The organism is Nonomuraea gerenzanensis, assembly GCF_020215645.1.
GTDB lineage: Bacteria > Actinomycetota > Actinomycetes > Streptosporangiales > Streptosporangiaceae > Nonomuraea > Nonomuraea gerenzanensis.
On the sequence record NZ_CP084058.1, the window covers coordinates 7,360,024 to 7,475,366 of the forward strand.

The 115,343-nt window shown below is 71.8% G+C and carries 83 protein-coding genes (2 of these 83 only partly in view); 35 read left to right on the forward strand and 48 right to left on the reverse strand.

The window, feature by feature from the left end:
• The 5 genes in view from LCN96_RS34235 to LCN96_RS34255 are tightly spaced (at most 13 nt apart) and all read left to right on the forward strand, a layout consistent with a single transcriptional unit that may run on beyond the window.
• A protein-coding gene (locus LCN96_RS34235) for an ABC transporter substrate-binding protein (protein WP_225266561.1) crosses the window boundary here: on the forward strand, positions 1–669 show its 3' portion. 474 nt of this gene lie to the left of the window's left edge; the window shows 669 of its 1,143 coding nt (coding positions 475–1,143); its start codon lies off the left edge, out of view; the stop codon is at positions 667–669.
• 1 nt (position 670) lies between these two features.
• Positions 671–1,540 carry a branched-chain amino acid ABC transporter permease gene (locus LCN96_RS34240; RefSeq protein WP_225266562.1) on the forward strand — a complete coding sequence of 290 codons (870 nt, stop codon included), beginning with the start codon at positions 671–673 and terminating at the stop codon, positions 1,538–1,540.
• On the forward strand, positions 1,537–3,345 hold the full coding sequence (locus LCN96_RS34245; protein ID WP_225266563.1) for a branched-chain amino acid ABC transporter ATP-binding protein/permease: 1,809 nt from the start codon (positions 1,537–1,539) through the stop codon (positions 3,343–3,345). The genes LCN96_RS34240 and LCN96_RS34245 overlap by 4 nt, the downstream gene beginning before the upstream one ends.
• Complete coding sequence (locus LCN96_RS34250) at positions 3,342–4,055, forward strand: ABC transporter ATP-binding protein (protein WP_225266564.1); 714 nt, start codon at positions 3,342–3,344, stop codon at positions 4,053–4,055. Before LCN96_RS34245 ends, LCN96_RS34250 begins: the two co-directional genes overlap by 4 nt.
• Before the next feature lie 13 nt (positions 4,056–4,068).
• Positions 4,069–6,135 carry an outer membrane protein assembly factor BamB family protein gene (locus LCN96_RS34255; RefSeq protein ID WP_225266565.1) on the forward strand — a complete coding sequence of 689 codons (2,067 nt, stop codon included), beginning with the start codon at positions 4,069–4,071 and terminating at the stop codon, positions 6,133–6,135.
• On the opposite strand, the gene LCN96_RS34260 is transcribed toward LCN96_RS34255, so the two are convergent.
• The 4 genes from LCN96_RS34260 to LCN96_RS34275 all read right to left on the reverse strand — a co-directional run bounded on the left by LCN96_RS34260 (position 6,125) and on the right by LCN96_RS34275 (position 10,948).
• Positions 6,125–6,898 carry an N-acyl homoserine lactonase family protein gene (locus tag LCN96_RS34260; RefSeq protein ID WP_225266566.1) on the reverse strand — a complete coding sequence of 258 codons (774 nt, stop codon included), beginning with the start codon at positions 6,896–6,898 and terminating at the stop codon, positions 6,125–6,127. The genes LCN96_RS34255 and LCN96_RS34260 overlap by 11 nt on opposite strands.
• Positions 6,895–8,202, reverse strand: a complete 1,308-nt coding sequence (locus tag LCN96_RS34265; protein WP_311131988.1) for an MFS transporter — start codon at positions 8,200–8,202, stop codon at positions 6,895–6,897. The genes LCN96_RS34260 and LCN96_RS34265 overlap by 4 nt, the downstream gene beginning before the upstream one ends.
• 89 nt (positions 8,203–8,291) lie before the next feature.
• The gene (locus tag LCN96_RS34270; RefSeq protein WP_225266567.1) at positions 8,292–10,091 is read right to left on the reverse strand and encodes a bifunctional sugar phosphate isomerase/epimerase/4-hydroxyphenylpyruvate dioxygenase family protein; all 1,800 of its coding nucleotides are present in this window, start codon (positions 10,089–10,091) and stop codon (positions 8,292–8,294) included.
• A gap of 11 nt (positions 10,092–10,102) precedes the next feature.
• The gene (locus LCN96_RS34275) at positions 10,103–10,948 is read right to left on the reverse strand and encodes a shikimate dehydrogenase (protein WP_225266568.1); all 846 of its coding nucleotides are present in this window, start codon (positions 10,946–10,948) and stop codon (positions 10,103–10,105) included.
• A gap of 141 nt (positions 10,949–11,089) precedes the next feature.
• On the opposite strand from LCN96_RS34275, the gene LCN96_RS34280 reads away from it, so the two are divergent.
• Both LCN96_RS34280 and LCN96_RS34285 read left to right on the forward strand, forming a co-directional pair.
• Positions 11,090–13,099, forward strand: coding sequence for an oxidoreductase (locus LCN96_RS34280; protein ID WP_225266569.1), 2,010 nt, complete (start codon positions 11,090–11,092; stop codon positions 13,097–13,099).
• 137 nt (positions 13,100–13,236) lie between these two features.
• A complete protein-coding gene (locus LCN96_RS34285; protein WP_225266570.1) occupies positions 13,237–14,670 on the forward strand; it encodes an alpha/beta hydrolase domain-containing protein in 1,434 nt (477 codons plus the stop codon).
• Here LCN96_RS34285 and LCN96_RS34290 read toward each other — a convergent pair.
• The 7 genes from LCN96_RS34290 to LCN96_RS34320 all read right to left on the reverse strand — a co-directional run bounded on the left by LCN96_RS34290 (position 14,662) and on the right by LCN96_RS34320 (position 19,463).
• Positions 14,662–15,051 carry a hypothetical protein gene (locus LCN96_RS34290; RefSeq protein ID WP_225266571.1) on the reverse strand — a complete coding sequence of 130 codons (390 nt, stop codon included), beginning with the start codon at positions 15,049–15,051 and terminating at the stop codon, positions 14,662–14,664. The two genes, LCN96_RS34285 and LCN96_RS34290, sit on opposite strands and share 9 nt — an antisense overlap.
• Complete coding sequence (locus LCN96_RS34295) at positions 15,048–15,419, reverse strand: SgcJ/EcaC family oxidoreductase (RefSeq protein ID WP_225266572.1); 372 nt, start codon at positions 15,417–15,419, stop codon at positions 15,048–15,050. Before LCN96_RS34295 ends, LCN96_RS34290 begins: the two co-directional genes overlap by 4 nt.
• A 121-nt stretch (positions 15,420–15,540) precedes the next feature.
• Positions 15,541–16,143, reverse strand: coding sequence for a PadR family transcriptional regulator (locus tag LCN96_RS34300; RefSeq protein ID WP_225266573.1), 603 nt, complete (start codon positions 16,141–16,143; stop codon positions 15,541–15,543).
• An 81-nt stretch (positions 16,144–16,224) separates the two neighbouring features.
• Positions 16,225–16,653 carry a PPOX class F420-dependent oxidoreductase gene (locus tag LCN96_RS34305; RefSeq protein WP_225266574.1) on the reverse strand — a complete coding sequence of 143 codons (429 nt, stop codon included), beginning with the start codon at positions 16,651–16,653 and terminating at the stop codon, positions 16,225–16,227.
• Between the two features lie 113 nt (positions 16,654–16,766).
• Positions 16,767–17,177: an STAS domain-containing protein gene (locus tag LCN96_RS34310; protein WP_225266575.1), complete on the reverse strand. Its 411-nt coding sequence runs from the start codon at positions 17,175–17,177 to the stop codon at positions 16,767–16,769.
• Positions 17,178–17,295: 118 nt separating this feature from the next.
• A complete protein-coding gene (locus LCN96_RS34315; protein WP_225266576.1) occupies positions 17,296–18,510 on the reverse strand; it encodes an MFS transporter in 1,215 nt (404 codons plus the stop codon).
• A gap of 89 nt (positions 18,511–18,599) precedes the next feature.
• The gene (locus LCN96_RS34320; RefSeq protein ID WP_225266577.1) at positions 18,600–19,463 is read right to left on the reverse strand and encodes an SDR family oxidoreductase; all 864 of its coding nucleotides are present in this window, start codon (positions 19,461–19,463) and stop codon (positions 18,600–18,602) included.
• Positions 19,464–19,730: 267 nt separating this feature from the next.
• Between LCN96_RS34320 and LCN96_RS34325 the strand changes: the two genes are divergently transcribed.
• The 4 genes from LCN96_RS34325 (at position 19,731) to LCN96_RS34340 (ending at position 22,412) form a co-directional block, all read left to right on the forward strand.
• On the forward strand, positions 19,731–20,504 hold the full coding sequence (locus tag LCN96_RS34325; RefSeq protein ID WP_225266578.1) for an RNA polymerase sigma factor SigF: 774 nt from the start codon (positions 19,731–19,733) through the stop codon (positions 20,502–20,504).
• A gap of 79 nt (positions 20,505–20,583) precedes the next feature.
• Entirely contained in the window at positions 20,584–21,348 is a 765-nt protein-coding gene (cobF, locus tag LCN96_RS34330) for a precorrin-6A synthase (deacetylating) (protein WP_225266579.1), read from the forward strand.
• Positions 21,349–21,380: 32 nt separating this feature from the next.
• Positions 21,381–21,548: a hypothetical protein gene (locus LCN96_RS34335; protein WP_225266580.1), complete on the forward strand. Its 168-nt coding sequence runs from the start codon at positions 21,381–21,383 to the stop codon at positions 21,546–21,548.
• Between the two features lie 42 nt (positions 21,549–21,590).
• The gene (locus LCN96_RS34340; RefSeq protein WP_225266581.1) at positions 21,591–22,412 is read left to right on the forward strand and encodes a hypothetical protein; all 822 of its coding nucleotides are present in this window, start codon (positions 21,591–21,593) and stop codon (positions 22,410–22,412) included.
• 44 nt (positions 22,413–22,456) lie between these two features.
• On the opposite strand, the gene LCN96_RS34345 is transcribed toward LCN96_RS34340, so the two are convergent.
• The 4 genes from LCN96_RS34345 to LCN96_RS34360 form a co-directional block, all read right to left on the reverse strand.
• Positions 22,457–24,178 (reverse strand): N-acyl-D-amino-acid deacylase family protein, encoded by a 1,722-nt coding sequence (locus tag LCN96_RS34345; protein WP_225266582.1) that lies wholly within the window; start codon positions 24,176–24,178, stop codon positions 22,457–22,459.
• Between the two features lie 106 nt (positions 24,179–24,284).
• Positions 24,285–26,237 (reverse strand): ABC transporter ATP-binding protein, encoded by a 1,953-nt coding sequence (locus LCN96_RS34350; RefSeq protein ID WP_318528322.1) that lies wholly within the window; start codon positions 26,235–26,237, stop codon positions 24,285–24,287.
• Positions 26,234–27,970: an ABC transporter ATP-binding protein gene (locus tag LCN96_RS34355; RefSeq protein ID WP_225266583.1), complete on the reverse strand. Its 1,737-nt coding sequence runs from the start codon at positions 27,968–27,970 to the stop codon at positions 26,234–26,236. The genes LCN96_RS34350 and LCN96_RS34355 overlap by 4 nt, the downstream gene beginning before the upstream one ends.
• Positions 27,970–28,593: a TetR/AcrR family transcriptional regulator gene (locus LCN96_RS34360; protein ID WP_225266584.1), complete on the reverse strand. Its 624-nt coding sequence runs from the start codon at positions 28,591–28,593 to the stop codon at positions 27,970–27,972. The genes LCN96_RS34355 and LCN96_RS34360 overlap by 1 nt, the downstream gene beginning before the upstream one ends.
• A gap of 88 nt (positions 28,594–28,681) precedes the next feature.
• On the opposite strand from LCN96_RS34360, the gene LCN96_RS34365 reads away from it, so the two are divergent.
• The 3 genes from LCN96_RS34365 to LCN96_RS34375 all read left to right on the forward strand — a co-directional run bounded on the left by LCN96_RS34365 (position 28,682) and on the right by LCN96_RS34375 (position 33,166).
• Positions 28,682–31,639, forward strand: a complete 2,958-nt coding sequence (locus LCN96_RS34365; RefSeq protein ID WP_225266585.1) for a zinc-binding dehydrogenase — start codon at positions 28,682–28,684, stop codon at positions 31,637–31,639.
• A gap of 137 nt (positions 31,640–31,776) precedes the next feature.
• Positions 31,777–32,502, forward strand: a complete 726-nt coding sequence (locus LCN96_RS34370) for a helix-turn-helix transcriptional regulator (protein ID WP_225266586.1) — start codon at positions 31,777–31,779, stop codon at positions 32,500–32,502.
• Positions 32,503–32,635: 133 nt separating this feature from the next.
• Positions 32,636–33,166, forward strand: coding sequence for a hypothetical protein (locus tag LCN96_RS34375; RefSeq protein ID WP_225266587.1), 531 nt, complete (start codon positions 32,636–32,638; stop codon positions 33,164–33,166).
• A 94-nt stretch (positions 33,167–33,260) separates the two neighbouring features.
• On the opposite strand, the gene LCN96_RS34380 is transcribed toward LCN96_RS34375, so the two are convergent.
• The 4 genes from LCN96_RS34380 to LCN96_RS34395 form a co-directional block, all read right to left on the reverse strand.
• Positions 33,261–35,666, reverse strand: coding sequence for a DUF4132 domain-containing protein (locus LCN96_RS34380; protein ID WP_225266588.1), 2,406 nt, complete (start codon positions 35,664–35,666; stop codon positions 33,261–33,263).
• Between the two features lie 33 nt (positions 35,667–35,699).
• Complete coding sequence (locus LCN96_RS34385) at positions 35,700–37,940, reverse strand: alpha/beta fold hydrolase (protein WP_225266589.1); 2,241 nt, start codon at positions 37,938–37,940, stop codon at positions 35,700–35,702.
• On the reverse strand, positions 37,937–38,911 hold the full coding sequence (locus tag LCN96_RS34390) for an ABC transporter ATP-binding protein (RefSeq protein ID WP_225266590.1): 975 nt from the start codon (positions 38,909–38,911) through the stop codon (positions 37,937–37,939). The genes LCN96_RS34385 and LCN96_RS34390 overlap by 4 nt, the downstream gene beginning before the upstream one ends.
• Before the next feature lie 102 nt (positions 38,912–39,013).
• On the reverse strand, positions 39,014–40,858 hold the full coding sequence (locus LCN96_RS34395) for a hypothetical protein (RefSeq protein WP_225266591.1): 1,845 nt from the start codon (positions 40,856–40,858) through the stop codon (positions 39,014–39,016).
• Between the two features lie 54 nt (positions 40,859–40,912).
• On the opposite strand from LCN96_RS34395, the gene LCN96_RS34400 reads away from it, so the two are divergent.
• Together LCN96_RS34400 and LCN96_RS34405 are read left to right on the forward strand one after the other, a co-directional pair.
• Entirely contained in the window at positions 40,913–42,121 is a 1,209-nt protein-coding gene (locus LCN96_RS34400; protein ID WP_225266592.1) for a sensor histidine kinase, read from the forward strand.
• The gene (locus LCN96_RS34405) at positions 42,085–42,756 is read left to right on the forward strand and encodes a response regulator transcription factor (protein WP_225266593.1); all 672 of its coding nucleotides are present in this window, start codon (positions 42,085–42,087) and stop codon (positions 42,754–42,756) included. Before LCN96_RS34400 ends, LCN96_RS34405 begins: the two co-directional genes overlap by 37 nt.
• Positions 42,757–42,762: 6 nt before the next feature.
• Here LCN96_RS34405 and LCN96_RS34410 read toward each other — a convergent pair whose 3' ends face one another.
• The 14 genes from LCN96_RS34410 to LCN96_RS34475 all read right to left on the reverse strand — a co-directional run bounded on the left by LCN96_RS34410 (position 42,763) and on the right by LCN96_RS34475 (position 60,272).
• Entirely contained in the window at positions 42,763–43,365 is a 603-nt protein-coding gene (locus LCN96_RS34410) for a peptide deformylase (protein WP_225266594.1), read from the reverse strand.
• Positions 43,366–43,999: 634 nt separating this feature from the next.
• On the reverse strand, positions 44,000–44,353 hold the full coding sequence (locus LCN96_RS34415) for a histone-like nucleoid-structuring protein Lsr2 (RefSeq protein WP_225266595.1): 354 nt from the start codon (positions 44,351–44,353) through the stop codon (positions 44,000–44,002).
• 291 nt (positions 44,354–44,644) lie between these two features.
• Entirely contained in the window at positions 44,645–45,199 is a 555-nt protein-coding gene (locus LCN96_RS34420) for an isochorismatase family protein (RefSeq protein ID WP_225266596.1), read from the reverse strand.
• Positions 45,153–45,794: a hypothetical protein gene (locus LCN96_RS34425; protein WP_225266597.1), complete on the reverse strand. Its 642-nt coding sequence runs from the start codon at positions 45,792–45,794 to the stop codon at positions 45,153–45,155. The genes LCN96_RS34420 and LCN96_RS34425 overlap by 47 nt, the downstream gene beginning before the upstream one ends.
• A gap of 183 nt (positions 45,795–45,977) precedes the next feature.
• A complete protein-coding gene (locus tag LCN96_RS34430) occupies positions 45,978–46,850 on the reverse strand; it encodes a carbohydrate ABC transporter permease (protein ID WP_225266598.1) in 873 nt (290 codons plus the stop codon).
• A complete protein-coding gene (locus LCN96_RS34435) occupies positions 46,847–47,779 on the reverse strand; it encodes a carbohydrate ABC transporter permease (protein ID WP_225266599.1) in 933 nt (310 codons plus the stop codon). The genes LCN96_RS34430 and LCN96_RS34435 overlap by 4 nt, the downstream gene beginning before the upstream one ends.
• Positions 47,780–47,860: 81 nt before the next feature.
• Positions 47,861–49,228, reverse strand: a complete 1,368-nt coding sequence (locus tag LCN96_RS34440; RefSeq protein WP_225266600.1) for an ABC transporter substrate-binding protein — start codon at positions 49,226–49,228, stop codon at positions 47,861–47,863.
• A 174-nt stretch (positions 49,229–49,402) separates the two neighbouring features.
• Positions 49,403–51,538 (reverse strand): alpha/beta hydrolase, encoded by a 2,136-nt coding sequence (locus LCN96_RS34445; RefSeq protein ID WP_225266601.1) that lies wholly within the window; start codon positions 51,536–51,538, stop codon positions 49,403–49,405.
• A gap of 183 nt (positions 51,539–51,721) precedes the next feature.
• On the reverse strand, positions 51,722–52,711 hold the full coding sequence (locus LCN96_RS34450) for a LacI family DNA-binding transcriptional regulator (RefSeq protein WP_263657356.1): 990 nt from the start codon (positions 52,709–52,711) through the stop codon (positions 51,722–51,724).
• A 206-nt stretch (positions 52,712–52,917) separates the two neighbouring features.
• The gene (locus LCN96_RS34455) at positions 52,918–53,958 is read right to left on the reverse strand and encodes a LacI family DNA-binding transcriptional regulator (RefSeq protein ID WP_225266603.1); all 1,041 of its coding nucleotides are present in this window, start codon (positions 53,956–53,958) and stop codon (positions 52,918–52,920) included.
• A 196-nt stretch (positions 53,959–54,154) separates the two neighbouring features.
• Positions 54,155–55,726, reverse strand: coding sequence for a lectin (locus tag LCN96_RS34460; protein WP_225266604.1), 1,572 nt, complete (start codon positions 55,724–55,726; stop codon positions 54,155–54,157).
• 12 nt (positions 55,727–55,738) lie between these two features.
• Complete coding sequence (locus LCN96_RS34465; RefSeq protein WP_225266605.1) at positions 55,739–57,007, reverse strand: cellulose binding domain-containing protein; 1,269 nt, start codon at positions 57,005–57,007, stop codon at positions 55,739–55,741.
• A 26-nt stretch (positions 57,008–57,033) separates the two neighbouring features.
• Positions 57,034–58,854 carry a family 43 glycosylhydrolase gene (locus LCN96_RS34470; RefSeq protein ID WP_225266606.1) on the reverse strand — a complete coding sequence of 607 codons (1,821 nt, stop codon included), beginning with the start codon at positions 58,852–58,854 and terminating at the stop codon, positions 57,034–57,036.
• Between the two features lie 86 nt (positions 58,855–58,940).
• Positions 58,941–60,272 carry an extracellular catalytic domain type 1 short-chain-length polyhydroxyalkanoate depolymerase gene (locus LCN96_RS34475; RefSeq protein WP_225266607.1) on the reverse strand — a complete coding sequence of 444 codons (1,332 nt, stop codon included), beginning with the start codon at positions 60,270–60,272 and terminating at the stop codon, positions 58,941–58,943.
• Positions 60,273–60,703: 431 nt separating this feature from the next.
• Between LCN96_RS34475 and LCN96_RS34480 the strand changes: the two genes are divergently transcribed.
• The 4 genes from LCN96_RS34480 (at position 60,704) to LCN96_RS34495 (ending at position 68,930) form a co-directional block, all read left to right on the forward strand.
• Positions 60,704–62,164: an endo-1,4-beta-xylanase gene (locus LCN96_RS34480; RefSeq protein ID WP_225266608.1), complete on the forward strand. Its 1,461-nt coding sequence runs from the start codon at positions 60,704–60,706 to the stop codon at positions 62,162–62,164.
• A 561-nt stretch (positions 62,165–62,725) separates the two neighbouring features.
• Positions 62,726–65,452 carry a beta-L-arabinofuranosidase domain-containing protein gene (locus LCN96_RS34485; RefSeq protein WP_225266609.1) on the forward strand — a complete coding sequence of 909 codons (2,727 nt, stop codon included), beginning with the start codon at positions 62,726–62,728 and terminating at the stop codon, positions 65,450–65,452.
• Positions 65,449–67,467, forward strand: a complete 2,019-nt coding sequence (locus LCN96_RS34490) for a family 43 glycosylhydrolase (RefSeq protein WP_225266610.1) — start codon at positions 65,449–65,451, stop codon at positions 67,465–67,467. The genes LCN96_RS34485 and LCN96_RS34490 overlap by 4 nt, the downstream gene beginning before the upstream one ends.
• 44 nt (positions 67,468–67,511) lie before the next feature.
• Complete coding sequence (locus LCN96_RS34495; RefSeq protein WP_404823986.1) at positions 67,512–68,930, forward strand: non-reducing end alpha-L-arabinofuranosidase family hydrolase; 1,419 nt, start codon at positions 67,512–67,514, stop codon at positions 68,928–68,930.
• Between the two features lie 75 nt (positions 68,931–69,005).
• Here LCN96_RS34495 and LCN96_RS34500 read toward each other — a convergent pair whose 3' ends face one another.
• Positions 69,006–69,731, reverse strand: coding sequence for an alpha/beta fold hydrolase (locus LCN96_RS34500; RefSeq protein ID WP_225266612.1), 726 nt, complete (start codon positions 69,729–69,731; stop codon positions 69,006–69,008).
• 160 nt (positions 69,732–69,891) lie between these two features.
• Between LCN96_RS34500 and LCN96_RS34505 the strand changes: the two genes are divergently transcribed.
• Together LCN96_RS34505 and LCN96_RS34510 are read left to right on the forward strand one after the other, a co-directional pair.
• Entirely contained in the window at positions 69,892–70,713 is an 822-nt protein-coding gene (locus LCN96_RS34505) for a helix-turn-helix domain-containing protein (RefSeq protein WP_225266613.1), read from the forward strand.
• Positions 70,714–70,917: 204 nt separating this feature from the next.
• The gene (locus LCN96_RS34510) at positions 70,918–71,655 is read left to right on the forward strand and encodes a helix-turn-helix transcriptional regulator (RefSeq protein WP_225266614.1); all 738 of its coding nucleotides are present in this window, start codon (positions 70,918–70,920) and stop codon (positions 71,653–71,655) included.
• A gap of 94 nt (positions 71,656–71,749) precedes the next feature.
• On the opposite strand, the gene LCN96_RS34515 is transcribed toward LCN96_RS34510, so the two are convergent.
• The 3 genes from LCN96_RS34515 to LCN96_RS34525 form a co-directional block, all read right to left on the reverse strand.
• A complete protein-coding gene (locus LCN96_RS34515; protein ID WP_225266615.1) occupies positions 71,750–74,026 on the reverse strand; it encodes a bifunctional SulP family inorganic anion transporter/carbonic anhydrase in 2,277 nt (758 codons plus the stop codon).
• Positions 74,027–74,184: 158 nt separating this feature from the next.
• Positions 74,185–74,913 carry a neutral zinc metallopeptidase gene (locus LCN96_RS34520; RefSeq protein ID WP_225266616.1) on the reverse strand — a complete coding sequence of 243 codons (729 nt, stop codon included), beginning with the start codon at positions 74,911–74,913 and terminating at the stop codon, positions 74,185–74,187.
• Positions 74,914–74,976: 63 nt separating this feature from the next.
• Entirely contained in the window at positions 74,977–75,690 is a 714-nt protein-coding gene (locus LCN96_RS34525) for a helix-turn-helix domain-containing protein (protein ID WP_225266617.1), read from the reverse strand.
• Between the two features lie 155 nt (positions 75,691–75,845).
• On the opposite strand from LCN96_RS34525, the gene LCN96_RS34530 reads away from it, so the two are divergent.
• The 3 genes from LCN96_RS34530 (at position 75,846) to LCN96_RS34540 (ending at position 79,052) form a co-directional block, all read left to right on the forward strand.
• Positions 75,846–77,027: a cytochrome P450 gene (locus LCN96_RS34530; RefSeq protein WP_225266618.1), complete on the forward strand. Its 1,182-nt coding sequence runs from the start codon at positions 75,846–75,848 to the stop codon at positions 77,025–77,027.
• Positions 77,028–77,110: 83 nt separating this feature from the next.
• Positions 77,111–78,025: a CAP domain-containing protein gene (locus LCN96_RS34535; protein ID WP_225266619.1), complete on the forward strand. Its 915-nt coding sequence runs from the start codon at positions 77,111–77,113 to the stop codon at positions 78,023–78,025.
• A gap of 127 nt (positions 78,026–78,152) precedes the next feature.
• The gene (locus LCN96_RS34540; protein WP_225266620.1) at positions 78,153–79,052 is read left to right on the forward strand and encodes a CHRD domain-containing protein; all 900 of its coding nucleotides are present in this window, start codon (positions 78,153–78,155) and stop codon (positions 79,050–79,052) included.
• A gap of 47 nt (positions 79,053–79,099) precedes the next feature.
• Here the strand turns inward: LCN96_RS34540 and LCN96_RS34545 are convergent, their stop codons facing one another.
• Both LCN96_RS34545 and LCN96_RS34550 read right to left on the reverse strand, forming a co-directional pair.
• A complete protein-coding gene (locus tag LCN96_RS34545; RefSeq protein WP_225266621.1) occupies positions 79,100–79,615 on the reverse strand; it encodes a hypothetical protein in 516 nt (171 codons plus the stop codon).
• Between the two features lie 218 nt (positions 79,616–79,833).
• Positions 79,834–94,953 carry an RHS repeat-associated core domain-containing protein gene (locus LCN96_RS34550; protein WP_225266622.1) on the reverse strand — a complete coding sequence of 5,040 codons (15,120 nt, stop codon included), beginning with the start codon at positions 94,951–94,953 and terminating at the stop codon, positions 79,834–79,836.
• A 1,026-nt stretch (positions 94,954–95,979) separates the two neighbouring features.
• On the opposite strand from LCN96_RS34550, the gene LCN96_RS34555 reads away from it, so the two are divergent.
• Positions 95,980–97,638 carry a ThuA domain-containing protein gene (locus LCN96_RS34555; protein ID WP_225266623.1) on the forward strand — a complete coding sequence of 553 codons (1,659 nt, stop codon included), beginning with the start codon at positions 95,980–95,982 and terminating at the stop codon, positions 97,636–97,638.
• 117 nt (positions 97,639–97,755) lie between these two features.
• On the opposite strand, the gene LCN96_RS34560 is transcribed toward LCN96_RS34555, so the two are convergent.
• From LCN96_RS34560 to LCN96_RS34575, 4 genes are all read right to left on the reverse strand, one after another.
• Entirely contained in the window at positions 97,756–99,060 is a 1,305-nt protein-coding gene (locus tag LCN96_RS34560) for a YncE family protein (protein WP_225266624.1), read from the reverse strand.
• Positions 99,061–99,133: 73 nt separating this feature from the next.
• Positions 99,134–100,105, reverse strand: coding sequence for an Acg family FMN-binding oxidoreductase (locus tag LCN96_RS34565; RefSeq protein ID WP_225266625.1), 972 nt, complete (start codon positions 100,103–100,105; stop codon positions 99,134–99,136).
• Between the two features lie 100 nt (positions 100,106–100,205).
• Complete coding sequence (locus tag LCN96_RS34570) at positions 100,206–101,864, reverse strand: sensor histidine kinase (protein ID WP_225266626.1); 1,659 nt, start codon at positions 101,862–101,864, stop codon at positions 100,206–100,208.
• 61 nt (positions 101,865–101,925) lie between these two features.
• A complete protein-coding gene (locus LCN96_RS34575; protein ID WP_225266627.1) occupies positions 101,926–102,363 on the reverse strand; it encodes a hypothetical protein in 438 nt (145 codons plus the stop codon).
• A gap of 143 nt (positions 102,364–102,506) precedes the next feature.
• Between LCN96_RS34575 and LCN96_RS34580 the strand changes: the two genes are divergently transcribed.
• The 5 genes from LCN96_RS34580 (at position 102,507) to LCN96_RS34600 (ending at position 105,841) form a co-directional block, all read left to right on the forward strand.
• Entirely contained in the window at positions 102,507–102,941 is a 435-nt protein-coding gene (locus LCN96_RS34580) for a pyridoxamine 5'-phosphate oxidase family protein (protein ID WP_225276125.1), read from the forward strand.
• Between the two features lie 109 nt (positions 102,942–103,050).
• Positions 103,051–104,289 carry a cytochrome P450 family protein gene (locus LCN96_RS34585; protein WP_225266628.1) on the forward strand — a complete coding sequence of 413 codons (1,239 nt, stop codon included), beginning with the start codon at positions 103,051–103,053 and terminating at the stop codon, positions 104,287–104,289.
• Between the two features lie 34 nt (positions 104,290–104,323).
• The gene (locus LCN96_RS34590) at positions 104,324–104,944 is read left to right on the forward strand and encodes a hypothetical protein (RefSeq protein ID WP_225266629.1); all 621 of its coding nucleotides are present in this window, start codon (positions 104,324–104,326) and stop codon (positions 104,942–104,944) included.
• A gap of 113 nt (positions 104,945–105,057) precedes the next feature.
• The gene (locus LCN96_RS34595; protein WP_225266630.1) at positions 105,058–105,471 is read left to right on the forward strand and encodes a ribonuclease domain-containing protein; all 414 of its coding nucleotides are present in this window, start codon (positions 105,058–105,060) and stop codon (positions 105,469–105,471) included.
• A gap of 10 nt (positions 105,472–105,481) precedes the next feature.
• Positions 105,482–105,841 (forward strand): barstar family protein, encoded by a 360-nt coding sequence (locus tag LCN96_RS34600; protein WP_225266631.1) that lies wholly within the window; start codon positions 105,482–105,484, stop codon positions 105,839–105,841.
• A 5-nt stretch (positions 105,842–105,846) separates the two neighbouring features.
• On the opposite strand, the gene LCN96_RS34605 is transcribed toward LCN96_RS34600, so the two are convergent.
• Together LCN96_RS34605 and LCN96_RS34610 are read right to left on the reverse strand one after the other, a co-directional pair.
• Positions 105,847–106,491 (reverse strand): LuxR C-terminal-related transcriptional regulator, encoded by a 645-nt coding sequence (locus LCN96_RS34605; RefSeq protein ID WP_225266632.1) that lies wholly within the window; start codon positions 106,489–106,491, stop codon positions 105,847–105,849.
• 11 nt (positions 106,492–106,502) lie between these two features.
• Positions 106,503–107,735 carry a sensor histidine kinase gene (locus LCN96_RS34610; RefSeq protein WP_225266633.1) on the reverse strand — a complete coding sequence of 411 codons (1,233 nt, stop codon included), beginning with the start codon at positions 107,733–107,735 and terminating at the stop codon, positions 106,503–106,505.
• A 177-nt stretch (positions 107,736–107,912) separates the two neighbouring features.
• Here LCN96_RS34610 and LCN96_RS34615 point away from each other — a divergent pair, with 177 nt between their 5' ends.
• Positions 107,913–109,367 (forward strand): alpha/beta fold hydrolase, encoded by a 1,455-nt coding sequence (locus tag LCN96_RS34615; protein WP_225266634.1) that lies wholly within the window; start codon positions 107,913–107,915, stop codon positions 109,365–109,367.
• Between the two features lie 94 nt (positions 109,368–109,461).
• Here the strand turns inward: LCN96_RS34615 and LCN96_RS34620 are convergent, their stop codons facing one another.
• The 3 genes from LCN96_RS34620 to LCN96_RS34630 are packed head-to-tail and all read right to left on the reverse strand — an operon-like array spanning position 109,462 to position 111,188.
• The gene (locus LCN96_RS34620) at positions 109,462–109,926 is read right to left on the reverse strand and encodes an SRPBCC family protein (RefSeq protein WP_225266635.1); all 465 of its coding nucleotides are present in this window, start codon (positions 109,924–109,926) and stop codon (positions 109,462–109,464) included.
• A 10-nt stretch (positions 109,927–109,936) separates the two neighbouring features.
• The gene (locus tag LCN96_RS34625; protein ID WP_225266636.1) at positions 109,937–110,899 is read right to left on the reverse strand and encodes an NAD(P)H-dependent flavin oxidoreductase; all 963 of its coding nucleotides are present in this window, start codon (positions 110,897–110,899) and stop codon (positions 109,937–109,939) included.
• A gap of 52 nt (positions 110,900–110,951) precedes the next feature.
• Complete coding sequence (locus LCN96_RS34630; protein ID WP_225266637.1) at positions 110,952–111,188, reverse strand: DUF2630 family protein; 237 nt, start codon at positions 111,186–111,188, stop codon at positions 110,952–110,954.
• A 364-nt stretch (positions 111,189–111,552) separates the two neighbouring features.
• Here LCN96_RS34630 and LCN96_RS34635 point away from each other — a divergent pair, with 364 nt between their 5' ends.
• From LCN96_RS34635 to LCN96_RS34645, 3 genes are all read left to right on the forward strand, one after another.
• Positions 111,553–113,409: an AfsR/SARP family transcriptional regulator gene (locus tag LCN96_RS34635; RefSeq protein ID WP_225266638.1), complete on the forward strand. Its 1,857-nt coding sequence runs from the start codon at positions 111,553–111,555 to the stop codon at positions 113,407–113,409.
• A 341-nt stretch (positions 113,410–113,750) separates the two neighbouring features.
• Positions 113,751–115,085, forward strand: coding sequence for an aspartate aminotransferase family protein (locus LCN96_RS34640; RefSeq protein WP_225266639.1), 1,335 nt, complete (start codon positions 113,751–113,753; stop codon positions 115,083–115,085).
• A protein-coding gene (locus tag LCN96_RS34645) for an NAD-dependent epimerase/dehydratase family protein (RefSeq protein WP_225266640.1) crosses the window boundary here: on the forward strand, positions 115,067–115,343 show its start. It continues 806 nt past the right edge of the window; only the first 277 of its 1,083 coding nucleotides appear in the window; it begins with the start codon at positions 115,067–115,069; its stop codon lies off the right edge, out of view. The genes LCN96_RS34640 and LCN96_RS34645 overlap by 19 nt, the downstream gene beginning before the upstream one ends.

Below are 115,343 nucleotides of genomic sequence, written 5' to 3' on the forward strand. Positions count from 1 at the left end.
ACGCTCGCCAAGTACCTCGTGGACGACAAGGGCATGAAGAAGATCGCGCTGATCAGCAACAACGGCGCCTACGGCTCCGGCGAGCACGACGCGTTCCTCAACTCGCTCAAGACCAGGAACATCACCCCGTCCGCCGACGAGGTCGTCACCCCCGACCAGAAGGACTTCAACGCCAACCTCGCCAAGATCCGCGAACAGGACCCCGAGGTGCTGTTCATCGGCGCCGAGGAGGTGCAGTCGGGGCTGATCGCCAAGCAGGCCCGCGAGCTGGGCATCAAGGCCGTCTTCGCCGGCGGCGCCCCGGTCGGCACCGACGTCTACGCCACCACCGCCGGCCTGAAGAACGCCGAGGGCACCATCGTCAGCTCCCCCTACCTGAGCAACGAGGCCACCCCCGAGATCAAGGCGTTCGCCGAGAAGTACAAGGCCGCCTACAACGAGGACGCCCGCATGCACGTCGCCAAGGCCTACGACGGCGCGTCCATCCTCATCGAGGCGCTCAAGCAGACCGACGGCGAGGGCGGCCAGAAGCTCGCCGACGCCATCCGCGGCGTCAAGCGCGCCGGGCTGCTCGGCACCTACAACTACGACGCCAACGGCGTCGGCATCCACGAAACCAAGATCGGCCTGGTCAAGGACGGCAAGGTCGTGCCCGAGGCCGCGAGCTGACGTGCAGGTCTTCCTTCAGACCCTGATCGGCGGGGTCACGTTCGGAGCGGTGTACGCGCTGGTGGCGATGGGCTTCTCGATCGTCTACCGCACCATGGGCCTGGTGAACTTCGCCCACGGCAGCGTCGTCATGATCGGCGCGTACGCCGCCTCCACCTTCTACATGGCCAGCAAGCTGCCGTTCGCGGTGGCCGTCGTGGTCGCGATCGCCGTCACCGCGCTGATCGGCCTGGTCATCGAGCGGTTCCTGCGCCCGCTGGAGAACAAGGACTTCACGCTGATGCTGATCGGCACCATCGGCTTCGGCGCGGTGCTGGAGGCGGGCGCGGTCCTCATCTGGGGCGCGACCGGGCACGCCGTGCCGTCCCCGGTCGCCACGGGGCCGATCGACGTGGCCGGGATCCGCATCCCGACCTACAGCCTGCTGGTGATCGCCGTGGCCGCCGCCGCGACGGGCCTGCTGGCCCTGTTCCTGCAGCGCACCAAGCGGGGCGCGGCCATGCAGGCGGTCGCCATGGACCACCAGGCCGCCACCGCGGTCGGCATCCACGTCGGCCGCAGCAACGCCATGGCCTTCGCCATCGGCGCCGGCCTGGCCGCCCTGGCGGGCAGCCTCATCGGGCCCATGCTGTACGTGAACCCGACCATGGGCGGCACCCTGGGCATCAAGGGCTTCGCGGCGGCCATGCTCGGCGGCTTCGGCAGCATGCCCGGCGCGATCGTCGGCGGCCTGGCCTTCGGCCTGCTCGACTCCTTCGCCGCGGGCAACTTCCAGGAGTACTCCGAGCTGGTCACGTTCCTGGTCTTCGCCGTCATCGTGATGATCCGCCCCACCGGCATCTTCGGAGAGGCAACGGTGAACCGCGCATGAAACGACTGGCGCTCATCGGCATCGCCGCGGTCGCGGCCTGGCTGCTGCCCTACGGCCTGGGCGGGTACGCCATCCACGTCGCCGACGTCGCGATCATCTTCGCGATCCTGGCCATCGGGCTCGGCCTGACCATGGGGGTGGCCGGGCAGATCAATCTGGCCCAGGTCGCCTTCTTCGGCGTCGGCGCGTACACGGTGGCCATCCTGACCACCGAGGCCGGGCTCGGCTTCTGGACCGCCTCCGCGCTGGCCGTGCTCACCGCCGTGGTGTTCGGCGTGCTGACCGGGATCCCGGCGCTGCGCATGCAGTCGCACTACCTGGGCATCGTCACGCTCGGGCTGGCGCTGGCCTTCACCAACTGGGTGACCAACTCCACGATCGCCGGCCGCGCCGAGGGCATCAGCGACCTCCCGGTGCCGCCGATGTTCGGCATCGACCTGTCCAGCGGCTACCTGTTCTACTACGTCGAGCTGGTCGTGTTCGCGATCGCGCTGGCGTTCGCGCTGCTGGTGACCCGCTCGCCGCTGGGCCGGCGGCTGCGCGCGATGCGCGACGACGACCTGGCGGCCGGGGCGCTGGGCGCGGAGATCCCGCTGCTGCGGATGACCGCGTTCGTGCTGTCCGGCCTGTACGGCGGGCTGGCCGGCGTGCTGTACGCCGGGCTGATCCGCTTCGTCGCCCCCGAGTCCTTCAACATCGCCAACATGTTCCTGCTGCTCGCCATGGTGATCATCGGCGGGCGGAGCAGCATCCTGGGCTGCGTCGTCGGCGCGGTCGCGCTGTCGCTGGTCAGGGAGGCGCTGCTGGACGCCTCGGGTTACGCGCAGCTCGGCTACGGCCTGGTCGTGGTGCTGGTCGTGGTGTTCGCGCCGAAGGGCCTTGCGGGCCTGCCCGGGCAGATCCGGGCGCTGCTGCGCGGGCGGCAGGGCGGCTCGCGGGCCCAGCTCGGCGCGTTCCGGCCGTACGAGCCGGCGCCCGCCGCCACCGAGGAGGGCGTCGCGCTGGACGTGCGCGAGGTGACCAAGCGGTTCAAGGGCCTGGTGGCGCTGGACAAGGTGTCGCTCACCGTGCCCACCGGCCAGATCCGCGGCATCGTCGGGCCGAACGGCTCGGGCAAGACCACGTTGTTCAACGTGATCAGCGGCTTCTACGACCCCACCGAGGGGACGGTGGCCCTGGGCGGGCGCGAGGTGACCGGGCTGGCGCCGTACCGGCTGTCGCTGCGCGGCGTGGCCCGCACGTTCCAGAACCTGCGCCTGTTCGAGGACCTCAGCGTGCGCGAGAACCTCCTGCTCGCGCTGGACCGCACCCGCACCACCTGGATCTGGCGCTATCCGGTCCTGCCGTGGAAGGTGCTGGGCTACGACCGGGCGCTGCATCGGAGGACCGCGGAGCTGCTCGACCGCTTCGGGCTGGCCGAGGTCGCCGACGCCGAGCCGCGCTCGCTGCCGTACGGCATCCAGCGCCGCATCGAGCTGGCCCGCGCCATGGCCATGTCCCCGGAGCTGCTGCTGCTCGACGAGCCCGCCGCCGGGCTCAACGGGGAGGAGGTGCGGCAGCTCGCCGACATCGTCCGCTCCATCAGGGACTCCGGCGTCACCGTGATCATCATCGAGCACAACATGGGGCTGGTCATGTCGCTGTGCGACCAGGTCACCGTCCTGTCCAGCGGCAGGGTGATCGCCGACGGCCCGCCGGCCGAGGTCGCCGTGCACCCGGACGTCGTCGCCGCCTATCTCGGCGACTCCATGGCCGCGCCGACCGAGGAGAGCGCCGAAGCCGCCGTCGAGGAGGCCACCCGATGACATCCGCTGGGAGCACACTCGCCGTCGAAGGGCTGTCGGTGCACTACGGCGGCGTGCGCGCCGCCCACGACGTCTCCTTCACCGTCGAGCCGGGCCAGTCGCTCGGCATCATCGGCGCCAACGGCGCGGGCAAGACCTCCACCCTCAAGGCCGTCATGGGCCTGGCCCCCCGCCAGGCCACCGCCATCCGCTTCGGCGAGCACGACCTGCTGCGCGCCCCCGCCCACACCCTGGTGCGGCACGGCATCGGCTACGTGCCGGAGGGCAGGCACGTCTTCCCCGGGCTCACGGTGGAGAAGAACCTGCTGCTCGGCGCGTACACCAGCAGCTGGAAGCGCACCCCGATCGACGAGGTGTACGAGCTGTTCCCGGTGCTGGGCGAGATGCGCGGCCGGCTGGCCGGCGCGCTGTCGGGCGGGCAGCAGCAGATGCTGGCCGTCGGCCGGGCGATGATGTGCCGGCCCAAGGTGATGCTGCTGGACGAGCCGTCGATGGGCCTGTCGCCCAAGCTGGTCGCCGACATCGCCGCCGCGCTGAAGAAGCTCAACGCCGCCGGCCTGGCCATCCTGCTCGTCGAGCAGAACGCCAAGCTCACCTTCGACGTCACCACCACCTGCCTGGTCATGGAGAACGGCGAGATCGCCGCCAGCGGCACCTCGGCGGAGCTGAGCAACGACCCGCAGGTCCGGCGCATCTATCTGGGTTTGTGAGGAGAGGATGGTCATGGTCCGTCGCAGAGAGTTACTCGCGGGCGCCGTCGCCGCCGTCGCGCTCGCCGGAGCGGGCCAGCGCCCCGCCGCCGCGCTCACCCGGCGCGCCGACCGCGACTTCCCCAAGGTCGGCGGGAACCTGGCGAACCAGAACTACACCGCGCTGCGCGGCGTGCACCGGGGCAACGTCAGGCGGCTGCGCGGCGCGTGGGTGAACGACATCGAGGGCGGGCTGGGCGCCGGCAACAGCCAGAGCACCGCCGTGGCCGTGGACGGCGTGCTGTTCATCGAGTCGGCCCTGGGCAACGTCGTCGCGGTGGACGGCCGTACCGGGGCGACGATCTGGAAGTACGAGCAGACGCGCGGCGCGGTCACCCGCCGCGGCGTCGGGGTCGGCGGCGGCCGGGTCTACACCTGCGCCAACGACAACTGGCTGATCGCCCTGGACCAGCGGACCGGCCAGGTGGTCTGGGAGCGGCAGCACAACGGGTACGGCAACCTGGAGAAGGTCGCGGTCACCTACCACGACGGCATGCTCTACTGCGGCACCAACGACGGCCCGCGCGGCGCGGCGCTCGCCTTCGACGCCGCGACCGGCGACCTGGTGTGGCACTTCTGGGGCACGGCCGCCCCCGGCCAGATCGGCGGCGACACCTGGGAGGGCGACTCCTGGCAGGTCGGCGGCGCCACGCCGTGGATGCACTGCGCGATCGACGCGGAGCTGGGGCTGGTCTACTGGACGTTCGGCAACGCCAGGGGCAGCAAGTCGTCGCAGGACGGCTCCGAGCGCGGCGGCCAGAACCTGTTCGCCAACTCGATCGTGGCCATGGACCTGAAGACCGGCGCCTACCGGTGGCACTTCCAGTCCATCCACCACGACATCTGGGACATGGACAACGTCATGGCGCCCGTCCTGCTGGACGCGCGCGTGCGGGGCCGGCTGCGCAAGCTGGTCGTGTACGGCAGCAAGACCGGCATGTACTACATCCTCGACCGCGCGGACGGCTCGGCCCCGCTGGGCATCGACGAGCTGCCGGTCCCGCAGGAGCCCCGGCAGAAGACGTGGCCGACGCAGCCGTTCCCGCGCCAGGGCGGCTGGACCGAGCTGCGGCCCGTGTGGCAGCCGCTCGGCACCGAGGTCCCCGGCCTGCCGCACCGGGCCGTGCCGAACTACAAGCTCGGCTCCCTCTACACACCCCACTGGGACGAGCCGATCCTCACCATCCCCGGCCACGGCGGCGGCGCCGACTGGAACCACCAGTCCTACAGCCACAGCACGCGCCTGGTCTACACCGGGTTCGGCTACGTGGCCGCGGCGCACTCGCTGACCGAGTCGTCGAACGGGCTGCGCCCGCCCGGCGAGTACATGACCGGCGGCGTGGTGGCCGTGGACCCCTCCACGAACCGCGTGCGGTGGAGGCGGAACCTGCCGTACTCGCTGGCGCACGGCAACGGCATCCTCACCACCGCCTCCGACCTGCTGTTCATCGGCCAGCCTGACGGCAACCTGCTCTGCCTGGACGCGCGTGACGGGCACGAGCTGTGGCGCTGGCAGACGGGGGCCGCCGTGAGCAGCAGCCCCATCGCCTACGAGATCGACGGCGAGCAGTACCTGGCGGTCTACGCCGGCGGCACCGGCATCCCGTACGGCAACTCGGCACCGCGCGGCGACCACCTGTGGGCGTTCAAGCTGGGCGGCGGCGTCCCGCCCGCCGCCACCCCGCCCCCGCCCGTGGTGCGCCGCCCGGTCTCGGGCCAGCCGGTGGACGGCGCCACGGTGGGCAACACGGTCGTGCTCGCCCGCGTCTACGAGGGCGGGCAGGTCGGCGCGGTGGAGTCCACGGCCGTCAACGCCATGGCCCCCACCCACCTGCGGGTGCCGGTGGGCACCACGGTCACCTTCGTCAACCCGCCCGGCAACGTGCACGTGCACGGCGCCACCCAGTTCTTCGAGGGGCTGTTCGACGTCCGGCTCAAGCCGGGTGAGTCGTTCCGGTACACCTTCACCAAGCCGGGCGAGTACTTCTTCAACGACTCCTACAGCCCGCGACCGACGGGCAAGATCGAGGTCACGGGCTGATCACCGCGACGTCGGGGCTGCGCAGCGGGAACCGCTCGAGCACCAGCGGGTCATGGCCGGCGACCACCAGCTCGGGGCCGCCGGCCAGCTCCCTGATGCGGTCGAAGGCGCCGTACATGCCGGGCATGCTGTGCAGGATCGGGAAGGGGCGGTCGCTCTCGATGTTCTCGTAGAAGTGGCTGGCGTCGGAGGCCAGCACGACGTGGCCGCGGGCGGTGGCGACCCGCACCACCTGCATGCCGGCGGTGTGCCCGCCTACCAGGTGCACGCTGAGGCCGGGCGTCACGAACGCGTCGCCGTCCACCACGAGCGCCCGCCCGTCCTTCCTGGCGGCGGTCAGGCAGGCGAGGTCGTCGTCGTTGAGCAGCCAGCGCTCGCGGGCGATCCGCTCGGCCCACGGGCCGCTCCAGTAGTCCAGCTCGGCCTGCTGGACGACGTAGCGGGCGCGCGGGAAGTCTCGGGCGGTGCCGGTGTGGTCGTAGTGCAGGTGGGTGAGCACCACGTGGCCGACCGACTCGGCGGCGATGCCCAGCTCGGCCAGGGCCTCGACGGGCGAGCAGCGGTAGTCCAGGCCCTCGACGCGGGCCGCCCGCCCGGGGGCGATCCCGGTGTCGATCACCACCGTGTGCTCGCCGGAGACGGCCGCCCAGACGTAGTAGGACGTCGGGTGGGAGCGCTCGCCGCCGGGCTCGTAGCCGTGGAAGTGCTCGCCGCGCCGGGCGTCGCGCTGGGCGTAACGCACGGCGTACACGCGGTAGGTCATGCCTTCACTCGTTCGGGGAGCTTGAGCCCGAGCTGCTCGGTCGGCACCTGGTAGGTCTCCCTGGCGGTCGCGACGGCGGCCACGTTGATCAGGCAGACGACCGCGGTGATGATCGAGACGCCGAGCCAGCTCTCCGGGCCGGTGCCGGCGACGGCGGTGGCCACCGTGGGGGCGAACCCGGCGATGGCGAAGCCGATCTGGGTGCCGATCGCCATGCCGGACAGGCGGACCCGGGTGGTGAACATCTCGCCGTAGAAGGACGGCCACACGGCGCTGGTGGCGCTGTGCACGACGCCGAACATGAGGATGCCGGCCAGGAAGATCAGCACGTAGCTGCCGGCGGAGATCGACCACAGGTAGGCGAACATCAGCACCGCGCAGCCGAGCGAGCCGCCGATGAAGACCGGCTTGCGGCCGACCCGGTCCGACAGCTTGCCCCACAGCGGGATCGTGATGACCGCCGCGACGTTGGCCAGCACGCCGACCCAGAGCATCGGGCTGCGTTCCAGGCCCATCGTGTTGACCGCGTACGACAGGGCGTGCACGGTGAAGATCGTGCTGACCGAGGCGATGATCGCGCACACGACCACGCGCAGCACGTCCCGCCACTGCTCGCGGAAGAGCACGGCGAGCGGCATCTTGGCGACGGTGTTGGTGGCGACCTCCTGCTCGAAGGCGGGCGTCTCCTCCAGCGTACGGCGGATGACGACGCCGACCACGGCCACGATGACGCTCAGCCAGAACGGCACCCGCCAGCCCCAGGTCAGCAGCTGCTCCTCGGGGAGCGCGGCGATCGGCAGGAAGATGGCGGTGGCGATGATCTGGCCGGCCTGGGTGCCGTTGAGCGTGAAGCTGGTGTAGTAGGCGCGCCTGCCCTCGGGGGCGTGCTCCAGCGTCATGGAGTTGGCGCCCGCCTGCTCCCCTGAGACGGAGAAGCCCTGCATCAGGCGGAGCACCACGAGCAGGATCGGCGCCAGCAGGCCGACCTGGTCGTAGGTGGGCAGGCAGCCGACCAGGAACGTGGAGCCGCCCATCATCAGCAGCGTGGTGACCAGCACCCGCTTGCGGCCGAACTTGTCACCGATGTGACCCAGCACGAACGCCCCCACGGGCCTGGCCAGGTAGCCGACGCCGAACGTGGCCAGCGCGAGCAGCGTGCCGGTGGCGGGCGAGGAGGACGGGAAGAAAATCTTGTTGAAGACCAGCGCGGCGGCCGTGCCGTAGATGAAGAAGTCGTAATACTCCAAGGCGCTGCCGATCCAGGCAGCAACGGCCGCTTTGCGGGGTTTGCCCTGCACCGTCACAATTTGCTCCTCACGGTGACGTCGGGGGGTAGTGCGGTGACAGGAAACTAACTCACCGGTTCGTACATTACAAGGGTGTTGCCGCAGGATTAAGCACCCGCGTGCTGCACGGCGAGCCGGATGGGGGCGTTGCCGGCCCCGTACCCCTGGTAGCCGCCGATCCGCTGGACGAGCTCGAAGAACACCCGGCCCACCGTGACCGTGTAGAGGTGCAGGAACTCGCCGCCCCGGCCGTCGCGGTCGTAGAGCACGCCGAGGCGGCGCAGCTCGGGATCGACCTCGTAGCGGGCCTCCAGGTCGTCGTAGTAGTTGTCCGGGATGGGCAGCAGCAGGTCGGGGTGCTCCTCGCGGAGCCTGCGGGCCGTGCCCACGACGTCGTCGCAGGCCAGCGCGATGTGCTGCCAGGGGTGGTGGCCGGCGCCGACCTGGGCGATGTTCACCACCATCCGGACCGCGCCGTCGGGGGCCGACATCGCCTTGCTGCGCAGCAGGCCGTACGGGTCCGGCAGCTCCAGGCTCTCCTGCGGGCGCAGGCCGAGCACGCTGCGGTAGAACAGGGCGGCCTCGTCGAAGTAGTGCAGCGGCTGGGTGAGCGCCACGTGGTCGATGCGGGTGATGGCGCCCGCCACGGCCGCGCCCGGGCCGAAGTCGGCGAGCCAGGCGGTGTCGCAGAAGAAGATCTCGGTGCCGTCGGGGGCGGCGATCGCGTCCAGGGGGGCGTCCTCGGGGGCGCGCTCGCGGGGCAGGACGGGTGACAGCAGGGAGCCGGCGTGCTTGACGGCGCCGCCGGGATCGGGGCTGTCCAGGCCGATCGCGACCAGCGCCGGGCCGTCGTGCGCGGCCTGATCGCCGTCGGGGGCGGCCCCGCGGCCGTCGGTGGCGGCGCGGTCGCCGGCGGGCGCGGCCCGGTCGCCGGCGTTGAGCAGGAGCCGGGCCTCTCCCTGCGACCACAGCTCGACGGGCTTGCTCGCGTGCGTGCCCGTGCGGGCGAAGCCGAGCGCGCTCAGCAGCCCGCCGAGGGTGCCGGTGTCGGCCAGCTCGGCGAAGGCGAACCCGGCGGGCACGGCCGGATGCGCGGCGCCGTCCAGGCTCTGCTCCAGCGCGATGAGCGAGCGCATGCCGTCCAGCGCGGTGCGCTCCACGGACGCCTGCCGGAAGACGTCGTTGAACACCTCCAGCGACAGCGGCCCCGTGTACCCGGCCCGCAGCACGCTGGCGGTCAGCCCCGCCAGGTCGAAGTTGCCCTGCCCGGGGAAGCAGCGGTAGTGGCGGCTCCACTGCAGCACGTCCATGGCCAGCAGCGGCGCGTCGGCTAGCTGCAGGAAGAAGATCTTCTCGCCCGGGATGGCCTCGATGCCGATCGGGTCGGAGCCGCGCGACAGGATGTGGAAGCTGTCCAGGCAGGTGCCCAGGTTCGGGTGGTCGGCCATGCGCACGACGCGCCAGGCGTGCAGGTACTCGTTGACGTGCCGCCCCCAGGCCAGCGCCTCGTAGGCGATGCGCACGCCGTGCTCGGCGGCCCGCTCGGCCAGCAGCCGCAGCTGCTCGGCGGCCAGCTCGTCGTCGCCGATCGCGGCCGGGGAGACGTTCGAGCAGACCAGCAGCAGGTCCGCGCCGAGCCGCTCCATCACCCTGAACTTGCGCTCGGCCCGCCGCAGGTTGCCGGCGAGCACGTCGGCCGGCACCGCCTCGAAGTCACGGAAGGGCTGGTAGAGGTCGATGCCGAGGCCCAGGTCGGCCGCTCTGGCCCGGATCTCCTCCGGTGACAGCGGGCAGGCCAGCAGGTCGTTCTCGAAGATCTCCACCCCGTCGAACCCGGCGGCGGCGATCGACTCGAGCTTCTCCGTGAGGGTTCCGCTCACCGACACGGTGGCGATGGACTTGCGCACGGTTCCTCCTTCTAGACGGCGATGAGATCGGTCAGGTGGGCGAACATCCGCTCGGCGTCCGGTTCCCTGCCGGTGAACAGCCTGAACGCGTGCACGGCCTGGAAGACGACCATGCCGCCGCCGTCCAGCGTGCGGCAGCCGATCGCCCTGGCCTGCTTGAGCAGCTCGGTCTCCAGCGGGCGGTAGACGATGTCGGCCACCCACAGGCCGGGGTGCAGCAGCTCGGCGGGCAGCGGCAGGCCGGGATGGTGAGCCATGCCGGTCGGGGTGGCGTGCACCAGCCCGTCGGCCCCGGCCAGCAGCCCGGGCAGCTCGTCCGAGGTCGCGGGGCGGGCCCGGCCCGCGCCGAAGCGGGCGGCCAGCTCACCGGCCAGCGCGTCGGCCCGCGCCGGGTCCGCGTCGACCAGGGTGATCCGGTCGGCGCCCATCGTCAGCAGCGCGTGCGCCACCGCGGCTCCCGCGCCACCGGCGCCGAGCTGCACGATCCTGCGGGTGGGCACGTCGGGCAGGCCGCGGGCGAAGGACTCGGCGAAGCCCGTCCAGTCGGTGTTGTGGCCGATGGGGCGATCGCCGTCGAACACCACGGTGTTGACCGCGCCGAGCATGCGGGCGTCCGGTGACAGCTCGTCCAGGTGCGGGATGACGGCCTGCTTGCAGGGGTGGGTGATGTTGAGCCCGTCGTAGCCGAACGTGCGTGCCGTGCGGACCAGCTCGCCCACCTCGCCGCCCACCCGGTCGGTGTCGAGCAGCCGGTAGACGTAGTGCAATCCGTGGTGCACGGCCTCCTGCTCGTGCAGCGGCGGGCTCCAGGAGGGGCCGATGCCCGAGCCGATCAACCCGACCAGGAATGAGTCCATCACTTTTCCTTTCCAGCAGGTGCTGCGGTTTTCTTAATGTACGTACTAGTGAGTTAGCTGGCTAGACGTGCCCTTGACTTCGCGGGGGCGGCACCGCAACCTTGTGGACTATCTAGTCCGTACCATCAGGACGGAGCCCGCGTGCACCCCCCTCCCGTACCGGCCGTGGGCCGTCCCCTGACCCTGGGTCCCGTCCGGCTGCGCAACCGGTTCGTCGCGGCTCCCATGGAGCGCAACTACTGCGAGCCCGACGGCACCGCCACCGGCCGCTACGCCGCCTACCTCGGCCGCCGCGCGCACGGCGGCGCCGCGCTGGTCTTCGCCGAGGCCGCCTACGTCCGCGCGGACGGCAAGGGGCGGCACCGGCAGCTCGGCGTGGCCGCCGACGCGCACGTCGCCGGCCTGGCCCAGCTGGCCGGCGCCGTGCACGCGGGCGGCGCGTTGTTCGGCGTCGAGCTGAACCACGGTGGCCGCACCGCCCAGAGCGCGGTCAGCGGTCTCCAGCCGGTCGCGCCCTCCCCCGTCCCGTGCCTGCCCGCGGGTGGCGAGCTGCCCAGGCAGCTCGCGACGGGCGAGGTGTACGAGCTGGTCGAGGCGTACGCGGAGGGGGCGCGCCGCTGCCGGGACGCGGGCGTGGATGTGATCATGATTCACGGGGCGCACGGGTATCTCGTGCACCAGTTCCTCTCCCCCGCCTTCAACCTGCGGACCGACGAGTTCGCCGACCCTCTGCGCTTCCTCGGGCTGGTCGTCGAGGCCGTGCGCTCCCGGGCCGGGGGTGAGGTGGCCGTGGGGCTGCGGCTGTCCGCGCACGAGGGGTTCGAGGGCGGGCTGACGGCGGAGGACACGTTCGGGCTGATCTCGCGGGCCCGGCTGGAGCTGCTGGATTTTCTCGACGTCTCGGCCGGGTCGTACGAGGCCGGGCAGTGGATCATTCAGCCCGCCGAGTGGGAGCGGGGGCTGCTCGCGCCGTACGCCCGGAGGTACCGGGCGTTGGGGCTGCCGGTGGGGGTGGCGGGGCGGATCAGCACGCTCGAACGTGCGGAGGAGATCGTGGCGGGTGGCAGTGCCGACTTCGTGTCCCTGGCACGGGCCCTGCATGCCGAGCCCGACTTTCCGCGGCTCGCCCTCGCGGGGCGGTCGTATCGGCCGTGCATCGGCTGCAATCTGTGCATCGATCGGCTCGGCAGCGGTGAGGCGATCCCGTGCGCGGTGAATGCGGGGGCGGGGCGTGAGTACCTGAGCCTGGAGGGCATGCCGGCGAGATCGGTGGATGCGCCCGCTCGGCTCGTTGCTGCGCCCCCTCGGCTCGTTGCTGCGCCCGCGAGGAGGGGCACGGTGCTGGTGGTCGGGGCGGGCCCTGCCGGGCTGGAGGCCGCGCGGTTGCTGGCCGTTCAGGGGCAGCGGGTCGAGTTGCTGGAACGCGAGCAGCACGTCGGCGGCCGGCTGGCGCTCGCCGGGCGGCTGCGGACCTACCCGGAACACGACCGCCTCCTGCGGTGGTGCGCCGATGAGGTGGAGCGGCTCGGCGTGCGGGTGCGCACCGGCGTCACGGCCACCGAGGAGGAGCTGGCGCGGTACGAGGCGGACGCGATCGTGCTGGCCACCGGCGGCACCGCCCGCCTGCCCGACGTCCCCGGCATCCGGCTCCCCCACGTCCTCGACGTGCGCGACTGGCTCGCCCGCAGCCTGGACGTCCCCCGCACGTGCGTCGTCTGGGGCGCCGACCGGGAGGGCGTCGCCGTCTCGGACCACCTCGCCACCGGCGGGGCGGAGGTGCTGATCGTCGGCGAGCAGCCGAGCCTCGCGCCGGAGGTCGGGCGGCGCGCCAAGATCCTCATGGTGCCGCGCCTCACCGGCAACCCGAAGGTGCGCGTCATGCTGGAGTCCACGGTCGCGGCGATCGAGCCCGGGCGGGTGCTCGTGCGCTCCGGAGCCGAGGCCGCCTGGGTGCCCGCGCCGGGGCCGCTGCTGGTGTCCCAGGGGATCGTCCCGCGTACCGGGCTGCTCGCGGCCTGCCAGGCGCGGGGGCCGGCGCTCGGGGTGCACGTGATCGGGGACGCGGCGGGCGGCGGGTCGCTCCACCGGTGCTTCCTGGAGGCGGCGGAGGTGGCCGGCGTCATCGGGGCGGGACACGTCCAGGACTGGTGATTTCCCTGATGCCGGGGGTGGGGCGGTGGCCGAGACTGTCGTCGTCCCGCTGTTCGCGTGCCATGGACTCCTGGAGGACCGTCACCATGTCCGAACGACGCCGACCCTTACGCCTGCGTCCTGGCATCACGAGGAGCGTGCGGGCACCGGCCGCGCTGGTGCTCGCCGCCCTGGTGGTCACCTCGGCCCCGGCGCCGGCCTCCGCCTCCGCGCCGGCCTCCGCCTCCGCGCCGGCCTCCGCCTCCGCGCAGGCCGTGATGGCGCCCGCCGTCACCGAGATCCCGGCCGGCACGGGCAACGGCCACCCCGTGGGGGCCACCGTGGCCGGCCTGGCCGCCCGTGGCTACGAGGAGCGGGAGTTCCTGATGAGCGGGCGCGCCGACACCTTCCAGAAGGTCGGCGTCTGGACCAGCGGCGGCCAGTGGGGCGCCCGCGCCACCGGCACCGTCCAGGACTACACCACCCGCCTGCTGGTCGAGCGCCCCGCCGACCCGGCCAGGTTCAACGGCACCGTCGTGGTGGAGTGGCTGAACGTCAGCTTCGGCGTGGACATCGGCGTCGAGTGGTCCCAGTCCTACGAGCACTTCACCCGCGCCGGGTACGCCTACGTCGGCGTCACCACCCAGAAGGTCGGTGCCGACAAGCTCAGGAGCCTCGACCCCGCCCGTTACGGCCGGGTGTCGCTGGCCTCCGACGCGCTGTCGTACTCGATCTTCGCCCAGGCGGCCCAGGCGGTGCGGGCGGAAGCGGCGACGCTGCTGGGTACCGGAGCGCCCGCGAAGGTGCTGGCGGCGGGGCACTCCCAGTCGGCCGGGCGGCTGGCCACGTTCGCCAACGCGATCCAGCCGGTCGTCCCCGCCTACGACGGCTTCCTGATCCACGGGCGGGGCGCCGGGGCCGCGCCCATCGGTGACGGGGTGATCGCGCTGCCGCTCACCGCGCGGATCCGTACCGACACCGCGGTCCCCGTCCTCCAGGTGGAGTCGGAGACCGACGTCAGGACGTTCGCCGACGCCCGGCAGGCCGACGGCGCCCGCGTGCGGACGTGGGAGGTGGCCGGCACCTCGCACGCGGACGCGTACGGGCTGGCGCAGTACAACGCCCAGAACGCGCGCGACCGCGCCATCAACGACGGCCGGCCGATCTCCTGCGACCGGCCCGTCAACGCCATGACCTGGCGGTACGCCTCCAACGCCGCCTTCCACCACCTCGACCGGTGGGCGCGCGGCCTGGGCGCGCCGCCGGCGGGGCCGCAGATCAGCCTGCTGCTGGGCAGCGTCCGCCGCGACGGTGACGGCAACGCCCTGGGCGGGGTGCGGCTGCCCGACCTGGACGCGCCGCTGGCGGCGTACGCGCCCACGAACTCCGGCGGCGAGATCGCGGGGGCGTGCCTGCTGCTGGGGGCCACCACCGAGCTGAGCAGCGCCCGGATCCGGCAGCTCTACCCCACCCAGCAGGACTACGTCGTGGCGTTCACGAGGGCCGCCGACCGGGCGCTGGCGGCGGGGCACCTGCTGCCCGCCGACCACGCCGAGGCCGTCGCCCGCGCCCGCACCACCCCGCTAACCTGACGCGGACCGCACCCGGCCCTTCACCTTCGCGTGCAGCTCGGTGAACGCCTGCCGCGTCGTCCCGGCGAACCCGACGAACATCCGGTTGGCCAGCGGCACCGCCCACCGCATCCCCTGCGCCACGTTGAACACGCGGTGCACGAGCAACGCCCCCTGGGGGTGCGGCTCGACGCTCCATTCACCCCGGTACCACCATCCGCCCTGGATGGCGACGGTGTGACCGGCCACCTCGACGGTGGAGGTGTGCCCGGGAGCGTCTCGGACGGTGAAGCGGCCGGAGCGCCGGCCGTCGGGCAGCAGCTCGGCGGCCAGGGCGTCCCACACCCGGCCGGCGGGCGCCTCGACGACCGCCGCCACCTCGGTGAGCAGGGTCTTCCTCATCGGGACGCCACCCGCGTGTTCTGGAAGGAGGCGAAGCGCCAGCCCTCGGGCGTGCGGACGGCGGTGAGGGAGACGACGGAGTCACGCCGCCGGCCCTCCACCGCGGTGCCCCCGGCGGCGATCACCAGGGCCGCGCCGTCGGCGAGCGGCTTGACCGTGACGTCACCGGGCGCGGCCATGGTGGAGCCCTTGAGCGGCCCCTGGAAGAGCCACCGGTGCGTGGACTCGATGGCCGCCCGCCCCCGGGTGTGCGTGCCCTCGAAGGTGATGTAGTCGGCGTCCTCGGTGAAGACGGCCGCGTAGGCGGTGGCGTCGCCGTTGTTCCAGGCCTGGGCGAGGCGGGTCAGCAACTCGGTGATCTCGGACATGGCGCGACTCCTCGTCGGTTGCGGCGCCTATCCTGAGGTTGCGACTCCAGGCAGGGCAGGCGCCTTGTCTCGGATGTCCGGCCGCCGGGGTGTTGGCGCACCCCGGCGGCCGCTCTCGTGCTCACGGCTCGCCGAGCACCTGCTCCAGGAGCTCCTGTCTGACGGTGCTCGGCCAGTCGAGCTCGCCCGACTCCAGCCGGGCGATGAGCGCGCGCAGCCAGGCCAGCTCGGCCTCGCCGATCGCGCGCTCGTAGTCGACCTCGACCATCAGGACGTCGGGCAGGCCGCTGTCCCGCATGGCCTTCAGGTGGCCGCTCATCGCTGCCAGCCTGCCTTCGATCGTCGCGGCCCTGGTACGCAGGGCGCGCAACGCGTCGGGCACCGGCAGGACGCCGATCAGGGAGACGGCGGCGGTGAACGCCGGGCGCTCGGCCCCCGGGTTCTCCAGCAGCGCCCGGAGCCTGGTCGCCAGCTCCCGGCGGCCTTCGTCGGTGATCTCGTACACCGTGCGCTCCGGCCGGCGGCCCTGCCTGCTGGTCTCCACCGGCACGATCAGCTCCTCGCCGGCGAGCCGCTCGACCGCGTGGTAGAGGCTTCTGGGCAGCCCCGTCACGTAGTCCTTGTGCGTGTCGACGACGAGGCGGTGCAGCTCGTACGGGTGGCTGGCACGTACCGACAGCAGGGCCAGCACGGTGAGGCCGACCAGATCAGGACGCCGCGCCATGGTTCTCCCTTCCATATTGCAGTATGCACTATAGGACACAACCTGTCGCCATAGTGCAGACTGCAATATCTTCCGGGGCCGTCAGCGCAGGCTCTCGCCGTACACGTGCTCCACCCGCATCGCCATCAGCACCCTGCGGTCCGCCACCATCACCTCGCGGTACTCCGCCCAGTCGGGATGCTCCCCCGCCGCCTTGCGGTAGTAGCCGACCAGCGCCTCCACCTCGGGACCGTGCGGGTCGTCGCCCGGCCCGGTGAGCGTCACCGGGCCCTCGGCCGTCGCCCAGGCCCAGCCGTCGGCGCGGGTGACCTCCAGGGCGGCGCGCGGGTCGCGGCGCAGGTTCGCCGTCTTGGCGCGGCCGTCGGTCATCGAGACGTACAGGACGCCGGCCTCGCGGTCGTAGAAGGGCATGACCGGGGAGAGCTGGGGCAGCCCGTTCGCCTTGATCGTCGCCAGGACGCCCAGCCGGCTCCGCTCGATCAGCTCGTGCGGGTCGAACGCGGCCATCATCGCACCTCCGGGAGATGCACCGAGCAGGCGCAGGGAAGAGTCGTCATGGCGCTCATCGTCAACGCTCACACCGGTGTGAAGGTCAAGGCGCGCCGCGATCGGGCGCCGGGCGGCTACGCGGGCGCGGCGTCGCGGCCGAGCGCCCGGCGAACGGCCCCGGCCACGCCGGAGTGGATGTCCAGCCGCGACCACACCCCCGTGACCTGGAGCAGCCGGGCCGCGATGCCGTGAACCCCCGCCAGATGGAGGGTGCCGCCCTGTGCGTGCACCACGGCGTCGAGGTTCTCCAGCGCGCGCAGCCCGTTGCTGTCCATGAAGGTCAGCAGGCTGAGGTCGAGCACCAGCGGCTCACCCGGCACCAGGTGCCGCCGGACCTCGCTCTCCAGCCGGGCGGCGTTGGTCAGGTCCGCCTCGCCTCGCACGCTGACCAGCACGCCGCGCTCCAGGCGCCGGCATTCCGTCGTGAGAGGTGATGCGGCGGACTCCAGAAGGTCTGCGGGCAGATATACGGCGCGAACGTGCATGGCGTCCTTCTCAGGGCGTGGGAGGGGGTCTGGGCTCACTTCTCCTTCTGTGAAGGATAATGCCGGAAATATAACACCTGAAACCAACTTCGTATATCTGCCGAGGCCGCAGGGGTGCTCACCGGTCCGCCCGCGCGAGCCCCCGGATGGCGGGGACCGACAGCAGCAGCGCGGTGACGACCAGCACCATGGCCGAGGCCGTGAACAACATCGGCACCGTGCCCAGCACCAGCGCCAGCGGCCCTGCCAGCGCCTGGCCGACGGGCTTCATGACGAGCGAGCCGGCGGCGTCGTAGGCGTGCACCCGGCCGAGCATCTCCTGGGGGACGTGCGTCTGCACACTCGTGTGGAACATGACCACCCAGAACGTGCCGCCCATGCCGCCGATCGCGTAGCAGACGGCCAGCGCGGCGGGAGGCCATGCGAGCGCCACCCCGAGCGGCATGAGCGCGCAGCACGTCAGGGCCACGGCGCCGGCCCGCAGCGGGTACGCCGGCCTGATCCGCATCGCGGCCAGCCCGCCGAGCAGGTTCCCCACGCCCATCGCGGACATGATGAGCCCGAGGGCGGACGCGCCGTACAGGGTGACGATCGTGCTGTGGCCCAGGGTGAGCGTCGGGCCGGACGAGGTGGCCTGCCAGACGAACCAGATCACGATCACGCCCCACAGCCACGTCCGCGACCTGAACTCCCGCCACCCCACCAGCAGGTCGGTCCGGAACGTCGAGCCCTCCGCCCGCGCCTCGCCGCCCGCCGGGAGCCGCAGCAGGTACAGGCAGACGCCGCTGGCCGCGAACGTCGCCGCGTCGATCGCGAAGACCGCCCACGGCTCGGCCACGACCAGCAGCACCCCCGCCAGCGAGGGCGCCACCACGCTCATGAACGACTCCGAGACGCGCAGCGTGGCGTTGGCCCGCTGCACGTCCCCGGCGATGCGCGGGGTGATGCTGGCCACCCCGGGCTGGAAGGTGGCGCCGCCGGCGCCGACCAGCGCCAGCAGCACGAGCACCTGCCACAGCTCGGGGGTGCCCACGGCGAGGAGCAGGGCGAGCAGCGACTGGAAGACCAGGCGCACGACGTCCGAGATGATCATCATGCGCCGGGCGCCGAACCGGTCCGACAGGACGCCGCCCAAGACGATCAGGACGGCGAAGGGGCCCAGGTGGGCGGCCAGCGCGTAGCCGACCCCGCTGAGGCCGTACCCGGCGTGGATCATGGCGGCCGAGATGACCACGGGCAGCATGTAGTCACCCAGCAGGGACGTGCTGCGAGCCGCGAAGAACAGGCTGAAGTCGCGGTTCCAGAGCCGCTGCGCGCCCCGTGCCTCTAACACGGTGAGCCGCCCGGCGGGCGGGTCACCGGCATCCCCGTGTCCCCATTCGTCCAAATGATCACAGCGGGACAGCGGTGTCAAACCCCTCCTCAGCCGGCTCGGAAGGCGCCGGCGTGGTCGGCCACCCATTCGGCGTAGGTGCGCGCGGGCCGTCCGAGCGCCTGGTCCACCTCCTGCGTCACCACCTGCCGGTCCCCGTCGAGGTAGTGGGCGTACCTGGCCAGCAGCGCCCGCGCCCAGGGCTCGGGCAGCCCGCCGGCCACCAGGTGGGCGGCGACGGCCTGAGCCGGCACCTCCTCGAAACGCAGCGGCCTGCCGAGCTCCGCGGCGATCACCGCCACCATCTCCTCGTGCGACAGCGACTGCGGCCCGGTCAGCTCCAGCCGGCGATCGTCCAGCTCATCGGTGAGCAGCGCGCGGGCCGCGACGTCGGCCAGGTCGCGCTCGTCGAGCACGGGCTCGCGGAAGCGGGCGCAGGCGTAGCGCACGACGTCGCCGGCGCGGAGCTGGCTGCCCCACGCCTGCGCGGAGTTGCCCGCGAAGCTGCTCGCCCGCAGGCTGGTCCAGGTCAGGCCGCTGTCCATGGCGGCCTGCTCCGCCTCCCTGTTCCTGTCGCCGCGCCAGCGGGAGGGCTGCAGCTCGTCCGGGTCGTCGATGTTGATCGCCGACAGCGCCACCACCTTGCGGACGCCGTGCGCGGCGGCCACCTCCAGCAGCCGCCGCGCCGAGTCGCCGAACGAACGCGGGTGCAGGAAGACGGCCTCGGCGCCGTCGAAGCAGCCGGCCATCGTCTCGGGCCTGGACGGGTCCGCCTGGACGAGCTCGGCCGCGCCGGGCAGGGCGGCCCGCTCCGGCGTACGGCTCACGGCACGCACGCGGGCACCCGCGGCCAGCAGCCGCGGCACGACGAGCCGCCCGAAGGCGCCGGTGGCTCCGGTGACGAGAACGATCATGATGTTCCTCCCTTGGTCATGCCTCCTGAGAGGGACGGCGGGAGCGGGAACGTGACGCGCCACCGGCGGATGTGGCGCACGCCTCACCGGTTCCGCCGGTTGTAACCCTTTTGTGACCCATTTCGGGTGAAGGTTTGAAAAAACCGGGCATTCTTGATCTCGAAGTCCAGCAGAGGGCTTCGCCTCACGCGAATCACCTGAGCGTGCCTCTGCCTGGGCTTTTTCTGTCTTGGGCAGGGCCGCTGGCACCTTTCTTGGAGCAGTGACATGCCTGTCCTGAACATCGCATTCGAGCAGCTCACCGCCGAGGAACTGCTGGCCGACCTGGCCGACCCCCAGATCTCGGAGATGCACGCCGTTCGCATCCGCGAGCGGCTGGTGGAGATGCACGAGGGACTGGTCAGCGAGGTCACCCGCCGCTACCGGTACCGAGGCGAGCCCATGGAGGACCTGCGCCAGGCCGCGTACGTCGGGCTGATGAAGGCCGTCAACGGCTACGACCCCGAGCTCGGGCACGAGTTCAGGGGCTACGCCATGATCACCATGATGGGCGAGGTCAAGCGCCACTTCCGCGACCGCACCTGGGCCATCCGGGTGCCGCGGGTCTACCAGGAACGCCGCATCGAGCTCAACAAGGCCACCGCCGAGCTCACCCAGAAGCTGGGCCACTCCCCCACCGTGGCCGAGCTGGCCGAGAAGATGGGCATCTCCGAGGAGGACGTCCTGCTCGCGCTGGAGGCGTCCACCGCCTACAGCACCCTGTCGCTGGACGCCCCCGTCAGCAGCGGTGACGACGACGCCGCCGAGCTGAGCGACTTCGTGGCCGACCAGGACGCCTCCCTCGACACGCTGGTGGACCGGCACGCGGTCAAGCCCCTCATCGACGCCCTGCCGCCGCGCGAGAAGAACATCCTGCTCATGCGGTTCTACGGGAACATGACGCAGTCGGAGATCGCCCAGGAGTTCGGCATCTCGCAGATGCACGTCTCCCGCATCCTGCGCGCCGTCCTCACCAAGCTGCGCACGGCCCTGTCGGAGTGAGCCACGGTCCTTCAGGCCGAGGCCGCGGGTGATCCACCACGGCCTCGGCCCCGGCCCGGGCTCTGGCACACTCTCACAGGTGAAGCGGCTACTCCTCATCGGCATCGGCGCCGGCGACCCCGACCATCTCACCCTGCAGGCGGTCAAGGCGATCGCCGCCGCGGACGTGTTCTTCATCGTGGACAAGGGCGAGGTCAAGCAGGATCTCATCCAGCTCCGGCTGGACATGATCGCCGAGCACGGGCGGGCGCCGTACCGGATCGCCGAGGCCCGCGACCCGGAGCGCGACCGCGACGCCGCCGCCTACACCGCCGCCGTGGACGACTGGCGCTCGCGGCGCGGGCACGCCATCGAGGCGCTCGTCCGCGACGAGCTGGCCGACGGCGAGACGGGCGCGTTCCTCGTGTGGGGCGACCCCGGCGTGTACGACAGCACGCTGGCCATCGTCGAGGAGATCCTCCAGCGGGGGAACGTCACCTTCGACTACCAGGTCGTCCCCGGCATCAGCAGCGTGGCCGCGCTGACGGCCGCCCATCGCCTCAGCCTGACGCAGGTCGGCCGGCCCGTGCACCTGACGACGGGCCGGCGCCTGGCCGAGAGCGGCCCGACGGCCGACGACGTGGTGGTGATGCTCGACGCCCACTGCTCGTTCGCCGGGCTCACGGAGTACGCGATCCACTGGGGCGCCTACGTGGGCACCGCCGACGAGATCCTCGTGTCGGGGCCGGTGGCCGAGGTGGGCGAGCGCATCAAGCAGGTGCGGGCCGAGGCGCGGGCCCGCAAGGGGTGGATCATGGACACGTACCTGCTGCGGCGCCTGTCACCTCGTCCGGAACAAGCCTGACCAGCTCCGTACCCCACTCGGTGTCGTCGGCGGTGGCGAGCAGCACGACGCTCCACCCCGGATCGGGCAGCCGGGCGCGCGGCGCGCAGGCCCGGCCGGCCGCCGCCGTGCCGGTGCACGCGATGACCGGCGTGCTCGCGCAGGCCCCCATCGCCGCGCTGCCGATTCCGAGCGCGCCGGACCGGGCACCGTCGGGCTAAGGTGAGGCGTTCTGATCCGATCTTGACCCCCCGGGAAGCGAAGTGCCCCGTCATCACCGATTAGGCGTCCCCGCCCTGATCATCACGGCTCTCTACGCCGCCGCCCTCCTGACCACCGGCACCCTCGCCCTGACCACCGGCGACGTCGCACCGCTGTGGCGGCTGACGGTGTTCGCGCAGGTGGAGGAGGCCGTCGAGGCCACCCCGCAGAACGTGGCCACCATGCTGCTGATCGGCCTGCCCTGGGCCTGCGCGCTGTGGCTGTGCCTGCGCGGCCCCCGCACGGGGCGGCCGCCCGAGCTGACCCCGCAGGACCGGCGGCTGCGCGTGGCGCTGTACGCGGCCGCGGCGGCCTGGCTGCTCTACCCCATCACGCCCGGCTGGCCCTGGTGGGCGGCCATGCTCGACTCGCTGCTGATGCTCGCGGTGGTGGTGCTGTTCAACCCCGTGCTGGGCGACGGTCTCGAGTACGCGGGCCTGGCGCGGATCGCCGGCATCCTGGCCTACGGCGGCGCCGCCGTCACCGCGGTGACCGACGAACTCGGCGTGGACCTCGGGCCGTTCGTCCTGCTCTGCCTGGTGGGCCAGCTCGTCTGGATGGTGCTGGTGCTGCGCGCGCAACGCTGGGACGACCGCTGGCCGTTCGTCACCTACCTGTACGGGATCACATCCCTGGTGCTGCCGATGCTGGTCATGACGCTGGGCTGGCTGGTCGTGGACGTCGGCAGCCTCTACTACAGCCTCGCGGCGGCGGCCGGCGTGCTGATGGCCACCTGGCTGGCCCAGTCGGCGCACGACCTCGCCGACCCGCGCAACCGGCCCGTCGCGCCCGTACCGCTGCCCACGGAACCGACCACCCCGTGACAGCGCCCGTACCGCCGTCCCACGGAAGCGACCACCCGTGACGCTCACGCGGATCTGCGGTCGGCGCCCAGGAACGTCCCGGTGCGGCGCGCGCTGCCGTAACCGGCGGCGAAGGCGCCGTCCTCGAAGACCGGCTCGCCCGCCACGCACACCGCCCTGACGGCGGCGTCGCTGCGGTTCACCATCCGCCGCACGCCGCCGAAACCCGGCATGGGCGCCTCGTGGTAACCGGCCAGCCGGTCGTCGAGCCCCGCCGGGTCCAGCACGACCAGGTCGGCCCGATCGCCGGTGCGCAGCGTGCCGGCCCGCAGCCCGAACCAGTCGGCCGGCTCGCCGGTCAGCCGGTGCACCGCCTGCTCCACCGTCATGCAGGGCCGCCCCGCCGCCCGCGCGGCCACGACGCGCTGCAGCAGCCGCAGCGGCAGGTTGTAGTGCGCCATGTTGCGCAGGTGCGCCCCCGTCTCGGCGAACCCCAGGTGCAGCGCCGGATGGCCGGCCAGCCTGTCCAGCACGTGCGGCCGGTGGCGGGCGATCGTGGTCCGCCAGCGCAGCCGCGACCCGTGCGCGACCACGAGATCCAGGAACGTCTCGGCCGGATGCCGCCCGCGCTCCGCCGCCACCTCGCCGAACGACCGGCCCACCACCGCCTCGTCGGGGCAGGAGACGATGCCGGCGTCGTACAGATGCCGGAACCTGCTGTCGTAGCCGCGGCGGAACCACCGCCGGTAGGCCCGCCGCGACAGCAGCCGCGCCCGCTCCGCCTCCTGGCGCAGGTGCAGCGCGGCCGCGGTGGCGCCGAACTCCTCGAAGATCGCCAGGTCGATGCCGTCGGCGTACAGCTCGTACGGAACCGGCAGGTGCTGCCAGCGCACCTCCGCCCCCAGCAGCCGATTGGCCGGCATGGTCAGGCCCCCGAGCACGGGCGAGGTGCCGAGATCGAGCGCCGGCAGCAGCGACGTCTTCAGCCGCGGCCGCACCCACAGCCCGGCGCTGGCCAGGAAGAACGGCAGGCTGCTCCACGGCCTGGCGGCGCCGGGGGCGCTCTGCAGCACCCGGCCGCGGGCACGCAGCACCCGGTGCAGCGCCCGGTACTCGCGCCAGCCCGCGAACGTGGACGGCAGCCGCGCCGACCGGAACCGCTCGCCGTCGAGCCGGCAGTACGTGCTGCTCACCGTGGACAGCCCGAGGAACCCGGCGTCCAGGGCACGGTCCAGCAGCGCCGTCATCCGGTCCAGGTCCTGGCCGGTGGCGGGGTCGGCGGCGACCGCGCGGCCCAGCCCCATGACGTACGCGCGCAGGTCGGAGTGGCCGAGGAAGGCGGCCACGTTGGGGCCGAGCGGCCGGGTCAGCAGCGCCTGCACGTACTCGTCGGCGCCGGACCAGCGCCGGTGCCGCTTCAGCGCGTCGAGCACGGCGGCGTGCGGCAGCGCCTCGACCCGGCTGAACAGGTCGGCCGCGTCGTCGGCCGGGCAGTAGACGGCCGACAGCGAGCAGTTGCCGAGCACGACCGTGGTCACGCCGTGCCGCACGGACTCGGGCAGCCCAGGGGACGACAGCACCTCGATGTCGTAGTGCGTGTGCACGTCCAGGAAACCCGGCAGCACCCAGCAGCCGCCCGCGTCGAGCACCCGCCGGCACCCGGCCTGCGGCAGCGGCTCCGCCGAGACGGCCGCCACCCGCCCGGCCCGCACCCCGAGGTCGCGGACGGCGGACGGGCTCCCCGTGCCGTCGAACCAGCGGCCCCCCTTGATGATCAAGTCGAACATCGCGTCCTTCGGCTGTCGCGTACGGTGAGCGATCGTTCGAACACCCTACGGCATGGGACGGCGGCCGGACCGCGCCGCGCCACGCGTGTCCGGCCGCCGTCCCCTCCTAGTCGAGCTCCGCCACCGCCTGGGCGAACTGGGCCGAGTACAGCCGGGCGTACGCGCCGCCCGCCGCCAGCAGCGACTCGTGCGTGCCCTGCTCGACGATCCGCCCGCCGTCCATCACCAGGATCAGGCTGGCGTCGCGGATCGTGGACAGCCGGTGCGCGATCACGAAACTCGTCCGCCCCTTCCGCAGCGAGCTCATCGCCCGCTGGATGAGCACCTCGGTCCGCGTGTCGACCGAGCTGGTCGCCTCGTCCAGGATGAGGATCGCCGGCTCCGACAGGAACGCCCGCGCGATCGTGATGAGCTGCTTCTCGCCCGCGCTGACCGCCGCGCCCTCCTCGTCGATCACCGTGTCGTAGCCGTCGGGCAGCGTGTGCGCGATGCGGTCCACGTGCGCCGCCGCCGCGGCGGCCTCGATCCGCTCGCGCGTGGCGCCCTCCGCGCCGTAGCCGATGTTCTCCGCGATCGTGCCGCCGAACAGCCAGGTGTCCTGCAGCACCATGCCGATGTCGGCGCGCAGCTCCTCCCGCGACATCTTCGCGATGTCGACCCCGTCGAGCATGATGCGGCCGCCCGTCACCTCGTAGAAGCGCATGATGAGGTTGACCAGCGTCGTCTTGCCCGCACCCGTGGGGCCGACGATGGCCACCGTCTGGCCGGGCTCCACGGTCAGCGACAGGTCCTCGATCAGCGGGCGGTCCTCGGCGTACCTGAAGGACACGTGCTCGAACGCCACGCGCCCCCTGACCCGCTCAGGCCGTACGGGCTCGGCCGGCTCGGCCGACTGCTCGGGCGCCTCCAGCAGCTCGAAGACCCGCTCGGCCGAGGCGGCGCCCGACTGCACGAGGCCGGCCATGCCCGCCACCTGGGTCAGCGGCTGGCTGAACTGCCGCGAGTACTGCACGAACGCCTGCACGTCGCCCAGCGAGATCGAGCCCGAGGCCACCTTGAGCCCGCCCACCACGGCGACCAGCACGTAGTTGAGGTTGCCGATGAACATCATGGCCGGCTGGATGACACCGGAGATGAACTGCGCGCGGAAACTGGAGGCGAACAGCGCCTCGTTGTGCTGCTCGAAGGTCTCGGCCGCCTCCTGCTGCCTGCCGAACACCCGCACCAGCGTGTGACCGCCGTACATCTCCTCGATGTGACCGTTCAGCTTGCCCGTCGAGGACCACTGCTTGATGAACTGCGGCTGCGCCCGCTTGCCGACGACCGCCGTCACGTACACCGACACCGGCACCGTGACCAGCGCGATCAGCGCCAGCACCGGCGAGATCCAGAACATCACCACCAGCACCGCCACGACCGTCAGCACCGAGGAGATGAGCTGGCTCATCGTCTGCTGCAGCGTCTGCGCGATGTTGTCGGTGTCGTTCGTGGCCCGGCTGAGGATCTCACCGCGCGGCTGGCCGTCCAGGTAGCTCAGCGGCAGCCGCGCCAGCTTGCCCTCGATCCGCTCGCGCAGCCGCGCCGCCGCCCGCTGCACCACCACGGTCGTCAGCCGGAACTGCACGATGCCCAGCACCGCCGCCACCACGTAGATCGCCAGCACCCAGCCCAGCACATGCGCCAGGGCGGTGAAGTCGATGCCGCGGCCGGGCACGACGCTCATCGAGGCCACCATGTCGGCGAACGTGCCCTGCCCCTCGGCCCGCAGCCCCGCCACGGCCTGCTCCTTGGTCACCCCTGCGGGCAGCCCGGCCCCGATGATGCCGGTGAAGATGAGGTCCGTGGCGTGACCGAGGATCTTCGGGCCGGCCACCGTCAGCGCCACGCTGGCCGCGCCGAGCGCCAGGATCACGGCCAGCAGCGCCCGCTCGGGGCGCAGCAGCATCGCCAGCTTGCGCAGCGTGCCGCCGAAGTCGAGCGCCTTCTCCACCGGGCCGCCCATCATCCGGGCCGGGCCGAACCCGGGCTGCGGGCGCCGCGCCGGCGCCTGAGTCGTCACGCTGCCGCCTCCTGTTCCGTGAGCTGCGACAGCACGATCTCCCTGTACGTCGGGCAGCCGTCCATCAGCTCGCCATGGGTGCCGCTGCCGACGACGCGCCCGTCCTCCAGGACGATGATGCGGTCGGCGTCGCGGATCGTGCTCACCCGCTGCGCCACGATCACGATCGTGGCCTCGGCGATCTCCTCGGCCAGCGCGGCACGCAGCCGTGCGTCGGTGGCGTAGTCGAGCGCCGAGAACGAGTCGTCGAACAAGTAGATCTCCGGCCGGTGCACCAGCGTCCGCGCGATGGCCAGGCGCTGGCGCTGCCCGCCCGAGACGTTCGTGCCGCCCTGGGAGATCGGCTCGTCCAGCCCGCCCGGCATCGCCTCGACGAACTCGCGCGCCTGCGCCACCTCCAGCGCCCGCCACAGCTCCTCGTCGGTCGCGTCCGGCCTGCCGTAACGGAGGTTGGAGGCGACCGTGCCGGTGAACAGGTACGGCGCCTGCGGCACCAGGCCCACCGCGCGGGACAGCGCCGCCTGGTCGAGGTCGCGCACGTTCACGCCGTCCACCAGCACCTCGCCGGCGGTGGCGTCGAACAGCCGCGGGATCAGGTTGAGCAGCGTCGTCTTGCCGCTGCCGGTGCTCCCGATGATCGCCGTCGTACGTCCTGGGCGCGCCGCGAAGCTCACCCCGCACAACACCGGCTCCTCCGCACCCGGGTAACGGAAGTCCACCGAGCGCAGCTCCAGCTCACCGTCGCGGCGCTCCGGCGTGACGGCGGCCACCGGCGGATGCACGGTCGGCTCGGTCGCCAGCACCTCCTCCACGCGCTCGGCGCACACCTCCGCGCGCGGGATCATCATGAACATGAACATGGCCATCATCACCGACATGAGGATCTGCATCAGGTAGGAGATGACGGCGGTCAGCGCGCCCACCTCCATGGCCCCGTCGGCGATGCGGTGGCCGCCGAACCACACCACGGCGACGCTGGAGACGTTCACCACCAGCATGACCGTGGGGAACATCAGCGCCATCAGCCGCCCGACCCGCAGCGACACCTCGGTCAGCAGGTCGTTGTCGCCGGCGAAGCGCTCGCGCTCGTACCGGTCGCGGACGAAGGCCCTGATGACCCGGATGCCGGTGATCTGCTCGCGCAGCACCTGGTTGATGCGGTCGATGCGGTCCTGCATCGTACGGAAGAGCGGGCGCATCCGGACCACGATCACCGCCACGATGGCGATCATCACCGGCAGCGCGACGAGCAGCAGCGACGACAGCGTGACGTCCTGCCGCAACGCCAGCACGATGCCGCCGACGCACATGATCGGCGCGGCCACCATCATCGTGAACGCCATCAGCACCAGCAGCTGGATCTGCTGCACGTCGTTGGTCGTCCGGGTGATCAGCGACGGCGCGCCGAACCTGCCGACCTCCTGGGCGGAGAAGCCCTGCACCCGGTGGAAGATCGCGGCCCGCAGGTCCCTGCCCAGGGCCATCGACGTCCGCGCGCTGTAGTAGACCGCCACGGTCGCGCAGGCGATCTGGACGAGCGTCACGCCGAGCATCACCAGCCCGACGCGCATGATGTAACCGGTGTCGCCCTTGACGACACCGTCGTCGATGATGTCGGCGTTGAGAGTGGGAAGATAGAGCGTGGCCAGCGTCTGCACGAACTGGAAGAGCACGACGAGCGCGATCTCTCTCCGGTACGGCCTGAGCTGGACCCGCAGCAGACGGAGCAACATCAGCAGGGGCTCTCTCGGTCGGGGGCGGGTAAGGGCCTGACGAGCAGCCCGTCGAGCAGCACGGAGACGATCTCCTCGTCCTCCATGTCCGCGAAGTCGCCGCCCTGGTCGAAGACGCGGTGCACGGACACCGCCATCAGCATGAGCAACAGCTGCGCCGCGGCCTCCGGCGAGCGCCGCAGCCGGTCACGATCGGGCTCCATGAGGGCGGCCAGCGCGAGCATGATCTGGTGCCGGCCCGCCATCATGCGCTGCCCGAACTCGGCGTCCTCGGCCATCAGCTCACGGGGGACGGCGAAGAGGTTGGCGTTGGCCCGCATCCCGGCCCGGATCTTCGCTACCGCCTCGCACAACCGCTCCCGCAACCCGCCTTGCGTGCCGATCTCCCGCAACGCCTCCACGGCGTTGCGCGGGTCGAACGCGCTCATCAGCGCCGCACGCAGCAACGACGCCTTGTCGGGGAAGACGCCGAAGATCGTGCCCTCGGCGACGCCCGCCGCCTCGGCTATCTGACGGGTGCTCACCGCCGCGCCGTGCTCCCGCAGCAACGGGATCGTGGCGGCGATGAGCGCGGCCCGGCGGTCCTCCGGCGCCATGGCCGGGACCCTCCGCCTCTTGTTCATGCCAGGAAGCGTAATGAGCGAGTACTCACTCATTCAAGGGGTTTTATGGTGAAGGCAGTGTGACCCGTTAAGCACGCACAGTAGTCATATGCGATGCCACCCCGATGCCGAGCAGCCGCCCGCCTCCCGCCGTACCCGGCTGCGCGCCGCCCCGTACGAACCGGGCGGGCTCCCCATGCCGGGGATCATCCTGGCCCGAGCCGGCGAGCAGCTCGAACGCATCCGCGCGGACTGGCGCGAGGCCCGCTACGACCGCTTCCTCCCCGAAGCCCGCCACGCCCTCCTGCACCGCTACGCCGACGCCCTCACCCGCCTGCTCCCTTCCACCACGGACCTCCCCGCACCGCTCACGGTGGCCGCCCCCTCCACCCCGCCTCCGGCGGCCGGCCTTCCCACCTCGCTCACGGCGGGCCCCCTTCCCACCTCGCTCACGGCGGGCCCCCTTCCCAGCTCGCTCACGGCGGGCGGCCCTCCCACCCCGGCCACCGTCCCGTTCACCGTGGACGACCTCCTCGCCGCCGGCCTCCTCCCCCGGCATCGCCGCCTCGTCACGCTCCTGCTCCACCTCCTGCACGAGCACGGCCTTGCCGAGCACGAACCCGCCCGCCCCGAGGACCGCTGGCGCCTCGCCGCCCCGGCCGACCCGGACGGCCTCACCCGCGCCCTCCTCCTGCGGCACCCGGCGTACGTCACCGAAGTGGCGCTCACCACCCGCATGGGACGCCACCTCCCCGCCGTGCTCCGCGGCGAACAGGACCCCCTCGACCTGCTGGAGGACGGGCTCCTACGGCACCTGTACGACGTCGCCCCGCTGTCCCGCCTCACCAACCGGGTGGCACGAGCCCTCCTCGGCCAGATCGTCGCCGCCTGGCCCGGCGACCGCCCCCTGCGCATCCTCGAAGTGGGCGCCGGCACCGGCGGCACCACCGCCGCCCTCCTCCCGATCCTCCCGCCCCACCTCACCCACTACACCTTCACCGACCCCGACCCACTGGCTCTCACCACCGCCCGACGCCGCTTCTCCAACTACGACCTGCCCGCCCACCCCGACCACCCCGACCCCGGCCACCCCGACCCCGGCCACCCCGACCCCGGCCACCCCGACCCCGGCCACCAGGGCCCCGACCACCCCGAGCCCGACCACCAGGGCCGCGCCCATCACCACCGGATCGACTACCGGCGACTCGACCTCGGCACCGACCCCACAACCCAGGGCCTGACCACCGGCGGCCACGACGTCGTCATCGCCGCCAACTCCCTGCACGCCGCCCAGGACCTGCCCGCCGCACTCGACCGCGTCCGCAGCCTCCTCGCGCCCGGCGGACACCTGCTCGCCATCGAGACCCACGACCCCGGGCTGCTCCTCGGCGCCTTCGGCCCGCTCGACCACGCCTGGCCCGCCACCGGCGACCCCCTGCGCCCGCGTACCCGGCTGCTGCGCCGCGAGCAGTGGCCGCCGCTGCTACGCGAATGCGGCTTCACGCACGTCACCCAGACCGGCGACAGCACCACCCCTGCCCGGGACGCCTTCTCCATCCTCCTGGCCGCCCGCCCCCGCGCCCGCAACCGAACGCGTCCACTTCCGGTCGCGTCCGGGGAGACCCGGTGGATCATCGCCGCGGAATCGGAGGACGGCCTGCCGCTGGCCGACGCGGTCGCCGCCCTCCTGTCCGCCCCGGACGGGGACGTACCAGACGAGCCTGACCCGACCACCAGCACCACCAGCAACGCCGCCACCGCAGCGACCGACAACGCACGGCAGGTGGTCGCGGTGCTCGCCGAAAATCAGCCCGGCCGGTGGTGGCAGGAACTCATGTCCGCCCACCCGACCAGCCAGAGGATGGCCGTCACCCTCGTCCCCGCCGAACAGCACCCCCCTCACCCCGGCGACCAGCCACGCTCAACCACCCTGCGAGCCATCGAACGCGCCTTCACCGAACTCCCCGCCACCGTCAACCGATCCCTGTACGTCATAACCCGCGACACCACCCCAGACCCGGCACCCACCTCCCCCGACCACTCCAGCCTCCACATCGCCCTCCACCCCAGCGAAAACCTCACCGCCGACGCCCACAAACTGGCCCGCGAACTCCTCACCACCCCGACGGACAACGAAGTCGTCCTGACCCCACGAGGCCGCTTCGTCATCCGCGAACTCCCCCACACCCCCCTCACCCCCCACGCCCTCGACCACACCACCGAACCGACCTGGACCCCCACCACCCCACCCCCATCCCCCGGCCCCGGCATGGCAGCCGTAGAAGTACGCGCCGCCACCTTGCCGCACCCCACCCCGTCCGGCGGCTGGTGGTCCTGCGCCGGCGTGGTCACCGCCGTGGGCCCCGGCGTGCCGGCCATCAGACCGGGCGACCACGTGGCGGGCCTCGCCCAGGGCACCCTCGCCTCCCACGTCCTCACCCAGGCCCGCCTTCTCACCCCCACCTCCCGGAGCATGAGCGACGCGGAAGCCGCCACCACCCCTCTGCCGCACCTGCACGCCCACCTGGCCCTGACCGTCCAGGCCAAGCTGTCACCCGACGAGACCCTCCTCCTGCACGACGACGCCACCGGCCTCGGCCTGGCGGCCCTGCGCCACGCCCTGCACTGCGGCGCCCGCGTCATCGCCGCCGCCCGCACCCCGGCCCAGCGCGACCTCCTGCTCACCCTCGGCGCGTGGCGAGTCCTCGACGCCCTCGCCAGGGACGCCCCCCGACAGGTCCTCCGGTGGACGGACGGCCGGGGCGCCGAGGTCATGGCCGGCCCCGTTCCCCCCGGCTGGGAGCGGGCACTGAACCCGGACGGGCGTTACGTCGAGCTCGGCGCCGCGGACCCGTCCGACCCTGACGTGTTCGCCGAGGTCATGTCGGGAGCGGCCCGCGATCGGTGCCTGCCGCTGCCGTTCAGCGCCTACCCCGCGACCCGCGTACGGGAGGCGCTGACGTCCCTGCGGGAAGGCCGGCCCCTCGGCGAGATCGTCCTCTGCTTCGACCCCCTGGACGGCCATCCCGCCCTCACCGTCCAGCCGGCCACACACCTCAGGACCTGAGCATCGACCGCGGGTGTGCCTCCGGTTCAGCATCCTGGCCGCGCCCTTTACGTTGTAGATCACATACTTACGGAGGACCCCATCCAGCCGCACCGAGCCGTCTAACATGAACGGAGTTCCTGAGACGAGGGAGGCGTGTGGAGGAGAACGTGCCGCTGGCTCAGCTCACCCGCCGGCTCGAAGAGGTGGTGAGCGAGCTGCGGGGCCTGCCCGTGGACGTCGAACGGCTGGAGGACGGCGATGACGTCCGGCGCCGGATCCTGGAGGCGGCGTCCTCCGCCCGCGAGGTGCGCGCCATGCATCCCGTGGGCCCGGCCGAGCCGGAGCGGCGCGAGCACCTCACCCGGCGCCAGAACCTCGACGCCCTCGAACGCGGCATACGGATGCGCACCATCGTGCACGCCGACGTCCTCGACAACCCGCGCAACGCGGCCAGGATCCGGCAGTTGCACGCCGCGGGCGACCTGCACCGGGTGGCGGACGAGCCGATCCAGCAGCTCATCGTCTTCGACCGGACGGTGGCCTTCCTCCAGTTCACCCCCGTGGCCTACACTCCCGGGGCGCTGGTGATCAGGCAGCAGAGCCTGATCACCGCACTGATCGGGCTGTTCGAGCAGACGTGGGCGCGGGCGCGCGAGGTCACGGAGCCGACGCACCGGCTCAGCTCGCGGGAACGGGAGGTGCTCGCGCTGATCGCCCAGGGACGGTCGAACGGTGCGGTCGCCCGGGCGTTGTCGATCACTGAGGCGGCCGTGGGGAAGCATGTGGCGAGCGTGTTCGCCAAGCTGGAGATCCCGGCCACGGCCGATGACAACCGGCGGGTGCTGGCGGTGCTCGCCTACCTGCGGGGGACGGCGAGGTGATCGGCGAGGTGATCGGCGAGCGCCGACGGCCCCTGCCGGCGTGGCGGGGGTAGGGCCAGGCCTACCTCGTACTCGTCCCAGACCCCGTGTGGTCGCCACCGGGTCAGCTGTTTGAATACTCGGCATGCAACGCATGACTGGACTGCTCATCGGCGCCGTGTTCGGCGCCGTCTTCGTCTTCGTGAACACGCACGACCCGCTGAACGGCACCGCCGTGCTGCTCTTGAGGGTGGCTGCTGGCCTGGCCGCCGCAGCGGTCCTCGTCATGTGGTTCACCACCGTCCGCGGGGAGCGGGAGTCCGGCGGCGCTTCCAAGGGAGCCATGTACGGGCGGGGGTACCTGGCCGTCGTGGCCGCCGAGGCGATCCTGCTGTTCGGCGGCCTCCGGGTGCTCGGCGCGCTGGAAGCTCCGGAGCAGGCGAACGTGGCGTGGGTGGCGCTCGTGGTCGGGGTGCACTTCGTCGTGCTGGCGCCCATCTGGAAGAGCTGGGACATCGCCGTCCCCGGCACCGTGCTCACCCTGCTCGGCGTCGCGGGGCTCGCCCTCGCGCCGACGTCCGTGGCGGCCTGGGTGCCGTTCCTCAGCGGCGTGTTGTCGGGGATCGTGCTGCTGGCGGCGGCCCTGGCCGTCGGCTGGCGGACCGTGGCAGCACGTACGAACTGACGCCCTGACCACCCCGGCCCTGACCACCCCGGCCCTGACCACCCCGGCCCTGACCACCCCGCCCGGTCACTCCGACAGCCGCCGACCGCCTCCTTCACCCCCCGCCCTTGATCTGCCTGAGGATGCTCTCGTCCGTGATCTCCGTGTCCCTGGCCAGCAGCAGCGCCTTGCTGAGGATGAGCGCCAGCCGGTCGTCCTCCTCGAACGGCAGGAACACCCGCTCGTCCCGGCGCCGCTCGGGCACGATGCACAGATAGACGTCACCCGGCTCCATGAGGATGTTGCCGCTGCCCAGGTGGATCTTGTATGTACGCAGGTCACCGCGGACCACCAGGAAGCGGTCGGTGAGCGTGCAGCGCCCGCCGATGGCCGTGCGGGGCAGGATGCGGGCCAGGGCGTCGCGGCGCACCTCGCCCGAGGGGTGCAGCGGGCCGGCGGAGGAGTCGCGCCAGTAGGCCAGGTGGCGGTCGTGCCCGCGGTCGGTCCAGCCGGGGTCGGCCGCGATCGAGGTCACGGCCACGAACAGGTCGACGTCCCGCATGGCCTCGCTGAACACCAGCGGCGGCACCTCCGCCAGCGGCGCCTCCAGCCAGGCGCCCGTGTCGCCGCGCCGGTGGAAGCGCACCTGGTCGGTAGCGGCGTACTCGCCGGGCTCGTCGTACAGGTAGTCGTGGTGGAACGAGACCCGCCAGCGGCCCTCCGCCAGCACCCGGGTGGCCGCGTCGGTGTCGCCGCCGTCCCAGGGACCCAGCATCTTGGAGTCCCAGTTCCTGGCGCGGAACATCGCGTACAGCCGCCGGTAGTCGACGACGTGGGCGGCGAACCTGTTGGAGTAGACGGCGGTCTGCTCCTCGGCGGGCGTGAGCGGATAGACCTCGCGGAACGCCTGCTTGAACGGCTGCCTGACCCGCCCCTCGGTCACGGCCTCCCGCCACCGGGCCACCTCGTCGGCGCCCGCCCGCGCCGGATGCCACAACCGCACCCGCCGCCCGTCCACAGCCCCGCCCGTCTCAGGCCCGCCCGTCCCAGGCCCGCCCGTCCCAGCCCCGCCCGTCCCAGGCCCGCCGGCGACCGGCGCGAACGCGGGTGGCAGGGTGCGCCACTCGCCCGGTGCGACCTCCACCTCCCAGATCAGCCGGCTCGCCACCGACCTCGCGATCGGGTGCCCGGCGACCTGCTCGCGCCACGTCTCGTACGGCCAGCACATCTCCCCCGCGAAGCCGCCCTCCAGCGCCCGGCACAGCGTCGTCACCTGCCGCCGCACCTGCTTGACCAGCTCACGCAGCCGTTTGACCTCCTCGGCATGGTCTCTGCGCACCGCCGCCGGCACGCTCTTGAGCGCCTTGCCGCCCTGCCACCAGCCCAGCTCGAACTCCCCGCCCGCACCAGGGGAGATCACCGCCGTGTACTCCCCCAGCGGCACCTCCAGCCGCCCGCCCGGCTCGAAACCCAGGGACGGCATGCGGAAGGCCACCTCGACCCGATCGGCCAGCCCGGGCTCGGCCTTCTTGATCATGCGGTCGAGCTGCTTGACCACTCCCGCGTGCCGGGTCGCCGACCGGGCCGCGCGCAGCGCCGTGATGGCCTCGGGGGTCGGGAAGCGCCCGATCGCCCGGCCCAGCTCGAACAGCAGTGCCTGCGACGGCAGCGTCTTGGCCTTCGTGGGCGCGACGGCCACCCGTGCCAGCAGGCTGTCGAGCAGCGCGGGCAGCCACGGCGCGTCGCAGTGCAGCGCCAGCCGCGCGGCCCGGCCGAGCGCCGGCACCTCGGCCGCGCTGAACGCCTTGTCGGCGCGGTACGGCAGCTCGCCCGCGTGGATCGCGGCCACCCTCGCCTCCGCTGCCTCCAGGGCGGAGCGGGCGAAGTCCGCGTACGGGGTCAGGGCGGCCAGCCGGTCCCAGACGTCGGGCAGCTCGGGCGGCGACCCGTACGAGCGAGGCCCGATCTCGGCCACCAGCGCCCTGCCCACCGGGTCGAGCCCCAGCACCACGTCACGCTCGGCCGCCGCCAGCGACCCCAGCACCTCGTCCATCGATCTCTCCACCCCTTCCACCCCGCCCAGACCAGCCACCGCCAGCAGCGCGTACGGCGCCTCGAACCGCGCCTTGCCCACCATGAACTCGGTCAGCACCCGCGCGACCCCAGCCAGCTCCCCCTCCGGCACCCCACCGGGACACCGCAGCAGCGCCCCGGCCGCCAGGCACACGTCGGCCCACTTCCGCCGATCCAGCCCGTCGGCCAGCGCCTGGTAGAGGGCCAGGCACGACTCGGCCGTGAACTCCGGCTGCCGCTTCCTGACCTCGTCCTCGACGGAGAAGCGCATGGACGTGGCGGGGCCGCCCTTGCCCGGGGTCCGGTAGGCGAGCGGCAGCAGGACGCCCAGATCGACGGCCGTCAGCCGCGACAGGTCGGGCCACGGATCGGGATAGCCGAGGTCGGGCTCGGTGAGGTGGCGGTGGAGGCGGCGGGCCTCCGGGGAGAGGGGGTCGGTCACGTTCACGAGTCAGCAGGTTGCCGTACGGCACCGACAAAATCAGCAGGTGGTGCCGCGCGGAGGCAGCCGGAGGGTCGCCAGGTACCGGTTGACGTGGGCGGTGATGCAGCCGCTGAGCCCCTGGAGGTAGAGGGTGTGGCCGTGTCCCTCGTAGCGCAGGCTCGCCGAGCCCGGCACGTGACGGACGGTGGTGTCGACCTCCCCGTGGTCGGTCCAGCTGCCCACCCCCAGGAACGGCGGCAGGCCGGTGGCGGGGAGCGGGGCCGGTGGGTTCGTGACGGGGGCGGGCCAGCCCGCGCAGGCCAGGGGCCACCAGGCTCGTTGCCCGGCGAAGTTCGGCGACAGCCGCTGCGCCGCGCGCAGCGCCTTCCGGTACGCCGCGTAACCGCCGTACCCCTTGCCGTCGAGGCAGTGCGTCATGTTCTGCCCGGCGAGCGAGGGCACCTTGGGGCTGCCCGAGGCCTGCCGCACGTAGTCCGCGAACCCGGCGGCGTCCCCGGCGGCGGCCCGCTCGATGGCGGCGGCGAGCTGCACCCAGCGCGGCACGTCCGGCTCCCTGCCCGGCGCGGTGAAGCTGGGGGCCGCCGCCACCTTCAGGTCGAACCCGGTGTACGCCGCCCCGGTCGGGTCGTCGCGCACCGGCACGGGCGTCCGGTCCGCCGCGGCCACCAGCTTCCGCCACACCTGCCCCACGTCCTGGCCGTGCAGCGCGCACGCCGTGGCCGTCCGGCACCAGGCCGCGAACCGCTCCAGCTGCTGCTCCGCGATCGCGTAACGGCGGGGCTCGCCGTCCGCGACCTGCTCGACGTGCGGCACGGCGCCGTCCAGGACCATGGCGCGGACGCGGGCGGGGAACAGCCGGGCGTACGCGGTCGCGGGCGTCCCGCCGTAGGAGTTGGCCAGGATGCTCAGCCGTTCCTCCCCCAGCGCGACGCGGACGGCCTCGAGGTCGCGGGCGACGGAGGCCGAGTCCATGTGGTCGAACAGCTCGGGGTCGGCGGTCCGGCAACGCTGCGCGTGCGCGCGGTTCGTCCGCTCCAGCGCCGCGTACTCGGCCCGGTCGCGCGGCAGGGTGATCCAGGGGCCGGTGGCCAGGCAGTCGTACGGGATCGGCCCGCCGGGCTTGACGGTGTTGCGCGGGGCGAAGCTCACCACGTCGAACCGGTCGCGCAGCTCCGCGAACCGGCCGTGGAACTGCTTCAGGTCGTCCAGCCCCGACGCGCCGGGGCCGCCGGGGACGGAGAAGACGGTGCCGATCCGGCGTTCGGCGCCGGAGGCGGGCAGCAGGCCGACCGGGATGGTGATCTTCCGCCCTGCTGGACGGGCCCAGTCGAGCGGCACCTGGACGGCGGCGCAGCGCATGTCCTGGGGTGCGTCCTGGTCCGCGCACGGCTGCCACACCAGGGTGCCGCGTGCGGGCGACCCGGCCGCGGGCAGCGCGACCAGCCCTGCCAGCAGGGTCGCCGCCACCCCCACGGCCAGCGCCTTCACCTTGCGCCCTCTCAGCGCGATCACCACCGACCCCGCCGTCAGCGCCACGGCGACGTGCGCGGCCAGCAGGCCGGCCGCCGCCCGCGGCGCCAGCAACCCGCCGCCCACCCCGGCGACCTGCTGCGGCAGGCTCTCGAACAGGTACGCCCCAGCCTGCGTCCGCAGCGGCGGCGGCAGCACCCGGACGGCGAACGGCACCACCAGGAACAGCATGACGAGCACGACCAGGGTGCCGGGCGTGGAGCGGAGCGCCGCCCCCACGCCCAGCCCGATCAGCGCCGCCGCCGTCATGGACAGCCCGGCGACGACCACCGAGGTGAGCACGCCGGGCTCGGCCAGCCCGGTGCCCAGGGTCCGGCCGTCGAGCAGGATGTCGCCGGCACGGTCGCCGAGCACGGCCTGGGCGGACAGGTGCATGGCGAACGCCAGCACCTGTCCGCCGACAAGGGTGACCGCGGCCAGCCCCGGAGCCTTGGCGAACAGGAAGAGCTGCCGCCTCGGCACCGCCACCAGGCTGGTGCGGATCATGCCGGTGGCGTACTCGGAGGTGACGGTGAGCGCGCCGAGCGTGCCGAACACGAAGTACGCGACCGGCAGCCCGGTGCCGAGCCCGTCGCCGTTGCCGGTGAAACGCAGCCGGTCCTGCGGCGGCTGGGCGTCGTACCCGCGCACGATCAGGCAGGCCACGCCGGCGCAGACGAGCACGGCGAGCAGGGAGGTGACCAGGAGGTAGGCGTTGGAGCGCAGGGAGCGGAGCTTGTGCCATTCCGCGGCGATCGCGTCGATCATCGGCCCGCTCCGGTGCCGGCTTCCTTGACGCTGCCCGCTCCAGTGGTGGCGGCCTTGACGCTGCCCACCCCGCCGGCGGAGGCGCCGAACTCGACGGCGTCCTCGGTCAGCTCCATGAACGCCTCCTCCAGCGAGGCGCTGCGCGGCGTGAGCTCCCGCAGCGCGATCCCCGCCCGCAGCGCGACGTCGCCGACGGCCCCCGCGTCCAAGCCCCGCACGAGCAGCGCCCCGTCCCCGCCCGAGACGGTGGCCCCGCAGTCGCGCAGCAGCGACGCCAGCCGCTCCGGATCCGCAGCCCGGACCAGCACGTCACGCTGGAAGCGCGCCGCGAGCGCCGCCATGGTCGTGTCGGCGATCAGCCGGCCGCGGCCGACGACCACCACGTGGTCGGCGGTGAGCGCCAGCTCGTTCATCAGGTGGCTCGACAGCAGCACGGTACGGCCCTCGCCCGCGAGCCGGCGCAGCAGCTCCCGGACCCAGCGGATGCCCTCGGGATCCAGCCCGTTCAACGGCTCGTCGAACATCAGCACCGCCGGATCCCCGAGCAGCGCCGCCGCGATGCCCAGCCGCTGCTTCATCCCGAGCGAGAACCCGCCGATCCGCCGGTCCGCCACCTCCTCCAGCCCGGCCTGGCCCAGCACGGCGGCGACCCGGCCGGGGCCCAGGCCGTTGCTGCGCGCCAGGCAGCCGAGGTGGGCGCGCGCGGTCCTGCCGCCGTGGACGGCTCCGGCGTCGAGCAGCGCCCCCATGGTGCGCATGGGACGGCGCAGCGACGCGTACGGGCGCCCGTCCACCAGCGCCTCGCCGGCGTCGGGCACCTCCAGCCCGAGCACGGCCCGCATGGTCGTGGACTTGCCCGCCCCGTTCGGCCCGAGGAAACCGGTCACCAGCCCCGGTCTCACGGTGAAGGTCAGCTCGTCCACGGCCACCGTGCGGCCGTACCGCATGGTCAGGCCCCTCACTTCGATCACGTCTCTCCCTCGTCGTCCGGCGGGTGCCATGACCAGGCTCGCGGCCGGGGAGCCGGGCGGCCATGGGCGTGCGCCTACCGGGCGGGGTGGAGAAACGCCACCTCAGGGGGTGGGGCCTGCCCCACCCCAGCCCGCCCACGTGCGGTGGACGACCTTCTTCGCGGACCGGCCGGGGTAGACGACGATCAGGTGTTCCTCGACGGGCGCCTCGGGGTCGGCCTCGTCCCATTCCTCCGTACGGGCGTAGATCCGCATCCGGTAGCGGCCGGGACCGTCGACGGCCAGGCTCGGCAGCGGCGCGAGCGCCCCGCTGTCACCGCCCTCGGGGTACGGCGGCACGACGATGCGCCCGCTGCGGCTGGCGATGCCCACCTCGACCACCTGCGCCCAGCCCTTGAGCCGCAGCGGCGGCGCCTTGCGGAAGGCCTTGACGGTCATGCACATCGGCTCGTTCTCACCGAAGGTTGTGATGGCGGCGCTGCCGCCTGCGGCGTGCACGAACCCGTCCTCGATGGCCTCGAACATGTCGGCGTACGGGTCGCCGTCGGTGCCGTCGCGGTCGTCGTAGACGTAGTAGCCGCCCCCCTCGAAGAGCAGGTACGCCGCCGTGCCCTGCCGCGCGGCGCGCACCTTCGGCCACGGGTCGGCGCACCGGGTGTTCATCTCCGCCAGCTCGGCCTGCCAGGCGGCCTGTTCGCGCTCCCTTTCCCGCTGTACGCGTGCCTGCTCGGCCCGGTGCCGGGCGGCGGCGCCGGGGCACAGGAACTCCAGGGCGTCGCCGAGCCGGACCATGCCCGGCGGCTCGTTCGTGCGGCGCAGCCACTCCTGCCGGTCCTTGACGGCGGGCATCGCGCACAGCCGGTCGCCGTGGGCCAGCACCTGCCGGTCCGGCAGGTTCCTGGGGAAGATCGGGGATTCCACCGAGTCGTCCCTGGCGAGGCAGAGGAACGTACGCCGCCGGTCCTGCGGGCGGGTCTCGGCGAAGGGGCGGATGCGCTCGCCGCAGTCCTCCTCCGTGCCGGTGAAGCTGTACCGGGCCTCTTCCTCGGCCCCGATCGCGAGCAGCGGCAGCACCACCGCGACGGACAGCAACAGCCGCGTCCCCCGGTGAGTGACGGGCCGCGAGCCGGTGGCGGCTCCTGACCGGGCCAGCTCGTGCGCCGTGCGTGCCAGCCAGACCGTGGTGAGCGTCTCCAGCACGTCCGCCACGAGCGCGAGGGCACGGGACACGTCCTCCGCCTCGTCGGGCAGGACGAGGTGGAGGAGGGGGAGAATCAGCGGGGCGATGAGGGCGAGCCACCCGATGGCGACCGTGGCGCCGCTCCACCGCCCGTCGCGGCGCTGCCCGAGGAGGATCATCACCGTGAAGGCGATGCTCGCCAGGCCCAGCACCCAGCGCCCCTGCCAGATCACCGCGTCGGGCAGCAGCACCAGCGGCAGCGCGCCGATCAGGCCGAGCGCGAGGCCGGCCGCCCGTAACGAGGCCGGCATCCCCGTGAGGACGCGCACCCACACGATCATCGTGACGGCCCACAGGACCCGGCTCCCGACGAGCACCACGACGCCGGACAGCTCGTCCAGGACCTCCCAGAACACCAGATCGGCGGCGATGCCCAGGTAGAGCAGGCGCCGCAACCACACGACGTCACGCGGCGACCCCTCGGCGCGCGGCAGAGCGGGGCCGCGCAGCACCTGCCACAGCATCCACGCGTTGAACACGCCGATCGCGACGAGCAGCGGCCCGAGCCGGCCTCCGCCCACGAAACGTGGCCACGACGCCAGACCCGTCACGGTCACCGACAGCGCCGACAGGTCGCGGGACACGATGGCGTACCCGGTGGTGGCGGCCACGGCGGCCAGGTAGAACGCGACGGCGACCGCGGCCAGGCGCCCGAGGCGGTAGCGGCCGGCGGCGGCCCAGAGGTGAGTGACGATGGGGAAGATCATAGTGGTGGGGCCAGCCCCACCGCCCTCCGCTCCAGGGCACGGCAGACTGCAGGGGTGAGCAGGACACGACCACGACCCGCCAGGGACAGGGCCGCCGCGTTCAGGAGGGCGAGCGACCCCGGCCACCTGGTGGCGAGGCCGGTGTCGCACGCCGTCGCCGTGCCGGCCGAGCTGGTGCTGAACGCCGTCACCGGGCTCGTCGCGCTCGCGTTACTGATGCTGCTGGTCCTGGGCGGCGCGCTCGCCCCGGTGACCGGGCCCGCGCCGCTCGCCCGGGCGTCCGCCCTGGCCCGCCGCCTGGCCGTCTTCCACCGCCGCCGCGCCGGCCGGAGCACGCCGCGCCGCCCGCCCACCACCCGCCGCACCGTGCTCTGGCTGGCCGTCCACAGCGTCACGGGTCCCGCCCCGGTGGCCGCGACGTGGGCGATGCTCGCCGCCCTGGACTACGTCTTCTTCAGGCTGCACCCGGTGGAGCGCAGCTCGCTCAACACGTTCGCCATGAGCCTGTCCATCGCGGCCATCGCGGTGGTCATCCTCCTGTCGGTGTTCCTGTTCCGGGCCGGACAGGACCGGCTGGCGCGGCTGCTGCTCGACCCGCCCCCGTCCCCCGACGCCCGCATCAGGGAGCTGACCGAGGCGCGGGCCGCGCTGGCGGACGCGCGCGCCGCCGAGCTGCGCCGCATCGAGCGCGACCTGCACGACGGCGCCCAGGCCAAGCTGATCGCCATCCGCATGCACCTGGGCCTGGCACGCGGCTCCCGCGACGCGGGCGAGATGCTGCGCATGATCGACGAGGCGCGGGAGGTCGCCGGTGAGGCCCTGACGGACCTGCGTGACCTGGTACGCGGCATCCATCCCCCGGTGCTGGCCGACCGGGGCCTGGCGGGCGCCATCGAGGCGTCCGCGCTGCTGTGTCCCGTGCCGGTCACGCTCGACCTCGACCTGCCCGGCAGGCTGCAGCCGCCCGTCGAGTCCGCCGTGTACTTCGCCGCCGCCGAGGCCCTGACGAACGTCACCAAGCACAGCGGCGCCGCCCGCGCCTGGGTGCGGCTGCGGCACGCGGCCGGAATGCTCACCCTGACCGTCGGCGACGACGGCCGGGGCGGCGCCCGCCGCGACGCGGGCACCGGCCTGCGCGGCATCGAGAACCGACTGTCCGCCTTCGACGGCTCGCTCACCGTGAGCAGCCCTCCCGGCGGCCCCACCGAGCTGATCATGGAGCTGCCGTGCGCGTTGTCATCGCCGAAGATCTCGCCCTGCTGAGGGACGGCCTGGTCCGTCTCCTGTCGGCGAACGGTTTCACGGTCGTGGAGGCGGTCGGCAACGCCCCCATGCTGCTGCGGGCGCTGGTGCGGCACCGCCCGGACGTGGCCGTGATCGACGTGCGGCTGCCACCCCGCTTCACCGACGAAGGGCTGCGCACCGCGCTGGAGGCGCGCCGCCTCGTCCCGGGGCTGCCGGTGCTGATCCTGTCGCAGTACGTGGAGCAGCTCTACGCCAGGGAGCTGCTGTCCGACCGGTCGGGCGGGGTGGGGTACCTGCTGAAGGACCGGGTGGGGGACGTCGACCGGTTCGTGGACGCGGTCCGGGAGGTGGCCGGCGGCGGCACCGCGATGGATCCGGAGGTGGTCACCCAGCTCCTGACCCGCCGCGGCCGGGACGAGCCGCTGGCCACGCTGACGCCTCGGGAGCGCGAGGTGCTGGAGCTGATGGCGGAGGGGCTGTCCAACCTGGCCATCGCCGCCCGCTTCCAGGTGACGGACAAGGCGGTCGCCAAGCACACCAACAACATCTTCACCAAGCTCGGCCTGCCCCCGTCGGACGACCACCACCGGCGCGTCATGGCGGTCCTGGCCTACCTTCAGGCCAGCCCCACCGGCGACCGCCCGACCGCGTGACGTGGCTCAGGTCGCGGCGATCCGTGGCGCCCAGAAGCGCTCGTAGTTGTCGGCGGTCGACAACGAGCGCGGCTCGGCCCGGTCGAGGTACAGGACGCCGTTCAGGTGATCGGTCTCGTGCTGCGCGATGCGCGCCGGCCACCCGGACAGCTCCAGCTCGTACGCCCGCCCGCCACCGTCCTGCGCCGACAACCGCACCAGCCCGTGCCGCGCCACGACGGCGGTGAGCCCCTCGACGCTCAGGCACCCCTCGTAGAACGCGTGATAGCGGGACCCGAGCGGCGTGACGACGGGGTTGACCAGCTCCAGCCTCGGCTGCGGCGCCCGCTCCCGCTCGGCGGCGAGCTCCGCCGGCACCTCGGCGGGATCCTCGATGACGGCCAGCGCCAGCGGGATGCCGACCTGCGGCGCGGCGAGCCCCACCCCGACGCCCGGCAGGTGCAGGAACATCGCCTCGAGCAGCTCCCGCAGCAGGCCGTCGGGAAGCTGCCCGTCGTACCGCTCGGCCGGGCGGCGCAGCACCGGGTCGCCGACCTGCGTGACGGACCAGGGCCTGGGCGCCGCCAGCAGCGCCTCCACCTGCTCGACCAGCTGCTGCCCGCCGCTCATCGCGCCGCTCCGGCGGCTGCCCGGCGCGGTCCGCCGCCGTCGGGGGTGTACTCGTGTTCCATGCGCAGAGGGGTCCTTCCGGTCGGCGGTCGTCCGGTGGCCGAGCATACGGGCACCGCGCGCCCGCCTCCAGGGGCCGCCGACACCGATCATGATGACCGTGGGCTCAGTGGTCGGTGGCCAGGTGCAGCCTGAGCAGGTCCACCCCGTGGTCGTTGCCGTTACGTCTGCTCCACGTGCTCGCGCACCTCCTTCATCCGCACCTCGGCAAGCTGCTCGGAGCCGGGCAGCCCCTGGCAGGCCGGCTCCAGGCTGTCCGCGCTGCTCCGCGGAGAGCCCGGCCAGGAACGCCTGGGCCGCCCGGACGAGCGCGGCGGTGGCGACGCCCGTGGAGTGGATCGCGTAGAGGTCCTCGACGACCTCGCCGTCGGTGGTGGCGCCGACACGAGGTGCGTGTCCGTGCATGTCGCCAATGTCGGAGACCAAGATGAGGAACGACTGAAGACGCGCTTTGAAATGCCTTGGCCGGGCAACTCCCCGGCCTTTATCCCCGGCCGTATGCGCGGGCCGCTAATCCACCGCGCCGCGGGCAAGAGGAAAGGCCCCCTATTGAGAGGGCCTTTCCGAGGTCAATCTAGTGCGCGGCCTCGTACTTCTGGATCACCGAAGAGGCGATGCGGCCCCGCTCGCTGACCGGCAGGCCGTGCGCCTTGGCCCACTGCCGGATCTCCTGGCTCTTCTCCTTGCTCATGGCCCGCGTCGTGCCGCCGGGGGTGCGGCGACCGCGAGGTCGCGACGTGGGAGCGGGGTCGTCGCGCCGCGCCTTCGCGATGAAGGGCGCCAGGGCCGCGCGTAGCCGGTCCTCGTTCTCGGGCTTCAGATCCATCACGAACCGGTCGCCCTTGATGCTGAAGGAGACCGGGTTCTCGTCCTCCATCGGGGAGCCGTCGAAGTCGTCCGTGATCGTTTCAATCAACCTCTTGGCCATGCTGGCACTCCAATTCAGCCCCAGGTTGTGCGGTACTGTAGCGCGCTGCGCGATGCCGTCAAGCCGTATCGAGATTTACCGAAAATTTTCTGCGGTCATTCTACCTGGATAAAACTCCGCACCGGAAGATTCCACCTTCAACAACCCGGATTGAGCAGCCGTCGGTTTCATTCGAAAGGCGGCCTCGCCGGGCCTCCCGGCCCGGCGAGGCCGCCTTTCGGATATGTCATTATGGACTTTTCGACCACTCGGCCGCCCGGGAAGAATGCGGCGGGCGAGGTTATTCAGCGGTCAGCCGGCGAAGTCGACGTCCTTCGTCTCGACCGTGCCGCCCGTGCGCCCGGGCGCCGCGTGGTACTTCCAGTACAGGTTGGTGTGCGCGATGACCTGGTCCGGCGACGGCGCGCCCCACTTCGACAGGTCCTCCGTGGTGTGCGCGTCGCTGACGAGGATCGCGTCGTACCCCCTGACGATCGCCCCGTGCAGCGTCGAGCGGATGCAGACGTCGGTCTGCGCCCCGGACACCACGAGCCGCCCGACCTCCAGGCCGGCCAGCACGCTCTCCAGCGTGGTGTCCTCGAAGGAGTCGGGGTAGGACTTCTCGACGAGCGGCTCGCCGTCGTTCCTGGTCAGCTCGGGGACGAAGTGCCACCCGTCGCTCTCCCGGGGCATGTCCGCGTCGTTGTGCTGCACCCACACGACGGGGACCTGCTCGGCCCGCGCCCTGTCGACGAGGCTCGCCACGTTGGCCACCACCGCGTCGCGCTCGTGGGCCTCCCCTACGACGCCGTTCTGCACGTCAATGACGAGGAGCGCGGTCTTCGGCCGGTTCTCCAGTGTGGTCACGTTCGTCCCCCTTGTCGGTTGGTCGTGCAGAGACGCTACCGCCACCCGGCGTCAGGGGGCGACGGGGGTCAGATCCGCGGGGCGCGGCCGTTGCAGGTCCACTGCTGGGTCCTGGCCCCGTTGGCCGCCGAGCCCGCCGCGTCGCCCGTACGTCGGCGGGGCCGGCGGCGGCGACGGCGGTGCACCGGCCCCGCTCCGCCCCGCCGGCCTGCTCGGTCGCGACCTCCAGCAGCCGTTCCCCGCCGGCCGAGGCGAGCAGGGTGGAGCTGTAGCGGTTGCGGACCATCTCCGCCGGCCCCGGCGCGGCGGAGGAGAAGGGCGGCGCGGCGGGCAGGTCGCGCAGCCACGCGTCGAGCTGGGCGGTGCTCGTCATGTTCCCGCACGCGGTGTCCTCGCCGCCGGCGAGCTGGCCGACGCGCCAGCCGCCGTGTCCCTCGTGCGCGGTGCCGCCCAGCCGGGCCGGCCCGGAGGCCTGGCTGCCGAGGAAGTCGACCGCGCGCCCGTCCGCCTGGAAGAGCTGCCACAGGCCGGTGCGGTAGCCGCCGTCGGCGCCCCGGGTGGAGGCCCCTCCACGCGCGAACGACCCCGGGAACAAGTGGGGTGAGCCCGGACCGCGGCTGTCATCGCGGTGCGACGGGTCTTCAGGCTAGTGAGGGCCGATCCGGCTGCCAATACGCCCGTGGATGGATCCGTGGTCAACCTGGGCGGTGCGCGCGCGGGCGCCGTACCGCCGAAGTCGCAGGGCGCATGCCGCGGCAGGTTGACGCGGGAGGCGAGGCTATCTGAGGCCGCCCACGGACAGCCCGCCGCGCCAGTGCCGCTGCAGCGTGAAGAAGGCGATGACGAGGGGGACGACCGACACGAGCGCGCCCAGGATGATGAGGCTCCACAGGGACGTGCTGCCCGCGTTGTTCGCCGAGGCGATGCCCTGCCAGAGGCCGAGCCCGACGGTGACGGGGAACAGCCGGTTGTCGGAGAGCATGGCGAGGGGCAGGAAGTAGTTGTTCCAGGACGCCACGGCCGACAGCAGCAGCACGGTGACCACCGCGGGCCGCATCAGGGGGAAGGCGACCTGGAGGAACGTGCGCACCTCACCGGCGCCGTCGGCCCTGGCCGCGTCCAGGATCTCGTCGGGCACCGCGTCGCGCGCGTAGACGTGCATCAGGTAGACGCCGAACGGGTTGAGCAGCGACGGGATGATCACCGCCCAGATCGTGTTGGTCAGGCCGAACTCGGAGAACATCATGAAGGTCGGGATCACCAGCGCCGTGGCCGGCACCATCAGCGCGCCGAGCACCAGCGAGAAGCTGAAGCGCCTGCCGGTGAAGCGGTACTTGGCGAACCCGTAGCCGGCCATGACCGCCAGCACCGTGGCGCCGAGGCCGCCCACCAGGGCGTAGAGGGTGGAGTTGAGTATCCACCTGCCGTAGATGCCGTTGTCGTAGGTGAACAACTGCTGCAGGTTGCCCAGGTAGTCGATCCGGTCGGCGAACCACAGCGTGTTGCCGCCGCCGAACAGGCCGGGGGCGTCCTTGGAGCTGTTGACGATGACCCACCAGAACGGCACGAGGAAGTACACGACCAGGAAACCGAGCAGCACCTGCAGGGGCAGGTGGCTCTGCGGGCGGCGGCGGGAACGGTCACGGGTCACAGGAAGCTCCTCCGCTTGCGGGTGAAGAACAGGAAGGCGTAGACGCCGACGAAGACGATCCCGCCGAGCGCGAAGGAGATCGCCGATCCGTAGTTGAAGTTCGCGAGCGCGAAGGCCTGCTGGTAGGCGTACATGTTGGGGGTGAAGTCCGGCCCGATCGTGCCGGCCGCGAGCGATCGCAGGATCTGCGGCTCGTTGAAGAACTGCAGGGTGCCGATGAGCGCGAAGACCAGGATCAGCAGCAGCGCCGGGGTGATCAGCGGGATCTTGATGCGGAGCGCGATCTGCCACTTACCGGCCCCGTCCATGCGGGCCGCCTCGTAGAGCGCCGGGTCGATGCCCTGGAGGGCCGCGTAAAGGATGATCATGTAATAGCCGGCCCATTGCCAGGTGACGATGTTGACCAGCCCGTAGAAGATCAGGTTGCCGCCGAGGAAATCGGGCGGGGCGGCGCCGAACAATCCGAACAGGTCGGCCAGCGGGCCGAAACTCTTGCTGTACAGAAATCCCCACATGACGGCTCCGATGACCGTCGGAATGGCGTAGGGAAGAAAGATCATGAGGCGCGAGAAACGCGTGAACATCGAGGTCACGGCATCCAGGATCAGCGCCATCGCGAGCGCGACGACGATCTGCAACGGGATGGAGACCAGCGAGAAACGCACGACGAACCAGGAGCCGGAAAGAAAGCTCGGGTCGGTGAACGCCTTAACGTAATTGTCGAGGAAGACGAAACTGGTGCCGCCGATCAGCCTCTTCTGGAAAAGGCTGAGATACAGCGCGTACGCGAGCGGCGCGATGAGCAACGCCAGGAAGACGATCCCGAACGGCCCGACGAAGAGCCATCCCATCACCTGCTCGCGCAGCCGTATCTTGCTGCGCTTTCTGCGCGTCCTCTGCTGGGCGTCCGGCGCACTTTTCTCGATCATGAGGGTCAACCTGGGCTCCGCGATGTCGAATAAGGGGAGATCCCGGGTGGGCCGGCCGGTGGCGGACGGCCCACCCGCGCGTCACTGAACGGTGAAGCCTTGTTCCTTGGCGTACTTCGCCACGTCCTCCTGCAGCCGGTCGGCGGCCTGCGCACCGGTGACGGAGCCCTCGATGAGCGCGCTGACCTGCTTGGTCATGGCGTCGAAGTAGTACTGGCCGAACGGGCTGTAGGTGACGCCCTGGTAGGCGTTCGCCGCGGGGACGTAGACCTCCTTGTTGGCCTGCTGGCCGTCGAAGAAGGCGACCTTCAGGTTCACGAACTCGGGGTCGTTGAGCGCCTTGAGGTTCAGCGGGAAGATGATCTGGTTGGTCCAGCCGTGGGTGAGCGACTCCTTGTCGGCGTAGAGGCCGTAGGCCACCTTCGCGGCCAGCTCGGGGTTCTTGGCCTGGCTCGTCACGGAGAAGGCGGAGCCGCCCCAGTTCACCTGCACCGGGTTGGCGGGATCCCACTGCGGCAGCGGCGCCACCGCGAACTTGCCGGTGTCCTCGCCCTTGCCGACGCCGGCGCCGGTGAGGTAGCCGGGCGCCCAGGCCGCCGAGATGTAGGTGGCGTACTTGCCGTTGATCACGCCGGAGATGTACTCGGGGGTGAACTGGTCCTGGGTGCCGACCAGGCCCTTCTGCGCCAGGCGCCCCCAGTAGTCGAGCACGTCCTTGGAGGCCTGGTCGTTCAGCTTGACGCCGATCGAGCTCTGCTGCGCCGGGTCGTAGGTGAAGGGGGCGGCGCCCTTCTGGATCTGCAGCGCCATGGTCAGCGCCGACACGTTCGCGGCGAAGTCGCCGAACGCCGGACCGCCCGCGTCCTTCATCTTCTGGGCCGCCTGCTCGTACTCGGCCCACGTCTTCGGCGGCGTGATGTCGTACTTCTCGAACAGGTCCTTCCGGTAGATCATCGCCATCGGGCCGCCGTCGACCGGCACGCCGTAGACCGCCTCACCGACCGAGACGTCCTTCCACGCGCCCGCGCTGTAGTCGGCCTTGACGGCGTCGAAGCCGTACTTCTTGATGTCGACGAGGGAGTTCTGGATCTGGAAGGTCGGGATCCGGTCCATCTCGATCATGATCACGTCGGGGGCGCCGGTGCCGGCCGAGATGGCCGTCTGGAACTTGTCGTACTCGTCGCTGCCCTGGCCGACGTTGGTCCAGCAGACCTGTACCTCGCCGTTCTGCTTGTTGAAGTTGTCGACGACGAGCTGCATGTTGGGGTACCAGCCCCACATCGTCACGACCGGCAGGTTCTTCTTGGGGATGGTGTTCGTGCAGTTGCTCGCGCCACTGCCGCTGCCGGCGGCGGTGCCGGCGCCGCCTCCGCCACCGGAGGAGCAGGCGGCCAGCACGGTCGTGGCGGCGAGCACGGCCGCCGCGGCGGAGAGCCAGTTCTTCTTCATGGGCATGTTTCCCTTGGACATCGCGGCGCGCGGACTTGCCGCGCGCCGCCGGTGGAACCGAGCGGCCGGCCGGGGCGGGGCGCGGATGACCGCGCCCCGCCCCCTCGCGCCGACTCGCAGGTGAGCGCTAACAGGGCCCGCGTCCGGCGGCGAAGGCCGGGCGGACAGGCTCGTCTAGCGCTTGAACAGGCGGGGTGCCAGATCGATGAGGTTCTTCTGCCAGACGTCCCAGCCGTGCGGGCCGGGGGTGACGCCGTCGAACTCGTAGCGGATGCCGAGGTCGTTCAAGGTGGCCAGGGACGTCATGAACGACGGGTAGACGAAGTCCGTGCGGTCGCCGACGTACAGGCGCAGCAGCTTGGTGCCGCTGTTGATCGCCGCCGCGTCGACGCCCGCGCCGCTGCCGAACCCGGCCGAGAACGCCGCGACGTAGGCGAACCGCCCAGGGAAGGCCTTCAGCACGCCGAACGTCTGCCCGCCTCCCATCGACAGGCCGGCCAGGGCCTGCTGCGACGGGTCGTCGGAGACGTGATAGCGGGCGCGGGCCGCCGGCACGAGGTTCTCCAGCAGCTCCTTGTTGAAGTCGGGCACGTTGCCGTTGCCCATCACGACCACCATCGGCTCCAGGTTCCCGTCGAGGAAGTGGTGGTCGAGGATCTGCTTGGCGCGGCCCATCTCCACCCAGTCGGTGTGGTTCTGGCCGCCACCGTGCTGCAGGAAGAAGACGGGGTACGGCTGCGCGCGGCTGGGGTCGTACCCCGGCGGGGTCCAGACCAGCGCGGTCCTGTCCTGGTTCGTGACGGTGCTCCGGTAGGTCATGCTCTCGACCTTGCCGCCCTTACCGGCGGGAACGTCGGTGAGCAGGCGCGCCGCCGGCCCGTCGACGAGGAAGGTGCTCCACGTCGGCTCGGTGGTCACCTTCGTCGGGTTCGACGCGTCCTTGACCGAGACCCCGTCCACCATCAGCCGGTAGTAGTAGAACCACGGGTCGAGCGGGCCGACCGTCGCGCGCCACCGGTCACCCGAACGGGTCAGCGGGACGCGCAGCCAGCTGCCGTTGGGAGCCCAGTTCGCCCACACCTTGACGCGCTGGGCGGCGGTGAAGTCCGTCGTGGTCTCGAAGGTGACGAAACCGTCCTCGGTCACGAACGGCGTCGGGGTGGTGCCGGGGGCCGGCGGGCGGAACTCGCCCTTCAGCCTGCCGTGCCCGGCGCTCGGGCCGTGGTCGCGCACCTTGCGGAACAGGCGCGGCACGAAGTCGATGAGGTTCTCCTGCCAGGCGTTCCAGTTCGCCCCGGCGTCCGGGTTGACCCCGTCGAACTCGTACCCGACCCGGGCGCGGTCCAGCACCTTCGTCAGGCGGTGGGTGGCGTTGTAGGCGGGGTCGGTCACGTTCCCCGTGTACAGCCGCACCAGCTCGGCGTGGCGGTTGGTCACCTTCACGTCCGTCAGCAGGCCGGAGAACGAGCCGACGTAGGCGTACTGGCCCGGGCGGGTCAGCACCGTCCGCAGGGCCTGCGTCCCGCCCTCGGCCACACCGGCGATCGCCTGGTGCGCCGCGTCCTGGTGGACCCGGTAGCGGCCGGCGACCGCCTTGCGCAGCTCCTGCGGATCGCCGCCGTCGCTGATCACCACCAGCATCGGCGCCATCCGCCGCTGGAGCGACAGGTTGTCCAGGATCTGCCGGGCCCGGCCGAGGTCCAGCCAGTCGGTGGCGCTCCAGCCGTCGCCGGACTGCAGGAACAGCACGGGATAGGTCTTTCTGGCCGCGTACGCCGGAGGCGTCCAGACCAGGGCCTGGCTCCCGGAGCCGTAGGTCAGAGTGTCGATCTTGCCGCCCTGGCCCTCGGGCGCGTCCGCCAGCAGCCGGACGGCCTCACCCGGCACGAAGAAGGTGCTCCAGAGCGGCTTGGACGCCACCACGGTGCTGTTCGTCGGGTCCTTCATGCCCTTGGTGTCGTCGCCGGTGACCTGGTAGGAGTACAGCCCCGGCCGCAACGGGCCGAGAACGCCGGAGAAGACGTCGCCGCGCCGGGTCAGGCCGTACTCCGCCCAGGTGGCGGAGGGGCCGAAGTTGCCCTCGATGACCAGCTGCGACACCGGGCCGATCCCCGCCTCGACGGCGGCCACCGGAACGCTGAAGGAGGCGAAGCCGTCGTCGGAGACGCTCAGCCACGGCGCCTCCGCGGCCGCCGCCGGGCGCGGCACGAGCAACATGGCGGCGATCGTCAACACCCCGGCGGCGATCGCCGCGGCGCGCCTGAGCCCGCCGAGGGGTCGTGACCTGCCGTGATAAAGTAAAAATGGCATGCAAAAACTCCCTTGATGGCTGGCCACGGTTGATGCCCGACTGGCCGGCCTGATTCATGCGGTGGATACCTCGTGGTCGGTGTTCGCACCTCCATTCCGTCGTGGGGTCAGCTTGCCCACCCGACGTCCGTTGCCGCGGACGTCAGGTGCGCAGGAAAGCCGTCCCTGTGGGTGTCGTCATGGTCACCGAGGGTCTCCCGGGGCCGCGGTGGAGCCTCTGACCACCAGGCGGGTGGGCAGCACGGTCCGGCCGGGGCCCTCCCAGTCGCCCCGCACCAGCGCCTTCAGCATGCGTGCCGCCTCGTACCCGAGCCGGTACATCGACTGGTCCACGGTGGTCAGGCCGGGCTCCGCCAGCGCCGACTCCGGGATGTTGTCGAAGCCGGCCACCGACAGGTCGCCGGGGACGTCGAGCCCCAGCTCCTTGGCCACCTGCAGCGTCTTCAGCGCCATGCCGTCGCTCGCCGCGAAGATCGCCGTCGGGCGGTCCGCCCTGTCGAGCAGCGCCCGCGCGAGCGGTGCCGCCGACTCGGGGTTGAAGCTGCCGCGGGCGATGAGCTGCGGATCGAGCGGAACGCCGGCCGCGGCCAGCGCCGTGCGGTACCCCTCCTCGCGCGCCCACGCGGCCTCCAGACCGGCCCGGCCCGCGATGCAGCCGATGCGCCGGTGCCCCAGGGCGAGCAGGTGCTCGACCACGGCGGTGGCGCCGGCGAAGTTGTCCGCCGTCACCGACGGGGCCGTGGAGCCCCGCGCCGGATCGATGACCACGACCGGCGTGCCGCTGCGTACCTCGCCCGAGGGCGTGACCACGATGCAGCCGTCGGTGAGCGTGCCCGAGAGCCGGGCCAGGTGCCGCTGCTCCCAGCCGTCCGAGTACGTCCCGTACAGGTCGCTGTTGGCGTAGATGATCAGGTCGAAGCCCGACTGGCTGAGCGCGTCCATGACGCCCTTGAGCACCTCGGCCGTGTAGGACTGGAAGCTGTGCGTCACCAGCCCCAGGACGTTGGTGCGACTGCGCCGCAGGCTCGTCGCCACCAGGCTCGACTCGTAGCCGAGCTGCTCGATGGCCGAACGTACCTGCTCGATGGTGCTCACGCTGACGCCGTAACGCCCGTTGACCACGCGCGACACGGTCGCGGTGGAGACGCCCGCTAATCGCGCGACATCGCTCATCGTCACCGGGGCGCCACCTCTGGCCATGCCGCCTCACAAGTTGCAATCGTTATCGGTTACGTTTGCAGCGCAAAGGTAAGCGATGCGGTTTCCGGAAACAAGGTCTTTCCGGCCAGCCGTTCTTGGGGTAAAACCATGGCCGGAACGTGGGGCGCGAGCCGGGTGCGGCGGCGCCCTGCCCACCGGGCGGGGGAATCGCCGCGCGTTCACGAGGGCGCCGGCCCCGTCGAGTCGCGAACGCTGAGGGTCGTCGCGAGCTGGAGATGCCGGGAGGCGGGCTGCACGCCGTCGGCCATGCCGAGGACGGTCTCGACGGCCATCCGGCCCATGCCCATGAGCGGCTGCCTGACGGACGTGAGCCGGGGTGTGGTCCACTCGGTCTGCGGCGTGTCGTCGAAGCCGGTGACCGACAGCCCGCCCGGGACCGGGATGCCGAGCTCCTTGGCCGCGGCGAGGACCCCGACGGCGATCTCGTCGTTGCCCGCGACGATCGCGGTCGGCCGCTCGTCGAGCGAGAGCAGGTCGCGCCCGTGCCGCTGCCCCGCCTCGACGGCGAACGCCTCGTGCCGGACCAGCGCGCGGTCCGGCACGAGACCGGCCGAGTCGAGCGCGGCCTGGTAGCCGTGAAAGCGCTCCGCCGAGGGGGCCGAGCCCAGTGGCCCGCCGATCCAGCCGACCCTGCGGTGGCCGAGCTGGATCACGTGCTCGGTCGCAGCACGACCGCCCGCCCAGTTGGTGGAGCCGATGCTGACCAGCCGTGACTCGGTGGTGTCGATGGGATCGATCGTCACGACAGGCAGCCCGAGCTCCTCCGCGGCCGAGATCACCGAGTCGGGCACGGCCACGGCCAGCGCGATGACCCCGGCGACCCCGGACGCCTGCTCCTCCTCCAGCCAGGCCCGCGCCGCCTTGCGGCTGCTGCCGACCGGCTCCCCTGGCGGCAGCCGGACCAGCAGCTCGGCCTGCGCAGCGGTCGCCGCCACGAGGATGCCCTGGAGCACCGTGCCGGCGTAACGGGACTCCACGATGTCGAGCACGGTGACGAGCATGCGATCCCTGGCCTGCTCGTGGCGCGCCGCCGTCGGTTTGTAGCCGATCTCGGCCATGACTCCGAGCACCAGCTCGCGCGTCTTCGCCCCGACATCGCTGCGCCCGTTGAGGACCTTCGAGGCGGTCGTCGGCGAGACGCCGGCCAGCCGGGCGACGTCCGCCAGGGTGGCTCGCTCGGAACGACCTCGCCGTCGCATCAGGGCCCCTTGTGGCGCTACGAAATTATTTCGAAACCTACCTCGAACCGTTCTCGCCAGGCTTCCGGTGGGCTCCTCCCGTTGACAGGAGCCAGGATACGCACCTAGTGTCCTGGCAACAACGAACAAGTTGCGAAATAATTTCGGAGCCGGTCAGTGCGAGAGGAGCGCGTCACCGCCGCCGGGCACCGGGTGCTCAGGTGCGGGTCCACCGCTGGTTGGCCTGCCCGTTGCAGGACCAGATGATCAGCTTGGTGCCGTTGGCCGTGGCGTTGTTGGGCACGTCGAGGCACAGGCCCGACTGCACGCCGGCGATGGAGCCGTCGGTGTTGAGCCGCCACCGCTGGTTGGCCTGCCCGTTGCAGTCCCAGATGATCACCTGGGTGCCGTTGGCGGTGCCCTGGTTGTAGGCGTCCAGGCACTTGTTGCCGTAGACCCGCAGCTCACCGCTCGCGGTGGGCGTCCACTGCTGGTTGGGCTGGCCGTTGCAGTCCCAGATCTGCGCCTGCGCGCCGTTGGCCTGCGAGGCGCCGGTGACGTCCAGGCACCGGCCCGAGCCGGCCCCTCTGATCGCGACCGAGGGCGCGAGGCCGCCTCCGGTGACGGTGTACATGGCCGCGCCGTGTCCGGGCACCGCCGCGCTGATGGTCCCGGCCGAGGAGGACGTGGTGTGCGCCCACAGGTCGCGCACCGCGTAGGCGGGCACCGCGGCCAGGCCGAGGGTGGAGGCGGTGGTGGAGACGGTGGCGGTGGAGGTGCCCCGGTTGAGCAGGACGACCGCGACCGAGCCGTCGGACATCGGCTTGCGCCAGACCTCCAGGTCGCCGCTGTCGCTGATCTTGTGGCCCTGCCTGCCGCCCCAGTCCTGGTTGACCGCGATGACCTCGGTGTTGGTCAGGATGGTACGGGTCTCGGCGCTCATCGTGCGCAGGTCGTTGCCCGCGATGAGCGGCGCGTTCAGCAGCGACCACAGGCTGAAGTGCGCCCGGCCCTCGGTCGCCGTGAGCGCGCCGACGCCGACCTCCAGCATGTCGGGGTCGTTCCAGCCGCCGGGCCCCGAGTACGCCTCCAGGCCGACCTGCTGGTCCAGGATGCCCATGATGGAGTTCCAGTTCGCGGCGATGTCACCCGTCGTGCGCCAGGAGTTGCCCACCGGCATGCCCCAGGTCCATACGTTCTCCTGGCCCCAGTTGCACAGGCTGTAGAGGATCGGGCGGCCGGTGGCGGCCAGCGCGTCGCGCATGGCGGTGTAACGCTGCTGACCGGTCCTGCCCAGGTGGTCGCCGCAGTTGTCGTACTTCAGGTAGTCGATCCCCCAGGACGCCCACAACGCGGCGTCGCGCTGCTCGTAGCCGAGGCTGGCGGGGTAGCCGGCGCAGGTGGTCGTGCCCGCCGAGGAGTAGATGCCGAGCTTCAGGCCCTTGGCGTGTACGTAGTCGGCCAGCGCCTTCATGCCGCTGGGGAACTTCTGCGGGTCGGCCACCAGGTTGCCGGCGGCGTCGCGGCTCCTGGTGGACCAGCAGTCGTCGATGTTGACGTACTCGTAACCGGCCGCCGCCATGCCGCTGGAGACCATGATGTCCGCGGTCTGCCGGATGAGGGTCTCGTTGACGTTGCAGAAGAAGGTGTTCCAGTCGTTCCAGCCCAGTTGCGGCGTGCGGGCGAGCCCGTTGTCCAGCGCGGCGGCGGGCGACGTGCCGCCGCCGACCGCGACCAGCGATCCGGCGGCCAGTGTCACCGCCAGGAACCATCTCATGAACCTGCGCATCCGGTTCCTCCTTCAGGACGCGTCACAGGTGAGGGCGGGGGTGGCGGGCACACCGCCGGCCGTGAAGCCGAACGTGGCGGTGCCGCCGGGGGCGAGCGAGCCGTTGTACGACTCGTTGCGCACGGTCACGCCTGCTCCGGAGCCGGAGCGGACGCCGTTCCACAGGCTGCTGATCGTCTGCCCGCCCGGCCACGCCCAGCCGACCGTCCAGCCGTTGACGGCGGCGCCACCGGCGCGGACGGTCACGGTGGACTGGAAACCGCCGGACCAGGAGTTGACGGTCTCCATCGTGGCCGTGCAGCCGCCGGGCGCCGGAGTCGGCGACGAGGTGCCGCCGCCGAACTGGGCGAAGAACTTCCACACTTCTGCCTTGGTCCAGGTCGTCACGCCGTTGTCGGTGTAAGTGCCGTCCACCGGGGCGGGCGTGTGACCGTTGTCGAACGCCGCCCACACTACCGGGTAACCGGCCCGGCACCCTGAGTAGGCGGTGACGACGTGGCCGCGGCTGCCCGCGCTGGGCTCGGGCGGGTTCTGCGGAGTGCAGCCGTTGTTGCGGACGAACCTGTCGCGCAGCGCCCGCCCCTGCGCGATGCCGAGCACCGTGTCGCCGAGGCCGTGCAGGCCCAGGTACGCGACCGGCTGCGTGCCGCCGCTGCAGCCGCTGAGCTGGGCGCCGGAGAAGACGGCGACCGCGCGGAACACCGACGGGCGGGAGCACGCGAGCGAGAAGCTCATCCCGCCGCCGTAGCTGAAGCCGGTGGCGAAGCGCTGGGAGGTGTCGACGCAGAGGTCGGCCTCGATGAGCCTGATCAGGTCGTCGACGAAGGTGACGTCCTCGCCGTTGCTGTTGGCCCAGCCGTTGTTGAGGCCCTGGGGGGCGACGAAGATGGCGCCGTTGTCCGACAGCTGCCTGAGGCCGTAGTACGACCACGGGTATCCGCTGGTCCCGCCGGAGTCGACGTCGGCGGCGGTGCCGCCCAGCCAGTGGAAGCCGAAGATCAGGCGGTAGGGGGTGCCGTTGTGGTAGTTGTCGGGCAGGCGGAGGATGAAGGAGCGGTTCCTGCCGCTGCTCTGAATCGACTGCGTACCGCTCCTCAGCGTCGGCGACTTGCCGCATCCGGCGGTCGTCGCGAGCGCACCGGCGGGCTGCGCCAGCGTGCCGGTGGGCGGCGCGGTGAGGGTGCTGGTGTCGCTGCTCAGCGCGGCGCCGGCCGTGGCGAGCACGAGCAGTGCCGCGGCGGTGACCGCGATCGTGGTGAAGAGGGAGCCGCGTCCTGACATCACGTAACTCCGATCCTGGTGCCGGACTACTGGAACGAGGCGTCGTCGATGGTGAAGCCGTCGGTGCCCGCGGTCGTCTCGACGTAGAAGGTCGCGCCGGTCAGCGTGCCGCTCCACGAGACGGTCGCCGTGCCGGTGAGCCGGGTCCAGCCGCTGGAGGTGACCGGGGTGGCCGGGGTGAGCTGGAGATAGCTGGTCGTGCCGCCGGCGGTGAGCGCCAGGGTCGCCTTCGCGCTGGGCGTGCCGCTCTGCGCGCGCACCCAGACGCTGGTGGTGTAGGTCCTGCCGTTGGTGAGCTTCGCGGTCACGTCCTGGGTGGTGCCGTTCCATGACGCCGTACGCCCGGCGATGGCCAGCGCCCGCGCGCCCGCGTGCACCGGGTCGGTCACGGACGACAGGGCTCCCCCGGACGCGCCCCAGCCCGTGGTGCCGCTCTCCATGTCGCCGTTGGCGAGCAGGTTGCCGCCGGAGCCGCCGGTGAACTGCCACCAGTTCACGTTGAACAGGTTGCCGCTGCCGCCGGTGTACCTGAAGTACAGGTCATGGGTGCCCGTCGCGCCGGTCACCGGGCAGGTGACCGTCGTCCAGGTCTGCCAGCCGCCGGTGCCCGGCACCGTGCACGTCCCCACCAGGGTGCCGCTGACCCCGCCCAGGCGCAGCTCGATCCGGCCGCCGCTGGTCGCCGAGGCCACTCGCGCGCTGAAGGACGTCGCGCCGGAGCCGAAGGCGACGCCCTTGACCTTGATGTAGTCGCCGTTCTCGATCCAGCCGACGTTCATGCCGCCCTCGCCGGCGGGCTCGGTCTCCACGCCGGATCCCCAGGCGATCGTCTCGGCCTCCTGGCGGACGTACGGATTCAGCGTGCCGACCTGGGGCGCTCCGGCCGTGGTCATGTTGATCGTGGGGATGGTGCCGTCGGCGTTGTAGGTGAACTTCTCCACGGCCACCGAGCGGGTGAAGCCGCCACCGCCCGGCAGGGCGCCGTTGTGGTAGAAGAAGTACGATCCGCCGTTGAAGTCGATGATCCCGGCGTGGTTGGTGAAGCTGCTGCCCTGCGTGGGCATGACCGTCCCGCGGTAGGTCCACGGGCCGGTGGGTCCGGGAGCCGTCGAGTAGCCGATGAACTCCGAGCAGCACTTGGCGGCGAAGACGTTGTAGTAGAGGCCGTTGCGCTTGTAGACCCAGGGGCCCTCCTCGTACAGGGTGGGCCGGCTGGCGTTGCCGGTCCGGGTGCCGAAGCCCGCCGTGGTGAGCGGGATCTGGGTGGGGCTGCCGGAGTAGGAGATCATGTCGGCGTTGAGCCGGACGTACCAGAGGTTGGGATTACCCCAGTACAGGTACGCCTGCCCGGTGTCGTCGATGAAGACCGAGGGGTCGATCTCGCCGTTCCTGACCAGAGGGCGGCCGATGGCGTCGGTGAAGGGCCCGGTGGGGCTGTCGGAGACGCCGACGCCGATGGCCATCTGACCGCTCGCCCGGTCCTTCACCGGGACGTACCAGTAGAACTTGCCGTTGCGGTGGACGGCCTGGCCCGCCCACGCGTCGGCGCTGGCCCAGGCGAAGGTGGCCACGCTCATCGGCGAGCCGTGGTCGGTCCAGTTCACCATGTCGGCGGACGACCAGACCCGCCACTCCTTCATGGTGAAGTACGTGGAGCCGTCCTCGTCGTGTCCCGTGTAGAGGTAGACGCGGCCGTTGTGCACCAGGGGGGCGGGGTCGGCGGTGTAGATGGTCTGGACGATCGGGTTGTCCGCCCTGGCCGTGCCGGGGATCATCGCCACGCCGCAGAGCAACGCCATGATCGCTAGCGCGCCGCGCCGCAGCAGGGCGCCGAGCCGAAGTCTCATGGTCACCTTTCCGATCGAGGCCGGGGGGTGTCAGGTGCGAGTCCGGCGCCGGAGTGTCGGGTCCGGCGCCGGTCGCCGCCGACTGGTCAGGTGCGGGTGAACCGCTGGTTGGTGCCGCCGTGGCAGGTGTAGAGCTGGAGCCGGGTGCCGTTGGCGGTGCCCTGGCCGACGGCGTCCAGGCAGCGCCCGGACTGCACGCCGGTGATGGTGCCGTCGGCGTTCAGCCGCCACTTCTGGTTGGCGCCGCCGTGGCAGGAGTAGATCTGGACGACGGCGCCGTTGCCGGTGCCGCCCGCGTCCAGGCACTTGGTGCCGTAGACCCTCAGCTCATCGGCGGCGGTGGCGGCCCACTGCTGGTTGGCCTGTCCGTTGCAGTCCCACAGCTGCACGGCGGTGGCGTCGGCGGTGGCGGCGCCGGGCACGTCCAGGCAGCGCCCGGAGCCGGCTCCCTTGAGCTGCCCGGCGGGCGGCACGGTCGGGGTCGTGGTGGACGAGCCGCCGTCCAGGCCGAAGAAGCGGATGGCGTAGGCGGCCATCCCGGTGCGCGGCAGGTCGTGGCCGGCGCCGGTGATGGTGTACGCCTCGACCTGCCCGGAGCCGTAGACCCGCCGGGTCCAGCCGGACTGCGGGCTGTCGGTGGTGGCGGGGGTCTGGCTCAGCCCGTGGACGTTCGTCCACTGGTCGATCTCCTCCTGCAGCATCGTGTACGGCAGCACGGAGTCGGCGGTGCCGTGCCAGGCCATCACCCGGGGGCGGGGCCCGGTGTAGCCGGGGTAGGCGTTCCTGGCCAGGTCACCCCACTGCTGCGGGGTCTTGTCGCCGCAGCCGGCGGGGCCGAGGCAGCCGTAGGGCACCCCGGCGAACGGCGCGCCCGCCTTGAACACGTCCGGGTACGTGGCGAGCAGGTTGAGGGTCTGCATCGCGCCGGAGGAGAAGCCGGTGGCGAAGACCCGCTCCGGGTCGCCGTTGTAGCGTTGCAGCACGTAGGTGGCCATGGAGACGATCGACACCGGGTCGCTGCCGCCGCCGTGCCGCAGGGCTTCGTTCGACCACACGTCGAAGCAGTTGGACATGCCGTTGGCGCTCTTGTTGGCCTGCGGGTAGATGACGACGAAGCCGTGCCGGTCGGCCAGCGAGGCGAACTCGGTGCCCTGGTGGAAGCCGGGCGCCCAGCCGTTGCACCCGTGCATCGCCACCAGGACGCCCGGCCGGGGCGCCACCGTGTCGGGCACGTAGAGGTACATCCGCAGGCCGCCGGGGTTCGCACCGAAGCTCGTCACCTCGGTCAGGACCGCCGCCGACGCCTGCGGCGCGGCCGTGAGGAACCCGGCCAGCGCGGTGACCAGCGCCGTGATCAGGGCCGCCAGGGCGGCGGCGAGGCCCGCACGCCTGCTTGTCCGGGGTCCGCTTCGTGTCATGGGTCCGCCTCTCCACTGTTAGCGCTAACAGACCGCTGCCGGGGTGGCGGGATGGAGCAAACACGAGCCAGAAAGGTACTGTCAAGAGCGCCTTAACATGCGGAGGTCGGAAAGTAAGCACCCCGAACGCGCTCACCTCGGATTACCTTATTCGGGCACTCCCGACCAGCCACAGCGGCGTCGTGAAACTTTCATCCAGCACCGAAACGGCCCACTCGCCGAAACTTTCAAGGCCACAAGTCGCACGTGAGCCGGAGCCCCAACCCGCCCGAGCGCCGCTGGAGCCGAAAGTTTTCAGAGCATCCTTGACAATTTTCGGCACTCTTCCCACACTGAGTGCCTGCTGCTCGACAAAGGGATCACTTTCCCGACGCCCGTGGTGTGCGTCCCCCCGGATCCCTTCCCCATGATTCGCCTATGGAGGCTCAAGCATGCGTGTCAACGCCATGTCCCCCCCTACCGCCAGGCGGCCACGCGGCGCGCGCCGGGCACTGATCGCCGGGGCGCTCGGCGCGCTCGGCCTGGTCACGGCACTGGCGACGGCGGTCCCCGCCGGCGCCGCGGCGAGCACGCTCGGCGCCGCCGCCGCACAGAGCGGCCGCTACTTCGGCACCGCCATCGCCGCGGGCAAGCTCGGCGACTCCGCCTACACGACCATCGCCAACCGCGAGTTCGACATGGTCACCGCCGAGAACGAGATGAAGATCGACGCCACCGAGCCCAACCGGGGGCAGTTCAACTTCACCGCCGGTGACCGCGTCTACAACTGGGCGGTCCAGAACGGCAAGCGGGTGCGCGGCCACACCCTGGCCTGGCACTCCCAGCAGCCGGGCTGGATGCAGCAGCTGTCGGGCAGCTCGCTGCGCCAGGCCATGATCAACCACATCAACGGCGTCATGGGCCACTACAAGGGCAAGATCTACGCCTGGGACGTGGTCAACGAGGCCTTCGCCGACGGCAACTCCGGCGGCCGGCGCGACTCCAACCTCCAGCGCACCGGCAACGACTGGATCGAGGTGGCCTTCCGCACCGCCCGCGCCGCCGACCCGGCCGCCAAGCTCTGCTACAACGACTACAACATCGACAACTGGAGCTGGGCCAAGACCCAGGGCGTCTACAACATGGTCAGGGACTTCAAGGCCCGCGGCGTCCCGATCGACTGCGTCGGCCTGCAGTCCCACTTCAACAGCAACAGCCCCTACAACAGCAACTACCGCACCACCATCCAGAGCTTCGCCGCTCTCGGCGTGGACGTGCAGATCACCGAGCTGGACATCCAGGGCGGCTCGGCCACCACCTACGCCAACGTCGTCAACGACTGCCTGGCCGTGCCGCGCTGCACCGGCATCACGGTCTGGGGCGTCCGCGACACCGACTCCTGGCTCGGCTCCGGCGCCGCCGCGCTGCTCTTCGACGGCAACGGCAACAAGAAGGCCGCCTACACCGCGGTGCTCAACGCGCTCAACGGCGGCACCACCACCACGCCGACGCCCGGCGGCGACGCCGGCCAGCTCAGGGGCGTCGCCTCCGGCCGCTGCGTGGACGTGCCCAACGCGAACACCGCCGACGGCACCGCGGTGCAGCTGTGGGACTGCAACGGCCAGACCAACCAGCAGTGGGCCCAGACCTCGGCCGGGGAGTTGAGGGTGTACGGCAACAAGTGCCTGGATGCCGGGGGCACAGGCAACGGTGCCAGAATCCAGATCTACTCCTGCTGGGGCGGCGACAACCAGAAGTGGCGCGTCAACTCCGACGGCACCATCGTCGGCGTGCAGTCCGGGCTCTGCCTCGACGCGATCGGCGCCGGCAACGGCAACGGCACGGGCCTGCAGCTCTACAGCTGCTCCGGAGGCAACAACCAGAAGTGGACCTACAACCCCGCGTCCGTGTAGCCGCACGGCGCGGCCGGTGACCGGGCTCCTGTGGCCGAGCCCGGTCATCCGGCATGTCAGCGCGGCTATCGTGTCCTTAATTTCAGAAGATCGATTACGCCTCCCGCCGCAGCACACGGCCCCGGTACGCCTCCCACCGAGCAGCCCTCTCCGAGGCTGTGAGGCAGCAAGTTAATTCATCTAACTTCGCAACGTACCTCTTGCCATCGCGTAACTTCTGTGAAACTTTCACAAGCACGAGCAGTGCGGCGCGATCTCCTGGGGCCGCGAAACTCCAGGCAGGCGGGCCTTCCGGCGGCGACGCCCGAGCCGGCGAGGGGTTGCCCTCGTTGACGCCGGGCCGCACCGTCGGATGTACTCCGCGACAACCCGCCCGACGGAATTGGGCCACACAGCTCTGCAGGACCGAATGTTAGCGCTAACAACGCGATCCAGCGAAGGAGCCCGGAGACGAGCCCACCGGCAGCGACGCCACCCCCGATCGGCGAGCCGGAGGCCCGACCCGGCGCGCCCGTGGCCGGCGGCGGCCGGTCACCGCCCCCCATCCCCGAGGAGTTCCGCATGTCCTTGAGCCGTCGTCAGCTCTTACAGGCCGCAGGCGCGACCGCCGCGCTCTCGGTCGCCGGCCAGGTCGCCGGCGCGTCCCCCGCGCTGGCCGCGATCCCCTGGGCCAGACCGGACATCGGTGTGTCGGCCTACGAGTTCGACCTCGGCCAGGTCCGGCTGACCTCCGGCCGCTGGCTGGACAACCAGAACCGCACCCTCAGCTACCTGCGCTTCGTCGACGTCGACCGGCTGCTGTACGTCTTCCGCGCCAACCACCGGCTGTCCACCGGCGGCGCGGCGGCCAACGGCGGCTGGGATGCCCCGAGCTTCCCGTTCCGCTCGCACATGCAGGGCCACTTCCTGACGGCGTGGGCGCAGGCCTACGCCGTGCTCGGCGACACCACCTGCCGTGACAAGGCCACCTACATGGTGGCCGAGCTGGCCAGGTGCCAGGCGAACAACGGCGCCGCCGGATTCACCGCCGGCTACCTGTCCGGCTTCCCCGAGTCCGACATCACCGCCGTGGAGAACCGCACCCTGACCAACGGCAACGTGCCGTACTACTGCATCCACAAGACCCTGGCCGGGCTGCTGGACGTCTGGCGGCTGATCGGCGACACCCGGGCCAGGACGGTGCTGCTGGCCCTGGCCGGATGGGTGGACACCCGCACCGCGCGGCTCAGCACCGCCCAGCTGCAGGCCATGCTCGGCACCGAGTTCGGCGGCATGAACGCCGTGCTGACGGACCTGTACCAGCTGACCGGCGACTCCCGGTGGCTGACCACGGCCCGGCGCTTCGACCACGCGGCCGTGTTCGATCCGCTGGCCGCCAACCAGGACCGGCTCAACGGGCTGCACGCCAACACGCAGGTGCCCAAGTGGATCGGGGCGGCCCGCGAGTACAAGGCGACAGGCACGACCCGGTACCGCGACATCGCGGCCAACGCCTGGTCCATCACCGTCGGCGCGCACACGTACGTGAACGGCTCCAACAGCCAGGCCGAGCACTTCCGCGCCCCGAACGCGATCGCGGCCCACCTGACCAGGGACACCGGCGAGGCGTGCAACACCTACAACATGCTCAAGCTGACGCGGGAGCTGTGGCTGCTGTCGCCGTCCCGGGCCGACTACTTCGACTACTACGAGAACGCCCTGCTCAACCATCTGATCGGCCAGCAGAACCCGGCCGACGCGCGCGGGCACGTCACCTACTTCACCCCGCTCAACCCCGGCGGGCGGCGAGGGGTCGGCCCGGCCTGGGGCGGCGGCACGTGGAGCACCGACTACAACTCCTTCTGGTGCTGCCAGGGCACCGGGATCGAGACCAACACCAAGCTGATGGACTCGATCTACTTCCACGACGGCACCACGCTGTTCGTGAACCTGTTCACGCCCTCCACGCTCGACTGGAGCCAGCGCGGCATCACCGTCACCCAGACCACCTCCTACCCGGTCGGCGACACCACGTCGTTGCAGGTCACCGGTAACGTGAGCGGGTCGTGGACGATGCGCGTCCGCATCCCGGGCTGGACGCAGGGCGCGACGGTCAGCGTCAACGGGGTCCAGCAGTCCATCGCCACCACCCCGGGCTCCTACGCCGACCTCACCCGGTCGTGGACCTCGGGCGACACCGTGACCGTGCGGCTGCCCATGCGGGTGATCATGAAGGCCGCCAACGACAACCCCGGCGTGCAGGCCGTCACCTACGGCCCGGTCGTGTTGTCGGGCGACTACGGCGACACCGCCCTGTCGTCCGCCCCCACCCTGGTCCCCTCCTCGGTCACCCGCACCGGCGCCTCCTCCCTGACCTTCACGGCCACGGCCGACGGGGCGCCGGTGCGGCTGGCGCCGTTCCACGACGCCCACGGCCACAACTACGTCGTCTACTGGAACACCGGCGGCACCGGCGGCACCGGCGCGGCGAGCTTCCGGCTCGTCAACGCGGCCAGCGGGCTGGTGCTCGGCATCCAGAACATGTCCACCGCCGACGGCGGCCCCGCCCTGCAGTGGACCGACAACGGCACCGCCGACCACGACTGGGTTCTGGTCGTGGACGGCGCCGCCCTGCGGTTGCGCAACGTGCACAGCGGCAAGGTGCTCGGCGTCGAGAACATGTCGACCGCCGACAACGCCAGGGTGATCCAGTGGGGCGACACCGGCACCGCCGACCACCGCTGGACGGTCACCGACGCCGGCGACGGCTCCGTCAAGATCCGCAACGTGCACAGCGGCAAGCTGCTCGGCATCCAGAACGGCTCCACCGCCAACGGCGCCCAGGCCGTCCAGGACTCCGACAACGGCAGCCCAGACAACCAGTGGCGGTTCGTGCCGAACGGGGCGCGGCGCATCCAGAACGCGGGCACCGGGATGGTGCTCGGCGTCACCGGCATGTCCACGGCCGACGGGGCGCTGGTCGTCCAGTGGGGCGACACGGGCACCGCCGACCACCTGTGGACGGCCGTCGTGGACACCGGCGGCTACCTGCGGCTGCGCAACTCCCACAGCCAGAAGGTGCTGGGCGTGGAGAACATGGGCACCGCCGCCGGGTCGCGCGTCGTGCAGTGGGCCGACAACGGCACCGCCGACCACCGCTGGCGGCTGCGTCACGGCTCGGGCGCCGCCTTCCGCATCCAGTGCGCCAACGGCGGCCGGGTGCTGGGCCTCGCCGGCACCTCTCAGGGCGCGCAGGTCGTGCTCGCCGATGACAACGGCTCGAACAACAACCTCTGGAGGTTCCTGTGAGGCGCGTGCTCGCGGTCCTGTCGTGCTTGTTACTCGTGAGCGTGTCGCTCACCCCCCAGGCCTCGGCCGCGACGGTCGACACCAACGCCTGGTACGTGCTGGTCAACCGTAACAGCGGCAAGGCGCTGGACGTCTACAACCTGGCCACCAACGACGGCGCCCGCATCACCCAGTGGACCCGCAACAACGGCAACCAGCAGCAGTGGCAGTTCGTCGACTCCGGCGGCGGCTACTACCGCATCAAGTCCCGCCACTCCGGCAAGGTCCTGGACGTCTACAACTTCTCCACCGCCAACGGCGGCGCCATCGTGCAGTGGGCCGACGGCAACGGCACCAACCAGCAGTGGCGCCTGGCTGACAGCTCGGAAGGTCACGTGCGCTTCATCTCCCGCCACAGCAACAAGGCCCTGGAAGTACAGGGCGCCTCCACCGCCGACGGCGGCAACATCGTCCAGTACGACGACTGGGGCGGCGCCAACCAGCAGTGGCAGCTCGTCAAGGTGGACGGCGGCGGCAGCGGCAGCGGCTACACCAACCCGGTCGTCTGGCAGGACTTCGCCGACGGCGACATCATCCGCGTCGGTGACGCCTACTACTACTCGGCCTCGACGATGCACTACTCCCCCGGCGCGCCGATCCTGCGCTCCTACAACCTGGTGGACTGGGAGTACGCCGGGCATTCGGTGCCCAGGCTCGACTTCGGCTCCAGCGCCTACGACCTGAGCGGCGGCCGGGCGTACGTGAAGGGCATCTGGGCCTCGACGTTGAACTACCGGCCCAGCAACAGCACCTACTACTGGATCGGCTGCGTCGAGTTCAACCGCACCTACGTCTACACCGCCTCCGCCGTGGACGGCACCTGGACCAAACGCTCGCAGATCAACAACTGCTACTACGACGCCGGCCTGCTGATCGACACCGACGACACGATGTACGTCGCCTACGGCAACGGCACCATCAGCGTCGCCCAGCTCTCCGCCGACGGGCTCAGCCAGGTGCGCGCCCAGCAGGTGTTCCAGACGCCGAGCAGCGTCGGCACCCTGGAGGGCGCCCGCTTCTACAAGCGCAACGGCTACTACTACATCTGGCTGACCCGCCCGGCCAACGGCCAGTACGTGCTCCGCTCCACCTCGCCGTGGGGCCCGTACGAGATGCGCCAGGTCCTGCTCGACCTGCCCGGCCCCATCTCCGGCGGCGGCGTCCCGCACCAGGGCGGCCTCGTCCAGACCCAGAACGGCGACTGGTACTACATGTCGTTCGTCGACGCCTACCCCGGCGGGCGCGTGCCCGCGCTCGCGCCGATCACCTGGAACGGCGACTGGCCGACGCTGCAGACCGTCAACGGCACCTGGGGAGTCACCTACCCCAAGCCGAACATCCAGACCAGCCGCACCGTGGCGTCCATGATCGGCCCCGACACCTTCACCTCGCCCGCGCTCGGGCACCGCTGGGAGTGGAACCACAACCCCGACACCAGCCGCTACTCCACCGGCAACGGCCTGCGCCTGCAGACCGCGACCGTGACGAACGACCTCTACAACGCCCGCAACACGCTCACCCACCGCATCCAGGGCCCGTCGTCCACGGCGACGATCGAGCTGGACTACTCCCAGCTGGCCAACGGCGACCGTGCCGGACTGGCCATGCTGCGTGACCAGTCGGCCTGGATCGGCGTCAAACGCGACAACGGCGTCAACCGGGTCGTGATGACCAACGGGCTGAGCATGAACAGCTCGTGGCAGACCACCGGCACCGGCACGGAGGCGGCCAGCGCGGCCGTCTCGGGCGGCCGGATCTGGCTGCGGGTGGCCGCCGACATCCGGCCGGGCTCCGGCAGGCAGGCCCGCTTCTCCTACAGCACCGACGGCAGCACCTTCGTCAGCCTCGGCCCGGCCTTCACGCTCAACAACGCCTGGCAGTTCTTCATGGGCTACCGCTTCGGCATCTTCAACTACGCCACGCAGTCCCTCGGCGGCGCGGTCACCGTGCGCCGCTTCGACCTCACCACCCCCTGAGGAGAGATCCTGTGAAACGCAGATTCCTGACCGTCCTGGCGACGGTGGCCACCTTACTGGCGAGCCTGCTCCTCGCCGTGCAGCCCGCCGGCGCGGCCACCGTCGACACCAGCGCCTGGTACGTGCTGGTCAACCGCAACAGCGGCAAGGCGCTGGACGTCTACAACCTGGCCACCAACGACGGCGCCCGCATCACCCAGTGGACCCGCAACAACGGCAACCAGCAGCAGTGGCAGTTCGTCGACTCCGGCGGCGGCTACTACCGCATCAAGTCCCGCCACTCCGGCAAGGTCCTCGACATCTACAACTTCTCCACCGCCAACGGCGGCGCCATCGTCCAGTGGGCCGACAACAATACCAACAACCAGCAGTGGCGCCTGGCCGACAGCTCCGACGGCTACGTCCGCTTCATCTCCCGCCACAGCAACAAGGCCCTGGAAGTACAGGGCGCCTCCACCGCCGACGGCGGCAACATCGTCCAGTACGACGACTGGGGCGGCGCCAACCAGCAGTGGCAGCTCGTCAAGGTGGACGGCGGCACCGGCAACCCCGGCCAGTGCGACCTCCCGTCCTCCTACCGCTGGACCTCGACGGGCCCGCTGGCCACCCCGAGGGCCGGCTGGGTCTCGCTCAAGGACTTCACCGTCGCCCCCTACAACGGCCGGCACCTCGTCTACGCCACCACGCACGACACCGGCACGCGGTGGGGCTCGATGAACTTCAGCCTCTTCAGCAACTGGTCGGAGATGGCCACGGCCAGCCAGAACGCGATGACCAACTCCACGGTCGCGCCCACCCTGTTCTACTTCGCGCCGAGGAACATCTGGGTGCTGGCCTACCAGTGGGGTGGCACCGCCTTCTCGTACCGCACCTCCAGCGACCCGACCAACCCCAACGGCTGGTCGGCGCAGCAGACGCTGTTCACCGGGAGCATCTCCGGCTCCGGCACCGGCCCCATCGACCAGACGCTCATCGGTGACAGCACGAACATGTACCTGTTCTTCGCCGGTGACAACGGCAAGATCTACCGCGCCAGCATGCCGATCGGGAACTTCCCCGGCAACTTCGGCAGCACCTCCACCGTGATCATGAGCGACACCACGAACAACCTGTTCGAGGCCGTCCAGGTCTACAAGCTCCAGGGCCAGGACAAGTACCTGATGATCGTCGAGGCGATCGGCGCGCAGGGCCGCTACTTCCGCTCCTTCACCGCCACCAGCCTGAACGGCTCGTGGACCCCGCAGGCCGCCACCGAGGGCAACCCCTTCGCGGGCAAGGCCAACAGCGGCGCCACCTGGACCAACGACATCAGCCACGGCGAGCTGATCCGCACCAGCGCCGACCAGACCTTCACCGTGGACCCGTGCAACCTGCAGCTCCTCTACCAGGGCCGCAGCCCCAACTCCGGCGGCGACTACGGTCTGCTGCCCTACCGTCCCGGCCTGCTGACACTCCAGCGCTGACGGCACGGCGGGCGGCCCGGACCTCCGGGCCGCCCGCCGTGTCCCGTCGTGCGGGACAACGCCGCGTCGTCCCTGTCAGCCGAGCTTGAGCAGCAGCTCGGTGAGCTCGGCCGGCATGGTGATCATGCAGTCGTGGCCCGTCTCCAGCTCCCACACCTGCGCCGGGCTGCCGTCCGGCTGGAGCGCCGGGACGGGCCGCCGCTCGATGCCCTCCGGGACGCCGACGACGCAGTGGATGTGCGTACGCGGGATCAGGCGCGCGGCCGGGTCGTCGAGCCGCACCGGTTGCCGGTAGCAGAGCACCGGCTGGTCCGACAGCATCGACCGCAGCCAGGCCACGTCCGCCGGGTCGGTGACCCCGAACAGGCCCATGGGCGGCGGCAGCTCCGGCATCGGCGGGACCAGCCAGCCGGTCTCGGACTCCGCGGCCCGGTCGATGAGGGCCTGGATCACGGGGTGCACGTCCACCGCGCTCTCGCCGTCCTCCGGGACCATCGCGTCGAGGAAGACCAGCCGGGCGATGCGGCCGGGGACGCGGTTGGCGGCGGAGGAGATGACGAGCCCCGCGTAGCTGTGGCCCACCAGGATCACGTCGGTGAGGTCCGCCTCGGTGATCAGCCTGACGAGGTCGTCGGCGTGGGTGTCCAGCCCCACCTCGGGGCCGAGCAGGTGCGCCCGGTCGCCGAAACCGGTCAGCGACGGCGCCTCCACCCGGTGGCCCGCCGCCGTGAGCAGCGGGACCACCCGCTCCCAGCACTGCCCGCTGTGCCAGGCTCCGTGTACCAGCACATAGGTCGACATGATGTGGCTCCTCGCTCTCGGAAGGGAGCACCGGCCGCGCTCGCCCGTGCCCGTGCGGTAAGCGAGGTTTCCGCGCGCCCGGGGAGTGAGCCAGAGCCCCCGCGATCCTGGGAGTGACAGGGCCAGGCAGGCACGAAGGCGCACGAAGTACCGTGGGGGCATGAGCGACGAACGCAACCTGCTGGGCGACTACGTTCGCGCCCGCCGGGAGCTCGTCACTCCCGAGCAGGCCGGCCTTTCCTCCGTGGGCGTCCGGCGGGTGCCGGGCCTGCGCCGGGAGGAGGTCGCGATGCTCGCCGGCATCAGCGCCGACTACTACCTGCGCCTGGAGCAGGGCCGTGACCGCAACCCCTCCGCGCAGGTCCTCCAATCCCTGGCCCGGGTGCTGCGGCTCGACGACGACGCGACGGCCTACCTGCTGCGCCTCGGCGCGGACCGGCCCCGGCGGCGTCGGCGGCGGCCTCGTCAGGAGACCGTCCCGCCGGGGGTGGCCAAGCTCGTCGGCACGCTGCCGCTGCCCGCGTACGTGGAGGGCCGCTACTTCGACGTCCTCGCCGCCAACGCGCTCGCGACCGCGTTGTCGCCGCGGCTCGCGGCGGGGCGCAACCGCCTGCGTGACGTCTTCCTCGACCCCGCCGAGCAGGCCCTCCACCCCGGCTGGGAGGACGCGGCGCAGGGCCTGGTCGCCGGCTTCCGCGCCTCCGTCGGCACCGACACCGACGACCCCCGCCTCATCGAGCTCGTCGGCGAGCTGTCCCTGGCCAGCCCCCTCTTCAGCGGGCTCTGGGCCCGCCACGACGTGAACACCTGCGAGGGCACCCCCAAGCGCCTCGACCACCCCCAGGTCGGCACGCTGTGGCTGAACCGGGAGCGGCTCGGCGTCAGCGGCGCGCCGGGCGTGACGCTCGTCGTCCTGCATCCGGACGCCGGCACCGGCAGCGCCGACAAGCTGGCGCTCCTCGCGTCCCTCCTGGCGGCCTGACCTCGCCGTCCGCGACCGGCCGGGTGGTGGCCCGATTGCGGGCATTCGCCGGATCCGGCGTCCGGAACATGGGCCGTCGCAGCGCATTCCTTGGCCAAGTGCCGGGTGACGGGCCGCCCACTACGGAATCCTTGACCGGGAGAAGACGACGCAGCCCGCCCCCGTGGCTGCCTCGGCGCGGTGAACGAGTGCGATGGCGGATCCGTGGAACAGCTGGAATACCGAAAGCTCATCAGGGTGCTGGAGCAGGTGGCCGCGGCTCGTCAAGGGGCGCTCTATCCGGTGCTGGCCGAGTCCCTGGCCGTCCATCTCGGCTGGACCGACGCGTTCGTCGCCGAGAACCCCGCGTACCTGGCGCTGGGCGGCGACGGCGAGGAGCAGTACCGCACCACGTTCCGGCCGGACTTCGTGGAGGAGTACGTCGAGCGCTGGCGCTGGAACAACCCGTTCGCCTCGCACGACGGGGTCGCCTGCCTGACCCGCCGCGGTGTGGCCACCCTCGGGCAGCTGCGCCTGCGGGCGACCGGCCCCGAGCGGGACTTCGCCGACACGTTTCTGCGCCGCAACGGCATCGACGACATGCTGAAGATCGTCATCAGGTCCGCGGTCACGGGCACGGTCAGCACGCTGGGGGTGCCGTTCGACGGCGCGCGGCGCGCCATCGGGCCGGGCGACCTGCTGATGGCGGCCACGCTGGGGCCACTGCTGAGCCCGTACTTCGACGCCGATCCCGGGCCGCCCGTCGCCGTGCGGGGCCTCACCACGCGGGAGCGTGACGTGGCCGAGCTGGTGCTGCTGGGGCTCGCTCAGGAACGCATCGCGCAGCGGCTGGACGTCAGCCAGAGCGTGGTCGAGCGGCATCTCGCCTCCGTGCTGGTGAAGATGGGATGCGGTGATCCGGCCGAGCTGGCCGCCCGGTGGGAGGAGCGTCCGGCGAGCTGACGCACGGCTCCCGCCCGCGGCCGGGCCGGCGCGGGCCCGGGGCACCGGTCCGCCCCCGGCGCCGCGCCGGCCACGGGTCACCGCGTACGGCGGGTCATCGTTGCGTCGGCTCCGGCGGCGCGGGGACGGCCTCCCGCGCGGGGACGTCCTCCCCGGCGGCACCGGCTTCCCGCGTGGCACCGGCTTCCCGCGCGGCACCGGCTTCCCGCGCGGCGCCGGGCCGGGCGGGCGGCACCACGTGCACCTGGGCCGCCCCGATGTCGAAGTACAGCCCGACCAGCTTCAGCCGCCCGGCCGCGACCTGCTCCTCGACCCGGGGGTAGGTCCGCAGGTTCTCCAGTTGCTGCTGCACGTTCTGCCGGCAGAGCAGTTCGAGCGCGTCGTCCGGGCGTTCGCCGCCGAGCCGGGTCAGGCTCGCGTCGCCGTGCCGGAGCCAGCGGCGCAGCTGGGGCAGGTCCGCCGTGGTCGCGGGGCCGCTGAGCAGGGCGGCCATCGCGCCGCAGCCGGAGTGGCCGCAGACCGTGATGGTGTGCACGTTGAGGACGCGGGTGGCGTACTCGATGGCGGCGGCCACCGAGTCGTCGCCCGGCGTGGCGCCCGCGCGTGGCACCAGGTTGCCGATGTTGCGGACGGTGAACAGGTCGCCGGGGCCGCTGGAGGTGATCAGGCTCGGCATGATCCTGGAGTCGGCGCAGGTGATGAACAGATGGGTGGGCTGCTGCTTGGCGGCCAGCTCGGTGAGGATGGGCCGCACGAGCGGCGCCGTACGGCGGTGGAACTCCTCGGCGCCCCGGGTGAGCCGGCATTCCGCGGCCGTGGCGGAGTCGGGACGGCGGTGCGTCCACGGCAGCCACCAGCGCCCCGACGGCTTGGGCGGGCTCTTGGCGGGGAACATGCGGGCGCCGCCGGCCGCCAGCGTGTACCACTCGTCGTGCAGCTCGTCGATGGTGACGGTGCCGCCCAGGCGTTCGTGGTCGAGCCGCCAGCTGTGGAGCGCGTCGAAGGCGGCGTTGTCCATGAAGTCGATGTTGAGGTCGAGGTCGACGGCGGTGCCCGCCGGGATGGCGCGCAGCTCCTGGGTCAGCCGGGGCACGCCGAGGAAGGTGAGCGAGCCGGAGACGGTGGCGTGCAGGCGGCCGTTCGGCTCCTCGCGCTTGTCGACCGTGATCCTCGTCAGCCGCCGCAGCGCCAGCAGCGCGGCCAGGGCGAGCCCGGCCAGCACGCCCTCGGCCAGCCCGACGAGGATCACGCCCGCCATGGTCACCACGTAGACGGAGATCTCGTTGTGTCCGTGCACCTTGCGTACATGGCCGAGGCTGATCGTCCTGATGCCGATGAAGACGAGCAGGGCCGCCAGCGCCTCCATCGGGATGAGCTGGATCGTTCCACCGAGGCAGAGCGCGAACAGCAGCACCCAGACCCCGTGCAGGATCGCCGACCGGTGGCTGCGGGCGCCGGCCCGGACGTTGGTGGTGCTGCGCACGATCACGCCGGCCACCGGGAGACCCCCGAGCAGGCCGCTGACCACGTTGGCCACGCCCTGCCCGGACAGCTCGCGGTCGAGGTCGGCGCGGCGGCCCGAGTGCTGGCCGTCGATCGCCACGCAGCACAGCAGCGACTCGGCCCCGGCCAGCAGCGCGATCAGCAGCATGCCGCCGGCCACGTCGTGCCAGTCGCCCTGCGGCAGCTCGGGCGGCGCCCACTCGGTGATCGCGCCGGTCAGGTCGATGCGGGTGACGTTCCAGCCGAAGACCCAGGCGGTGCCGGCGGCCACGAGCAGCGCGGCCAGCGGGGCCGGGACCGCCCGGACGTGCTTGGGCAGCCGCCCCCAGACCAGCATGACCGTGACGGTGAGCACGCCGACCATGACCTTGTGGCCGTGCATGTCGATGATCTGGCCGGGGAGCTGGGTCAGGTTGGCCAGCGCGGAGTGCTGGGGACTGCCGCCCAGCACCACGTGGAGCTGGGCGAGCGCGATGATGATGCCGACGCCGGCCAGCATGCCGTGCACGACGGCGGGCGAGACGGCCAGCGCCGCCCGCGCCGCCTTGAACACGCCGAGCAGCACCTGCACGGCGCCCGCGAGGATCGTGATGACGCAGGTGGCGCGCCAGCCGTAGGTGTGCACCAGGCCCGCGATCACCACGGTCAGGCTGGCCGTCGGCCCGCTCACCACGACGGCCGAGCCGCCCAGCCAGCCGGCGACGATGCCGCCCACGGCGGCGGCGACCAGTCCCGCCGCCAGCGGCGCCCCGGCGGCCATGGCGATGCCCAGCGACAGCGGCACCGCGATGAGGAAGACCACCAGTGACGCCGGAAGATCGTATCTGAGAGTTCGTATGAAGCTACTCTCTGTAGTTGTTGTGCTCATGCGGCACACCTTAGAGCGTCGAACCACGAACGTTCAGACATGAGCAGATCTCGTCGGGCGTCGTCGCGCGGCGGAGCCACTCATCGCCGACCGGGTCAGCGCGGCGCCGCGGGACGCGGGCGTCACGGTGGCGGCGACCGCACCGCCCGGGACGGCCCTCAGGCGACCTTGGCGGAGCTCGCCTTCCAGGTGTTGCAGGCGCCCGGCTTGCCCGACTTGTAGCCCTGCTGCGACCAGTAGAGCCGGTTCGCGGTCTTGCCGTGGAACCTGTTCTTCCAGAACTCCGGCACCTTGACGACCGGCTTCCAGTCCTTGACCTGGCGCCCCACGGCCTTGGCCGACACGCCGACGAAGCAGTCGAGCTGCAGGTAGTAGCGGCGGTTGTGCTCGTTCATGACGGTCTCGGAGGCGTCGTTCTCCAGCCCCCACCACGCCTCGCCGATGCCGGTCTGCCCGGTGACCACGCCGCCCCACGTCCGGGTGATGGAGGTGAACACGGTCAGGTCGTTCTTGGCCTTGATCCAGTCGTCGGCCAGGCGGACGCGGAGCTGCGTGGCGCAGATCTCGGAGAAGGAGCCGGCGACGTCCATGCCGGTGGAGCAGGACTCCTTGTCGTCGGCGTCCTTGAAGACCACCTTGACCGGGACGAAGCCCTTGATGGCCGGCTTCCAGGCCGCGTTGAGGCAGCCGACCAGTCGGGTGATGTACTTCCTGGTGGAGGCGGCACTGGTGCCCTTGGTCAGCTTGCAGGCGACCTTGGGGAGTGCGGCCGCCTTGTAGAGGGCGTTGTGGGTGAGGTCGGGGGCGCCCTTGACGGGCTCGGCGAGCGCCGGAGCGCAGAGGAGGGCCAGGCCCATGGCCGTCCCGGCCGATAAGCGGATGATCATAGAGCGGATCTTAGGGGCACGGCGTGCCAGGCGGGGAACCGAGCCACGGCCGGTGCGGTGCGTTCAGGTGGCGAGGGTGTGCCGCCAGTGCTCGGCGGACTGGGACATGTCGCGGTGCAGGTGCCGGAAGAACTGACCGGCGGTGTGCAGCCGCGCGCCGGCCGGGCTGCCCTCGCCGTAGAGCTGGGCCCCCTGCTGCGTGAACCGCGCCCACAGGACCATGCCGTGCAGGCTCGCCAGCCACGCCTGGTACCAGACGTGATCGTCGATCAGGTACCTCTCGCGCCGGCCCCGGCGTTCGCGGGTGATGAGGCCGCGCTCCCCGAGCCAGCCGACCGCCTTGGAGACGGAGGCCGGGCTCACCCGCAGCCGGGCGACGAGCTCCGCGGCGGTGGCGCCGCCGGTGTCGGCGGCGAACAGGCAGACGAGCACCCTGGCCATCATGGCCGGGATCCCGGTCCCGGTCATCATCGCCGCGAAGCGCTCCTCGAACTCTCGCACCGACTCCGGCTCACCCCCGGACGCGGCGGGGTGGGCGATGGGGCCGGCAGTGAGGTCGGCGGCGTGCGGGACCGGCCGGCGGCGGGCTCGCCATCGGGTGGCCTGCTCGGCCTGGTTGGCCCGGTAGCGGTGGTGCCCGCCGTTGCGGGCGACCTCGCGGACGATCGTGGACGTGGACCGGCCGAGCCGGCGCGCGATCTCGGCATAGGCCAGGCCCGCGGCCAGCCCTTCGGCTATGCGCCGGCGCTCCTCGTAGGTCAGACGGCCCGCCGCCATCGCCACCTCCCCCGCGATGCGTTCACTGTCATCGTCAACGCATCGACTTTATCGTCCGTAGCTCGGGCTATCGCTCTGACCTGTTGTTTCCGGTGCGGACGCGCACCTAGCGTTTCGCGCGTCGCAAACACAGAGCACCCGAGAAGGAGACTGCGGTGAGCGCACCACTGCCGACCGAGCGGCGCCCCGGTCACCCATTCGACCCGCCGGCGGGGCTGGCCGAGCTCCGCGAGCATCGCCCGCTGAGCCGGCTGGCCTACCCCGACGGGCACGAGGGCTGGCTGGTCACCAGCCACGCGCTGGTGCGCGAGGTGCTGGCCGACCCGCGCTTCAGCGTCCGCCCCGACCTGCGGCACCTGCCGGTCCCCGGCGCCCCGGGCAGCGACCGGCCGCCGCCTCCCGGGATGTTCGGCGGCATGGACGCGCCGGAGCACACGCGGTACCGCCGCCTGCTCACCGGGAAGTTCACCGTCCGCCGCATGCGCCTGCTGAGCGAGCGGGTCTCGCTGATCACCGAGGAGCACCTGGCCGCGATGGAGCGGCAGGGCGGCCCGGTTGACCTGGTGACGGCCCTGGCGCAGCCGATCCCCGCGCAGCTGATCTGCGAGCTGCTCGGCGTCCCGTACCAGGACCGGGCGCGCTTCCAGCAGCACGCGCTGGACCTGTTCCGCCTGAACGCGCCGCCGGAGGAGCTGGCGGCGGCCTACGGCGCGGTGCACGCGTTCATCCAGGAGCTGGTCACGGCCAAGCGCGCCGACCCCACCGACGACCTGCTGAGCGACCTGACCGGGACCGACCTCACCGAGGAGGAGCTGGTCAACATCGGCTTCCTGCTCCTGGGCGCCGGCCTGGACACCACGGCGAACATGCTCGCGCTCGGCGTGTTCGCGCTGCTCACCCACCCCGATCAGCTCGCCGCCCTGCGCGCGGACCCCGGCCTCGCCGAGCGCGCGGTCGAGGAGCTGCTGCGGTATGCGAGCATCATCCCCTTCACCGTCCGTACGGCACTGACCGACGTCGAGCTGAACGGCGAGGTGATCAAGGCCGGGGAGTCGGTCACCGTCTCGGTGCCGGCGGCCAACCGCGACCCCGCGCACTTCACCGACCCCGACACCCTCGACCTGTCCCGCCGGGCCGGCGGGCACGTGGCCTTCGGGCACGGCGCGCACCAGTGCCTCGGTCAGCAGCTCGCGCGGGTGGAGCTGCAGGTGGCGCTGCCCGCGCTGGTCGGCAGGTTCCCCGGCCTGCGCCTGGCCGTCCCGGCCGAGGACGTGCCGCTGCGTACCGACATGCTCATCTACGGCGTGCACCGGCTGCCCGTGACCTGGGGGGCCTGACTCTGACGGTTCGGTGGGCGAAATGTCCGGTTTCGTGGCAAGATGCGGGACGTCCATCGTGTCCCGTCACCGAAGGAATCCCCATGCGACGACCCCTGGGGGCACTCGCCGCCGTGCTCAGCCTCGCCGCCTGCGCCCCGTCCACGGGCGGGACGCAGGGCGCCGCTCCCGCGGCACTGCCTGAGGCGACCACACCCGCTCCCGCTTCCACTCCGGCACCCTCCCCGAAGCGGACGCCCTCCCCCGAGTCGGACAAGTGCCGCGTCAGCGTGGTCAGCCCGGCCATCACCGCGCTGACGATCCGGACCTCGGCGACCCGCCGCGAGTGCGTGCGCCCGGCGCTGATGCGCGTCCGCATCAAGCGCGCCGTCCCCGGCGAGGATCCCGTCGTCAAGAGCGGCGCGACCAGGAACGACCGCCTCACCCTGAAGATGCCCTGCAAGGCGGGCACCTACTACGCGGTCGCCACCGACTACCGCAACGACACCGCCACCTCCGAGCCCGTCCGGCTGACCTGCCCCACCCCCACCCCCACCCCGACCGCCACCCCGGCGCCCACGCGCACCCGCACCTCCACGGCCAGGAAGACGGAGCAACCGGTGGCCTCCGTCGGATCGGCGCTGGAGAACGAGGTCGTCCGGCTGACCAACGCCGAGCGGGCCGACGGCGGCTGCCGCCCGCTCACGCACGACGCGAAGCTGCGCAGGGCGGCGCTCGGGCACTCGGCCGACATGGCGAACAACGACTACTTCGACCACGACTCCCAGGACGGCCGCGACATGGTCGACCGCATCCGCGCCACCGGCTTCGCCGGCTCGGCCTGGGCGGAGAACATCGCGATGGGGCAGCGGTCGGCGGCCGCGGTGGTCCGGGACTGGATGAACAGCGACGGCCACCGGCGCAACATCATGAACTGCTCGTACACGCACATCGGGGTGGGCGCGGCCAGGAACGCGCAGGGCCAGATCTACTGGACGCAGGACTTCGCCGCCCGCTGAGCTCCCGGAAAGTCCGCCCCCCGCTGAAGCCGGTGGCGCTGACGGTGAACCTCGCTCATGACGCCGCCCGTACCTCTCAGGAGCAAGCAATTCGGCCTCACTCCTGAGGCAGACGAAAGGGCCGACCATGAAGAAGCGCACCCTCGCTGTCCCCGGTCTGGCCGTCGCCACGGCCATGATCGCCGGCTCTGTCACCCCGGTCTCCGCGTCGTCGAGCACCCCCGTGTATCTCGCCGCCTCCCTCGCGGGCAAGAACGAGGTCCCCGCCCCCGGCACGAAGGCCGGCGACGGGGACGGGAGCGCGCTCGCCGTGTTCCGCATCCACGGGCAGCGGGTGGACTACGCGGTGCGGTGGCAGAACGTGAAAGCGCCCAGCGGGTTCCACATCCACCGGGGCGCGGCGGGCGAGAACGGTGAGGTCAGGATCCCGTTCTTCGCCACGGCGCTGCCCGCCCAGCTGCACGCGGTCAAGGGCACCGTCATCGTCAAGGACCGCAACCTGCTCGGCCGCATCCTCGGCAACCCGCAGAACTGGTACGCCAACCTGCACAACGCCGAGTTCGGCGGCGGCGCCGTCCGCGCCCAGCTGCACCGCGTCCGGCCGGTGTCCATGGAGTCGGTGCTGGCCCACGGCTTCGGCCACACGCTCACCGCACGCGCCGACGGCCGGCAGGAGGTCCGCGCCCCCGGCACGAAGGTCGGCGACGGCAACGGGCGCGCGGCCTGGCTGGTGCAGCCGGAGGGCCGGCGCGTGTGGTTCGCCGCCGCCTGGAAGAAGATCGCGGCCCCGACCGCGGCGCACATCCACCGCGCGCCCAAGGGCAGCAACGGCCCCGTCGTGGTGCCGTTCTTCGAGGCCAAGGGCGGGTTGCCGGCCGGCGTCACCGGGCTCGCGGGCAGCGCCACGACGTCCGCGGCCGTCTCCCGCCGCATCTGGAACAACCCCGGGAACTGGTACGCCAACCTGCACAACGCCAAGTTCCCCGGGGGCGCGGTACGCGGCCAGCTCTACCGAGGGGACTGGTGAGGCCGCGCCCCTCACAGCCGCGCCTTGCGAGGGGCAGACTTGACGGGCTACTGATGGTGGGTCCTCGCGTACTCGTCCCTTCTTGCCTCGCATTCGTCAACCGGCGCTCGCCGCCGGCAGGTCTGATAGACCGCCGTCGCGGGCACGCAGACATCCCCGCTTACGGTGACCCCCCAGGCGTATCGGCAATATTCGTATTCGATGTTTCCCTCGACGCAGATGCTCCGCTTCGTCACCACACCTCCTGCGTCGGGGCTGCGGCAGTCGGCGTAGACGGGCACGGCGTCCCTGCAGATCAGCCCGGCCCCTCGGTAGACGCACGCTTCACGCACCGCGGGCGACTCACACTGCCGGTCGGTTCTTCCAGCCAACCGGCAGTCCAGATAGGTCTTGGCGACAGCGGCGGCGCCCGTGACGCACGGCTTCCTGCCCCTTCCGACCGCGTCGGCCTTGCGGCAGTCGGCGAGAAACGCCTTCACGTCGCGGTCGAGTGCGGCTGCGCCTGCGCAATCTTTCTCCTTGAAGCCGGACGCCTTGCAGGACCTGTAGCGCGCACGCGACACGTCCGGCACTCTCGGCATCGCTCCGTGGGCCGGGCTCTGCGTCCTCTGCGCCGCAGTCCCGGCCGTGGCCCGCTGGTGAACCGGTGTGCCACCACTGGGCGGGCTGGGCAGCGGGCAGACGAACCCGATGCCCAGCAAGGCCACCAGCGCGATGCCGCCGCTCAGCCCCGCCCGGAACCACTTCGAGTGCCGAGTCCACCTCAACGAGAGCCTCCCACTCAGGCGGGACGGACGGTGTCGGTGCAGACGGATCCTATATCGCCGGCGATGTCGGTACAGACCCTCTTGACGATGAGCCCGCTGCCGGGAGAGCTCAGCCGCGCCTTCTTCCAGTTGGCATTGATATCGGCGTTCTTGTTCACCATGTTGAAAATCTTGATGCCGCTGTCGATGAGCCCGCAGACCGTGCTCGCCGCCGTCTCAGCCGGTTTGGCCACAGGTATGTGAGACAGGAAATCCTTCACCTGACAGACTCCCGGTGTCGTGAGGTCGGACTTCTTGTAGATCTCCGACGAGAACCACGCCTGGACCGACGAGTAGTACCTCTCGCACGTCTTGGACTTGTTCTTGGTCACACAGGGCCGTTCTTGGGGGGTGGAGTCGCAGTAGTCCGACTTCGGGTTGGACATGCACCAGTAGATTCCATCGGCCAGCTTTCCGCAGTCGCCGACCTTCTTCGTGGCCTTGATGCAGTCGAGTTGCACAACACCGGCGGCGAAGCAGTCCCCGAGCGAGCCCTTGACCTTCAGGAAACATCGGACCGTGTCGTTGGCCACCTCCTTGCAGACGGAGTCCAACTGGTCGTAGCCGCTGCGATCACCCAGGTTCTTGAGCCCGCCCTGGTAGGAGCAGACCGCGTAGACCTCGCCGACCACCGCGCATTGAGACTTGGAGCCGTAGTTCTCGCCGTCGACCCGGCACCGTTCGTAGGCTCCGGTCGAACCGACGCAGGTGTCGTGGGCGTTGCTGTAGCGATGCATGCAGTCGACGTACTGTGGATTGCCTTCGATGCACACGGAACGAGAGATCGACTTGTCCGACCGGCAGGAGTCATAGGCCTCGATGGAACTCGTGCAGAGGCTGCCTCCACCCTGGGTGACGCAGGCCTCCTTGACGCCGGCGCCTTCGCAGCTGCCCGATTTCTTGCCTCCCAGGCGGCAGGACGTATACGCCACCCCGCCGTCCGCGCACGCGTTGTCGTCGTTGAGACCCTTCTTGCAGTCGACGACGAACGCCTTCGTCTCCTTGGAGATCTTCTTCTCCGCGTCGCAGTTGAGCCCGTTCTTGTTCTTGAAGCCCTGGTTCGCGCAGGCCTTGTACTCCTTCTCCTTCTCCTTCTGCGTCTTCGTGGTCTTCGTGCTCGCCTTCTTCGTCGTCTTCTTCGTCGTCGTCTTCTTCTTCGTCGCGTGCCCGTCCGGGTCAACTGCGGTCAGCGGGTTGTCGTTGGCGTAGGTGTAGCGGTTGAGCTGCACGCTGGGGTCCGGGGCCTGGCCGAGAGTGTCCCGGCTGACGAAGCTGCCGGTGCTGGGCTGGTACCAGCGAGCGGCCATGTTCACCTTGCCCGTGTCCGGGTCGGTGTAGCCGCCCTGGTAACCCAGGTCGTGAGCCGCCCCTGTACGGGAGAGCACCTCGCCGAAGGGGTCGAAGGCGACCGAATCGGCCAGGGACGTGCTGCCTGCCCCGAAGGTGCCGATCAGGTCACCACGCAGGTCGCAGAAGGCCAGCCGCCCGCCCGTGCCATCCGACAGTCCGAGCGTGCGGCCCAGCGCGTCGCGGCCGAAGGTCGACGTCACCACGCCGGTGCCGCCGTCGGTCACCGCCGTCAGGTTGTTGCTCACACCGTCATAGACCATCCGGGTGCTCTTGCCGCCTGCGGTACGGGTCTCCACCCGGTCCAGGGCGTCATATTCGTAGACGACGGCGTCGTCGTTGATCAGCCGGTCGAAGGCGTCGAACTTGGTCCGGCGCACGATGCCGGCGGAGTCCTCGGCCAGGGTGCCACGGGCGGTGTACGTGTAGGTGTGCCCATCGCCCGAGATCAAGCGGTTGCGCTCGTCGTAGGTGAAGGTCTTGTCGCCGGCCTTGACCCGGTTCCCTGCCGCGTCCCACTCGTAGCCGGTCTTCGTGCCGTCCGGCGCGGTCCATGAGGTCAGCCGGTTGGACCAGTCGTAGGTGTAGACGTTCCGACCCGCTCCTGTCGTGCCCGCGGTCGTCTTGGACGTCAAGTTGTCGTCCAAGTCGTACTCGTACCCGATCGAGGCGATGGGGCTTCCCGCAGAGGTGGTGAGCTGGTCCTCGGTGAGCCGGTTCAGCTCGTCGTAGCTGTAGCTGCGCCGGGCCCCGGACGCGCCGTAGGCCATCGAGGTCAACCGCGAGTTCTTGTCGTAGCCGTAGTCGATGGTCACCGCGCTGACCGGATCAACCGCTTGAGTCTGCCGGTCGGCGTCGTCCCAGGTGAAGGAGGAGGTGCCGGTCGTATCCACGCGCTGGGTCAACCTGCTGTTGGCGTCGTAGGCGTAGGTACTGATGTCCCCGCTCGCCCCGCTGATCTTCAGCAGCAGCCCTCGGTCGTTGAGGGTGAAGGCCAGGTCGTTGGCGGTGGTCACCCGGCCCGCCAGGTCGTAGCCGAACGTCTTGGCCTCGGTGTCCGCCTCCGCACCGGTGCCGGTCTGCTGGGTCAGCCGGTTCAGCTCGTCGAAGACCCGGGCGATGCGTACCCCGCCAGGAAGCAGTGTGGTCACCGGATTGCCACCGGCGTCGTAGGCGGTGGTCCAGGTACGGTCGGCCGCCTGCTGGTGTGCCGCGGTGCTCGGCTCGATCACCGATTCGGCGAGACCGAGGCTGTTGTAGGTGGTGTAGGTGGCGTTACCACGCCCATCGGTCGAGCGGGTCTGCTCCCCGGCGGCGTCGTACCCGAAGCTCGTAGTGATCGTCTCGGTCGCGGACACCGGCTCGCGGCGCTCCACCAGCCGGTTGGCCGCGTCGAACACCTGCGTGGTGGTGTGTCCCTCGGCCGAGGTCTCGCTGATCAGATTGTCAGCCGGGTCATACCCGAACCGCTGGCTACGCAGCACCGTGCCCTGCGCGTTCAGCTCCTGCGTCCGGACCTTCCGCCCTGCCAGATCATGGGTGGCCGTGCTGGACAGCCCCAGGGGATCGGTCGATCTGATCAGGCGTCCGGCCAGGTCGTACGCGAACGTCGTGGTGTCACCCAGCGCGTTCGTGTTCGCGATCAGCGCGCCGGTGGCGTCGTAGGCCCGGGTGGTGCTGTCGCCGGTCGGCCGGATGGTCTTGGTGACCCGGCTGGCGTCGTCGTACTCCATCCGGGTGACGTAGGTGGCCTGTGCCGGCCGGCGCTCGATGGTGGTCAGCGTGATCTGGCGGCCCAGGTCGTCATACGTGGCCTCCGAGCGGGCGCCGGTGGGGTCGACTGTCCACAGCTCCTCTCCCAGCAGGTCGTAGCCGAAGCTCGACACAGCCGCCTTGGGCGCTCTGACCTGTACCTTCCGGCCCAGGCCGTCGTAGATGTAGGTGGTCTGCTGCCCTCTGGCGTCGGTGTTGCTGATCAGCTGGCCCGCCGCGTCGTAACCGGAGGTGATCTTCGGTGTGATCGGCTGCCCGCCCGGCGGCGTGTAGGCCGGCATCGCCTGCTCCACCACGCGGCCGGCCCGGTCCATGACGCTGGTCAGGATCCTGCCTTCGGCATCGGCCCGGTGCGTGGGCTCTCCGTAGGTGTTGTATCCGGTTCTGGTCACCGGCCGCTGGGTGGCAGGGGCGGCACCCGCACGCTCCACCGCCACCGGTGGTGACTGCACCTGCGTGGGCAATCTCAGGGCGTTGTAAGCGATGTCGGTGGTGAACGCCGCCGGGTCGGCGCCCGGCGCATTGCCCCTCGGGTCCGTTGTCGCCGTGGTCAGGCCCCGGTCATCCACCGTCACCGTGGTGATCAGGTCTTCCCCGCCGTCGTTGTGCACGACCTCTCTGATCGGTTGGTTGGCGGCGTTGTAGGCGTACTCGGTGACCTCGACGCGGTCCGAGCCGGCCGCGCTCCGGCTGATCTTGATGACGTTGCCGTTGGCGTCGTAGCTGTAGTCGGCGACCCGGTTGAGCTTGTCCGGGTCCGTCGCGAGCCGGGTCAGCCGCCCCGCGGCGTCGTACACGCCTGCCAACCGCAGCGTGCCACCATCGGTGGTCTCCTCCACGACATTGCCCGCCGCGTCGTATGTCCGCGATCCCAGTACGACGTCTCGCGGCGTGGACGACCCGTTGAGCCGCGCCGCCTTGGCGATGTTGCTCGCCGGCAGGTCGTCGCCGTAGTAGGTGTAGGCGGTGGTGCGGCCCATCGCGTCGGTCTCCGAGGCCAGCCGGCCGCCCGGATCGTAGGCGTACGAGGTCATCGTCACGTCAACCGCCTGCTGCGGGTCGATCGGACTGCCGGTCCAGCCCTTCAGCGTGCTCGTCGCCAGCTCGCCCCGCGGCGTGTAGCCGTAATGGAAGACGGTGCCACGCTCGTCGGTGAACCTGACCTTCTGGCCCTTGTGATCGTAGGCGAAACGCTGCACGCCGCCTTCCGGGCCGGTCACGGTCTCCAGCCGCCCGTAGGAGTCGTAGCCGTAGCCGGTGGTCCTGGCCGCGTCGCCGCCGGTCAGGTCGGACAGCGTCTCGGTGAGCGGCAACCCGTCCTCATCATAGGTACGGCTCCACTTCACCGTGTGCGTCACGCCGCTGATGTCGTTCTTGACGCCCGCCCCGGTACGCGAGGTGATCCTGCCGAGCGCGTCATAGGCGACTGTCGTGGCCAGCCCCTCCGGGTAGGCCTTGGAGACCTCGATCTCCTGGACCACCCGGCCCAGCACGTCGTACTCCCGGTTGTACCTGAGCCCTGTCGCCACGGTTTCCACGGCCACGTCCCCGGACGCCGTGTAGGCATAGGTGACTTCGTTGCCGTTGTAGTCCTTGGCGGATCTCAGCAGTCCTGCCGGTGTGTTCCCACCGCCCGCCGCCGCTTCCGTGCCGTCTGTGTAGGTCTTCACCGCTGAACGGCCCTGCGGGAAGTCCGCCGTGGCCGGGGTGGTCTGCTTGACCTCTTCGCCATGGGAGTTGAAGGTCCAGGACGTCTGGTACGTCTCGTCCGTTGCCGAGGCCGACCTGCCGTCCCGGTGTGCGATCTTGAGGTCGTTGCGAGCGTCGAAGGGATCGTTCGTGTTCAGGAAGTAGGAGAAGTACTCGGTGGAGCAACTGCCGGCCGCCCGGCAGGTCTTCCTGGACAGCATGTTGCCCCGGGCGTTGAAGGTCATCTCCACCGCGTTGCCGTTGGGGTCGTATTCCTTGGCGGGGAAACCGCCTGTGTCGTAGGCGTACCTCGTGGTCGCGCCGGCCTGGTCGGTCACCGACACCTGCCGGTAACCACGCTGCGCGTCGGCGACGTAGGTGACGACCCCGTTGTGCGGGTCGGTCACCGTCACAGTGGCGAAGGTGGAGATTGTGGTCTGCCTGGCATACGCCGGGTCCGACAGCTTCCAGGTGCCGCCGTGGGCATCGGTGTGCGTCGCCAGCCGCCCGCCGTCGGGGTTGTAGGTGTTGACCGCCCGGACCCTGCCCGACGCCTGGGTCACCTTGGTCAGCTGCGGTTGCGCCTTCCCAGCTGCGAAGTGCCGCTGTACGGCCGCCACGCCGAGCGGCTTGCCGTAGATGGCGACCTCGTCGATGTCACCGTTGAACGGGAACGGCGCGGCACCGCTCGTGGTGGACGGCCAGGCCGGAGAGGCGTGACCGTAGCCGATCCGGGTCTGCGCCATGTCACCGTGCTGGATCTCCCCAGCCAGCGTGCCCACCGCGACGCCGTCCAGGTAGAGCGTCTGTGTGTGCTCCGCCGGCGCCGAGCTCGTGGCGGGCTTGGTCTCCACCGCTGACAGCACCACATGGTGCCAGGCCCCATCGTTCACCGCAGCCGGGGAGGTGATCGGGGTGTGCGCGACGGTGGACGGGCCGGTGTGGAACTGGCCGCGCAGCTTACCGTCAGTGCCCACATAGACCACCGGCGCGGACTCCGACGGGGTGTTGTCGGCGGTGTCCTGCATGCCGATGACTGTGCCGGAGGCTGTGGTCTTGAACCAGGCCTCCACAGCCAGCTCCCCGCCCTGGCCGCTCACGGCATTCGGCGGCAGCTGCACGTAGGTCGAGGTCGCCGCTCCCTTGAAACGCATCGCGGTGTCCGGCGACCCGGTCGGCGCGCCCGGCACCTGGGCGCCGAGGTCGGCAGGGGTGGTTCCGTTCAGCTTGGCCTGCTCCTCGGTGATGTTCCAGCCCGCCGCACTCGCGATGACGGTGCCGGTGCGGGTCTCGGCCTCGTTCAGCCGGTAGTAGTAGTCCGGCCGCGAGTCGATGATCACGCTCTTGTACCGCGAGGCCGTCCCGTACGCGTAAGTCGTGCAGGCCGTCGCCGAGGCCGGCGGGCACACCTTGACCAGCTGATCGCCCTCATAGCTGTAGGTCCAGGTCAGCGGCTTGCCATCGACCGGGTCGGTGGACACGCTGCCGACGTGGCCGCCTGCCCAGATGAACGTCAGCGACCGGCCACCCGTCGCCGTCACCTTGGTCAGCCTGCCGTCGGTGCCGCGAGTCAGCTCCTGCGCCCGCCCCCGATGGTCAGTGATCTTGGTGAGACGGCCGGAGGCGTCGAACCAGTAGGAGGTGGCGGACTTGTCCATCAGCCGCCAGCCTCCCGCCTGCTCGGCGGCCAGCGTCGCGAACGTGCCCTGCGGGGGTGCGTAGGTGCCGTTGCCCGTGGGCGCGAACCGCATCTGCTCGCCGCCCGGGTAGGTCACCAGCAGGCTGCCGGTCGGCTCCACCTCGATCCGCATGTCCCAGCGGGTCGTCCAGCCGGTGCCGAACATGCCGTCAGTGCGCGGGTCCAGGCTGTTGTAGGTGCGGCTGACGTTCAGCGGCGGCCCGACCACCGCCACCGAGGCGTCGGTCGCGGTGTGCGCGAAGTTGCCGGAGGTGTGGTTGAACTCGCGCCCCTGTGTGCCGGCGGCCAGCAGGCCGTTGATGTTGCCCTGTTCCGGCGCCGGAGTGAAGGTCCGCCACGAGGAGGTCACGGTCGTGTAGGTGGTGGCCGCCTTGGCCATCCACGAATACGTCTCGCCCCACTTCAACCGCCTGTCCACGACCTGCCAGGTGCCTTGCGTGGACCACTCTTCGCTCTCCTGCGCGGAGTCCTTGCACCAGCGCCAGTTCGGTGCGCTGCCCGCGCAGAGCTGGAACCAGTACTTGACCTGGCCGCCGTTGAAGGGTCGTGCGTTCGCCGACAGCACCGGCGTCAAGGTGTCCACCTGACTGTTGTTCGCCGGGGAGAACGACTCGAACGGCAGCGCCGCCACGGTCGCGTACACCCATTCCGACCACGGCCCCGACACTCCCGAGGTGGTCGTGGCCCGTGCCCGCCAGCGGATGTGCCAGCCGTCGGTCAGCTTGTCGGCCGGGACGGCCGTCCAGGCGTTGGTGCCGGAGGCGTACTCCTTGTCCGAGGTGCCCGACCAGATCAGGCCCGTCCCCTGGCCGGACTTCTCCGGGTCGTGCTCGACCTGAACGTCGAGCTTGCCGGGCCGGTTCTCGGGGTCGGTCAGCTTGGCGTACATCCAGGGCGTCAGCGACTCCGCCGTCCACGACGTCGTGCCGCGGATCGCCGGGCTCATCCCGAGGCCGTCGATGCTCGGTTTGCGAAGGTCCACGGTGGCGTTCTGCCAGGGCGACCATTCGCCTGCCGTGCCTGTGGTGGGGACGCCGCGTGCCCGCCAGCGGAGCTTCATGCCGTCGGTCAGCTTTCCAGCCGGTACCTGGAGCCACGCGTTACCGCCGGAGGCGTACGCGGTGGTGCCCTGACCCGACCAGATCGCTCCCGTGCCCTGCTGCGGCGCGGCCGGGTCGTGCTCGATCTCGGCGCCGAGCACCAGCTTCGCGCCGCCGGCGTCGCTCACCTTCGCGTACAGCCACGGCGTGGCCGAGGCCAGCGTCCACGTGTCGGCGCCCCGGGTGGCCGGCACCGCGCCCAGCCCGCTGCCCGCCGTGCCGCTCACCGCCACGGTGGCCGGCTGCCACTCCGACCAGGCGCCCGTGACGCCGCCGGGGGTGGACACACGTACCCGCCAGCGGATCAGCCACCCGTCCTTCAGCTTGCCCGCCGCCACCACGGGCGACTGCACCCAGCAGGTGATCGTGGCCGTGCACGAGCCGCTGGACACCGCACCGGTGCCCGACCAGATCAATCCGGAGCCCTGACCGGCCGCGCCCGGATCATGCTCGACCTCCGTGTCGAGTCGCAGCGAACGCGACTCCGGATCGGAGCCGTACGCGGAGAACGACGGCTGCAAGGACGTCAACGTCCACAGTCCTGAGGTCTCCTGGCCGGGAGAGGCCGACAGCCCCGACACCACCGGCTTGGAGGTGTCCACCCGGCCCGCCTGCCACTCCGACCACGGACCCGCAACCCCACCACCGGTGGAGGCCCGCACCCGCCAGCGGATCAACCACCCGTCCCTCAGCTTGCCCGCCGCCACCACCGGCGACTGCACCCAACACGTGATCGTCGCCGAACACGAACCACTGGACACCTCACCGATGCCGGACCAGATCAACCCCGATCCTTGTCCGGCGGCCGATGGGTCGTGCTCGACCTCCGTCTCCAGCCGCAACGACCGCGACTCCGGATCGGCCCCATGGGCCGAGAAGGTCGGCTGGGTGGACGACAGCGTCCACAGCCCCGAGTTGACCTGGCCGGGCGAGGCCGCCAGCCCGGACACCACCGGCTTGGAGGTGTCCACCCGGCCCGCCTGCCACTCCGACCACGGACCCGCAACCCCACCACCGGTGGAGGCCCGCACCCGCCAGCGGATCAACCACCCGTCCTTCAGCTTGCCCGCCGCCACCACCGGCGACTGCACCCAACACGTGATCGTCGTCGTGCAGGAGCCGCTGGACACCGTGCCGGTGGCCGACCAGATCAGCCCCGTGCCCTGCCCGGCGGCCGACGGATCGTGCTCGACCTCCGTCTCCAGCCGCAACGACCGCGACTCCGGATCGGCCCCATGGGCCGAGAACGTCGGCTGCAATGTCGACAACGTCCACAACCCGGACGACACCTGGCCGGGAGAGGCCGCCAGCCCCGACACCACCGGCTTGGAGGTGTCCACCCGGCCCGCCTGCCACTCCGACCACGGACTCGCCACCCCACCGGTGGTGGACACGCGTACTCGCCACCGGATCAGCCAGCCGTCCTTCAGCTTGCCCGCCGTCACCGCCGGCGACTGCACCCAACAGGTGATCGTCAGGGTGCACGAGCCGCTGGACACCGCCCCGGTGGCCGACCAGATCAGCCCCGAGCCTTGGCTCGCGGCCGACGGATCGTGCTCGACCTCCGTCTCCAGCCGCAACGACCGCGATCCCGCATCGGAGCCGTACGCCGAGAACGTCGGCTGCAACGTCGACAAGGTCCACAACCCGGACACAGCCTGACCGGGAGAGGCCGCCAGCCCCGACACCACCGGCTTGGAGGTGTCCACCCGACCCGCCTGCCACTCCGACCAGGACCCCGTCACCAGCGCACCGGGTGACTCGGTGGACTGCACGACCGCACGCACCCGCCACCGGATCTGCCAGCCGTTCTGCAGGCCCGTGACCGCGGGAGACGTGTGCGAGGCCGAACACGTCTGCCCCGTGAAGCAGGTCTCCGCGAAGGTCTTGCCCTGCCCGGACCAGATCAGCCCGGAGCCCTGTCCCGTCGCGGCCGGATCATGCTCGACCTCCGCCTGTAGCACGCCGGGCCGCCGGTCGGCATCGGAGATCGTCGCCGTGAACACCGGGCCGGCGCTCGGCAGGATCCACACGCCCGAGACCAGCTGCCCGGGGGCGGACATCTTGCCCACCACCGGAGGGGGCGGGATCGTGCCGGACACCTTCGTGTCCACCCGGGCCGGCACCCAGGCCGACCACGGTCCCGACATTCCGGAGGTGGTCGTCGCCCGGGCCCGCCAGCGGATCTGCCAGCCGTCGGCCAGCTTCCCCGCCGGGACGGCCGCCCAGGCGTTGTCGCCGGACGCGTACTCCCTGTCCGAGGTGCCCGACCAGATCAGGCCCGTCCCCTGGTCGGGCTTCGCCGGGTCGTGCTCCACTTGAACGTCGAGCTTGCCGGATCGGTTCTCCGGATCGGTGATCCTGGCGTACAGCCACGGCGTCAACGATCCCGCCGTCCACGACGCGGACCCCGGCAGAGCCGGGTCCATGCCCAGCGATTCCACCGTCGGCTTGCTCAGATCGATGCCTGCCGCTACCCAGTCCGACCACGGGCCGACCACACCGGAGGCGGTCTCACCCCGCACCCGCCAACGGACCTTCATGCCGTCGGTCAGTTTTCCGGACGGGACCTGCACCCACGCGTTCTCACCCGAGCCGTACGCCCGGGCGCTCTTCCCGGTCCAGATCAAGCCGGTGCCCTGGCCGGTCGCCGCCGGGTCGTGCTCGATCTCCACGGCGAGCGAGGATTCTCTGTTCTCGGGGTCGGTCACCTTGGCGTAGAGCCACGGCGACGCCGCTGCCGCTGTCCAGGTCGCTGCGTCCCAGGTCGCCGGCGTCATCGACAATCCCGCCACGGAGGGTTTGCGAAGGTCGACGCCCGCCACCGCCCAGTCCGACCACGGGCCGGGGACGCCGGAGGCGGTCTCGCCGCGCACCCGCCAGCGGATCTTCATCCCGTCGTTCAGCTTGCCGGACGGCACCTGCACCCAGGCGTTCGTCCCGGAGGACGCCGCGGCGGCGCCCTTGCCCTCCCAGACCAGACCCGTCCCTTGACCCGCCGCGCCCGGATCGTGCTCGATCTGCACCGACAACCGCGCAGCACGCGACTCAGGATCGGTCACCTTCGCATACACCCACGGCGTCACCGACGAGACCGTCCACGACACCGCGCCCCTCGTCGCCGGAGTCAACCCCGCATCCGACACCGCCGGCTTCGACACATCGACCGTCGCGCTCTGCCACGGCGACCACTCACCCGCCGTGCCTGTGGTGGGGACGCCGCGTGCCCGCCAGCGGACCTTCATGCCGTCCGTCAGCTTTCCAGCCGGTACCTGGAGCCACGCGTTACCGCCGGAGGCGTACGCGGTGGTGCCCTGACCCGACCAGATCGCTCCCGTGCCCTGCTGCGGCGCGGCCGGGTCGTGCTCGATCTCGGCGCCGAGCACCAGCTTCGCGCCGCCGGCGTCGCTCACCTTCGCGTACAGCCACGGCGTGGCCGACGCCAGCGTCCACACGTCGGCGCCCCGGGTGGCCGGCACCGCGCCCAGCCCGCTGCCCGCTGTGCCACTCACCGCCACGGTGGCCGACTGCCACTCCGACCACGGACCAGCCACCCCACCACCGGTGGAGGCGCGCACCCGCCAGCGGACCAGCCACCCGTCCTTCAGCTTGCCCGCCGCCACCACCGGCGACTGCAGCCAGCACGTGATCGTCGCCGAACACGAACCACTGGACACCGACCCGGTGCCCGACCAGATCAACCCCGAACCCTGACCGGCCGCACCCGGATCATGCTCGACCTCCGTATCCAGCCGCAGCGACCGCGACTCCGGATCAGCCCCGTAGGCGGAGAACGACGGCTGCAGCGACGACACCGCCCACAACCCCGAAGTGACCTGGCCGGGAGAGGCCGACAGCCCGGACACCACCGGCTTGGACGTGTCCACCCGGCCCGCCTGCCACTCCGACCACGGACCCGCAACCCCACCGCCCGTGGAGGCGCGCACCCGCCAGCGGATCAGCCACCCGTCCTTCAGCTTGCCCGCCGCCACCACCGGCGACTGCACCCAGCACGTGATCGTCGCCGAACACGAACCACTGGACACCGCACCGGCGCCGGCCCAGATCAACCCCGAGCCTTGACTGGCCGCACCCGGATCGTGCTCGACCTGCGTCTCCAAACGCAACGACCGTGACTCCGGATCAGCCCCGTAGGCGGAGAACGACGGCTGCAGCGACGACACCGTCCACAAGCCGGACACTTCCTGGCCGGGGGACGCCGCCAGCCCGGACACCACCGGCTTGGAGGTGTCCACCCGACCGGCCTGCCACTCCGACCACGGACCCGCAACCCCACCGCCCGTGGAGGCGCGCACCCGCCAGCGGATCAACCACCCGTCCCTCAGCTTGCCCGCCGCCACCACCGGCGACTGCACCCAACACGTGATCGTCGCCGAACACGAACCACTGGACACCGCACCGGCGCCGGCCCAGATCAACCCCGAGCCTTGACTGGCCGCACCCGGATCGTGCTCGACCTGCGTCTCCAAACGCAACGACCGTGACTCCGGATCAGCCCCGTAGGCGGAGAACGACGGCTGCAGCGACGACACCGTCCACAAGCCGGACACTTCCTGGCCGGGGGACGCCGACAGCCCGGACACCACCGGCTTGGAGATGTCCATCCGGCTCGCCTGCCACTCCGACCACGGTCCTGTGACGTTGGCGGCAGTGGACACGCGCACCCGCCAGCGAACCAGCCAGCCGTCCTTCAGCTTGCCTTCCGGCACCACCGGCGACTGCACCCAACAGGTGATCGTCAGGGTGCACGAGCCGCTGGACACCATGCCGGTGGCCGACCAGATCAGCCCCGAGCCCTGCCCGGCGGCCGACGGATCGTGCTCGACCTGCGTCTCCAAACGCAACGACCGTGACTCCGGATCAGCCCCGTAGGCGGAGAACGACGGCTGCAGTGACGGCAGCGTCCACAACCCGGAAGCCGACTGGCCCGGAGAGGCCGACAGCCCCGACACCACCGGCTTGGAGGTGTCCACCCGACCCGCCTGCCACTCCGACCACGCACCGGGCACCAGCGCACCGGAGGAGTCCGTGGATTGCACCACGGCACGCACCCGCCACCGGATCTGCCAGCCGTTCTGCAAGCCCGTGACCGCGGGAGACGTGTGCGAGGCCGAACACGTCTGCCCCGTGAAGCAGGTCTCCGCGAAGGTCCTGCCCTGCCCGGACCAGATCAGCCCGGAGCCCTGACCCGTCGCGGCCGGATCATGCTCGACCTCCGCCTCCAGTACGCCGGGCCGCCGGTCGGCGTCGGAGATCGCCGCCGTGAACACCGGGCCGGCGCTCGGCAGGATCCACACGCCCGAGACCAGCTGCCCGGGGGCGGACATCCTGCTGACAGCGGGTCCCGGCGGAATCGTGTCGAAGAGCTTGGTGTCGATCCGGGCCGACACCCAGTCCGACCACGGGCCCGACGCCCCGGACGTGGTCGCTGCCCGCGCCCGCCAGCGGATCTGCCAGCCGTCGACGAGCTTGCCCGACGGCACCAGCGCCCAGGCGACCGTCCCCGACGCGTACGCCTTGTCCGAGACTCCCGACCAGATCAGGCCTGTCCCCTGGCCCGGTACTCCGGGGTCGTGTTCCACTTCCACGTTCAGCTTGCTCGACCGGTTCTCCTGATCGGACACCCGCGCGTACAACCACGGCGTCAACGATCCCGCCGCCCATGAGGCAGAGCCCGGCAGAGCCGGATTCATGCCCAGCGACTCCACCAGCGGCTTGGTCAGGTCGACACCCGCCAGCGCCCAGTCGGACCACGGCCCCGCGACACCGGAGGCCGTCTCACCGCGCACCCGCCAGCGGATCTTCATCCCGTCGTTCAGCTTGCCGGAGGGCACCTGCACCCAGGCGTTCGTCCCGGAGGACGCCGCGGCGGCGCCCTTGCCCTCCCAGACCAGACCCGTCCCTTGACCCGCCGCGCCCGGATCGTGCTCGATCTGCACCGACAACCGCACAGCACGCGACTCAGGATCGGTCACCTTCGCATACACCCACGGCGTCACCGACGAGACCGTCCACGACACCGCGCCCCTCGTCGCCGGAGTCAACCCCGCATCCGACACCGCCGGCTTCGACACATCGACCGTCGCGCTCTGCCACGGCGACCACTCACCCGCCACGCCCCCGGTCGTGACACCACGCGTCCGCCAGCGGACCTTCATCCCATCGGCCAGCATTCCAGCCGGTACCTGCACCCACGCGTTACCGCCGGAGGCGTACGCGGTGGTGCCCTGACCCGACCAGATCGCTCCCGTGCCCTGCTGCGGCGCGGCCGGGTCGTGCTCGATCTCAGCGCCGAGCACCAGCTTCGCGCCGCCGGCGTCGCTCACCTTCGCGTACAGCCACGGCGTGGCCGAGGCCAGCGTCCACGTGTCGGCGCCCCGGGTGGCCGGCACCGCGCCCAGCCCGCTGCCCGCCGTGCCACTCACCGCCACGGTGGCCGACTGCCACTCCGACCACGGACCAGCCACCCCACCGCCCGTGGAGGCCCGCACCCGCCAGCGGACCAGCCACCCGTCCTTCAGCTTGCCCGCCGCCACCACCGGCGACTGCAGCCAGCACGAGATCGTCGCCGAACACGAACCACTGGACACCGACCCGCTGCCCGACCAGATCAACCCCGAACCCTGACCGGCCGCACCCGGATCATGCTCGACCTCCGTATCCAGCCGCAACGACCGCGACTCCGGATCGGAGCCGTTCGCCGAGAACGACGGCTGCAAGGACGTCAGCGTCCACAGCTTCGACGCCGCCTGCCCCGGAGAGGCCGACAGCCCCGACACCGTAGGTTTGGAGGTGTCCACCCGACCGGCCTGCCACTCCGACCACGGACCAGCCACCCCACCGCCCGTGGAGGCCCGCACCCGCCAGCGGATCAACCACCCGTCCCTCAGCTTGCCCGCCGCCACCACCGGCGACTGCAGCCAGCACGAGATCGTCGCCGAACACGAACCACTGGACACCGACCCGCTGCCCGACCAGATCAACCCCGAACCCTGACCGGCCGCACCCGGATCATGCTCGACCTCGGTCTCCAAACGCAGCGACCGCGACTCCGGATCGGAGCCGTTCGCCGAGAACGACGGCTGCAGCGACGACACCGTCCACAAACCCGACACCGCCTGCCCGGGAGACGCCGACAGTCCCGAGACCGTCGGCTTGGAGGTGTCCACCCGACCGGCCTGCCACTTCGTCCACGGACCCGTCACCCCGCTGGCGGTGGAGGCGCGCACCCGCCAGCGGATCAGCCACCCGTCCTTCAGCTTGCCCGCCGCCACCACCGGCGACTGCAGCCAGCACGAGATCGTCGCCGAACAGGAACCACTGGACACCGCACCGGTGGCCGACCAGATCAACCCGGAGCCCTGCCCGGCAGCCGACGGGTCATGTTCGACTTGCGTCTCCATGCGCAGCGACCGTGACTCCGGGTCGGAGCCGTACGCCGAGAACGTCGGCTGCGTCGAGGACAACGTCCACAGATTCGACACCGCCTGCCCGGGAGAAGCCGACAGGCCCGAGACCGTCGGCAGTGATACAGCGGAATTAGCCGCGACCTTGCTTGTGCCGTGCGTGAGGGACGCGTTGTCGCTCTTCGCGGAAATTGCGCGTGTTCCTGTGGCTGGCGCTTGTGCGGTGTCGGCTCGTTCTGGTTCTGCCCAAGTCAACGGAGGCGGGGAGTTCAATCCGTCGGTCGCCGGTTCAGCACTCGCACTGGGCTTTTTCTCCAACGGCAGCGCGTCCTTGGGACGCTTGCTGTCGCGATTCTCGGCCACGCCGTCCGGCTGTGTCGTCGCCGGATCCACGAGGTGCGGAAGTCCGTTCGCGGAACCCGAGCTCTGGGTCGGAGCCGCCGCCGAGGAACCGGCCGCCGGCGATTGCGGAATGTTCAGCCGTGCCGGTGCGGGTTCGGCGGTGACCGCCATGCCTTCCAGGGTGAGGAAGCTGGGCAGGAGCGCCATCACCATGATGACGGCCATGCGGGCCGCCCACCGGGATGGACCGCTCCTGCCCAGCCCTAAACCGCTGCGGCCCGTAACGCTCTCCCGACCCCGTGCACGCAGCATCGCCACGCCTCGCATTTCGTAAAGAAGGAAGCCCTGAATGACCCTGGCGCACGCCATAAGCCGGAGGTAAATAACAGGCGCAGTTTTATCGGAACTGCGATCTCCCTACTAGATCTTGACAATTCGGCCCGGGTGATCACGACCCGATCGAGCCGACCGCGTTGCGAGAAAAGACGCTGCTCATGCCATCGACACCACCATCTGTGACACTGTGAATGTGACGTAAATCACAGCGCATTGCTCCGGACGTCGAAGCGCTCCGGCAGCGCCTACATTTTTCCTAGACAGCAATGGCCTTGGGCCCCGACGCAGCGACGCCGCCGTGGAAAATCGGCGACATTCACCGGCACGACTTGACGTTCCGCGCCTCAGCGGCGACGGTCGAGGGCGAGTCCCACCGATCAGCTGACTGTCACCACGAGGTAGGCGGCGATGCTGTCCAAACTCTTGACTCTCACGCTCGTCGCGGCCACCCTGACCGCGACCCCGGCGGAGCCGGCGTACGACGTGCTGGTCTTCTCCAAGACCGCCGGTTTCCGCCACGACGCGATCCCCGCGGGCATCCAGGCCGTCCGCGACCTCGGTGCCGCGAACGACTTCACCGTGACCGCCACCGAGGACGCCGGCGCCTTCACGGACCTGGCCGGCTACGAGGCGGTGGTCTTCCTCAACACCACCGGCGACGTGCTCGACGACACCCAGCAGGCCGCCTTCCAGTCCTACGTGGACGGGGGCGGCGGTTACGTGGGCGTGCACTCGGCCGCCGACACCGAGTACGACTGGGCGTACTACGGGCGGCTGGTGGGCGCGTACTTCAAGAACCATCCCGCGATCCAGCCGGCCACCGTCCGCACCGAGGACCGGGCCCACCCCGCGACCGCGCACCTCGGCCCCGCCTGGACGCGCACCGACGAGTGGTACAACTACCGCGCCAACCCCCGGGCGTCGGTGCACGTGCTGCAGTCGCTGGACGAGGCCACCTACAGCGGCGGCGACATGGGCGGCGACCATCCCATCACCTGGTGCCACCCGCAGGAGCGGGGCCGCGCGTTCTACACCGGGCTCGGGCACACCATCGAGTCCTACGCCGACCCGGCCTTCCGTAACGTGCTGCTCGGCGGCATCCGGTACGCGGCCGGGGTCGCCCAGGCCGACTGCCGGCCCGAGAACGGTTACAGCGCTCTCTACGACGGCTCCACCGCCGGGTGGTCGCAGGCGGGGCCCGGCGGGTTCGCCGAGGCCGATGCCACATTGACCTCGCAGGGCGGGCTGGGGCTGCTGTGGTACTCCGCGGAGGAGCTCGGCTCGTACTCGTTGAAGCTGGACTGGCGGGTGACGGGCGACAGCAACTCGGGCGTGTTCGTGGGCTTCCCGGCCTCCGACGACCCGTGGTCGGCGGTGAACAACGGCTACGAGGTGCAGATCGACGCCACCGACGCCCCGGACCGCACGACCGGCTCGATCTACGGCTTCCAGGCCGCCGACCTGGCCGCCCGGGACGCCGCGCTGAACCCGCCGGGCTCGTGGAACACCTACGAGCTGCTGGTGGAGGGCGAACGGCTGCGCGTGTACCTCAACGGCGTGCTGATCAACGACTTCACCAGCACCGACCCCCGGCGCTCGCTGCGCCAGGGCCACGTCGGCATCCAGAACCACGGGGACGCGGACGTGGTGTCCTTCCGCGACATCCGTGTCAAGCGGCTGAGCGCCACCGTGGAGGGTGAGGCGTGCACGGCGGGCGGCGGGGTGCGGGTCGTGCGGCGGGCCTCCGCCGGCGGCGGCGCGACGCTCGGCCGGCTCGACGACGGTGACTGGGCGGGATACGAGCGCCTCTCCGCGCAGGGCGCGACTGCCTTCACGGCGCGCGTCCGGACCACTGGCGTGGGCGGGACGGTCGAGGTGCGGGCGGGTACGCGTGCCGGGCCGCTGCTGGGCACGGTCGCGGTGCCGGGCAGGGGCGGGCGGGAGAGATACCGTGACGTCACCACGACGCTGACCGGCTCCGCTTCCGGGCCCGTGCACCTGGTCTTCAAGGGGCGCCGGGGAGAGTTGTTCGAGCTGGACTCCTTCACCTTGCGGTACGCCCGCTGAGGTCAGGTCGTCCGTGACCGCCTGTTGCCACGGACGACCTGCGCGGGCGGCTCGGCGCGGGCGACTGAACGCGAGCGACTGAACGCGAGCGACTGAACGCGAGCGACTGAGCGCGGGTCAGGGAAGGCGCCGTACCCGGATGCCGTGGGCGTCGGCGCGCTCGGCGCCCCCCGCGTCGACGTTCGTGATGGGGATCAGCCCCCGCACCTGCCCCGACCGCCCATCGTCCGTCATCCGCACGATCAGCATGCCGGGATCGGTGCCGTGGGAGGAGTGCGGGTCGCCGGAGAGCGGGTTCGGCCCGCGCGTCGAGGCGAACACCCACCCGTGGTCGGGCGAGGACGCGAACAGGTCCACCGTCGGATCGGCGCTGTAGCGGGAGGTCAACGGCACCGTGTTGACCCGGGCGCCGGTCCGGCCGTCGAAGACCTCGGCCACGTTGGCGTCGCGGTCGCCCACCCAGACGTGGCGCTCGCGGGGGCCCACGGCGGTGCCGTGCGCGTCGCGTTCGGGGGTGTCGTCGTCGTAGAGACGCTCGACGCCGGGCGTGTTCGGCGGGTTGGCGGCCGAGTAGCCGCCGCGCGGCAGCCGGAAGACGCTGAACTGGTCGAGGTTGGCCGGGGTGCCGCCGCCCCCGTCGCCGAACACGGCGCCCTTCGCCTCGACGAAGCCGCAGCCGTTGGCGGGCACGTGCGCGGCGTCGTACTCGCCCACGACGGCCATCGGCGTGGCCCGCCAGTCGACCACGAACAGGCCGCCGCCGCGCAGGCTGACGAAGACGGGCCCGTTGTCGGAGGCGATGAACGGGCAGATCGGCGCGTTGTCGGGGCGCAGGTCGGGGGCCTGGCAGGGCGCGCCGGCCGGGGTGGTGCAGCCGGCCAGGTCGAGCGTCGCCGCGGGCTCCCGGGTGAACGTGCCGGTGGCGTAGTCGGTGCGCAGGCGTTCGAGCTTCTTGCCGTTCTGGTTGGCGATGACGAGGTAACGGTCGTCCCCCGTCGGCCACAGGGCGTGCGCCTGGCGGGCGCCGCCGGCTCCGGTCTCGGTCTCGACGCAGGCGAGCGGGGCGCGCGTGGCCGCGTCGAAGATCACGACGTGGCCGCTGGCGACGAAGGCGAGCGCCGCGTGCGTCCCGGCCTGGTTGAACACGATCATGTGCGGCCTGACCGGGTTCCTGCCGGTCTCGGCCAGGCACAGCGACGACGTGCCGCCCGCGAGGTCGATCACGCCGGTCGGCCGGGCCGCGGACAGCCGCCTGGTGACGTCGCCGCCGTCGTAGACGTGCACGTAGCCGCCGTAGGTCAGGCCGTTGCTGTCGGACTGGTCGACCAGCCAGATCTCGTACGCCTCACGGCTCTGGTCCGCCGTGGCGGCGCCCAGGGTGAGCGTCATGAGGAGCACGGCGATCACGGCACGCCATTTCACGGCGCCTCCCGGGGGCGTCTCGAGCACCGATCGTCGCCTGCAGTGTCTCCGCGATCTCGCGGCGGGACAAGGGTCAGTCCACGAGATCGGCCAGGGGACGGCGGACCGCGCCCTTGTCGTCGAAGGTGACGCCCAGCCGCATGACCAGCTGCGGGTGCTCGCCCGAGCACAGCTCGCGGCGCAGGAACTCGCGCAGCAGGTCCATCTCCAGCGCCTGCGTGTGGAAGGCGGCGCTGACGCCGTGCGCCGAGGCCAGCAGCAGCACGTGTTGCAGCGCCTGCCCGCAGGCGATCCACGACTCGCGGTCGTCGGCGGCCGTGGTGAGCAGCGCGGGCACCCCGATCGAGGTGCCGGCGCCGCCCTGGCCGCCCCAGTCGTGGCGCCAGGAGTAGTCGCGCTGCGGGAAGTGCGGCTCGGTGTGCGCCGCCTGGCGCGGGTAGCCGTCGGCGGGCACGCCGTCCTTGCGGCTGCTGCCGGGTGGCCGCCCCCAGCGGATCACTTCCAGGCTCCAGCGCCGGTCCGTGCTCTGTACGGCCTGCGCCGCCCGGGTGAGCCCGGCGAGCACGTCCACCGCCTCCGGCGCGCGTACGGGAGTGAGCCTGGCACCCTCGCCGGCCGCCGCCGCGACCAGCCGGTCGAGGAGCCGGTCGGGCACGGGCAGGTCGGCGAAGCCGGCGCGGTGGGTGCGCCGCCGCTCGATCTGCTCGCCGAGCAGCCGGGTCGCCTCGTCGGGCGGCGTCTCGGCGCCCGGCCTGAGGGTGGCCAGCAGGGACGGGCGGTCGGGGTCGGGCAGGATGCGCACGACGGGCTCGAAGCCGTGGCGGCGCAGCGCCGTACGCATCGTGAACAGGGCGGCGCCGCAGCTGATCAGCAGCTCGCGCCCGGACGCGTCGCCGACCAGCAGCTTCCTGCCGGTGTCGGCGCGCAGGCCGAGCTCCTCCTGCGACACCGAGAACGTCCAGGGCTGGGTGTTGTGCACCGACGGCGCCCAGCGGGCGGCTTCCAGGGCGGCCTCCAGCGCGGGCTGCACCGACTGCTCGATCATGGCTTCGTCCCTCCATGTCACCGTGCTCCCAGCGCATCACGGCGCGGGCGCCCCGGATCAGGGCCGAAGGTCCCCGGTCGCCGGGCCGGAGGGCCCCGGATCAGGACTGAAGGTCCCCCGCCGCCGGACCGGAGGGCCCGGGTGCCAGGGGCACCTGCCAGCGCACGCGGGTGCCGCCCCCGCCCGGGGCCTCCAGGTGCGCGGTGCCGCCCAGCCGCTGGGCGCGCTCCTCGATGTTGCGCAGGCCGCTGCGCCGCCCGGCCTCCCCGACGCCGACGCCGTCGTCACCGACCACCAGCGTGAGCCGCCCGCCGCTCACCTCGACGGACACCTCGGCGCGGCCGGCGTGGGAGTGCCGCACCACGTTGGACAGCGCCTCGCGCAGCACGGCCAGCAGGTGCTCGGCGACCGGCTCCGGCACCACCGTGTCGAGCTGCCCCTCCATGCGCAGCCCCGGCATGAACCCGAGATGGCTGCCCGCCCCCTCGACCAGCTCCACGATCTGCCCGCGCAGCCCGGGTGCGACCTCGGCCGGGCCCTGCAGCGCGAAGATCGACGAGCGGATCTGCCGGATCGTCTCGTCCAGCTCGTCGATCGCGTGCTGCAGCCGCTTGGCCGCCTGCGGGTGGTCGACCAGCCGCACCGTGCTCATCAAGGTCATCGCCGTCGCGAACAGCCGCTGGATGACCACGTCGTGCAGGTCCTTGGCGATGCGGTCGCGGTCCTCCAGCAGGCCCAGCCGCTCGGCGTCGCGCCGCGCCTCCGCCAGCTCCAGCGCCAGCGCCGCCTGCCCCGCGAACGCCTGCAACATCTGCAGGTCCGCCCAGCTGAACGGGAGCCGGCCGCTCCGCTTGGCCAGCACCAGCACGCCCCGCACGCCCGGCGCGGCGCCGAGCGGCACGAGCAGGGCCGGCCTGTCGGCCGACTCCGTCACCGGCTCGCCGCCGGTGAACACCTCGCCGGCCAGGGTGCCGTCGAGCTCGCAGGCCGAGCCCAGCAGCTCCGCCGCGCCCTCGCCCTCGGCCGCCGCCACCCGCAGCGTCTCCCCCTCCGGCAGCAGCACCTGCGCCAGGTCCGCGTCGCTCATCTGCCGGGCGCGGGCAGCCACCACCGACAGCACCTGGCGGGGGTCGGCGCCGGACAGCAGGCTCGTGGTGACGTCGGCGGAGGCCTGCAGCCAGGTCTCGCGCCGCCGCGACTCCTCGTACAGGCGGGCGTTCTCCACCGCGACGCCGGCGGCGGTGGCCAGCGCGATCACGACGGCCTCGTCCTCCTCGTCGAACTCGCCGCCGCCGCGCTTCTCGGTCAGGTACAGGTTGCCGAAGACCTCGTCGCGGACGCGCACGGGGACGCCGAGGAAGGTGCCCATCGGCGGGTGGCCGGGCGGGAAGCCGTAGGACTCGGGGTGGTCGGAGATGCGGCCCAGCCGCAGCGGGCGGGCGTCCTTGATGAGCAGGCCGAGCAGGCCCAGGCCGTGCGGCCAGTGCTCGATCCTGGCGATCTCCTCCTCGCTCAGCCCCACCGGGATGAACTGGACGAGCGTGTTCTCCTCGCCGACCACGCCCAGCGCGCCGTAACCGGCGTCGACCAGCGTGGTGGCGGTCTCCACGATCCTGCGCAGCACCGTCTCCAGGTCGAGGTCGCTGCCGATGGAGACCACGGCCTCCAGCAGCGCGTGCACGCGGTCGCGCGTCGCCAGCACGGCGTTCAGCCGCACCTGCAGCTCCGTCAGGAGCTCATCGAGGCGCATCTGCGGCATCAACGGACGGTGCTCGCTCTCCACCCGGACAGTCTGGCACGCCAGGCCGCCGCCCCTCCGGCTAGGTCGAGGGCAGCGCCGCGGCCAGTAGCAGCACGCCCAGCGAGCCCACCAGCGACGCGATCGCCATCGCCCTGGCCAGCTTGGGGCGGCCCGAGCCGCTGGCCCAGCCGTGCGCCCCGGCCATGGCCATGACGGCGCAGAACAGCAGCAGCTTGGCCGCCAGGATCCGGCCGTAGCCGGGCCCGGCGAGCGTGGCCCACGTGACACCCTGGTGCCAGGCGATGGCCACGCCGGTGGCGAGCTGGAGCGGCAGGAACGCCGCGACGGTGAGCAGCCCGAAGCGGCGGCCGACGGCCGTCAGCACCTGGCCGCGCCGCTCGTCGTCGAGCAGCCGCCGGGCCTGCGGCAGCACCACCAGCGACACCGTGAGCTGCCCGCCGACCCACAGCGCCGCCCCCAGCACGTGCAGGAACCGCACCACCGACCACCACGTCATGGCTGTGTCCGCCCTCCTCACCGTCACGGAGCGCGATCAGGCTACCGGCCGCGCCGCGTGCCGCCGCAGGGTCGTCCTGCCGGCGAAGAAGGGACTTTGGTCCCTGTTCGCGCGCGGGGCGCCGGCGGCAGGCTGTGACGGTGATGTACCAGAACGGGACGGGCGACCGGCGGATGCGCGAACTGCCCGAAGCGGAGGCGCTGCGCCTGCTGGCAGGCGTGCCCTTCGGCCGGATCGTGTTCACGCGGCACGCCCTGCCCGCGATCCGGCCGGTGAACCACGTGGTGGTGGACGGCCGGATCGTCATCCGGTCCGGTCCTGGCACGATACTCAGCGCCCACGTGGCTCCGGCGGAGGCCGTGGTGGCCTACGAGGCCGACGAGCTGGACGGGCACGAGCGCGTGGGCTGGAGCGTGATCATCACCGGGGTGGCGCGGCCGGTGACCGATCCGGAGGAGGCGGCGCGGCTCAGGGCCATGCTCACGCCCTGGGTGGCGGGCGAGATGGAGCAGGTGATCAGCATCCAGCCGGAGATCGTCACCGGCTTCGAGCTCGTGCCGGCAGCGGTGGTGGCGTAGCGGCGTACAAAGATCGATCCGCCGGGATAGTGGGCGGGGCGCGCCCGGATGGGGAACGCTGCCGGTGGGCAAACGGGCACGAAACCCCCACAGGAGTCGGGAGAACACCATGGGTGCTGCCGGTGCACGGCCGTTCGTCATCGATCCCGCGGGCCGCGACCTGCACGGTGAGGCCGAGCGCATCCGCGCGCTCGGGCCCGCCGCGCGCGTCGAGCTGCCCGGCGGCGTCCTGGCGTGGGCGGTGAGCGACCAGGCGCTGCTCAGGCGGCTGCTGACCGATCCGCGAGTGTCCAAGGACGCCTACCTGCACTGGCCGGCCTGGATCAAGGGCGAGATCTCGCCGGAGTGGCCGCTGTTCGCGTGGGTGGCGGTGCGCAACATGCTCACCGCGTACGGGCCGGACCACCGGCGGCTGCGCGGCCTGGTCTCCAGCGCCTTCACCGTGCGCCGCACCGCCGCGCTGCGCCCGCGCATCGAGGAGATCACCGCGCGGCTGCTCGACGAGCTGGCAGCCGTCCCGCCGGAGACGGTGACGGACCTGCGCGAGCGGTACGCCTACCCGCTGCCGATCCAGGTGATCTGCGAGCTGTTCGGCGTCGGCGACGAGGAGACCCGGGAGGAGGTGCGCCACTGCGCGGACTCCTTCTTCCAGATCGGCCGCCCCGACGCCCCCGACACGGCCGAGGTGCTGGGGCGGCTGCAGGCCGTCCTGCGCGGGCTCGTCGCCGACAAGCGCGAGCACCCCGGCGACGACCTGTCCTCGGCGCTGATCGCCGCCCGCGACGGGGAGAACACGCCGCTGGAGGAGCACGAGCTGGTCGACACGCTGATCCTGTTCCTGAGCGCGGGCCACGAGACCACGGTCAACCTGCTCGACAACGCGATCTACGCGATGCTCACCCACCCCGGCCAGCTCGCCCTCGTCCGCTCCGGCGCCGTGAGCTGGGAGGAGGTCATCGAGGAGACGCTGCGCAGCCAGGGGCCGATCGCGAACCTGCCGCTCCGCTTCGCCGTGGAGGACATCGACCTCGGCGACGGCCTCGTGCTGCCCGCGGGCGAGCCCATCCTGAACTGCTACGGCGCCGCCGGGCGCGACCCGCTGGTGCACGGGCAGGACGCCGGCGCGTTCGACGTCACCCGCGCCTCGAAGGAGCACCTGGCCTTCGGCTACGGCGTGCACCGCTGCCTCGGCGCGCCGCTGGCCACGCTGGAGGCCGCGATCGCGCTGCCCGCCCTGTTCGACCGGTTCCCCGGCATGACGCTGGCCGCCCGGCCCGGCGACCTGCTGCCGCTGGAGTCGTTCATCTCCAACGGGCACCGCGCGCTGCCCGTCCTGCTGTCGGTCTGACGTGGGCCCGTCAGCCCGCGCCCTCCTGGCCGCAGTGCCGCTGATCGCGGTGCTCACCGGCGGCGAGGAGGAGGCGCGGCCCCGGCCCGCCGTGTCCCGCTCTCCCGTGCGGGAGGCGGTCAGCGTGACGCCGAACGCCGTCTACCCGGCGGCGCGGGTCGAGGGCGGCACCGGGTCGATGCGGGTCACGTTCCCCGACGGATCGCGGGCGGAGATCACCTATCCGGCGCGGCTGAGCCTGGCCTCGCTCGGGGCGCGCCCGTACGTGGGCGGCACGCTGACGGGCGACGGCGGCGCGGAGTTCCGGGCGCTCACCGCGCCGCTCTACGGCGAGGCGGAGACGCCGGCCGGCCGGGAGATGATCCGCCCGCTCACCGCGAACGTCGGGGTCTGGCCGGGGCCGCCCGGCGTGGACACCGCCGGCCAGGTGCTGCTCTTCCGCTTCGGCGTCTGGCGGGTGGGCGGGCTGAGCCGCCGCATGCTCGTGGTCGCGCCGGTGCCCGGCTGCGGGCGGCTCGGCCGCACGCCGGTCGTCCTCGACGCCCGGCACGCCATCGCGGGCAGCACCTGCCGCGACGGCTTCCACCTGGCGGCGTCCGGCGACCGGGACTTCGTGCGCGAGGCGATCGAGCACGTCCGCGTGCGCCCCGCCTGACACCATGAACAAGCCTCGTATTGTTCACCGGACCTTGGCGCTGCCGTCTTTCCCTGACAAGCGGAGAAAGGCGATCATGACGGTGTCCGTCACACCTTCCGCAAGGAGGCCCCGTGCACGCTCCGCCGCGCCCTCGTCCCGCCTGGCCTGCCCGGCTCGCCGTCGTCCTCGCCGCCCTCACCTCCCTCGTCGGGCTGGGCGGGGTCGCCCCGGCCGAGGCCGCGGTCTACGGCTCCTGCACCATCTCCCGCTGCGCAGACGCCCGCTCGGCCGGCGCGATCTGGGCCTCCAAGGGCTACCCCACCAGCGCCGGCTGGTACTCCTGGCCCGACGGCAGGTACAACTACACCGGCGGGCGCCACTACAACCGCGAGGGGCAGCTGCCCGTCAACGCCACCTACTACGAGTACGACGTGTACTCCCGGGCCCGCGGCGCCGCGCGTGACGCGTACCGGATCGTCGTCAACCGCAGCACCGGCGCCGTCTGGTTCTCGCCCAACCACTACACCGACTTCTACCGGCTCTGAGGAAACGTCCATGAACGCTGCCCCGCGTCCGCTGCCCCCGTGGCTGACCGTGTCCACCGGCCGGGTCGTGGACGGGCGGGCCTGCAGAACCCGCGCCGCCTTCTTCGAGGAGGTGGCGCGGGCGCTGCGTTTCCCCGACTACTTCGGCCGCAACTGGGACGCGCTCACCGACTGCCTGCGCGACCTCGGCGCCGTCACGCTCGTCGTGCAGCACGCCGAGGAGCTGCTGGCCGACGAGCCCGCCGAGCAGCTCGCCACGTTGCTGACCGTGCTCGCCGACGCCGCCCACGACGGGCTGAGCGTGCGGCTGTGCACCGACGCCGGGCACGGCGCCGCGCTGCGGGCCCGCCTCGCCGACGCCCTCGGCTGAGCGGGTCAGCCCTGGAGGTAGCGCAGGACGGCCAGCACGCGGCGGTGGTCGGTGTCGGACGGGGCCAGGCCGAGCTTGGTGAAGATCTGCGTGACGTGCTTCTCCACCGACCCGTACGACAGGAACAGGGTCTCGGCGATGGCGCTGTTGGAGCGGCCCTGCGCCATCATGGCCAGCACCTCGCGCTCGCGCGGCGTCAGCAGCGCCAGCGCGTCACCGCGGCGGCTGGCCCCCATGATCTGCGTGACGACCTCGGGATCGAGCACGGTCTCCCCCGCCGCGACGCGGTCGAGGGCCGCCAGGAAGTCCTTGACGTCGGCCACGCGCTCCTTGAGCAGGTAGCCGATCCCGCGAGCGCCGCCCGCCAGGAGCTGCGCGGCGTAGTGGGTCTCGATGTACTGCGAGAACACCAGCAGCCCCAGCTCCGGCTGGTCGCGGCGGACCCGGATCGCGGCCCGCAGCCCCTCGTCGGTGTGGGAGGGCGGCATGCGCACGTCCACCACGGCCACGTCGGGGCGGTGCTCGGCCACGGCCGCCACCAGCGCGTCGCCGTCGCCGACGGCGGCCGCCACCTCGTGGCCGCGCGTGGTCAGCAGCAGGCACAGGCCGTCGCGGAGCACCACGGCGTCCTCGGCGATCACGATGCGCATGGGCGCTCCGATCATGCGCGCAGGGGCAGGTCCACGATGACCACCGTAGGCCCTCCGGCCGGGCTGTGGATCACCAGTTCGCCGTCCACCACCCGCACGCGGTCGGTCAGCCCTCGCAGCCCCGACCCGGCCGCCGGCTGCCCGCCCGCCACGGCGGCCCCGCCCTCGCCGTCGTCCCACACCCGCAGCCGCAGCCGCCCGTCTGCGGCCCGCAGCCGGATCGCGGCCTGCCGGGCGCCGCTGTGCTTGGCCACGTTGGCGAGCAGCTCGGCGGTGCAGAAGAACGCGATGGTCTCGACGGCGGGCGAGGGCCGCTCGGCCAGCTCCGCGTCGAGGTCCACGGGCAGCGGGCTGCGGGCGGCGAGCGTGGCCAGGGCGACCTCCAGCCCCTTGTCGAGCGCGGGCGGGTGGATGCCGCGGATCAGATCCGTCAGCTCCGACAGGGTCTCCTTGGCGCCGCGATGGGCTCCGTCGATCAGGGCGCGGACCCGTTCGAGCCGCTCCTGGTCCTCGGGGCGCTCCGGGTCGCCGGCCTCGGCGAGCTCCTCCCTGGCCATGCTGAGGCCGAGGGCCAGCGCGGTCAGCCGGGCGGCCGGGCCGTCGTGCAGGTCCCGCTCCACGCGGCGCAGCGCGGCGGCGGCGTCCTCCACGGCCTGCGTCCTGGTCTCCTCCAGCGTACGGATGCGGGCCTGGGCCGGCGGCGGGCCGAGCAGCCGGACCGCCAGCAGCCGCTCGAGGCCCAGCGCGAGGTGCACGACCATGGGGGCCAGCAGCAGCAGCCCCAGCCCCAGCACGCTCAGCAGCAGCGCGCCCGCCCAGCCGCCGGGGGCCGGGAGGCCGGGGACCTGCCACCACAGCGGGCAGGTGAGCAGCGCCAGGCCGAGCCCCCACGTCCCGGCGGCCGAGGCGAACGCGAGCGCCGCCGCGGGCAGGCGGACCACGGCGTGGATGATCGCCCGCCAGCCGGTGACGTCGCCGAGCGCCGTGCCCAGCCGGTTCAGCAGGCCCGTGGCCCGGCGGTAGGGCGCGGGCGCCGGCACCGGCGTGCCCGCCAGCGTCCGCACCAGCCCCCGGTTGGCCGCGCCGAGCCGCCTGGCGGCCACCACGCTGCCCGCCAGCAGCGGCAGGCCCACCAGGTAGGTGGAGGTCACCACGCCTGCCAGCACGATCAGCAGGTGGACCAGGCCCAGTGCGGCCATCAGGGGCACCGTCAACGTGTAGCCGAGCTCGCGCCAGATCCGCACCGGACCGCCTCCTTCTCCTCGCCTTCCAGGTTGGCCGAGCCGGCTGTGGAGGGCCACCCGGTGATCCCCCGGTGGTTGTCCCCGGGGTGGGACGGAGGCGCTCCCCGTGGTGCGCGGGCGGGAAGGCGGGTGAGGGTGGGCATCGGACATCGGTGGATCCAGAGGAGGAGTTCCGGCATGTTACGCAAGTCCGCGGCACTGGCGATCGCGACCCTGATGGGGCTGATGGGGCCGGCGGGGATGGCCCGGGCGACGGCGGGGCAGGTGGCTCATGCGCAGATCGAATGGCGGGCGTGCGGTGGTGAGGGGGATCCCGCCGGGATGGAGTGCGGCGCGCTCGACGTCCCGGTGGACTGGTCGCAGCCGCGCGGCGAGCGGATCAGCCTGGAGCTGGTCAGGCTGCCGGCCACCGAGCCGGCCCGCCGCATCGGCAGCGTGCTCGGCGTCCCCGGCGGCCCCGGCAGGAACGGCGTCGACGACCTCAAGCTGGCGGCGGCCGACCTGACCGAGCTGCGCCGCCGCTTCGACCTCGTCGGCTACCGCCCGCGCAGCACGCTCTGGAGCACCATCGCACCCGAGTCGTGCTGGCAGCCCGGCACCGCGCTGCACGACCCGCGCGACCGCGAGGACTTCGAGGCGATGGCGGCGTCGATGGCCGAGGCGTTCGAGACGTGCCGCGAGGACGACTCGACGGGCCTGTTCGCCCACCTGGACGCGCTGTCCATCGCCAGGGACATGGACGCGATCCGGCGGGCGCTGGGCGAGGAGCGGCTGAGCTTCATGGCCAACTCCTTCGGCGGGGTGGTCGCGGCCGCGTACATCAGGCTGTTCCCGCAGCGCATCAGGGCCATGTACCTGGACGGCGTGATCAACCAGACCGAGGGCTGGCCCACGGTGCACCTGGTCACGGCCGCCGGCGTGGAGCAGGCGCTGGGGCGGTTCGGCCGCTGGTGCGCGGCGACGCCCGCGTGCGCGCTGCACGGCGAGGACGCCGCGCGGGCCTGGCGCGAACTGGTCCGCGGCGCCGACCGCGAGCCCATCCCCGTCACCTCGCAGCAGCACGGCGAGGGCGAGCTGACCGGCTGGCACCTGCGCAACTTCGGCTTCGTCCCCGACCCGGGGCCCGGCCACTCCCGGTGGGTCACGCTGGCGGAGAACGTGGTCAAGGCGCGGCGCGGGGACGGGTCGGGGTTCGCCGACTTCGCGCTGGGCAACACGCGGGTCTGGGCGATGCCCGCGATGCTGGCGATGAGCTGCGGCGACGGGCGTGGGTACACCGGCTGGGCCCAGGTGCGGGAGTACCGCCGCGACGTGCGCGAGGTCGCGCCGAGCTTCGTGGGTGCGGCCTTCGACTCGCTGGGCTGCTCCGGCTGGACGGAGCCGGTGGCCAATCCGGCGCGGCGGCTGGACGTGCGCGGGGTGCCGCCGATGCTGGGGGCCGGTGCGCTGGAGGGGGACTTCCCGTGGACCGAGCGGTTCACCCGGATGGTGCCCGGTTCGGTGATCGTCGGTTATGACGGGCCGGGGCACGTGCTCTACCTGATGGGCAAGAAGTGCCCGATCGCGCACGCCACCGCGTACCTGACCGAGCTGAGACTGCCCGCCCCGGGCACCGTCTGCCCGGCCGAGTGACGCGCTGCGCCCCCCGTCGTCCGCCCCGCCGCGTGGCGGGGCGGGCGGCCTTTTCTTGCGCGGCCTGGGCGGACGGCGTCTTCTCCGCGCGGCCTCATGCGGCGGGCGGGCGGGTGACCTCCTGGATGTGGGCGTTGCGCAGGAGGATGAGCCTGGTCAGGTAGCGCTTCAGGATGAGGATCTCGGCGAGTGTGCCCAGCGGGGGCAGCGGGGCGGCGAAGTCGACGACGTCCGTCATGAGCGTGGCCGTGCCGTCGTGCGCCGCCTCGAACGTGTGGGCGTGGTGCCAACGGCGGAACGGGCCGCTCACCTGCTCGTCCACGAAGTACGTGGGGCGGGTGCAGGCGCTGATGGCCGAGGTCAGATGCCAGGTGAGGCCGAAGTGGCGGGCACGCCAGGTCACCCGGTCGCCCAGCGCGAGCCGCCCGGACGTGACGCCCGCCACCGCCCGCTCGCCCGTGTGGGCGAACGAGGAGGTGTGCACGTCCACCGAGAGGGACGCGTCGAAGACGACCGGTGGCGGCGCCGTGACCAGTGTGGTCACCTCGAAGCGGGGCACGCGCGCCGTCCTAGAAGCGGCGGAGCAGCTCGTCGGCGGCGGCGAAGGCGGCGACGACATCGGCAGCGGTGCGTTGCTGTTCTTCCCCTGTATCCCTCACCAGGCCCACCGCCTGACCGGCGTAGACGTAGGCGACGTCGAAGTCACCGGCCGCCCGTGCGGCCTCCAGCTCCTTCCTGGCCCCCTCGTCACCGGCCAGCTCCTCCTCCCGCCCGTCCCACCGCTCGAAGAACGCGTTGCGCAGCGCCCGCCCGCCGAACTCCGGCGGCCAGGCCAGCCGCTGGGCCACGTCGAAGACCCGCCCGTACGCCGTGCCGGTCTCGTCGGTGGCCAGCACCCGCGCCCGGGCGGCCTCCGGCAGCAGGGTCTCGGCGCAGCCGAGGAACGCCGTGCCCACCCAGGCCCCCGCCGCGCCGGCGGCCAGCACGGCGGCCAGCCCCCTGGCGGTGGCGATGCCCCCGGCGGCCAGCACCGGGACCGTCACCTCCGCCAGCACCCCCTGCAGCAGCGGCAGCGTGGCCACCTCGGCGCGGCCGTGGCCGCCGCCCTCGCCGCCCCTGGCCACCACGAGGTCGGCGCCGGCGTGCTCGGCCTGCCGCGCCTCCCGGGTGGTGCCCGCCTGGACGGCGACGGTGATGCCTTCGTGCCGGAGCCGCTCGACGTGCGGGGCGAAGTCGCCGAAGCTCACCGAGACCAGCGCCGGGCGGGCCTCGACGGCGGCTTCGAGCTGCTCCGGGTGGTCGGCGAGTGCCCAGGCCATCAGCCCGATGCCGTACGGGCGCCCGCCCGCGGCGGCGACGGCGGCCTGGTCGGTGATCCACGAGGCCGGGGCGGAGGCGGGCACGCCGATCATGCCGAGCGCGCCCGCCGCGGAGACGGCTGCGGCCAGCCGCCCGTCCCCGACGCTCGCCATCGGCGCGCCGACCAGCGGCACGTCCAGCCCGAAACGCTCGGTCAGCCAGGTACGCAGCATGTCTCGCTCCTCGTCACTGCGGGCGGCTCTGCACTCGGCGGGCAGGCCGGGGTCACTGCAGGTAACTCTCCACCTGCGAGACCGGCGCCACCTGGGCGTCGTCGGGGTCCAGGCCGGCCGACTGGCGGGCGCGGCGGCGGCGCAGCAGGTCCCAGCACTGGTCGAGGGTCTCCTCCAGGTGCGCGATCCGGGCGTGCTGCTCCGGCCCGGCCGACTCACGCCGGGAGAGCAGGTCGTGCTCCTCGTCCACGAGGGCGTGAATGCGCTGGAGGATCTGCTGGTCGTCCATCGTCCGTCCGATGCCTTCCTGTGTGCGTGCCGATCGGGCCCCACCTTGCCAGGGGGACGATCCACCGTACATCCCACCAATACGTGGCTCCCGACCGCCTGGCCCGTCCGCTCCCCGCCGGGCGCCGGGGCCCGGCCGAGACGAATTTCTCGCGCCCCGCATATCGCTGCGGCAATAAATTTCAGCGGGCCGGGAACGGCCCCGCCGCGCCGATCCCGTTATTCGGGATGCGTAATCTTCTTATGCCGTTACAGGAAGTACCGTTCCAAGGTCGCTTCCGCCGATCATTGGTCGCGGCAAATCAAGATCCAGGTGCAATCGTACGGTCCTGTCGGTGAAAGCCGCGCACTGCAGGGTGGTCGTAATGGATTTCAAGATCCTCGGGCCGATCGAGGTTCGTACCTCTCTCGGGAGACCGATCGCGCTCGGGCGCAGAAAACAGCGTGTTCTGCTGGCCGCCCTGCTGCTCAACGTGGGAAAGGCGATCCCCAGCCGCCGCATGCTCGACTGGCTGTGGGGCGAGCGCGCCCCCGCCACCGCCGAGTCGAACCTCTACACCTACATCTCCGCGCTGCGCAAGGTGCTCGGCTCTCCCTCTCGCATCGAGGCGGGCTCCCAGGGGTACATGCTGCGGGTCACGCCGGGCGAGGTCGATGTGACGCTGTTCGAGGACCTGGCCGCGCAGGGGCAGCTGGCGTTGTCCGCCGGACGGCACGACGTCGCGCTCGAACGGCTGACCCGGGCCCTGTGCCTGTGGCGCGGCGAGTCCGTCCTGGAGGAGCTGCCGTTGCCGGCGCCGCTGCGCTGCGAGGCGGCGCGGCTGGAGCGGCTGCGGGCCAGTGTCGTGGACGCCTCGCTGGAGGCCAGGCTGGCGCTCGGCCAGCACGGCGAGATGCTCGCCGACCTGGAGGCCCTGACCCACAGGGACCCGCTGAACGAGCGGCTCAGGGCCCAGCTCATGCTGGCGTTGTACCGTTCCGGCCGCAGGGCGGACGCGCTGACCGTCTACCAGAGCGCGCGCATGACGCTGGCCGTCGAGGTCGGCATCGATCCCGGCCCCGACCTGGTCCGCATGCACCAGCGCATCCTGGCCGACGACCCCGCGCTGACGCCGCCGCCGGCGGTCGCCGCGCGCAGGGCGCCGGCCGAGTTACCCAGCGGCTCGGCCGCCTTCACCGGCCGCACGGCCGAGCTGTCCCGCCTGCGTACGAGGCTCACCGCCGCCTCCGGCACGACCGCCATCTCGGCGATCACCGGCGCCGCCGGAGTGGGCAAGTCGGCGCTGGCCGTGCACGTCGCCCACCAGGTCGCGGGCCGCTTCCCGGACGGGCGGCTGTACGTGGACCTGCACGGCTCCACCCCCGGCGTCGCGCCGCTGCACCCCGCCGACGTCCTGGCCAGGCTGCTGCGCTCGCTCGGCGACGACACGGCCGCCGGGCCCGGCGGGCGGCTGGACGTGGACGAGGCCGCGGCCCGGTTCCGCTCGCTGACCGACGGCAGGCACCTGCTGCTCCTGCTCGACAACGCCCGCGACGCCGCGCAGGTGCGCCCGCTGCTGCCCGCGAGCCCGACCTGCCACGTGCTGGTCACCGCCCGCAGGACGCTCACCTCGCTGGACGGCGCGTCGCACCACCGCCTCGGCGTCATGGCCGAGGACGAGACCGCCACGCTGCTCGGCCGCCTGATCGGCGAGGAGCGCGTGGCGGCCGAGCAGCGGGCGGCCCGCGCGATCGTCCGGCTGTGCGCCGGGCTGCCCCTGGCGATCAGGATCGCCGCCGCCCGGCTGATCGCCCGGCCGGGGCTGTCGCTGCGGGTGCTGGCCGACCGGCTGGCGGTCGAGGAGCACCGCCTGTCCGAGCTGCAGGCCGACGACCAGGCCGTGCGGGCGTGCTTCATGATGAGCTACCGGAGCCTGGACGCCGAGTCCTCCCGGCTGTTCCGGCTGCTGAGCCTGCTCGGCGGCGCCGTCATCAGCGTCGTGGCCGCCGCCGCTCTGGCCGACCGCCCCGAGCCGCGCACCGCCGACCTGCTCGACCGGCTCACCGAGGCCCAGCTCCTTGAGGTGTGCGGGCACGACCGGTACCGCATGCACGACCTGATCCGCCTGTTCGCCCGCGAACGGGCCAGGGAGGAGGACACCGAGGAGGACCAGGCGCAGGCCCTGCGGCGGGCCCGGCCCGGTGTCTGGGCCTCCCCCGCCTACATGACGGTGCGGAGCTGAGGAAGGCCGGCCGGCGGGAAATCATCCGTATTCACCGGGAGTTCAGATCGAGAAATACCCGGCGAGCCGCTCCCGGCCGCTTTTTCTCCGCGCCGTCCCGCTTCAGGCCGCCGACCTATACACATTTGTATGGCACGGGGTGTAGCCGGGCTCGACATTGTTGACCGCATGTCTCACCTTTTCTCGCCGCCGCGAAGAAGGCCGGGCACCAGCGGAATTAACACGATCCGGGAAGGGCGGCCGTGGCCAGGCTCATCGGCGTAGACGAGTGTGAAAGTTTCACCGTAAAACAGGTCCAGGATCTGTACAGAAGGTACGTCAGCCGCAGCCAGGTCAGCCTCATGACCTCCTTCGGCTTCGGCCGGGAACTCGTCGAGAGCGCCGAGGGCGCCCGGATCAGGACACGCGACGGCCGCGAGGTGCTTGACGTCACCGGCGGGGTGGGCGTGCTCAACCACGGCCACAACCACCCCCGCATCCTCCAGGCCAGGCGCCGCTTCGCCGACGGCCGGCGCATGGAGGTGCACAAGGCGTTCTTCTCGCCGTACGTCGCCGCCCTCAGCCACAACATCGCCGAGCTGCTGCCGGGCGACCTGAACATCTCCTACTTCCCGAACTCCGGCGCGGAGGCCAACGAGGGCGCCGTCAAGATGGCGTACAAGTACCACGGGGGCCGCCGCAACACCATCCTGCGCTCCGACATCAGCTTCCACGGCAAGACCCTGGGCGCGGGCAGCCTGACCGGATCGTCGGAGAACTCCTTCCGCTTCCCCGGCCTGCCCGGCATCGTCGTGCACCCCTACGGCGACATCGCGGCCGTGCGCGCGGCCGTCGAGGCCGCCCGGACCCCCGACGGCGGGTGCGACGTCTACGCGATCATGGCGGAGCCGTACAGCGCGTCGAGCATGCGCTGCTGGTCGGAGAGCGACCTGTACGAGCTGCGCCGGCTCTGCGACGCCGACGACATCATCCTCATCTTCGACGAGGTGTATACGGGCTGGGGCAAGACGGGCAGCCTCTTCTACTTCATGCGCCATCCCGGCCTGCTGCCCGACATCCTCGTCTACTCCAAGTCCCTCGGCGGCGGCAAGGCGTCGATCTCCGGCTACACCGCCCGCGAGTCCGTCTTCCGCAAGGCCTACGACCGGCTCGCGGACGTCATCCTGCACAGCACCACCTACTACGGGTTCGGCGAGGAGACCGTCACCGCCATCGAGGCGGTCAACATCGTCGTCGAGGACGACTACCCGGCCAGGGCCCGGCAGATCGAGCGCGTCCTGGGCCCCGGCCTGCAGACCGTCCACAAGCGCCACCCCGACGTGGTCGGCAAGGTGAGCGGGGTGGGCGCGCTGTGGGGGGTGTTCCTCAGCGGCGGGCCCAAGGTGCTCGACCTGGCCGCCAAGCTCGCGCCGGGCTTCTCCGGCGACCCGCAGTTCCGTACCAAGCTGATCACGCTCTCGGTGATCGCCGAGCTGTACCGCGAGCACGGCATCGTCTCCTACTACAGCCCGAACGCCGACAACCCGCTCGTCGTCGCGCCGACCCTGGCCATCGAGCAGGAGGACCTCGAGTACTTCCTGGACAGCCTCGACAAGACGCTGGCCAAGGGGCTGCCCCGGCTGCTCGCCCGGTTCGTACGGGAGAAGGTGGGGTCGCGATGGCCCGCCGGGTCGTAGTCACCGGCAGCGCCGGCATGCTCGGCGGCCATCTGGCCCGCCGGCTCGTGCTCGACGGCCACGACGTGCTCGGCGTGGACCTGCGTCCCCAGGCCGACCCGCTGCTGGCGGCGGCGCACCGGACCGGCGACGTGCGTGACCTGGCGCTGATGACGGAGGCGATGACCGGCGCGGACGCGGTCGTGCACTGCGCGGGCGCGCTGCCCAGCTACCCGGCCGAGCAGATCCACGAGCTGATCGTCGGCGGCACCGCCACCG

Bases quoted from the DNA above. Each gene is read 5' to 3' on its own strand.
- LCN96_RS34245 (WP_225266563.1), top strand. From the start codon at position 1,537: ATGAAACGACTGGCGCTCATCGGCATCGCCGCGGTCGCGGCCTGGCTG.
- LCN96_RS34250 (WP_225266564.1), top strand. From the start codon at position 3,342: ATGACATCCGCTGGGAGCACACTCGCCGTCGAAGGGCTGTCGGTGCAC.
- LCN96_RS34255 (WP_225266565.1), top strand. From the start codon at position 4,069: ATGGTCCGTCGCAGAGAGTTACTCGCGGGCGCCGTCGCCGCCGTCGCG.
- LCN96_RS34260 (WP_225266566.1), bottom strand. From the start codon at position 6,898: ATGACCTACCGCGTGTACGCCGTGCGTTACGCCCAGCGCGACGCCCGG.
- LCN96_RS34275 (WP_225266568.1), bottom strand. From the start codon at position 10,948: ATGGACTCATTCCTGGTCGGGTTGATCGGCTCGGGCATCGGCCCCTCC.
- LCN96_RS34290 (WP_225266571.1), bottom strand. From the start codon at position 15,051: ATGAGGAAGACCCTGCTCACCGAGGTGGCGGCGGTCGTCGAGGCGCCC.
- LCN96_RS34295 (WP_225266572.1), bottom strand. From the start codon at position 15,419: ATGTCCGAGATCACCGAGTTGCTGACCCGCCTCGCCCAGGCCTGGAAC.
- LCN96_RS34300 (WP_225266573.1), bottom strand. From the start codon at position 16,143: ATGGCGCGGCGTCCTGATCTGGTCGGCCTCACCGTGCTGGCCCTGCTG.
- LCN96_RS34305 (WP_225266574.1), bottom strand. From the start codon at position 16,653: ATGATGGCCGCGTTCGACCCGCACGAGCTGATCGAGCGGAGCCGGCTG.
- LCN96_RS34310 (WP_225266575.1), bottom strand. From the start codon at position 17,177: ATGCACGTTCGCGCCGTATATCTGCCCGCAGACCTTCTGGAGTCCGCC.
- LCN96_RS34320 (WP_225266577.1), bottom strand. From the start codon at position 19,463: ATGATCGTTCTCGTCACCGGAGCCACCGGCGCCTTCGGGCGGCTCGTC.
- LCN96_RS34325 (WP_225266578.1), top strand. From the start codon at position 19,731: ATGCCTGTCCTGAACATCGCATTCGAGCAGCTCACCGCCGAGGAACTG.
- LCN96_RS34345 (WP_225266582.1), bottom strand. From the start codon at position 24,178: ATGTTCGACTTGATCATCAAGGGGGGCCGCTGGTTCGACGGCACGGGG.
- LCN96_RS34355 (WP_225266583.1), bottom strand. From the start codon at position 27,970: ATGTTGCTCCGTCTGCTGCGGGTCCAGCTCAGGCCGTACCGGAGAGAG.
- LCN96_RS34360 (WP_225266584.1), bottom strand. From the start codon at position 28,593: ATGAACAAGAGGCGGAGGGTCCCGGCCATGGCGCCGGAGGACCGCCGG.
- LCN96_RS34365 (WP_225266585.1), top strand. From the start codon at position 28,682: ATGCGATGCCACCCCGATGCCGAGCAGCCGCCCGCCTCCCGCCGTACC.
- LCN96_RS34375 (WP_225266587.1), top strand. From the start codon at position 32,636: ATGACTGGACTGCTCATCGGCGCCGTGTTCGGCGCCGTCTTCGTCTTC.
- LCN96_RS34385 (WP_225266589.1), bottom strand. From the start codon at position 37,940: ATGATCGACGCGATCGCCGCGGAATGGCACAAGCTCCGCTCCCTGCGC.
- LCN96_RS34395 (WP_225266591.1), bottom strand. From the start codon at position 40,858: ATGATCTTCCCCATCGTCACTCACCTCTGGGCCGCCGCCGGCCGCTAC.
- LCN96_RS34410 (WP_225266594.1), bottom strand. From the start codon at position 43,365: ATGAGCGGCGGGCAGCAGCTGGTCGAGCAGGTGGAGGCGCTGCTGGCG.
- LCN96_RS34415 (WP_225266595.1), bottom strand. From the start codon at position 44,353: ATGGCCAAGAGGTTGATTGAAACGATCACGGACGACTTCGACGGCTCC.
- LCN96_RS34435 (WP_225266599.1), bottom strand. From the start codon at position 47,779: ATGATCGAGAAAAGTGCGCCGGACGCCCAGCAGAGGACGCGCAGAAAG.
- LCN96_RS34440 (WP_225266600.1), bottom strand. From the start codon at position 49,228: ATGAAGAAGAACTGGCTCTCCGCCGCGGCGGCCGTGCTCGCCGCCACG.
- LCN96_RS34445 (WP_225266601.1), bottom strand. From the start codon at position 51,538: ATGCCATTTTTACTTTATCACGGCAGGTCACGACCCCTCGGCGGGCTC.
- LCN96_RS34450 (WP_263657356.1), bottom strand. From the start codon at position 52,711: ATGAGCGATGTCGCGCGATTAGCGGGCGTCTCCACCGCGACCGTGTCG.
- LCN96_RS34455 (WP_225266603.1), bottom strand. From the start codon at position 53,958: ATGCGACGGCGAGGTCGTTCCGAGCGAGCCACCCTGGCGGACGTCGCC.
- LCN96_RS34460 (WP_225266604.1), bottom strand. From the start codon at position 55,726: ATGCGCAGGTTCATGAGATGGTTCCTGGCGGTGACACTGGCCGCCGGA.
- LCN96_RS34465 (WP_225266605.1), bottom strand. From the start codon at position 57,007: ATGTCAGGACGCGGCTCCCTCTTCACCACGATCGCGGTCACCGCCGCG.
- LCN96_RS34470 (WP_225266606.1), bottom strand. From the start codon at position 58,854: ATGAGACTTCGGCTCGGCGCCCTGCTGCGGCGCGGCGCGCTAGCGATC.
- LCN96_RS34475 (WP_225266607.1), bottom strand. From the start codon at position 60,272: ATGACACGAAGCGGACCCCGGACAAGCAGGCGTGCGGGCCTCGCCGCC.
- LCN96_RS34480 (WP_225266608.1), top strand. From the start codon at position 60,704: ATGCGTGTCAACGCCATGTCCCCCCCTACCGCCAGGCGGCCACGCGGC.
- LCN96_RS34485 (WP_225266609.1), top strand. From the start codon at position 62,726: ATGTCCTTGAGCCGTCGTCAGCTCTTACAGGCCGCAGGCGCGACCGCC.
- LCN96_RS34500 (WP_225266612.1), bottom strand. From the start codon at position 69,731: ATGTCGACCTATGTGCTGGTACACGGAGCCTGGCACAGCGGGCAGTGC.
- LCN96_RS34505 (WP_225266613.1), top strand. From the start codon at position 69,892: ATGAGCGACGAACGCAACCTGCTGGGCGACTACGTTCGCGCCCGCCGG.
- LCN96_RS34515 (WP_225266615.1), bottom strand. From the start codon at position 74,026: ATGAGCACAACAACTACAGAGAGTAGCTTCATACGAACTCTCAGATAC.
- LCN96_RS34520 (WP_225266616.1), bottom strand. From the start codon at position 74,913: ATGATCATCCGCTTATCGGCCGGGACGGCCATGGGCCTGGCCCTCCTC.
- LCN96_RS34525 (WP_225266617.1), bottom strand. From the start codon at position 75,690: ATGGCGGCGGGCCGTCTGACCTACGAGGAGCGCCGGCGCATAGCCGAA.
- LCN96_RS34535 (WP_225266619.1), top strand. From the start codon at position 77,111: ATGCGACGACCCCTGGGGGCACTCGCCGCCGTGCTCAGCCTCGCCGCC.
- LCN96_RS34540 (WP_225266620.1), top strand. From the start codon at position 78,153: ATGAAGAAGCGCACCCTCGCTGTCCCCGGTCTGGCCGTCGCCACGGCC.
- LCN96_RS34555 (WP_225266623.1), top strand. From the start codon at position 95,980: ATGCTGTCCAAACTCTTGACTCTCACGCTCGTCGCGGCCACCCTGACC.
- LCN96_RS34565 (WP_225266625.1), bottom strand. From the start codon at position 100,105: ATGATCGAGCAGTCGGTGCAGCCCGCGCTGGAGGCCGCCCTGGAAGCC.
- LCN96_RS34570 (WP_225266626.1), bottom strand. From the start codon at position 101,864: ATGCCGCAGATGCGCCTCGATGAGCTCCTGACGGAGCTGCAGGTGCGG.
- LCN96_RS34575 (WP_225266627.1), bottom strand. From the start codon at position 102,363: ATGACGTGGTGGTCGGTGGTGCGGTTCCTGCACGTGCTGGGGGCGGCG.
- LCN96_RS34580 (WP_225276125.1), top strand. From the start codon at position 102,507: ATGTACCAGAACGGGACGGGCGACCGGCGGATGCGCGAACTGCCCGAA.
- LCN96_RS34585 (WP_225266628.1), top strand. From the start codon at position 103,051: ATGGGTGCTGCCGGTGCACGGCCGTTCGTCATCGATCCCGCGGGCCGC.
- LCN96_RS34600 (WP_225266631.1), top strand. From the start codon at position 105,482: ATGAACGCTGCCCCGCGTCCGCTGCCCCCGTGGCTGACCGTGTCCACC.
- LCN96_RS34605 (WP_225266632.1), bottom strand. From the start codon at position 106,491: ATGCGCATCGTGATCGCCGAGGACGCCGTGGTGCTCCGCGACGGCCTG.
- LCN96_RS34615 (WP_225266634.1), top strand. From the start codon at position 107,913: ATGTTACGCAAGTCCGCGGCACTGGCGATCGCGACCCTGATGGGGCTG.
- LCN96_RS34625 (WP_225266636.1), bottom strand. From the start codon at position 110,899: ATGCTGCGTACCTGGCTGACCGAGCGTTTCGGGCTGGACGTGCCGCTG.
- LCN96_RS34630 (WP_225266637.1), bottom strand. From the start codon at position 111,188: ATGGACGACCAGCAGATCCTCCAGCGCATTCACGCCCTCGTGGACGAG.
- LCN96_RS34635 (WP_225266638.1), top strand. From the start codon at position 111,553: ATGGATTTCAAGATCCTCGGGCCGATCGAGGTTCGTACCTCTCTCGGG.
- LCN96_RS34640 (WP_225266639.1), top strand. From the start codon at position 113,751: ATGACCTCCTTCGGCTTCGGCCGGGAACTCGTCGAGAGCGCCGAGGGC.